This window comes from Achromobacter pestifer, assembly GCF_902859625.1.
Classification (GTDB): Bacteria; Pseudomonadota; Gammaproteobacteria; order Burkholderiales; family Burkholderiaceae_B; genus Achromobacter; species Achromobacter pestifer.
This window is the reverse complement of the sequence record NZ_CADIJX010000002.1, coordinates 682,544-797,886: the sequence shown is the minus strand read 5'-3', so window position 1 is coordinate 797,886 and position 115,343 is coordinate 682,544. Positions and strand designations below refer to the sequence as shown.

102 protein-coding genes (2 of these 102 running past the window's edge) are annotated in these 115,343 nt (G+C 64.0%); 56 read left to right on the top strand and 46 right to left on the bottom strand.

The window, feature by feature from the left end:
• Window positions 1-697 carry the 3' portion of an enoyl-CoA hydratase/isomerase family protein gene (locus HV753_RS10400; protein WP_175174363.1) on the top strand. The gene continues 104 nt to the left of window position 1, outside the view, so 697 of the gene's 801 nt are visible here — the last part of the coding sequence; the start codon falls outside the window, past its left edge; its stop codon occupies window positions 695-697.
• Between the two features lie 20 nt (window positions 698-717).
• Complete coding sequence (locus HV753_RS10395) at window positions 718-1,983, top strand: CaiB/BaiF CoA transferase family protein (RefSeq protein WP_175174362.1); 1,266 nt, start codon at window positions 718-720, stop codon at window positions 1,981-1,983.
• 328 nt (window positions 1,984-2,311) lie between these two features.
• On the opposite strand, the gene HV753_RS10390 is transcribed toward HV753_RS10395, so the two are convergent.
• The 13 genes from HV753_RS10390 to clpS form a co-directional block, all read right to left on the bottom strand.
• Complete coding sequence (locus tag HV753_RS10390) at window positions 2,312-3,043, bottom strand: ABC transporter ATP-binding protein (RefSeq protein WP_175174361.1); 732 nt, start codon at window positions 3,041-3,043, stop codon at window positions 2,312-2,314.
• A complete protein-coding gene (locus tag HV753_RS10385) occupies window positions 3,040-3,840 on the bottom strand; it encodes an ABC transporter ATP-binding protein (RefSeq protein WP_175174360.1) in 801 nt (266 codons plus the stop codon). The genes HV753_RS10390 and HV753_RS10385 overlap by 4 nt, the downstream gene beginning before the upstream one ends.
• On the bottom strand, window positions 3,837-4,925 hold the full coding sequence (locus tag HV753_RS10380; protein ID WP_175174359.1) for an ABC transporter permease subunit: 1,089 nt from the start codon (window positions 4,923-4,925) through the stop codon (window positions 3,837-3,839). The genes HV753_RS10385 and HV753_RS10380 overlap by 4 nt, the downstream gene beginning before the upstream one ends.
• Window positions 4,922-5,773, bottom strand: a complete 852-nt coding sequence (locus HV753_RS10375) for a branched-chain amino acid ABC transporter permease (protein WP_425485889.1) — start codon at window positions 5,771-5,773, stop codon at window positions 4,922-4,924. The genes HV753_RS10380 and HV753_RS10375 overlap by 4 nt, the downstream gene beginning before the upstream one ends.
• Window positions 5,774-6,009: 236 nt before the next feature.
• Window positions 6,010-7,155, bottom strand: coding sequence for a branched-chain amino acid ABC transporter substrate-binding protein (locus tag HV753_RS10370; protein WP_175174357.1), 1,146 nt, complete (start codon window positions 7,153-7,155; stop codon window positions 6,010-6,012).
• Window positions 7,156-7,397: 242 nt separating this feature from the next.
• Window positions 7,398-11,219 (bottom strand): trifunctional transcriptional regulator/proline dehydrogenase/L-glutamate gamma-semialdehyde dehydrogenase, encoded by a 3,822-nt coding sequence (gene putA, locus HV753_RS10365; RefSeq protein WP_175174356.1) that lies wholly within the window; start codon window positions 11,217-11,219, stop codon window positions 7,398-7,400.
• A 144-nt stretch (window positions 11,220-11,363) separates the two neighbouring features.
• On the bottom strand, window positions 11,364-12,011 hold the full coding sequence (locus HV753_RS10360; protein WP_425485884.1) for a PqiC family protein: 648 nt from the start codon (window positions 12,009-12,011) through the stop codon (window positions 11,364-11,366).
• 6 nt (window positions 12,012-12,017) lie between these two features.
• The gene (locus tag HV753_RS10355; RefSeq protein ID WP_175174355.1) at window positions 12,018-13,685 is read right to left on the bottom strand and encodes a PqiB family protein; all 1,668 of its coding nucleotides are present in this window, start codon (window positions 13,683-13,685) and stop codon (window positions 12,018-12,020) included.
• 42 nt (window positions 13,686-13,727) lie between these two features.
• Window positions 13,728-15,065, bottom strand: a complete 1,338-nt coding sequence (locus HV753_RS10350; RefSeq protein ID WP_175174354.1) for a paraquat-inducible protein A — start codon at window positions 15,063-15,065, stop codon at window positions 13,728-13,730.
• Window positions 15,065-17,377 carry an ATP-dependent Clp protease ATP-binding subunit ClpA gene (gene clpA, locus HV753_RS10345; protein ID WP_175174353.1) on the bottom strand — a complete coding sequence of 771 codons (2,313 nt, stop codon included), beginning with the start codon at window positions 17,375-17,377 and terminating at the stop codon, window positions 15,065-15,067. The genes HV753_RS10350 and clpA overlap by 1 nt, the downstream gene beginning before the upstream one ends.
• A 55-nt stretch (window positions 17,378-17,432) precedes the next feature.
• The gene (gene pbpC, locus HV753_RS10340) at window positions 17,433-19,652 is read right to left on the bottom strand and encodes a penicillin-binding protein 1C (protein WP_175174352.1); all 2,220 of its coding nucleotides are present in this window, start codon (window positions 19,650-19,652) and stop codon (window positions 17,433-17,435) included.
• Window positions 19,649-24,877, bottom strand: coding sequence for an alpha-2-macroglobulin family protein (locus HV753_RS10335; RefSeq protein ID WP_175174351.1), 5,229 nt, complete (start codon window positions 24,875-24,877; stop codon window positions 19,649-19,651). Before HV753_RS10335 ends, pbpC begins: the two co-directional genes overlap by 4 nt.
• A 153-nt stretch (window positions 24,878-25,030) precedes the next feature.
• Window positions 25,031-25,345: an ATP-dependent Clp protease adapter ClpS gene (gene clpS / locus HV753_RS10330; RefSeq protein WP_006220276.1), complete on the bottom strand. Its 315-nt coding sequence runs from the start codon at window positions 25,343-25,345 to the stop codon at window positions 25,031-25,033.
• Window positions 25,346-25,571: 226 nt separating this feature from the next.
• Here clpS and HV753_RS10325 point away from each other — a divergent pair, with 226 nt between their 5' ends.
• Window positions 25,572-25,817, top strand: coding sequence for a cold-shock protein (locus HV753_RS10325; RefSeq protein WP_006220277.1), 246 nt, complete (start codon window positions 25,572-25,574; stop codon window positions 25,815-25,817).
• 95 nt (window positions 25,818-25,912) lie between these two features.
• Entirely contained in the window at window positions 25,913-26,425 is a 513-nt protein-coding gene (locus HV753_RS10320; RefSeq protein ID WP_246288220.1) for a DUF192 domain-containing protein, read from the top strand.
• 113 nt (window positions 26,426-26,538) lie between these two features.
• Here the strand turns inward: HV753_RS10320 and pcaF are convergent, their stop codons facing one another.
• The 6 genes from pcaF to xseA all read right to left on the bottom strand — a co-directional run bounded on the left by pcaF (window position 26,539) and on the right by xseA (window position 36,812).
• Window positions 26,539-27,744: a 3-oxoadipyl-CoA thiolase gene (gene pcaF / locus HV753_RS10315; protein ID WP_175174350.1), complete on the bottom strand. Its 1,206-nt coding sequence runs from the start codon at window positions 27,742-27,744 to the stop codon at window positions 26,539-26,541.
• Between the two features lie 160 nt (window positions 27,745-27,904).
• Entirely contained in the window at window positions 27,905-29,326 is a 1,422-nt protein-coding gene (locus HV753_RS10310) for a chloride channel protein (protein ID WP_246288219.1), read from the bottom strand.
• A 74-nt stretch (window positions 29,327-29,400) separates the two neighbouring features.
• Window positions 29,401-31,092: a methyl-accepting chemotaxis protein gene (locus HV753_RS10305; RefSeq protein WP_175174349.1), complete on the bottom strand. Its 1,692-nt coding sequence runs from the start codon at window positions 31,090-31,092 to the stop codon at window positions 29,401-29,403.
• A 286-nt stretch (window positions 31,093-31,378) separates the two neighbouring features.
• Window positions 31,379-31,957 (bottom strand): superoxide dismutase [Fe], encoded by a 579-nt coding sequence (sodB, locus tag HV753_RS10300; RefSeq protein ID WP_175174348.1) that lies wholly within the window; start codon window positions 31,955-31,957, stop codon window positions 31,379-31,381.
• 140 nt (window positions 31,958-32,097) lie between these two features.
• Entirely contained in the window at window positions 32,098-35,349 is a 3,252-nt protein-coding gene (locus HV753_RS10295) for an ankyrin repeat domain-containing protein (protein ID WP_246288218.1), read from the bottom strand.
• A gap of 95 nt (window positions 35,350-35,444) precedes the next feature.
• Window positions 35,445-36,812 (bottom strand): exodeoxyribonuclease VII large subunit, encoded by a 1,368-nt coding sequence (gene xseA, locus HV753_RS10290; RefSeq protein WP_175174347.1) that lies wholly within the window; start codon window positions 36,810-36,812, stop codon window positions 35,445-35,447.
• Between the two features lie 352 nt (window positions 36,813-37,164).
• Here xseA and HV753_RS10285 point away from each other — a divergent pair, with 352 nt between their 5' ends.
• The 10 genes from HV753_RS10285 to rpsT all read left to right on the top strand — a co-directional run bounded on the left by HV753_RS10285 (window position 37,165) and on the right by rpsT (window position 45,346).
• On the top strand, window positions 37,165-37,788 hold the full coding sequence (locus HV753_RS10285) for a MotA/TolQ/ExbB proton channel family protein (RefSeq protein ID WP_175174346.1): 624 nt from the start codon (window positions 37,165-37,167) through the stop codon (window positions 37,786-37,788).
• Window positions 37,785-38,198: an ExbD/TolR family protein gene (locus tag HV753_RS10280; RefSeq protein ID WP_175174345.1), complete on the top strand. Its 414-nt coding sequence runs from the start codon at window positions 37,785-37,787 to the stop codon at window positions 38,196-38,198. Before HV753_RS10285 ends, HV753_RS10280 begins: the two co-directional genes overlap by 4 nt.
• Window positions 38,195-39,256 (top strand): tetraacyldisaccharide 4'-kinase, encoded by a 1,062-nt coding sequence (gene lpxK / locus HV753_RS10275; protein WP_175174344.1) that lies wholly within the window; start codon window positions 38,195-38,197, stop codon window positions 39,254-39,256. Before HV753_RS10280 ends, lpxK begins: the two co-directional genes overlap by 4 nt.
• Before the next feature lie 98 nt (window positions 39,257-39,354).
• The gene (locus tag HV753_RS10270) at window positions 39,355-39,534 is read left to right on the top strand and encodes a Trm112 family protein (RefSeq protein WP_175174343.1); all 180 of its coding nucleotides are present in this window, start codon (window positions 39,355-39,357) and stop codon (window positions 39,532-39,534) included.
• A gap of 11 nt (window positions 39,535-39,545) precedes the next feature.
• Window positions 39,546-40,310, top strand: coding sequence for a 3-deoxy-manno-octulosonate cytidylyltransferase (gene kdsB / locus HV753_RS10265; RefSeq protein ID WP_175174342.1), 765 nt, complete (start codon window positions 39,546-39,548; stop codon window positions 40,308-40,310).
• 91 nt (window positions 40,311-40,401) lie between these two features.
• Window positions 40,402-41,058: an adenylate kinase gene (adk, locus tag HV753_RS10260; RefSeq protein WP_175174341.1), complete on the top strand. Its 657-nt coding sequence runs from the start codon at window positions 40,402-40,404 to the stop codon at window positions 41,056-41,058.
• Between the two features lie 135 nt (window positions 41,059-41,193).
• Window positions 41,194-41,952 (top strand): 3-hydroxyacyl-CoA dehydrogenase, encoded by a 759-nt coding sequence (locus tag HV753_RS10255; protein ID WP_175174340.1) that lies wholly within the window; start codon window positions 41,194-41,196, stop codon window positions 41,950-41,952.
• Between the two features lie 108 nt (window positions 41,953-42,060).
• The gene (murJ, locus tag HV753_RS10250; protein ID WP_175174339.1) at window positions 42,061-43,620 is read left to right on the top strand and encodes a murein biosynthesis integral membrane protein MurJ; all 1,560 of its coding nucleotides are present in this window, start codon (window positions 42,061-42,063) and stop codon (window positions 43,618-43,620) included.
• Window positions 43,621-43,812: 192 nt separating this feature from the next.
• The gene (locus HV753_RS10245; RefSeq protein ID WP_175174656.1) at window positions 43,813-44,775 is read left to right on the top strand and encodes a FecR domain-containing protein; all 963 of its coding nucleotides are present in this window, start codon (window positions 43,813-43,815) and stop codon (window positions 44,773-44,775) included.
• Between the two features lie 307 nt (window positions 44,776-45,082).
• On the top strand, window positions 45,083-45,346 hold the full coding sequence (gene rpsT, locus HV753_RS10240; protein WP_025135824.1) for a 30S ribosomal protein S20: 264 nt from the start codon (window positions 45,083-45,085) through the stop codon (window positions 45,344-45,346).
• Between the two features lie 173 nt (window positions 45,347-45,519).
• Here rpsT and HV753_RS10235 read toward each other — a convergent pair whose 3' ends face one another.
• The gene (locus tag HV753_RS10235; protein WP_175174338.1) at window positions 45,520-46,437 is read right to left on the bottom strand and encodes a LysR family transcriptional regulator; all 918 of its coding nucleotides are present in this window, start codon (window positions 46,435-46,437) and stop codon (window positions 45,520-45,522) included.
• A gap of 113 nt (window positions 46,438-46,550) precedes the next feature.
• Between HV753_RS10235 and lysA the strand changes: the two genes are divergently transcribed.
• A complete protein-coding gene (lysA, locus tag HV753_RS10230; protein WP_175174337.1) occupies window positions 46,551-47,783 on the top strand; it encodes a diaminopimelate decarboxylase in 1,233 nt (410 codons plus the stop codon).
• A 55-nt stretch (window positions 47,784-47,838) separates the two neighbouring features.
• Here the strand turns inward: lysA and garL are convergent, their stop codons facing one another.
• The 5 genes from garL to HV753_RS10205 form a co-directional block, all read right to left on the bottom strand.
• A complete protein-coding gene (garL, locus tag HV753_RS10225; protein ID WP_175174336.1) occupies window positions 47,839-48,606 on the bottom strand; it encodes a 2-dehydro-3-deoxyglucarate aldolase in 768 nt (255 codons plus the stop codon).
• A gap of 28 nt (window positions 48,607-48,634) precedes the next feature.
• Window positions 48,635-49,636 carry a Bug family tripartite tricarboxylate transporter substrate binding protein gene (locus tag HV753_RS10220; protein ID WP_175174335.1) on the bottom strand — a complete coding sequence of 334 codons (1,002 nt, stop codon included), beginning with the start codon at window positions 49,634-49,636 and terminating at the stop codon, window positions 48,635-48,637.
• 88 nt (window positions 49,637-49,724) lie between these two features.
• A complete protein-coding gene (locus tag HV753_RS10215; RefSeq protein WP_175174334.1) occupies window positions 49,725-50,837 on the bottom strand; it encodes an Ldh family oxidoreductase in 1,113 nt (370 codons plus the stop codon).
• A gap of 77 nt (window positions 50,838-50,914) precedes the next feature.
• Window positions 50,915-51,688, bottom strand: a complete 774-nt coding sequence (locus HV753_RS10210; RefSeq protein ID WP_175174333.1) for a FadR/GntR family transcriptional regulator — start codon at window positions 51,686-51,688, stop codon at window positions 50,915-50,917.
• 103 nt (window positions 51,689-51,791) lie between these two features.
• Complete coding sequence (locus HV753_RS10205; RefSeq protein WP_175174332.1) at window positions 51,792-52,721, bottom strand: dihydrodipicolinate synthase family protein; 930 nt, start codon at window positions 52,719-52,721, stop codon at window positions 51,792-51,794.
• Window positions 52,722-52,941: 220 nt separating this feature from the next.
• On the opposite strand from HV753_RS10205, the gene HV753_RS10200 reads away from it, so the two are divergent.
• The 3 genes from HV753_RS10200 to HV753_RS10190 all read left to right on the top strand — a co-directional run bounded on the left by HV753_RS10200 (window position 52,942) and on the right by HV753_RS10190 (window position 56,046).
• Window positions 52,942-53,943, top strand: a complete 1,002-nt coding sequence (locus HV753_RS10200; protein WP_175174331.1) for a Bug family tripartite tricarboxylate transporter substrate binding protein — start codon at window positions 52,942-52,944, stop codon at window positions 53,941-53,943.
• 74 nt (window positions 53,944-54,017) lie between these two features.
• Window positions 54,018-54,986 carry a Bug family tripartite tricarboxylate transporter substrate binding protein gene (locus HV753_RS10195; RefSeq protein ID WP_175174330.1) on the top strand — a complete coding sequence of 323 codons (969 nt, stop codon included), beginning with the start codon at window positions 54,018-54,020 and terminating at the stop codon, window positions 54,984-54,986.
• A 103-nt stretch (window positions 54,987-55,089) separates the two neighbouring features.
• Window positions 55,090-56,046, top strand: a complete 957-nt coding sequence (locus HV753_RS10190; RefSeq protein ID WP_175174655.1) for a 2-hydroxyacid dehydrogenase — start codon at window positions 55,090-55,092, stop codon at window positions 56,044-56,046.
• A 129-nt stretch (window positions 56,047-56,175) separates the two neighbouring features.
• Here HV753_RS10190 and HV753_RS10185 read toward each other — a convergent pair whose 3' ends face one another.
• The 3 genes from HV753_RS10185 to radA form a co-directional block, all read right to left on the bottom strand.
• Window positions 56,176-56,415: a hypothetical protein gene (locus tag HV753_RS10185; protein WP_175174329.1), complete on the bottom strand. Its 240-nt coding sequence runs from the start codon at window positions 56,413-56,415 to the stop codon at window positions 56,176-56,178.
• Window positions 56,416-56,611: 196 nt separating this feature from the next.
• The gene (locus tag HV753_RS10180; protein WP_175174328.1) at window positions 56,612-57,391 is read right to left on the bottom strand and encodes a sulfite exporter TauE/SafE family protein; all 780 of its coding nucleotides are present in this window, start codon (window positions 57,389-57,391) and stop codon (window positions 56,612-56,614) included.
• Between the two features lie 97 nt (window positions 57,392-57,488).
• Window positions 57,489-58,850, bottom strand: coding sequence for a DNA repair protein RadA (gene radA / locus HV753_RS10175; protein WP_175174327.1), 1,362 nt, complete (start codon window positions 58,848-58,850; stop codon window positions 57,489-57,491).
• 427 nt (window positions 58,851-59,277) lie between these two features.
• Between radA and HV753_RS10170 the strand changes: the two genes are divergently transcribed.
• Window positions 59,278-59,919, top strand: coding sequence for a hypothetical protein (locus tag HV753_RS10170; RefSeq protein ID WP_175174326.1), 642 nt, complete (start codon window positions 59,278-59,280; stop codon window positions 59,917-59,919).
• A gap of 121 nt (window positions 59,920-60,040) precedes the next feature.
• Window positions 60,041-60,505 carry a homoprotocatechuate degradation operon regulator HpaR gene (gene hpaR, locus HV753_RS10165; RefSeq protein WP_175174325.1) on the top strand — a complete coding sequence of 155 codons (465 nt, stop codon included), beginning with the start codon at window positions 60,041-60,043 and terminating at the stop codon, window positions 60,503-60,505.
• A gap of 2 nt (window positions 60,506-60,507) precedes the next feature.
• Here the strand turns inward: hpaR and hpaD are convergent, their stop codons facing one another.
• Window positions 60,508-61,359, bottom strand: a complete 852-nt coding sequence (hpaD, locus tag HV753_RS10160; RefSeq protein ID WP_175174324.1) for a 3,4-dihydroxyphenylacetate 2,3-dioxygenase — start codon at window positions 61,357-61,359, stop codon at window positions 60,508-60,510.
• A gap of 26 nt (window positions 61,360-61,385) precedes the next feature.
• On the bottom strand, window positions 61,386-62,852 hold the full coding sequence (gene hpaE, locus HV753_RS10155; protein ID WP_175174654.1) for a 5-carboxymethyl-2-hydroxymuconate semialdehyde dehydrogenase: 1,467 nt from the start codon (window positions 62,850-62,852) through the stop codon (window positions 61,386-61,388).
• 202 nt (window positions 62,853-63,054) lie between these two features.
• On the opposite strand from hpaE, the gene HV753_RS10150 reads away from it, so the two are divergent.
• The 4 genes from HV753_RS10150 to hpaI are packed head-to-tail and all read left to right on the top strand — an operon-like array spanning window position 63,055 to window position 66,506.
• Complete coding sequence (locus tag HV753_RS10150) at window positions 63,055-64,104, top strand: fumarylacetoacetate hydrolase family protein (protein ID WP_175174323.1); 1,050 nt, start codon at window positions 63,055-63,057, stop codon at window positions 64,102-64,104.
• Window positions 64,105-64,114: 10 nt separating this feature from the next.
• Complete coding sequence (locus HV753_RS10145; protein ID WP_175174322.1) at window positions 64,115-64,864, top strand: fumarylacetoacetate hydrolase family protein; 750 nt, start codon at window positions 64,115-64,117, stop codon at window positions 64,862-64,864.
• Between the two features lie 22 nt (window positions 64,865-64,886).
• A complete protein-coding gene (hpaH, locus tag HV753_RS10140; RefSeq protein ID WP_175174321.1) occupies window positions 64,887-65,690 on the top strand; it encodes a 2-oxo-hept-4-ene-1,7-dioate hydratase in 804 nt (267 codons plus the stop codon).
• A 15-nt stretch (window positions 65,691-65,705) separates the two neighbouring features.
• Window positions 65,706-66,506, top strand: a complete 801-nt coding sequence (hpaI, locus tag HV753_RS10135) for a 4-hydroxy-2-oxoheptanedioate aldolase (protein WP_175174320.1) — start codon at window positions 65,706-65,708, stop codon at window positions 66,504-66,506.
• A 25-nt stretch (window positions 66,507-66,531) separates the two neighbouring features.
• Here hpaI and HV753_RS10130 read toward each other — a convergent pair whose 3' ends face one another.
• Window positions 66,532-67,173, bottom strand: a complete 642-nt coding sequence (locus tag HV753_RS10130) for a response regulator transcription factor (protein WP_175174319.1) — start codon at window positions 67,171-67,173, stop codon at window positions 66,532-66,534.
• Window positions 67,174-67,549: 376 nt separating this feature from the next.
• Here HV753_RS10130 and HV753_RS10125 point away from each other — a divergent pair, with 376 nt between their 5' ends.
• The 8 genes from HV753_RS10125 (at window position 67,550) to HV753_RS10090 (ending at window position 74,263) form a co-directional block, all read left to right on the top strand.
• On the top strand, window positions 67,550-68,092 hold the full coding sequence (locus tag HV753_RS10125) for a fimbrial protein (RefSeq protein ID WP_175174318.1): 543 nt from the start codon (window positions 67,550-67,552) through the stop codon (window positions 68,090-68,092).
• A 72-nt stretch (window positions 68,093-68,164) separates the two neighbouring features.
• The gene (locus HV753_RS10120) at window positions 68,165-68,716 is read left to right on the top strand and encodes a fimbrial protein (RefSeq protein WP_175174317.1); all 552 of its coding nucleotides are present in this window, start codon (window positions 68,165-68,167) and stop codon (window positions 68,714-68,716) included.
• A gap of 41 nt (window positions 68,717-68,757) precedes the next feature.
• Window positions 68,758-71,226: an outer membrane usher protein gene (locus HV753_RS10115; RefSeq protein WP_175174316.1), complete on the top strand. Its 2,469-nt coding sequence runs from the start codon at window positions 68,758-68,760 to the stop codon at window positions 71,224-71,226.
• A 58-nt stretch (window positions 71,227-71,284) separates the two neighbouring features.
• Window positions 71,285-72,034 carry a fimbria/pilus periplasmic chaperone gene (locus tag HV753_RS10110; protein ID WP_246288217.1) on the top strand — a complete coding sequence of 250 codons (750 nt, stop codon included), beginning with the start codon at window positions 71,285-71,287 and terminating at the stop codon, window positions 72,032-72,034.
• Window positions 72,035-72,080: 46 nt separating this feature from the next.
• Complete coding sequence (locus HV753_RS10105; protein WP_175174315.1) at window positions 72,081-72,692, top strand: fimbrial protein; 612 nt, start codon at window positions 72,081-72,083, stop codon at window positions 72,690-72,692.
• Window positions 72,685-73,194, top strand: a complete 510-nt coding sequence (locus HV753_RS10100) for a fimbrial protein (protein ID WP_175174314.1) — start codon at window positions 72,685-72,687, stop codon at window positions 73,192-73,194. Before HV753_RS10105 ends, HV753_RS10100 begins: the two co-directional genes overlap by 8 nt.
• Entirely contained in the window at window positions 73,191-73,700 is a 510-nt protein-coding gene (locus tag HV753_RS10095; RefSeq protein ID WP_175174313.1) for a fimbrial protein, read from the top strand. The genes HV753_RS10100 and HV753_RS10095 overlap by 4 nt, the downstream gene beginning before the upstream one ends.
• 8 nt (window positions 73,701-73,708) lie before the next feature.
• Entirely contained in the window at window positions 73,709-74,263 is a 555-nt protein-coding gene (locus HV753_RS10090; protein WP_175174312.1) for a fimbrial protein, read from the top strand.
• Between the two features lie 18 nt (window positions 74,264-74,281).
• Here the strand turns inward: HV753_RS10090 and HV753_RS10085 are convergent, their stop codons facing one another.
• The 3 genes from HV753_RS10085 to alr form a co-directional block, all read right to left on the bottom strand.
• Complete coding sequence (locus HV753_RS10085; RefSeq protein ID WP_217481455.1) at window positions 74,282-77,821, bottom strand: ATP-binding protein; 3,540 nt, start codon at window positions 77,819-77,821, stop codon at window positions 74,282-74,284.
• Window positions 77,822-78,087: 266 nt separating this feature from the next.
• Window positions 78,088-78,807, bottom strand: a complete 720-nt coding sequence (locus HV753_RS10080; RefSeq protein WP_175174310.1) for an SDR family oxidoreductase — start codon at window positions 78,805-78,807, stop codon at window positions 78,088-78,090.
• A 175-nt stretch (window positions 78,808-78,982) separates the two neighbouring features.
• Complete coding sequence (alr, locus tag HV753_RS10075) at window positions 78,983-80,110, bottom strand: alanine racemase (protein ID WP_175174309.1); 1,128 nt, start codon at window positions 80,108-80,110, stop codon at window positions 78,983-78,985.
• 129 nt (window positions 80,111-80,239) lie between these two features.
• On the opposite strand from alr, the gene hpnC reads away from it, so the two are divergent.
• From hpnC to hpnE, 3 genes are read left to right on the top strand one after another with little or no spacing between them, the layout of a single operon-like run.
• Complete coding sequence (gene hpnC, locus HV753_RS10070) at window positions 80,240-81,070, top strand: squalene synthase HpnC (RefSeq protein WP_175174308.1); 831 nt, start codon at window positions 80,240-80,242, stop codon at window positions 81,068-81,070.
• Between the two features lie 16 nt (window positions 81,071-81,086).
• A complete protein-coding gene (gene hpnD, locus HV753_RS10065) occupies window positions 81,087-81,950 on the top strand; it encodes a presqualene diphosphate synthase HpnD (RefSeq protein WP_175174307.1) in 864 nt (287 codons plus the stop codon).
• Complete coding sequence (gene hpnE / locus HV753_RS10060; protein ID WP_175174652.1) at window positions 81,947-83,269, top strand: hydroxysqualene dehydroxylase HpnE; 1,323 nt, start codon at window positions 81,947-81,949, stop codon at window positions 83,267-83,269. The genes hpnD and hpnE overlap by 4 nt, the downstream gene beginning before the upstream one ends.
• Window positions 83,270-83,324: 55 nt before the next feature.
• Here the strand turns inward: hpnE and HV753_RS10055 are convergent, their stop codons facing one another.
• Complete coding sequence (locus HV753_RS10055) at window positions 83,325-83,717, bottom strand: fluoride efflux transporter FluC (RefSeq protein ID WP_175174306.1); 393 nt, start codon at window positions 83,715-83,717, stop codon at window positions 83,325-83,327.
• Window positions 83,718-83,723: 6 nt separating this feature from the next.
• A complete protein-coding gene (locus HV753_RS10050) occupies window positions 83,724-84,278 on the bottom strand; it encodes an HdeD family acid-resistance protein (RefSeq protein ID WP_175174305.1) in 555 nt (184 codons plus the stop codon).
• 167 nt (window positions 84,279-84,445) lie between these two features.
• Here HV753_RS10050 and HV753_RS10045 point away from each other — a divergent pair, with 167 nt between their 5' ends.
• The 5 genes from HV753_RS10045 (at window position 84,446) to HV753_RS10025 (ending at window position 88,873) form a co-directional block, all read left to right on the top strand.
• Complete coding sequence (locus tag HV753_RS10045) at window positions 84,446-85,072, top strand: PepSY-associated TM helix domain-containing protein (RefSeq protein ID WP_175174304.1); 627 nt, start codon at window positions 84,446-84,448, stop codon at window positions 85,070-85,072.
• A gap of 28 nt (window positions 85,073-85,100) precedes the next feature.
• Complete coding sequence (locus HV753_RS10040) at window positions 85,101-85,616, top strand: DUF2271 domain-containing protein (protein ID WP_175174303.1); 516 nt, start codon at window positions 85,101-85,103, stop codon at window positions 85,614-85,616.
• Between the two features lie 32 nt (window positions 85,617-85,648).
• A complete protein-coding gene (locus HV753_RS10035) occupies window positions 85,649-86,449 on the top strand; it encodes a DUF4198 domain-containing protein (protein WP_175174302.1) in 801 nt (266 codons plus the stop codon).
• Window positions 86,450-86,532: 83 nt separating this feature from the next.
• Complete coding sequence (locus tag HV753_RS10030; protein WP_246288241.1) at window positions 86,533-87,489, top strand: FAD:protein FMN transferase; 957 nt, start codon at window positions 86,533-86,535, stop codon at window positions 87,487-87,489.
• Entirely contained in the window at window positions 87,479-88,873 is a 1,395-nt protein-coding gene (locus tag HV753_RS10025) for a sulfite reductase subunit alpha (RefSeq protein ID WP_425485888.1), read from the top strand. The genes HV753_RS10030 and HV753_RS10025 overlap by 11 nt, the downstream gene beginning before the upstream one ends.
• Window positions 88,874-88,879: 6 nt before the next feature.
• Here the strand turns inward: HV753_RS10025 and HV753_RS10020 are convergent, their stop codons facing one another.
• Window positions 88,880-89,839 carry a tripartite tricarboxylate transporter substrate binding protein BugE gene (locus tag HV753_RS10020; protein ID WP_175174651.1) on the bottom strand — a complete coding sequence of 320 codons (960 nt, stop codon included), beginning with the start codon at window positions 89,837-89,839 and terminating at the stop codon, window positions 88,880-88,882.
• Between the two features lie 37 nt (window positions 89,840-89,876).
• Window positions 89,877-91,340 (bottom strand): N-acyl-D-amino-acid deacylase family protein, encoded by a 1,464-nt coding sequence (locus HV753_RS10015; protein ID WP_217481454.1) that lies wholly within the window; start codon window positions 91,338-91,340, stop codon window positions 89,877-89,879.
• An 89-nt stretch (window positions 91,341-91,429) separates the two neighbouring features.
• On the opposite strand from HV753_RS10015, the gene HV753_RS10010 reads away from it, so the two are divergent.
• Window positions 91,430-92,401: a LysR family transcriptional regulator gene (locus HV753_RS10010; protein ID WP_175174299.1), complete on the top strand. Its 972-nt coding sequence runs from the start codon at window positions 91,430-91,432 to the stop codon at window positions 92,399-92,401.
• Here HV753_RS10010 and HV753_RS10005 read toward each other — a convergent pair.
• From HV753_RS10005 to HV753_RS09995, 3 genes are read right to left on the bottom strand one after another with little or no spacing between them, the layout of a single operon-like run.
• Window positions 92,398-92,844, bottom strand: a complete 447-nt coding sequence (locus HV753_RS10005) for an SRPBCC family protein (protein ID WP_175174298.1) — start codon at window positions 92,842-92,844, stop codon at window positions 92,398-92,400. The genes HV753_RS10010 and HV753_RS10005 overlap by 4 nt on opposite strands.
• Before the next feature lie 9 nt (window positions 92,845-92,853).
• Window positions 92,854-93,684, bottom strand: coding sequence for a phosphoenolpyruvate hydrolase family protein (locus tag HV753_RS10000; protein ID WP_175174297.1), 831 nt, complete (start codon window positions 93,682-93,684; stop codon window positions 92,854-92,856).
• An 11-nt stretch (window positions 93,685-93,695) separates the two neighbouring features.
• Window positions 93,696-94,907 (bottom strand): Tm-1-like ATP-binding domain-containing protein, encoded by a 1,212-nt coding sequence (locus tag HV753_RS09995; RefSeq protein WP_175174296.1) that lies wholly within the window; start codon window positions 94,905-94,907, stop codon window positions 93,696-93,698.
• Between the two features lie 162 nt (window positions 94,908-95,069).
• On the opposite strand from HV753_RS09995, the gene HV753_RS09990 reads away from it, so the two are divergent.
• Window positions 95,070-95,711 carry a TetR/AcrR family transcriptional regulator gene (locus tag HV753_RS09990; RefSeq protein ID WP_175174649.1) on the top strand — a complete coding sequence of 214 codons (642 nt, stop codon included), beginning with the start codon at window positions 95,070-95,072 and terminating at the stop codon, window positions 95,709-95,711.
• Window positions 95,712-95,721: 10 nt separating this feature from the next.
• Here HV753_RS09990 and HV753_RS09985 read toward each other — a convergent pair whose 3' ends face one another.
• Complete coding sequence (locus HV753_RS09985) at window positions 95,722-96,519, bottom strand: IclR family transcriptional regulator domain-containing protein (protein ID WP_175174295.1); 798 nt, start codon at window positions 96,517-96,519, stop codon at window positions 95,722-95,724.
• A gap of 161 nt (window positions 96,520-96,680) precedes the next feature.
• Here HV753_RS09985 and HV753_RS09980 point away from each other — a divergent pair, with 161 nt between their 5' ends.
• The 9 genes from HV753_RS09980 to HV753_RS09940 all read left to right on the top strand — a co-directional run bounded on the left by HV753_RS09980 (window position 96,681) and on the right by HV753_RS09940 (window position 106,454).
• A complete protein-coding gene (locus HV753_RS09980; protein ID WP_175174294.1) occupies window positions 96,681-98,258 on the top strand; it encodes a sulfatase-like hydrolase/transferase in 1,578 nt (525 codons plus the stop codon).
• A gap of 47 nt (window positions 98,259-98,305) precedes the next feature.
• Window positions 98,306-99,274 (top strand): Bug family tripartite tricarboxylate transporter substrate binding protein, encoded by a 969-nt coding sequence (locus HV753_RS09975; RefSeq protein ID WP_175174293.1) that lies wholly within the window; start codon window positions 98,306-98,308, stop codon window positions 99,272-99,274.
• 31 nt (window positions 99,275-99,305) lie between these two features.
• Window positions 99,306-99,800: a cupin domain-containing protein gene (locus tag HV753_RS09970; RefSeq protein WP_175174292.1), complete on the top strand. Its 495-nt coding sequence runs from the start codon at window positions 99,306-99,308 to the stop codon at window positions 99,798-99,800.
• A gap of 36 nt (window positions 99,801-99,836) precedes the next feature.
• A complete protein-coding gene (locus HV753_RS09965) occupies window positions 99,837-100,856 on the top strand; it encodes a hydroxyquinol 1,2-dioxygenase (protein ID WP_175174291.1) in 1,020 nt (339 codons plus the stop codon).
• A gap of 42 nt (window positions 100,857-100,898) precedes the next feature.
• Complete coding sequence (locus tag HV753_RS09960) at window positions 100,899-102,359, top strand: aldehyde dehydrogenase family protein (RefSeq protein WP_175174290.1); 1,461 nt, start codon at window positions 100,899-100,901, stop codon at window positions 102,357-102,359.
• Window positions 102,360-102,372: 13 nt separating this feature from the next.
• Window positions 102,373-103,440: a maleylacetate reductase gene (locus tag HV753_RS09955; protein ID WP_175174289.1), complete on the top strand. Its 1,068-nt coding sequence runs from the start codon at window positions 102,373-102,375 to the stop codon at window positions 103,438-103,440.
• Window positions 103,441-103,475: 35 nt separating this feature from the next.
• The gene (locus HV753_RS09950; RefSeq protein WP_175174288.1) at window positions 103,476-104,348 is read left to right on the top strand and encodes an intradiol ring-cleavage dioxygenase; all 873 of its coding nucleotides are present in this window, start codon (window positions 103,476-103,478) and stop codon (window positions 104,346-104,348) included.
• Window positions 104,323-104,676, top strand: a complete 354-nt coding sequence (locus HV753_RS09945; protein WP_175174287.1) for a Rieske (2Fe-2S) protein — start codon at window positions 104,323-104,325, stop codon at window positions 104,674-104,676. The genes HV753_RS09950 and HV753_RS09945 overlap by 26 nt, the downstream gene beginning before the upstream one ends.
• Before the next feature lie 122 nt (window positions 104,677-104,798).
• The gene (locus tag HV753_RS09940; RefSeq protein WP_175174286.1) at window positions 104,799-106,454 is read left to right on the top strand and encodes a CehA/McbA family metallohydrolase domain-containing protein; all 1,656 of its coding nucleotides are present in this window, start codon (window positions 104,799-104,801) and stop codon (window positions 106,452-106,454) included.
• 66 nt (window positions 106,455-106,520) lie between these two features.
• Here the strand turns inward: HV753_RS09940 and HV753_RS09935 are convergent, their stop codons facing one another.
• Genes HV753_RS09935 through HV753_RS09920 form a run of 4 tightly spaced genes read right to left on the bottom strand, consistent with a single transcriptional unit; the run spans window position 106,521 to window position 110,654 of the window.
• The gene (locus HV753_RS09935) at window positions 106,521-107,828 is read right to left on the bottom strand and encodes an aspartate aminotransferase family protein (protein ID WP_175174285.1); all 1,308 of its coding nucleotides are present in this window, start codon (window positions 107,826-107,828) and stop codon (window positions 106,521-106,523) included.
• A 15-nt stretch (window positions 107,829-107,843) separates the two neighbouring features.
• Window positions 107,844-108,893 (bottom strand): phosphotransferase, encoded by a 1,050-nt coding sequence (locus HV753_RS09930; protein ID WP_175174284.1) that lies wholly within the window; start codon window positions 108,891-108,893, stop codon window positions 107,844-107,846.
• 10 nt (window positions 108,894-108,903) lie between these two features.
• Complete coding sequence (locus HV753_RS09925) at window positions 108,904-109,932, bottom strand: histone deacetylase family protein (protein WP_175174283.1); 1,029 nt, start codon at window positions 109,930-109,932, stop codon at window positions 108,904-108,906.
• Window positions 109,929-110,654, bottom strand: a complete 726-nt coding sequence (locus tag HV753_RS09920) for a GntR family transcriptional regulator (protein WP_175174282.1) — start codon at window positions 110,652-110,654, stop codon at window positions 109,929-109,931. Before HV753_RS09920 ends, HV753_RS09925 begins: the two co-directional genes overlap by 4 nt.
• A 165-nt stretch (window positions 110,655-110,819) precedes the next feature.
• Here HV753_RS09920 and HV753_RS09915 point away from each other — a divergent pair, with 165 nt between their 5' ends.
• The 5 genes in view from HV753_RS09915 to HV753_RS09895 are tightly spaced (at most 31 nt apart) and all read left to right on the top strand, a layout consistent with a single transcriptional unit that may run on beyond the window.
• Window positions 110,820-111,611 (top strand): class II aldolase/adducin family protein, encoded by a 792-nt coding sequence (locus tag HV753_RS09915; RefSeq protein WP_175174281.1) that lies wholly within the window; start codon window positions 110,820-110,822, stop codon window positions 111,609-111,611.
• Window positions 111,608-113,173 (top strand): ABC transporter substrate-binding protein, encoded by a 1,566-nt coding sequence (locus HV753_RS09910; RefSeq protein ID WP_175174280.1) that lies wholly within the window; start codon window positions 111,608-111,610, stop codon window positions 113,171-113,173. Before HV753_RS09915 ends, HV753_RS09910 begins: the two co-directional genes overlap by 4 nt.
• Window positions 113,174-113,204: 31 nt before the next feature.
• Window positions 113,205-114,179: an ABC transporter permease gene (locus HV753_RS09905; protein ID WP_175174279.1), complete on the top strand. Its 975-nt coding sequence runs from the start codon at window positions 113,205-113,207 to the stop codon at window positions 114,177-114,179.
• Complete coding sequence (locus HV753_RS09900) at window positions 114,176-115,021, top strand: ABC transporter permease (RefSeq protein ID WP_175174278.1); 846 nt, start codon at window positions 114,176-114,178, stop codon at window positions 115,019-115,021. Before HV753_RS09905 ends, HV753_RS09900 begins: the two co-directional genes overlap by 4 nt.
• Window positions 115,018-115,343: the 5' end (the start) of an ABC transporter ATP-binding protein gene (locus tag HV753_RS09895; RefSeq protein ID WP_175174277.1), read on the top strand. The gene runs 1,318 nt beyond the window's last position; only the first 326 of its 1,644 coding nucleotides appear in the window; it begins with the start codon at window positions 115,018-115,020; the stop codon falls past the right edge of the window. The genes HV753_RS09900 and HV753_RS09895 overlap by 4 nt, the downstream gene beginning before the upstream one ends.

Here is a 115,343-nt window from a genome sequence, read left to right as displayed (position 1 = left end):
CATCGACGGCTGGCGCCTGCTTGGCGACACCTTCCTGGAACTGGATCGCGACGACAGCGTGCGCTGCGTGGTGCTGCGCGGGGCGGGCGAGAAAGCCTTTTCGCCCGGCAACGACATCAGCGAATTCGAAACCGCACGCAGCAACAAGCGGCAAGCCGTGGAGTACGGCGCCGTCATGCGCCGCACGATCGAGGCCATCGGCGGCTGCCGTCACCCAGTGGTCGCGCAGATACATGGCATCTGCGTGGGGGGCGGAATGGAAATCGCCAGTCTGGCCGACCTGCGCATCTGCGGCGAAAGCTCGCGGTTCGGCGTCCCGATCAAGAACCTGGGCCTGGTGATGTCCTACTCGGAGCTGGCACCGCTGGTACGCCTGGTCGGGCCGACGGTCGCGCTGCAAGTGCTGCTTGAAGGGACCATCTTCGACGCCACCGAAGCCTTGCGCCTGGGTGTGGTCACGCGCGTGGTGCCGGACGATCAGGTCCAAGCGCAAGCGCAGGCTGCCGCGCGCCGCATCGCCGACGGGGCGCCCCTGGTGGCCCGCTGGCACAAGAAGTTCGTCCGCAACCTCATCCAAGGCAAAGCACTGAGCGATGCCGATCGCGACGAAGCGTTCGACTGCTTCGACACCGAGGACTTCCGCGCGGGCTACCGCGCCTTCCTGGCCAAGGCCAAGCCGCAATTCAGCGGCCGCTGATCGCAGATCAAGGAACATGCATGCATAACGACACCCATGGCCCCTCGCCCACCTCGCCATCCGATGCGCCCGCCGGCGCGCTGGCCGGCATGCGCGTGATCGAACTGTCGCAGATCATGGCCGGCCCCACCTGCGGCATGATGCTGGCCGATCTGGGCGCCGACGTGATCAAGGTCGAAAAGATCGACGGCGGTGACGACTCCCGCCAGTATCGCGATCCGCAGATCAATGGCATCTCGGCGCCCTACCTGATGCTCAACCGCAACAAGCGCGCCATCGCGCTGGACTTGAAGCACCCCGAAGGCAAGAAGGTATTGCTTCGGATGATCCGGGACGCCGATGTCGTCACCGAGAACTTCCGCAAAGGCACGATGGAAAAGCTGGGCCTGGGCTATGACACGCTGCGCAAGGAAAACCCGGGTCTGATCTATTGCGCCGTGTCGGGATATGGCACCACCGGCCCCTATGCCGATAAAGGCGGGTTCGATCTGGTCGCGCAGGGCTTCTCCGGCCTGATGGCCATTACCGGCGAACCCGGTGGGCCGCCCCTGCGCACGGGGAATTCGGTAGCCGACATCAATGCGGGCCTGCTAGCGGCGTTTGGGGTGCTGGCGGCGTATCAGCACAAGCAGCGCACCGGCGAAGGCCAGATCGTGGAAACCTCGCTGCTGGAAGCCAGCCTACAACAGTTGTACTGGCACGCCGCGATCTACTTCGGCAGCGGCGTGTCGCCCGGCCCCACCGGATCAGCGCATGTGTTGAGCGCGCCCTACCAGGCATTCCCCACGGGCACCGACTGGATCATCATCGGCGGCGCAAACGAGAAGAACTGGCAACGCATCGCGCAAGCGCTGGGCAAGCCGGAGTGGCTGGACGATCCGCGCTACGCCCGCAACCGCGATCGCATGAATAACCGCGACGAACTGGTGGCAGAGATGTCGGCCATCCTGGAGACGCGCAGCGCGCAGGAATGGCTGGACGTTTTCGACGAGGCTGGCGTGCCCGCTGGCCCGGTGCATTCGATCGCGCAGGCGCTGTCGCATCCGCAGACGCTGGCGCGCGGCATGGTCGTGGAACAGGATCACCCGGTGGCCGGCAAGGTGCGCACCGTAGGCATGCCCGTGAAGCTGTCGGCCACGCCCGCGCAATACCACCGCGCGGCGCCCAGGCTGGGCGAAGACACCATCGCGATCCTGGGAGAGTTCGGCTACGGCCAGCAGGAAATCAACGTACTGATCGAGGACGGCGTGGTCATGGCCGTCGACCGTGAACGCGCGCCGGCTTAGCGCTTTGTTTTGGCAGCATTGCCGACGGTCGGTTTTGTGAGGCGGTGTTCTTAAGTCGCCGATGGCCGGACTGCGGGATTCCGATGCTCGCCCCGGTGGGGCTGCGCTTCGGATCCCTCCGCCCGGCCACCGGCTCACGGCATTTTCCCGTGAACGGGGTCTCAAACCAACGCATGAGGCGGCCGTCAGCCGAGGACCCCGGAGCCATCCGAAGCGCAGCCCCACCGGGGCGAGCATCGGAATGGCGCAGGGCAGCCTCGGCGGCTAAAGAACCTGGGCATCCACAAGCTCGAAGCCCTGCCGCCCCGCACCCAAGATCCGCCGCGCCCTACTCGGACTCGCCAAGATAGGCCGCGCGCACCTTGGGATCGTGCAGCATGTCGCCAGCGGGCCCGGACAGGATGATCTCACCCGACTCCATCACGTAGCCGCGATGGCTGTTTTCCAGCGCCAGTCTCGCGTTCTGCTCGATCAGCAGGATCGTGACGCCTTCGCTGGCGATGGTGCGAACCACCTCGAAGACCTTCTCGACCATCAGGGGCGCCAGCCCCATCGACGGTTCGTCCAGCAGCAGCAGTTTCGGACGCGCGATCATCGCGCGCCCCATCGCCACCATCTGCTGTTCGCCGCCGGACAACGTGCCCGCTGCTTGCTTGCGGCGTTCGGCCAACCGGGGGAACAAGGTGAAGACGCGATCGGTGTCCTGGCGGATCTGCGCTGCGTCGCGACGGATATACGCGCCCATCGCCAGATTTTCCTCGATGGTCAACTGGCCAAAAATGCCACGGCCTTCCGGCACCATGACCAGGCCCTTGCGGACGAGTTCATGCGACTTCTGGCCGCCGATCGAATGCCCGCCATAGACGACTTCACCGCCCGCCAGCGGCACCAGGCCGCAGATGGCCCGCAACGTCGTGCTCTTGCCAGCGCCGTTGGCGCCGATCAGGCACACGAGCTCGCCTTCGTCCACGCGCAGGTCAATCCCGCGCACGGCACGAATACCGCCGTAGGAAACTTGCAGGCCGCGCATTTCCAATAAAGGTTGGGATGCTGCGGTCATGCCGAGGCCTCCTTGTGAATCAGCGGGTCCTGGGCCGCGCCAGCGCCCAGGTACGCTTCGATGACCTTGGGATCGCGCTGCACCTGCGCAGGCTTGCCCATTGCCAGCACCTTGCCATATTCCAGCACCAGCACGCGGTCGCACAGCCCCATGACCAGCTTCATGTCGTGTTCGATCAGCAGCACCGTGACGCCATCATCACGGATCTTCTCGACCAGCTTGCGCAGCACCACCGTTTCCGACGCATTCATGCCGGCGGCAGGTTCATCCAGCGCCAATAGCTTGGGATCCGTCGCCAAGGCGCGCGCGATCTCCAGGCGACGCTGGTCGCCATAAGGCAACGAACGCGCGACGTCATTGGCGCGATGGCCGATGCCGACGTAGTCCAACAGTTCTTGCGCCCGCGCCTCGATGGCGGCCTCTTCGGCGCGCGTGCCGCGCGTGCGCAGCACCGCCCCCAACACGCCTGCCTTGGTGCGCACGTGGCGGCCAATCATCACGTTCTCGATGGCGCTCAGGTTGGCGAACAGCCGGATGTTCTGGAAGGTGCGCGCCAGGCCGGCAAAGGCGACTTCATGCGGCTTCTTGCCCGACATGGATTCACCGTTGAAGGTGCAGCTGCCCTCTTCCGGGATGTACAAACCCGTCAGCACGTTGAACAGCGTGGTCTTGCCGGCCCCGTTTGGGCCGATCAGGCCATAGATCTCGCCTTGCTCGATGTCGAAACTGACATCCGACAAGGCTTGCAGGCCGCCGAAGCGTTTGCCCAGTCCCTGGGCTTGCAGCAGTTTGCTCATGCCGCGCCTCCTTGCGCCTTGGTGGCCAGTTCGCGCTTGCGCACCGCCGACGGCCACAGGCCCGCCGGCCGGAACAACATGACGCAGACCATCGCCAGGCCGAACAGCAGCATGCGGATGCCCTCGGGGTCCAGCACCACGGCGCCGAACACCATATGCTGGACAGGTTCCACCACCGCACGCAGGAATTCCGGCAATGCCGCCAGAATCAGCGCGCCCAGGATCACGCCCGGAATGTGGCCCATGCCGCCCAGCACCACCATGCACAGGATCGAGATCGATTCCATCAGCGAGAAGCTCTCGGGGCTGACAAAGCCCTGCATCGACGCGAACAAGGCGCCAGCCACGCCGCCGAACGATGCCCCCATGGCGAATGCCAGCAGCTTGATGTTGCGGGTATTGATGCCCATTGCCTTGGCGGCAATCTCATCTTCGCGGATGGCTTCCCATGCACGGCCGATGCGTGAATTCTGCAAGCGCACGCACACTACGATAATGATCAGCGTGACAGCCAGCAGCAGGTAGTAGTACTTCTCTGGCCCGGTGAACCGCATGCCAAACAAGCTTTCCGTTCGCCCGAACGCAAACTCGCCCACCTTGAAGGTGTCGATGCGGTTGATGCCCTGCGGCCCGTTGGTGATGTTGATCGGCGCGTTCAGGTTGTTCAGGAAAATTCGGATGATTTCCCCGAATCCCAGCGTCACGATGGCCAGATAGTCCCCTCGCAGCTTCAGCGTCGGCGCCCCCAGCAGCACCCCGAACAGGCAAGCCACGGCCAGCGCGATCGGCAGGATCGCCCAGAACGGCAGATGCAGCCCGAAGTGCGGCGACGCAAGCAAGGCCCACGTATAGGCGCCCACCGCGTAAAACGCGATATAGCCCAAGTCCAGCAGGCCGGCAAAGCCCACCACGATGTTCAGGCCCAGCGACAACATCACGTACAGCAGCGCGAAGTTCAGGATGCGTACCCAGCTCTGGCCGGCCATGCCGATCACAAAGGGCAGCACCGCCAGCACAATGCCGATCAGCGCAATGCCGATCAGGTTGCGGGTCGACAGCCCGCGGGTCTTCAATGCGGTGCTCATGCGCGGTCTCCCACACGTTCGCCCAGCAGGCCGGACGGACGGAAGATCAGCACCAGCACCAGCACGAAGAACGCGAAGACGTCCTGGTAATGGCTGCCCAGGAACCCACCGGTCAGGTCGCCGATATAACCGGCACCCAGCGATTCGATGATGCCCAGCAGCAAGCCGCCGGCCATCGCGCCCACCATGTTGCCGATGCCGCCCAGCACGGCAGCCGTGAAGGCTTTCAGGCCCAGCATGAAGCCCATCGTGTATTGCGACACGCCGTAGTAGGTCGCGACCATCATGCCTGCCACGGCGGCCAGCGCCGATCCGATCAGGAACGCCGCCGAAATCACCGTGTTGATGTTGACGCCCATCAGGCCCGCCACTTCACGGTTCTGCGCGGTGGCGCGCATCGCCGTGCCCAGGCGGGTCTTGTGCACCACGGCCAGCAGGCCGCCCATGATCAAGGCCGCGATCACCACGATGGCGATCTGCAAGCTGCTCATGCGGGCACCGGCAAACTCGAAGACGTGCGGCGACAGCACCTGCGGGAAGTTCAGGTAATTGCGGCCCCAGCTCATCATGGCCACGTTCTGCAAGATGATGGACACGCCGATCGCCGTGATCAGCGCGGCCAGGCGCGGCGCCCGGCGCAGCGGCCGGTAGGCCACGCGCTCGGCCGTCCAGCCCACCGCCATGCACAACGGCACGGACACCAGCAGGCCCACGCCCAGCACCACGAAAGCGGACACGCCAGGGTCGCCGCCCACCAGCGAAATGGCGATCGTCGTGGCCGCCATCGCACCGATCATGACGACATCGCCATGCGCGAAATTGATCAGCCCGATGATGCCGTACACCATGGTGTAGCCAAGGGCGACCAGGGCGTACACGCTGCCTAGCGTGACGCCGTTAATCAGTTGTTGAATGAAGATATCCATAGGGGCCGCGAAAATAAGCCTGGAAAAGTCGCGCAGCGCACGCGGCCGGAGCCATCACGGGCCGGGTGCGGGGTGCGCGCCGCACACGCCGGGCGGCGCGTGCGGACAAAGTGGGCGGACACGCCGGCATGGCCGGGATCCGCCCTGGTCAACCCGCCTTAGTTGGCTTGGCTGACCATCGTTTCAACCATCTCCCACTTGCCATTCTTGACTTCGTAGATGGTGACCGAGATTTCCTTCAGATCGCCCTTGGCATCATAGGAAATGTGCTCGCTGGTGGCGCCCTTGCGGTCCAGCTTGGCCAGCACGGGCAGGTACTTCTCGGGCTTGGCCGAACCGGCCTGCTCGATGGCCGTGATCATGTTCCAGGCGCCGTCATAGGCGTACGGAGCATAGACGCCAGGGGCCTTCTTGAAACGCGCCTGATAGCGCTGCTCGAAGTCCTTGCCGGCGGCCATCTTGTCCAACGGCACACCCGCCAACGACGCGAACGTGCCATCCGCCGCATCGCCAGCCAGCTTGATGAAGGTGTCGCTACGGGTCATTTCGCCCGACACCAGCGGCGCCTTCAGGCCCAGCGTGGCCAACTGGCGCTTCATCGGGCCGGACTGCGCATCCAGGCCGCCGTAGAAAATCGCGTCAGGGGCGGAGCCCTTGATGTTGGTCAGGATGGCGGTGAAGTCATTCGCCTTGTCGGTCGTGTATTCACGGCGAACCACTTCGCCGCCCGCAGCCTTGACGGCCTTTTCAACTTCATCAGCCAGGCCTTGGCCGTAGGCGGTGCGGTCATCGATGATCGCAACCTTCTTGGCCTTCAGATTCTGCACCATGAATTTGCCCACCGCGGCGCCCTGCTGGGTGTCGCTGGTCATCATGCGGAACGTGGTTTCGTAGCCTTGCTTGGTGTATTCAGGCGACGTCGCCATGGCGATCTGGGGCAGACCGGCCTCATGGTAGACACGCGACGCGGGGATCGTCGTGCCGGAGTTGAAGTGGCCCAGGATACCCACGACGTCCTGGTCGACCAGTTGCTGCGCCACCTGCACGCCAACGCGCGGATCGGCCTGGTCATCACGTGAAACCAGCACGAACTTGGCGGGCTGGCCATCAACCTTGATGCCCTTCTTGTTGGCTTCTTCCAGGGCCAGGTTCAGGCCGTTCTGCATGTCTTCGCCATAGTGCGATTGCGGGCCGGTCAGCGGCGCGGCAAAGCCAAGCTTGATGTCGGCGGCGTGGGCGGCGGCCGTCATGCCGACGGCGGCGATGCTGGCGGCGAGAAGCTTCAAAGTGGTGCGGAACTTCATGGGGAATCCTCCGGGGTGTCGGACTTAAGCCTTGTTATACCTGAGCTTTTAGCCAGGCTTTTGGTTTCTTTTACTACCGCAGGCCCGGCGGTGACCAGGTCCTGCGCATGCATTTTCTGCAAAGTCCGGATGCCGGGTTGCGACATCCAGACTTGAGGTGCGACCGGATTTTGCTTCCAGTGCAACCCCACACGATATTGGAGATAACCCTCGGTCCCCAGAGGATTACCTCCTGGTGACGCTCAACCGATCGTCATGAGGCTGGCGTTGCCCCCTGCCGCGGCAGTATTGACGCTGATGGAGCGTTCCGTCAGCAAGCGTTCCGGCACATAAGCCGCGCCTGCGGCCAAGGCGTCGGAGGTCAGGCCATGCACCGAGAGGATCGCCCCCGGACGCTGCGCAATGCGCTGGTTCAGTGCCTGTAACGCATCGCCATCGCCTTCAAACAGCACGGCCTGGTAGTCCGCCTGATCGACCTCGTCGTCGACCAAAATGCCTGCCTGCCCCTGCTGCTCGGCATCCAGCGTCGCCAGCAGCGCCTGGGCGGCCGGCGTGTCGGCGAACCAGGCGTGGTTGCCCGTCAGGCGGGCCACCGACCACTGCGCGCGCGCACCGGCCTCGGTGGCCGCCACGCAATAGACGGCGCCACGCGGCTCGACCAGATAGGTGTTGGTCTCGCCGGTCGGGCCGGGCAAAGCCATGCGCTGCGGCAGCGGCGCGGCGGCATCCAGCGCCGGCGGCAGCCCTGCCGGGCGGGTGCCCAGCAGGCGGTACATGTACAACGGGCCGCCCGCCTTGGGGCCGGTGCCAGACAGGCATTCCCCGCCAAAGGGCTGCACGCCCACGACCGCGCCCACGATATTGCGATTGACGTAGACGTTGCCGGCGTGAACCTGCCCCGTCACATGCGCGATCGTTTCATCAATGCGCGTATGCACGCCGAAAGTCAGACCGTAGCCGGTGCCGTTGATCGCATCCAGCAAGGCATCCAGCTCGTCGCGCTGGTAGCGCACCACGTGCAGCACCGGGCCGAACACTTCGCGCGTCAGCTCGCTGATGTGATCGATCTCGATGATGGTGGGCGCCACAAAGGTGCCATGGCGGCATTCGCCGTTCAGCTCCACTTGGTCCACGCGATGCCCCGCCGTGCGCATCGTCTCGATGTGACGCTGGATGCCATTGCGCGCTTCAGTATCGATCACCGGTCCCACATCCACCGACAGGCGATCCGGATTGCCCACGCTGAGCTCGCGCATGGCGCCGCGCAGCATCGTCAGCACGTGATCGGCGTTGTCTTCCTGCACGCACAGCACACGCAGCGCCGAACAGCGCTGGCCGGCGGAATCGAAGGCCGAGCTCAATACATCGAACACCACCTGTTCGGACAGCGCGGACGAATCCACCACCATGGCGTTCTGACCACCCGTTTCGGCGATCAGCGGAATGGTGTGGCCGTCGTCATCCAGGCGGTCGGCCAGCGTGCGCGCGATGATGCGCGCCACATCGGTCGACCCCGTGAACATCACGCCGCGCACGCCCGGACTGGCCACCAGCTGGGCCCCCACGGTTTCGCCACGGCCCGGCAGCAATTGCACGGCGCCGACGGGCACGCCGGCCGCGCGCAGGATGGCCACGGCTTGCGCGGCGATCAGCGGGGTCTGTTCCGCGGGCTTGGCCACGACGGTATTGCCGGCGGCCAACGCGGCCGCGACTTGGCCCGTGAAGATGGCCAGCGGGAAGTTCCAGGGGCTGATGCACAGCACGGTGCCCAGCGGACGGTGCGTGTCATTGCTGAATTCCTGTTCGGCCTGGTCGGCGTAGTAGCGCAGGAAGTCCACGGCCTCGCGCACTTCGGCGATGGCGTTGGGCAATGATTTGCCGGCTTCGCGCACGATCAGGCCCAACAGGGTCTGCATTTGCTCTTCCAGCAATTGGGCCGCACGGCGCAGGCACTGCGCCCGCTCCGCGACCGGAGTCGACTGCCAGATGGGCGCCGTATTGGCGGCGGCGCGCAGGGCGGCATCGGCCTCGTCGGCTTGTGCTTCAACCACGTGGCCCACGACGTCACGCAGGTTGGCGGGATTGCGCACTTCGATGGCGCGGGCCGCGTCCCAGGCATGGTCGCCGTCGCCCAGCATCGGACCCGCGCGCCACGGTGTGCCGGCGCTGGCCAGCAACGCCGCGGACAGCGAGCCCAGCCGATGTTCGTTGGTGAGATCCAGGCCTGCCGAGTTGGCGCGGGCGCCTTGCTGCGGATTGCCATAGAGTTCGCGAGGCAGCGCGATTTTCTCGTGCGGCGCCCCCAACGGCACGATGCGCGCGGCGGCTTCGACCGGATCGGCCACCAACGTCTCCACCGGAATGCTGTCGTCGCCGATCAAGTTCACGAAAGAGGTGTTCGCGCCGTTTTCCAACAGGCGGCGTACCAGGTAGGCCAACAGCGTTTCATGCGTGCCGACCGGTGCGTAGATGCGGCAGGGACGGTTCAGCTTGCCCTGGGCCAGCGAGCCGACCACTTCGTCGTACAGCGGCTCGCCCATGCCGTGCAGGCACTGGAATTCGTACTGGCCGGGATAGTAGTTCTGACCAGCCAGTTGATAGATGGCCGCCACGGTGTAGGCGTTGTGCGTGGCGAACTGCGGGTACACCGCTTCCGGTGCGCCCAGCAGCTTGCGGGCACACGCCAGATAGGCCACGTCGGTGTACAGCTTGCGGGTATAGACGGGATAGCCTTCCAGGCCATCCACCTGGGCGCGCTTGATCTCGCTGTCCCAGTACGCCCCTTTCACCAGACGCACCATCACGCGGTGGCGGCTGCGGCGGGCCAGATCAATCACATAGTCGATCACGAACGGCGCGCGCTTCTGATAGGCCTGGATGACGAATCCGATACCGTTCCAGCCGTCGAGCTCAGGGGCGAAGCAGAGCGCCTCCAGCAAGTCGAGCGAGATTTCCAGACGATCGGCCTCTTCCGCATCGATGTTCAGGCCGATGTCGTAGCTGCGAGCCAAGGCCGTCAGCGCCTTCACACGCGGCAGCAGCTCGGCGATGACCCGTTCGCGCTGGCTGCGGGAATAGCGCGGATGCAACGCCGACAACTTGATCGAAATGCCCGGACCTTCGTAGATGCCCCGGCCGGCCGCGGCCTTGCCGATGGCATGAATGGCTTGTTCATACGAAGCGTAGTAGCGGTCGGCGTCTTCAGCCGTGGTCGCGGCTTCGCCCAGCATGTCATACGAATAACGGAACCCGCGCGCTTCCATCTTGCGGTTGTTGGCCAGCGCTTCAGAGATCGTCTGGCCCGACACGAACTGTTCGCCCATCATGCGCATGGCCATGTTCACGCCCTTGCGCACCAGCGGTTCGCCGCCTTTGCCGATCAGGCGGGTCAGCGCCTTGGACAACGACTGCTCGCTGCTCACGGCCACCAGCTTGCCGGTGATCATCAGCCCCCAGGTGGCGGCGTTGACGAACAGCGATTGCGAGCCGCCCATGTGGGACTTCCAGTCGCCACGGGCAACCTTGTCGCGGATCAGCGCGTCGCGCGTGGCCCGATCCGGAATCCGCAGCAGCGCTTCGGCCAGGCACATCAGCGCCACGCCTTCCTGACTGGACAAGGAAAATTCCTGGATCAGCCCTTCCACCCCGCCGCCGCTGCGCTTGCCGCGCAGCTTCTTGACGAGATCCGAGGCCATCGCATGCACCTTTTCCAGATTGGGCATGCGCGCCTGGCCCAGCAACAGCGGCACGCACTCCGGCTCGGGACGACGGTAGGCCGCGGTGATCGCAGCGCGCAGCACGGACTGCGGCTGCACGTCCTGGCCAAACTCATAGAACGGCGGGACGGGCGCCAATTGGCTGTCATTAGCCTCATCATCCACGCCCGCGTCGATACCCAGATGCGACATTTCGGCGGGCAGGTGGCCGCGCTCGATCTTGTCCAGGTAGGCAAGGATTGCCTGCTTGTGCAGCCAATGCGGCGTGCAATTGAGCTTGTGCGCGGCTGCCTTCAGGCGGTCGCGTAGTGCGTCATCGACTTTGACGCCAAGGGTCGTGCTGGCCATAAGAGATTGCTTCCTGTCGCATGGCAAAGGTAATACGGGTTCCGAACGGAATTCCGCATGGGTAGGACCGTATGCTAGACAGGTTGCAACCGCGTTTGTATTAAGGTTAACCCTTGGTTAACCGCTTGAGATCACGCGAGTTTCTCAGTCTTTCAGGGCCGAGCAACCCAACATCTGCACGGAGCCCGAGCCCGCCGGGGTCTGGCCACGGATCGCCGAGGCCATCACGCCAGCCAGGCTGACCACCGCACGCTGCTGCGCGGCGATCAACGCGGGGATACCCGTTTCCGCAACCGTCTCGGTGACCACGCTGCGGCACAACAGGCCAGCGCCCTTCATGTTGACCGGCCGCACCCGCCACGTAGCGTCCAGCTGGGCCATGCTGCCCGACACGAGCTCAAAACGCTGCACATCCGTCTGCACCCGCCAAACCGGCGCCGCGGGGCCAGGCTTGACCATTTGCACATCCAGCGCGCCCAGTTCACGCTTCAGCGCGTCCGACAGCGCCCCACGCAATTCGTCGCCCAGCGGCGAACTCCAGCGTTCGGAATACAGCGCGGACACACTGCCGTCGCCCGTGCGCACCATCAATTGCGGCTGATCCGCCTGGGTCGACAGGCTGACCGGTTGGACTTCGATCAGGAAGTTGGCAGGCGCCCCCGAGGCTGCCGATGCCGGCGCCGCCGGACCTTGCAACGTGTAGTAGTGCACGGGCGGCGACGAGCCGCAACCCGCCAGGGCCGCTCCCAGCACCAGCAGGGACAGGACAGAACGCATCGGAGAAATAGTCATGATTCTTCAGTTCCTGACAGGGCCTGCGCCGGGAATCGGGTCATTGCCACGGCCACGCAGCAAGGCTTCGGGGTTCGATTGCAGGAAGTCGGCCAGTGCGCGCAACGAACGCGCCGCGCGGCCCAATTCCTGCATCGCCTTTTCAGTATTGACCGGCAAGGAAGCGTCCGACGCCAGCATCGCATTGATGTTCGCCATGGATTCCTTGGCCTGCTTCAACATGTTCTGCGCTTCGGGAGCCACCTGCTTGTCCAGGCGGTTCATCAGCTTGGAGGTGCTGGACAGCGTGGTGCGCAAATCCTCCCCGATCTTGTCGAACGGAATCTTCTCGATCTTGGCGACGATGTTGCTGACCTGCTGCTGCAACTGATCCAGATTGCCCGGAATCGTCGGGATCAAGGCAGGGTCGGAAGGCTTGAACTCCACCGGCTTGGCATTCGGGAAATCGTCCAGCACCACGTACAGTTGGCCCGTCAGCAAGTTGGAGGTGCGCAGCTGTGCACGCAGTCCATGCTTGATCATCACGCCCAACAGGCGGTTGCCGGCCACATCACCGTCCTTGACGGCACGGTCGCGCACCTCTTCATACACCCGGCCCAGGCGTTCCGGGTACAGCGTGGCGTCCACCAGCGAATAGAAGCGCTTGGTGACCGGATCGAAGTCCAGGTTGATCTGCGTGACGTTGCCCAGGGTGATGCCGCTGAAGTCGATCGGCGCACCGACCGAGAGCCCGCGAATCGACTGGTCAAAGCGCATGCGGATCGGGAACGCCTCGCCATCCGGGTTGGCCTTGGCGGCGGCTTCCGTCTCGTACAGGTCGAAATTGGCATCGGCCGGCGCCTGTGTGTTGCCATCGCGCGCGCTCTGAACCGGCTCGAACGCCACGCCGCCCACCGCCATCGACACCAGCGATTGCGTGCGTACTTTCAGACCGTCCGCGTTCACACTGAAGTCCACGCCGCTGGCGTTCCAGAAGCGTGTGCCGTTGGTCACGAATTGATCATTGGGCGCGTCCACGAACACCTCGACATTGACGGCATTGCCGGTCTTGTCCAGTGCATAGCCGATCACGCGGCCCACATTGATGCGGCGGAAATACACCGGCGAACCAATGTCCAGCGAACCCAGGTCGGACGCTTTCAGCATGAAGCGCTTGCCCGCGCGGTCATGCGTGACCGCAGGGGGAATCTCCAGGCCCTCGAAGTTGAGCTTGGTGGCCTTGCTGCTTGAACCGTTCTTGCCTTCAACCGCATCCACGCCAATGTAGGCGCCGGACAACAGTGTACCCAGGCCCGACACCCCGCTCACGTCGAGCCGCGGCCGGACCACCCAGAAATTGGTGCCTTCGCGCGCCAGATCCGCCACTTCCTTGGCCAGCTCGGCCTGCACGACCACCTTGCTGCGATCCTCATTGAAACCGATGGACTTCACCGTGCCGATGTTCACGTCCTTGAAGCGCAGCCGGGTCTTGCCGACCTCCAGCCCGTCGGCGGTATTGAATGAAATGGTGATGTCCGGACCCGCCTGCATCCACGTGCGCACGACTAGCGATAAGCCCATCAGCGCCGCCACGATGGGCACCAGCCAGATCCATGAGATCCGGCTCTTCTGCTTGCGCGAAATGGTCGGCGTTTGATACTTCTCTTCGCCAGATCCAGGAGCTTGGTCGGACATCAACTTTCCTTTTTATTCTTAAGCAGGAGAACCACGGTACCGCTAACCCACTTCTTTGCTTGTTACGGGTGCCACCTGCTGCGGCACCTGGGCGGGACGCGCCCGCCCCTCGACTTCAGGTGCATCAATCTCGCTTACGCCTTCCAGATCCCAACTGCGGCGAAGGTCAAAACTCATGGCCGCCAACATGGTCAGAATCACGACCACGCCAAAGGCCGCAGCGCCCGCGCCAGCGCTGATCTCCATCAGCCCCTGAAAATCGGCCAGCGCCGCCAGCAATATAACGACAAAAACATCCAGCATGGACCATTGGCCAATGAACTCCACCATTTGATACAGGCGGGTGCGGGGACGCAAATTGGTCGTGCTGCGCCACTGCTCGGTCAACAGCAGCAGAATCAATGCCAACAGCTTGGTCAGCGGCACGGCCACGCTGGCGATGAAGACGATCAGCGCAATGTCCCACGAACCCATCTGCCAGAGCTCGACCACTCCGCCCAGAATGGTATGGGCGCTATCGCCCAGCACCGAACTGACTTGCATGACCGGCAGCACGTTGGCGGGAATATAAAACACCACCGCCGCCAGCAGCAGCGCCCAAGTGCGGGCCAGGTGATCCGGCTTGCGGTAATGCACCACGGCTTCGCAGCGCACGCAATGGTGTTCTTCTTCAGGATCCGCGTCACGCGGCAGGGCCTGCACCTGGCCGCACACATGGCAGCCGGCCAGAACGGTATCGGGCCCGCTTTCCGGCACGTGCACGGGCACCACGTTGACGGTTTCCGCATAGCGCCACAGCACGTGCGGCGACAAGCGCCCAAGTATCGTCAGGAAGATGGTCAGCACGCCAAAGGCGCCTAGCCCAATGCCGGGCAGCACCGCGGCCATGCCGGCCAGCTTCACCACCGCCACCAGCACGCCCAGCAGGAACACGGGCACCATGCACCACGGCCGCAACGCGCCCAGCAAACGCATGGCGCCGCGAAACGCCACCGGTTCCCGGCCTTGTGACAGCGGGCCCAGCACCCATAGCAGCACGAGCAGCTGCATCAGCGGCAGCGCAAAGCCGGCCAGCCCCGTCATGACGGCGACGACCCAATGGCCTTGGCGCCAGGTAATGGATATGGCGTCCAGCAAGGAGGCTTCTTGCACCATGCCCTGCACGGACATCGAAGCGACCGGATAGGCGTTGGCCACCCCGAAGACAATCAGGGCAGAGATGGCGAGGGCCAGCCAATTGGACAAAGTAAGCCCGCTGTAGCGCCAGAGTATGGCTCCGCAGCGGGCGCAATTGGCGGTCTCGCCAGGTTCAAGCTGATATCGGCGATAAACGCTTGCGCAATGTTCGCACTCAATCAGCGGCTGGCGTTCCGCGGTCATCAATCGATCAGTTCGACTTCCTGCTTATCCGGCGCATCCGACGAAGGCGGCTTGCCGCTGTCGTCGAAGTCCAGCGTCACCTTGCCCGCATCATCCAGGTCTACCGTGACCGATCCGCCATCAACCAACTTGCCGAACAGCAGCTCGTCGGCTAGCGCGCGGCGGATGGTGTCCTGGATAAGACGTTGCATGGGACGTGCGCCCATGAGCGGGTCGAACCCCTCCTTGGCTAGGTGTTCGCGCAGTCGCGTCGTGAATACGGCTTCCACGCGGCGCTCATGCAGCTGGTCTTCCAGTTGCATGAGGAACTTGTCCACCACGCGCAGGATGACCTCGCGGTCCAACGCGGCGAACGGAATGATCGCATCAAGACGGTTACGGAATTCAGGCGTGAACATACGGCGGATTTCCGCCATTTCGTCGCCCAGCATCCGCGAATTGGCAAAACCGATCGACGGACGGTTCAAGGTTTCGGCGCCCGCGTTCGTCGTCATGATGAGGATGACGTTACGGAAGTCCGCCTTGCGGCCGTTGTTGTCGGTCAGCGTGCCGTGGTCCATGACCTGGAGCAGGATGTTGAATACATCCGGGTGCGCCTTTTCGATTTCATCCAGCAGCAACACGCAATGCGGCTGCTTCGTGATGGCTTCGGTCAACAGACCGCCCTGGTCGAATCCGACATAGCCCGGAGGCGCACCGATCAGGCGCGACACCGCATGGCGTTCCATGTATTCCGACATATCGAAACGCAGCAGCTCGACGCCCAGCGTGAAGGCCAGTTGACGCGCCACTTCGGTCTTGCCCACACCGGTGGGGCCAGACAACAGGAAGGCGCCAATCGGCTTTTCCGGCTTACCCAGACCCGACCGCGCCATCTTGATGGCGGCGGCCAGCGCGTCAATCGCGCCGTCCTGGCCGAAGACGACCGTTTTAAGGTCGCGGTCCAGCGTGGCCAGCTTGCTGCGGTCGTCGTTGGACACCGATTGCGGCGGAATGCGCGCGATCTTGGACACGATGTTCTCGATGTCCACCTTGCCAATCACTTTCTTCTGGCGCGAACGCGGCAGCAGCCGCTGGGCGGCACCGGCCTCGTCGATCACGTCGATCGCCTTGTCAGGCAGATGACGGTCATTGATGAAGCGGGCCGACAGTTCCGCGGCAGCCGACAGGGCCGCAGCCGAATAACGGACGCTATGGTGTTCTTCAAAGCGGCTCTTCAGCCCACGCAGGATCTGCACGGTCTGCTCGACGCTGGGCTCCGGCACGTCAATCTTCTGGAACCGGCGCGACAGCGCGTGATCCTTTTCAAAGACGCCACGGTATTCCGTATACGTGGTGGCGCCAATACACTTGAGCTGCCCGGAAGACAGAGCCGGCTTCAGCAGATTGGACGCATCCAGCGTACCGCCGGAGGCCGAACCGGCCCCGATCAGCGTGTGGATTTCATCGATGAACAGGATGGCATCGGGATTACCGCGAATTTGCTTGAGCACGCCCTTCAGACGCTGTTCAAAATCGCCGCGATACTTGGTGCCGGCCAGCAGTGCGCCCATGTCCAGCGAAAAGACCTGGGCCGCTTGCAGGATTTCCGGCACTTCGCCGCGCGTGATGCGCCAGGCCAGGCCTTCGGCGATGGCGGTCTTGCCCACCCCGGCCTCGCCGACCAGCAACGGGTTGTTCTTGCGGCGGCGGCACAACACCTGGATGACGCGCTCGACTTCGTGCTCGCGTCCGATCAGGGGATCGATGCGGCCCGCCAGCGCGGCGGCGTTCAGGTCGGTCGCGTACTGATCCAGCGGAGACTGACGCGATTCGCCCTGCTCTTCACCATTGGTCTGCTGCTCTTTCTGCACGGCGGCGGACTCCACCTGGGGCTGTTTGGTAATGCCATGCGACAGGAAATTGACCACATCCAGCCGTGTCACGCCCTGCTGTTGCAGGTAGTACACAGCGTGAGAATCCTTTTCGCCGAAAATGGCCACCAGCACGTTTGCGCCTGTGACCGGTTTCTTACCGGTGCCACCTGCGGAAACATGCATGATCGCGCGTTGAATCACGCGCTGGAAGCCCAGCGTCGGCTGCGTGTCGACCTCGGCGCCGCTGGGGATCACGGGCGTGTTCTCCGAGACGAACTGGCGCAGGTTGCGGCGCAAATCGTCCAGGTTCGCCGCGCAAGCGCGCAGAACCTCGACTGCCGAAGCGTTATCGAGCAGTGCCAACAGCAGGTGCTCGACGGTAATAAATTCGTGCCGGGCCGAACGGGCCTCGACGAAAGCCATATGCAGGCTAACTTCAAGCTCTTGAGAAATCACGCTTCCTCCGTATTGCATCGAAGCGGTCAAATACACGATTCATATTCTATGCCGATCATGGCGTAACGCCAGAGATTTCAAAAACCACTCTGTCGTGACGGCCTTGTGTGTCCATGACGGTAAGCGTATACCGGCCGTCTTGCGCCAGCACTAATTTAAACGGATGACCTGACGCGCCGTGATTCACCACGCGCCCATCAAGCATCCACCATACTTCGCCTTCGGCGCCCTGCACTTCCACATCCACTGCCACCTGCCTGCTGCCAGGCACGGGCCGCAACACCGAACCGTTCGCCACGCCACCCAAGCGCAACGGCCCTTGCGTGGCGTCGGCATAGCCGGCAAAAGACGGCGGCGCCGTTTCGTTCAGCAGCCAGGCCGCGCGCTGTTCGGGGCATTCCCCCGTCGGCCCGCTGCCCAACCGGTAACCCAATGGCCAGCATGTCACGGCCGCCTGCACCGTTTCGGGCCGGCTACGGACCTGCTGCGCGCCTTCCGGCAACGCCGCCACAATATCCTGCAACAGGGGCGCTGCCACATTCGCCCCGAAAAATCCGGGGTTCGGTGTGCCATCGGGGCGGCCGACCCAGACGCCAAGCGTCCACCTGTCGGTCACTCCAATCGCCCAGGCATCCCGGAATCCGAAGCTGGTTCCGGTCTTCCAGGCCAGCCGCCGCGCCGGACTGCCCGACTGATAAAACGGCCGGTCGGGATGCCCGCCACCTTCCAGAATATCGCGGACAATCCAGGCGGCTCCCGCGCTCATCATACGGGACTCAATCTTGGGCTGCTCCGCACGTAAACGCGGCCGGCCGGAGATCCCGTCCCGGGCCAACGCCCGATAAGCGCCGACCAGTTCTTCCAATGTGGTGCCACCCCCGCCCAAAATCAAGCTCAAATTTGGTTCGGCACCCGCGGGCAAACGTAACCGGACGCCGCCAGCCAGCATAACCGAGGCAAAACTGACGGGCCCAACGCGGTCCAGCAGGTCCACCGCAGGCACATTCAGCGACCGTTGCAATGCCTGCGCCACACTGACCGGCCCCGAAAACGACGCCTGGAAATTGCCCGGCGCATACCCCCCGAACGACATGGGCGCGTCGATCAGCAGGCTTTCGGAATGGATCAGGCCTTCGTCCAGCGCCTGTGCATACAAAAACGGCTTCAGAGTAGAACCCGGCGAACGCACGCCGCGCACCATATCCACATGGGCGTAACGGGTATCGTCGGAAAAATCGGCGGATCCGGCGTAGGCCTTGACCTCCAGCGTATCGTTGTCCATGACCAACACCGCCATCGACACCTTGGGCGGCAAGCCGTCCACCCGATCCAGCAACATGCGCTCCACCGACGCCTGCATATCGGCGTCCAGGGTGGACGTAACCAGCGGCGGGCGCTGCCCCGGCCGGCGCGCGACGGATTTTCCGCCCGCTTCCTGCAACAAGCGTTGCGCTGCCAGCGGCGCCAGCCAGCGCGCCCGCAGCGGCGGTGCAATCACGTTTTCGATCTTGGCATCGGCGACGTCTTCCGGTGTCCAACGGCCCAACTCGGCCATGCGGTCCAGCACCTTGTCGCGGGCGGCTTGCGCCGCTTCGGGATGGCGGTCGGGACGCAAGCGCGAAGGTGCCTGGGGCAAGGCGGTCAGCATGGCGGCCTCAGCTGGCCCCAAGTCGCGGGCGGGCTTGCCCAGCCACAGGCGCGATCCCATTTCCACGCCCTCCACGATGCCGCCCATCGGCGCATGGGTCAGGTACAGGGACAGGATCTCATCCTTGCTGTAGTGCATTTCCAGCTGCACAGCACGCCAGGCTTGTCGCAATTTTGCGGACATCGACCGCGACGGCTTGCCGGCCAGTTGCGGGTCGATCAGCCGGGCCACCTGCATGGTCAACGTGGACCCGCCCGACACAATGCGGCGGTTGGTGGCCCATTGCCAACCCGCGCGCACGAGCGACACGGGATTCACTCCGGGGTGCCAATAGAACCAGCGGTCCTCGTAGGTCAGCAGCGTATCCAGATAATGCGGGGATACCTGGCTTGGCTTGACCGGATAGCGCCAGATGCCATCACGGCTGGGATAGTTGCGCAACGGCGTGCCGTCGGCGGCAACGACGACGGCCGCTCCGCCCGAGTCGATGGCGGGAAGCGGATACAGGCGGTCCAGCACGAATAACAACGCGGCCAGCGCAAACAACACGCTGGCCGCGATGATGCCGCGCCGCCGCCAGCGACGGGCGCGCTGTGCGCCCGTCACGGGGGTGGCGGCGGCGGTCAAGGACGCTTGGCGCCGCGATCGCGGATTTCGACCGTGCTCCATTGCTCACCCACGCCGCGGATTTCGGGACGATACATATCCTCGGCCACCGTCGACGGCACCGCGTAGCGGCCCGGCGTCACGACACGCACCAGATAGAACACGTCCACCTTGCCACGGCCCAGAGACACGGCGGCCACGTAACGGTCGTCGCGGAACTCGCGATGCTTGATGTTGGAGTCCGACATGGCTTCGGCCACGCGGCGTCCGCCAATCGTCCATTCCTGCATCTCGGGGCTTTGCGACAGGTTCAGGTTCTCGACTTCAAAGCCTGCCGGCACGCGGTCCTCGATCAAGGCATCAGGAATGTTCTGGTTGGCGCTGGCCTGCACCCACACCACCATCATGTCGCCCGTCTGCAAGGTGCCACCATCCCACGGACGGCCGTCCGGGCGGTACCAACCGCGCTTGAGCTGGATGACATCGTTGCGCGGCTTGGGCGCGACCATCGGGCTGCCTTGGATGTCATATTCGACAAACAACGACTGCGAACCCGTGTTGACCAGTTGCGTATTGGCCAGATCGGCCGCCGACAGCGACACCATCTGATCACTCGTGCCGCCGTCAAGCGGCTTGGCCTTGCCGCCGATGGTCAGCGCGGCTTCCCACGGCGTGCCCTTGTCGCCGCCAATCGTGCGGGCTGCCAGCAGCAGGGACATTTGTTCCTGTGTGGACAGATACGAGCGATTGCCCAGGCGCGAGGTCAGCTGCGTCAGCATGTTGTCCAGGCGTTCATGCTTCAGGCCGTACTGGTTCGCCACGGCATAGCCCAGCGCATAGTCACGCACGCTGCTGCCGTAGTCGCCCAGCCATTCGTCATAGACGGCGTTGTAGTTGCGGCGCGGGAAGCCATATTCGCGCGTCATGGCGGCGTCCAGCGCGGACTTCATGCGCCCTTCGTCGCCCATCAGCTTGAATGCAGCCGCCAGCTGGATCAGCGGCAACGGCGAGCGCGCGCGCTCCTGGTAGTTGTCGAACAGCTGACGCACGGTGGACAGCGGCGCCTTCTTGTCGCGCGCCAGTGCCAGCGCGGCGGTGGCCAGGCCGGCAAAGCGGCGATGGTCTTCACGCAGGACGTTGGCGTCGCTGCCGTCGATGCGGCCGGCTTCGACATTGCGGCGCAGATTGGCCGACCACACGCCAAAGCCGTTGGCGGTCTGCTGCACTTGCTCCAGCAGCCACTGGCGCGAACGGTCCAGCGCGGCCTCGGGCACTTCAAAGCCCTTGTCGCGCGCATCTTGCAGGAAGCCCACGGCATAGGCCGTCAGCCACACATCGCGCGAAGTCGAACCGCTCCACAAGTTATAGGAACCCACGGCGTTACGCATGCCCGACAAGCGTCCGACCGCGCCAGCCACCTTGGCCGCGCGTTCCGCTTGCGAGTGAGGCTTCAAGCCGAACTGCTTGGCGGTGGCGTCGTCAATCATGACCCACGGCAATGCCGAGCTGATGGTTTGCTCGGTGCAGCCATAGGGATACGTCAGCAGGCCCTGTACCAGGCGGTTGACGTTGATCGGCGGCCGATTCGACACGGTCATGCTGATGGTGGCCGAATCAGGATAGTAGCCAGACACCCACGACGCTTGCGGCACGTTCGTTTCGCCCGGATTCAGGCGCACGCGGCGCACTTGGCGTTCGCCCGCATACGCCGGCTGCACCTGCAACACCGACTCGCGCACGATGTGCACGGGCTTGGCACCGCCCTGCCCGTCAACCGTCAGGCGGATCAGGCCCAGGCCGTACGAGCCGGTGGTGGTGGCGTTAAAGCGCAGCGTCATGCGTTGCTTGTCCTTGAGCGTCACGGTACGCACGCCATCAGGAATCGCCAACGGATCCAGCGCCTCGAGTTTGATCGTCACCTTTTGCTCGGCGCCGCTCAGGTTGGTCACGTCCAGCGCAATCGCCGCCTGGTCGCCCGGGGTGACGAAGCGCGGCGTATTCAGCTCGGCCACGATCGGCGCCGCCACGACCATTTCGGCGTCGGTGCTGCCGTAGTTGTCCGGCGTGAAGGCCACGGCCATCAGGCGCAGCGTGCCGTTGAAGTCGGGCAGGTCCAGCGGAATGTCCGCTTCGCCCTGCGCGTTCAGCGTCACCGGACCCGAGAACAGGTCGACCAGCTTGACCTTCTTGGGCAGGCTCTTGCTGTCGCCGCGCATGGCGGCGTCGCCGCCCCACTTCAGCTTGCCCTTGGTGCCGTCCATCTTCTCAATCAGCTTGCCGTACATGTCCAGCAATTCGGGCGCGTAGCGGTGCTTGCCAAAGAAGAAGTCCAACGGGTCGGGCGTCTTGTACTGGTTGATGTTCAGGATGCCCACATCCACGGCCGACAACGTCACCGTGGCTTGCTTGCCCTGCGCGCCATCCACCTTGACGCGCACGGTCGTCTTGGTTTCGGGTTCGGTCTTGGCAGGCGCCGTCAGTTTGACGTCCAGCTTGCGATCACCGCTGGCGATCGGCAGGAACGTCAAGCCCAGTGCGCGCGCCGGCGTCACGCGGTCCCCTTCGCTGCCCGGGCGGAACACCGCCGCGGCCACGTACAGGTCGTGACGCTTCCAATCCTTGTTGATGGGGATCTCGACTTGCGTGCCCGTCGCCTTCACGGCCACCCACGTCGACCACAACATGCGATCACCTTCAACGGTGATCAGCGCCTGGCCGTCATGCGGCGGCGTCAGGGTCAGCTTGACGGTGTCGCCGGGCTTGACCGGTGCGCCTTCCAGCTTCATCTGCACGCGATCGGGGCGATTGCCCATCGCGTCCGCGTCCTGTGCGTTCCAGCCTGCATAGAAGCGATAGCGCAGGGTTTCACCCGTTTCCGGATCCGCGATTTCCAGGCGATAACGGCCCCACTTGAGCGGCACGGTCAGCTGAGTACGGTCCTTCAACGCGATTTCACGCGAGTCGACCAGTTCGTCTGTTTCGGTATAGCCGCTATTCCAGCCACGCTGGTCGTCAAAGCGCCAGTAGTACTGACGTTCCTCACGGTACAGGCGCACTTGTGCCTGAGCCAGCGGTTCGATCTTGCCTTGCGCGTTCGCGCGGATCACTTCAAACGTGGCCGGCTTGCCTTCACGCGCGACGTCGCTGTCAAAGTCGGGACGCACGCCAATCAGTTTGTCAGCAGGCCAGACGCTGCGCTCGATGGAACGCACCACCGGGCGGCCGCCCGATTCCAGCAGGCTGGCGGACACCCGAATTTTCATGGGTGAATGCGTGCCGGCCGTGCTTGAAGGCACTTCCAACTGTGCATAGCCCTTGTCATCCAGCGCCGCTTCAGGCAGTTCTCCGAACATGCGGCGCGAATCATCAGCCACGTCTCCGAAGATGAAGCCCGGCCATTGCTGAGCCAGGGCAAAGCGGTCGCGCTTGACCTGGAACGTGGACAGCAGCCGGTTGCCGGCAGCGGGTGCGCCATACAGATAGTCGCCCTGCACATCCACGGTCAGATCGTCGCCCACGGACAGCGTGTCCTGCTCGGACGTCAGCGTCATCTTCATGCGTTCGGGCAGGAATTCCTCAACCTGGAACTTCCACGAGGCATCCGGCGATTTCGAGGCGGGATCGACACGCAACTCCAACATCCACGAACCCGTCTGGGCGTCCGGCGGCAGATCAATGGCGCGCTCGACATAGCCCGGCAGATCCTTCTTGGGCTGCCACAACGTCGTCTGCACCACGCGGCCATCAGGACGCTTGATCGTGGCCGTAAGCGGCGACGGGGCCAGCACACGGCCGTCCAAGTCACGCGGCAGCACCGACACGTTGAAGGTTTCGCCCGGACGATAAAGATTGCGGCCGGCGTAAACGAACAGGTTGTTCGGGCGGGAAACATGGCCGCCCGTGTCGAACTCGGACAGATCCAACGCCGGCTCGGCCAGTGCCAAGACGGTCATTTCCTTGTCACGCGATGCGCGGATGACGCGGGCGTTCGTGAAGCTGCCTTCAAACAATACATGGCCTTGCGCGTCGGCTGCGGCCTTGGCCAGCGTCTTGCCTCCGCCGTCCACCAGTTCGAACATTGCGCCCGAAATCGCCTGGCCGCTCTTGAGCGACACCGAATAGGCTTCAATGCGGTCGCTGTAGCGGCGCGCGTGCAAACCGATATCGCTGACGTAGAAATACGTCACCTGGTACTCATAGCGGAAACGGCCGGGCTGGCTCATCACCGCAACGTAGATGCCGGGCTCTTGCAGTTCCTTCACGCCTTCAACGGGCAGGAACGTCACATGGCGGCGGTTGGGTTTGTCATCGGTGATGAAGCGGCCTTGATAGACGCTGGTGGTCAGCGAATTCAAGCGGTCCAGATCCCAGTTGCTGACCGAGCCCTTCAGGCTGCGGTTGTCGGAGTAGCGCCAGTCCGATTCGTCGTAGCGGCCGCCGTCGTCGTCCTCGTCGGACTCGGCAGCCGTGTTGCGGCCAATGCCCAGGACGGTTTCAAACAGTTCCGGGACACGATCCGGCGCCACGCGCAGGAACTGCACATCGACTTCGGGCACGTTGACCGTAGCCACGGGCAGCCCCCCGTTCTGACCTGCCGGCAGCACGACGCCACGGCTGGCGAAATAGAACGACGGCGGCATCGCCTGGGTGCTCACCTCGCAATTCGAGGTTTCAGCCAGCACCACCTTGTCGCCTACGCCGGGCAGACCCGAGCGCACCAGGATCGCGTACTTGCGTTGCGGTTGAACGTAGGGGAAATACACCATGCGCGGGTTATCGCCGACGACCCAGCTGCCCTTGACGATCTTGCCCTTGGGAGCGGAATCGCCTGCCTTCACCGAGGCGGGCTGGCTGCCCGGCGCGGCGCTGGATTCGGTATCTTCGTCTGCCTTGCCGGAGATCGCACCAACATCGGTCACCTGGAGGAAGCTCTCCAGGTTCGCCTTGGCGTCCACCGGTTGCGTGAAGGTGATGGATAGCGACAGCGCGTCGTTGTATTGACGCGGCTGGCAGGTCAGTGCCGCGAAAGGATCGGCGGCGCCGACCGTCGCGCTGGCGGGCAGCGCGGGCTTGGCATCCGGTGCGGCAGGTGCGGCCGTGCCGGTTGCTTGAGCCGTTACTGCGGGAGGCGGCGTCGGATTGACCGTTTGCCTGTCCTTGCCCATCCACCAGCCCACGCCGATGGCCCCAGCCAATACCGCAACGCCAGCAACCGCCAGCCAAGTCTTGCTGATCTTTCCGCTCACGGCAAACCCCTCCGCCTACTCAAATTCAATGCTCCTTTGCGGCGGAGCTGCCGACCAACCTACCCGCGCGCTTCCCGGTGCGCGGATACTACTGCCAAGCAAATGCCGGACAGCAGAACGCCGCCATCCCTGGCGGCGCCTTCATTCTTAGTATTAAACCGGTTCCATCACGCATTGCAGCGGATGCTGGCGTGCCCGGGCATACTGCCCCACTTGCGCGATGCGGGTCGCGGCGAGGTCGCGGGGATACACCCCGCATACTCCACGCCCTTCGTGATGCACTTGCAACATGATCCGCGTTGCCTCTTCGTGGTTCTTATTGAAGAATTTTTGCAGGACTTTCACGACGAACTCCATCGGCGTGTAGTCGTCATTGAGCAACAAGACCTGGTACATCGGAGGCGGCGCGGCGCGTGCCGGTGCCTTCTCGACGGCCAAATCATGCTGGGTATCCAAGGTAGAACTCATAGGGCGGCTATTCTATTTAAACTGGGGACGCCTAACGTGTAACTTACGCAAAATTACACGCAGAAATACGTAGTTTCCATACTTGACGACACGAAGAAAAGCAGAGCATTATCAGCGCATTCTGGGGTTTTCAACTCATCGAAAATCTGCCAGGAAGCCGGAGGGGGGACAGGGGTCTTGACCGCGATGCCCTTCTGTCAACATACGATTCAATGAGGCAGTCCGCATGTCTGATACGACCGCAACCGCCGTCCAAGGGGACAATCCCAAATCGACGGGCACCGTCAAATGGTTCAACGATGCAAAAGGGTTTGGCTTCATTACGCCCGACGACGGCGGTGAAGATCTGTTCGCCCATTTTTCGTCCATCCAGATGAATGGTTTTAAAACCCTGAAAGAAGGCCAGAAAGTAGCCTTTGAAATTATCCAGGGGCCCAAAGGAAAACAGGCGCTTAATATTACTGCTGCCTGAGTGTTACCCTTAAAGTGCAACGGTAAGGTTGCGCCATTAATTCAGGCGGGGCTTTCGAGCCCCGCCTTGTTATTTCTCTATTACCAAGTCAGGCCATGCTGAAGAATGCTGTGTTGTTCCCTGTCAGTCGCACGTTGTTCAAGACAGCGTTCTTTAAATCAGCGCCATTGAAAGCTCTATCCGCGGCATTGGCCGCCGCAGCGCTCACCTTGAGCGCCGGTGCTCAGGCGCAGACCGGCCCGCAGGCGCCGCTGCCCACCACTCAGCTTTCGGCAGGCATCCATATTATCCGCGCAGAAGTCGCCAACACGGAAGCCACACGGCGCGACGGCCTCATGTTCCGCAAAGAGCTTCCGGGCAACGACGGCATGCTGTTTGTGTTTGAACAGCCCGACGTGCAATGTTTCTGGATGCGCAACACGATTCTGCCGCTCTCGATCGCCTTTATCGCCGACGACGGCACGATCGTCAACATTGACGACATGGCGCCACAAACCGAAGATCCGCACTGCGCGAAGAAGCCCGTGCGCTATGCGCTGGAAATGGCCCAAGGCTGGTTTGACGAGCACGGCATCAAGGCCGGGCGAAAAATCGACGGCCTGCCCTGAGCGGCACGCTCAGGGGCGCCAGCGCCCCCTCCAGATACGACAAGGGAGCCCCGAAGGGCTCCCTTTTCATTCCCGCTCTGAATGGGCAGCGGGAAAAAAACAACACTCGGGCGTCAGACGCGCTCGATGATCATCGCAATGCCCTGCCCCACGCCGATGCACATCGTGCACAGCGCATAGCGGCCGCCGGTGCGGTGCAGTTGGTTGATCGCGGTGGTGGCCAGACGCGCGCCACTGGCGCCCAGCGGATGGCCCAGGGCGATCGCGCCGCCGTTGGGGTTCACGCGCGGGTCGTTGTCGGCAAGGCCCAACTGGCGCATCACGGCCAAGCCCTGGGCGGCGAACGCTTCGTTCAGTTCAATCACATCCATCTGGTCGAGGGTCAGGCCGGTTTGGGCCAACACCTTCAGCGTGGCGGGCGCCGGGCCGATGCCCATGATGCGCGGCGCAACGCCGGCAGTGGCCATGCCAACCACACGGGCGCGCGGGGTCAGGCCGTGACGGGCAGCAGCCTTTTCGTCGGCGAGCAGCAGCGCGGCAGCGCCGTCGTTCACGCCCGAGGCGTTGCCGGCCGTGACGGTACCGCCTTCACGGACCACGCCCTTCAGCTTGGCCAGTGATTCCAAGCTGGTTTCACGCGGGTGCTCGTCCTTGTCGACGATGATGGCATCGCCCTTTTTCTGGGCGATCGACACCGGCACGATCTCGGCGTCGAACACGCCTTCTTTTTGAGCACGGGCCGTCTTCTGCTGGCTGGCCAGCGCGAACAAGTCCTGGTCTTCACGGCTGATCTTGAAATCGTCGGCGACGTTCTCGGCCGTCTCGGGCATCGAGTCCACGCCGTACTTCGCCTTCATCAGCTTATTGATGAAGCGCCAGCCGATCGTCGTGTCATAGATGGCGGCGCTGCGCGAAAACGCGCTGTCGGCCTTGCCCATCACGAACGGGGCGCGGCTCATGCTTTCAACGCCGCCGGCCAGCATCAGCCCGGCTTCGCCGGCGCGGATGGCGCGGGCGGCGGTGCCGATGGCGTCCAGGCCCGAACCGCACAGACGGTTGACGGTGGCGCCGGGCACTTCAATCGGCAAACCTGCCAGCAGCGTCGCCATGCGCGCGACGTTGCGGTTGTCTTCCCCAGCCTGGTTTGCGCAACCCATGATTGCGTCGTCCAGTTCTTCCCAGCGTACGCCAGGATTGCGCGCTACCAGGGCCTTGATGGCGACGGCAGCCAGATCGTCAGGGCGCACGCTGGCCAGCGCGCCGCCGTAGCGGCCGAAGGGAGTGCGGATCGCATCACAAATAAAGGCATTCACGGTCATGAGAAGCTCGGAGTGAAGTGAGAAAAACGGGATCGGTCGATGTTAACGCAGCGCTTTTCGCGCCAAGTTGGTGCAAGGCGATCATGTCCGCCACACGGACAGTGTCCAGTAGGTGTTCACCCTGATAGGGCGCGGCACGCACCATTCTCGTGCATGGCAATCAGGCCACGGGCGGCTTGGCGCCAGCAGCCCCTGCTTCCGATTTTGCCGCGCGCCCGGCTTCCACAATTGCCTGGCGACGAAAGCGTCCGGCGGCCAGATGGTAGAACGGCTGCGGGCAGAATTGGCGCGACACGCCGGACGCCAGCAATGATCCCACCAGCAACCAGAACAGCATGGGCTGGCTGCCCGTCATTTCCATGACCACCACGCTGGCCGTCAGCGGCGCCTGCGTGGCCGCGGCCAGGAATGCCGCCATCGACACCAGCACCAGCACGCGCTGGTCGACGCCCTCGCCCGCCAACTGCCAGATGTGCTGGCCGATGCCGGCGCCCGTCGTCAGGGCCGGCGTGAAAATGCCGCCAGGAATGCCCGCCCAATAGGAAGCGACGGTAGCCGCCATCTTGGCCAGCCCGAAACCAGCAGGCGCGGTGTCATGGCCCGACAGCAGGTTCGCCGCCACGCCGTAGCCCGTGCCATAGACGCTGCCCGCCGTGCACAGGCCGATCACGGCCAGGACCAAACCCATGATGAAGGCAGTCCAGATAGGATGCGCGCGGATCCAGGCACGCCAGGCCGCCGGCGCGGAACCGGCCGCCCCCTTGCCCAGCAGCCGCGCGAAAATGCCGCCCAGCGCGCCATTGAGCGCGCCGCAGATGACAACCCACATCACCATGCCCTGTGTCAGCGGGGCGCCGCCGAAGACGCCGAAGTATGGGTTGTTGCCTTGCACGGCCACAACCAGGAAGCCTGCCGCCAGCACGCCGATCAGCACCAGCCGCTGCCATCGCAGCACGGTGCCACGGCCCAGTTCCTCGATGGCGAAGATGACGCCGGCCAGCGGCGCATTGAAGGCGGCGGCCAACCCGCCCGCCGCGCCTGCGGCGATCAGTTCGTTGGCATGAAAGCCGCGCAGCTGCACGCCACGCCGTTTCCAGAAGTCGCCCCAGGCCAGCATGAGTGCGGCCCCGACCTGCACCGACGGCCCTTCACGGCCAATCGATGCACCAGCCAGCATGCCCAGAAACGCAAGCGGCACTTTCCATAGCGCCTGGACCAGCGACACCAGGCTGCTCTGGCTGGGACCGGGAGGCAATGACAATGCGCCGATGACTTGGGGAATGCCGCTGCCCGACGCATTGGGCGCGAATCGCAGCGTCAGCCAACGCAAGGCCGCCAGGCTGAATGGCAACACCACCAAGGCCAGCCAGCCGTTGTGGCCGACCCATTCGCGATTCCAGTCCAGCGCCTTGTCGGCCAGATAGGCAAAGCCCAGCGACATCAGGGCCACCAGGCCGGCGCCGCCCAACAGCAAGGCCATTTGCAGGCTCTTGCGCGACAGGCGGTTGATCTGGCGCACCTTTCGGCGCATCAGCCGGCGCACGCCTGTGGCGGTTCGGCGGAAAGAATCACTCAGGCTCATGGGCTGCGAGATAGCGGCGGGAAGTGGCTAACCTTACCACTCCAAGCTGACCAGCAGCCCACAAGACTGCCCGCTTAAAACGTGGACCAGTCGTCATCCGACGCTTGGGCCAGCGCACGGCGCGCTGGAGGCGCCACGGTCTTGCGCGGCGCGACGGATACGGCCTGCACAAGCCTTGTCTGTGCATCGCGCGCCGAACCCGCTCCCGCCTCGACCTTGAAGCGGCGCACTTCCTGCGCCAAGCGAGAAGCCTGTTCCTGCATGCTGCCGGCAGCCGCGGCGGCCTCTTCGACCAGCGCGGCGTTCTGCTGCGTCACGGTGTCCATCTGCGCCACGGCCTGATTGACCTGGCCGATGCCCGAGGATTGCTCTTCGGACGCGCTGGCGATCTCGCGCACCAAGACGGCCACTTGGCGCACACTGTCGACCACGTCGCGCATGGTGCGGCCCGCTTCGTCGACCTGGCGCGTGCCCCCTTCGACTCGCGCGGCCGATTCATCGATCAAGGCCTTGATTTCCTTGGCAGCAACGGCCGAGCGTTGCGCCAGCGTCCGGACTTCACCCGCGACCACGGCAAAACCACGGCCCTGCTCCCCCGCGCGCGCCGCTTCCACGGCGGCATTGAGCGCCAGGATGTTGGTCTGGAATGCAATGCCGTCAATCACGCCCGTGATGTCGGCGATGCGGCGCGAACTATCGGCAATGGCGCTCATGGTCTGCACCACACCTTCAACCACTTCTCCGCCCCGCACCGCGACGCTGGACGCCTGGCTGACCAGGCGATCGGCCTCGCTGGCGTTGTTGGCGTTTTGCTGCACGGTGCTGGTCAGCTCTTCCATCGACGCCGCGGTCTCTTCCAGCGACGAGGCCTGTTCTTCCGTGCGCTGCGACAGGTCGGAGTTGCCTTGCGCGATCTGCGACGAGGCCGAGGCGATGCTCTCGCAGCCATCGCGCACGTCCGCGACGATGCGGGCCAGGCTTTCATTCATGGCCTTGAGCGCGCCCATCAGATCGCCCGTCTCATCACGGGTGGAAACCTGAATATTGGTCGTCAAATCACCAGCGGCGACCTGCCGAGCCGCCTTGACGGCCTGCTCCAGCGGACGCACGATGCCGCGCGTGACCAGCCACCCGAGCAGCATGCCAATGGCGACACCCGCCACGGCCAGCGCAATCATCACCGCGCGCATCGTGCCATACAGATCGGTGCCTTCCTGCACGGACTGCGCGGCGACCTTCTCCTTGCCCACCGCCAGATTGGTCATCAAATCATCCAGCTTTTGCGACGAGACAATCACCCGTTTTTCGATTTCAGCCACGCGCGGATCCGTCTGCGTCAGCGACTGCGACTGCGCTGCGGCAAAGAACGCAGCGGACTCGCGCTTCCAGACCTGCTCCGTTTCCGCGAATTGCGCCAGCAGGCGCTTGCCTTCTTCCTCATGGAAATTGGCGGCAGCCTTCTCGCGCAGGGCGTCCATGTTCTTGACGGCGTCGTCAAACTGCTTCTTGAGCGCCTGACGCTCCTGATCGCTGGTGGCAGCCAGATAGCCGCTGCGGGCACGGCCCGCGTAGATCAGATTGATATTGGCTTCTTTCAAATCCGAAATGCCGCGCAGCTCGGTGTCGTACAACCGGTCGTTCATTTCATTGATGCGTGACAACCCCCACACGCCAAAGGTCCCGATCGCACCGCCGATCACTGCAACCAGCAAAAACGCGCCCGACAGGCGCGCTCCAATCCGCAAGCCCGAAAATAACCGCAACATGCTTCCCTCTTCCCTATAGTTACCCCGGTTTATGGCGGGCAAGCCGCAGTCGTTGGCCCCGTGGGTCAGTCTCAGACCGATGGCAACAATAGCGGGAGGGAAATCTAGGGATAACCCTAAAGAAAAGGATGTTTTCTTGTTATTTCGCCGCAATGAATTCGACAATCGACAGGGCGACGAAAACTGAATTTTTCCTGAACAAAAAAAGAAAAACCCCTCGGACATGCGAGGGGTTTTTCATCAGGCGCCGCGGTGCGCGCACCGCGGATGCTGCCTGCCTTGCCGATCAGGCAAAGTTCTTGGCGGCGAACTCCCAGTTCACGAGCGCCCAGAAGTTCTCCAGATACTTGGGACGCGCGTTACGGTAGTCGATGTAGTAAGCGTGTTCCCAGACATCACAGGTGATCAGCGCCTTGTCGGCGGTGGTCAGCGGCGTCGCGGCATTGCTGGTGTTGACGATATCGACCGAACCGTCAGCCTTCTTGACCAGCCAGGTCCAGCCCGAACCGAAGTTGCCGGCTGCCGACTTGTTGAACGCTTCCTTGAAAGCGTCGAAGCTGCCCCACTTGGCATTGATGGCGTCAGCCAGCTTGCCCGAGGGTGCGCCACCGGCCTTGGGAGCCAGGCTGTTCCAGTAGAACGTGTGGTTCCAGATCTGAGCGGCGTTGTTGAAAATGCCACCCGAGGACTTCTTCACGATGTCTTCCAGCGACAGCGTTTCGAATTCCGTACCCGGGATCAGGTTGTTCAGGTTCGTGACGTACGTCTGGTGATGCTTACCGTAGTGGAACTCCAGCGTTTCCTTGGAGATATGCGGAGCCAGCGCGTCCAGTTCGTAAGGCAGGGGGGGAAGAGTATGTGCCATGTGTTGGTTCCTTCTGTTGAGTGCACGATCAAGCCGTTCAATTGTATCGGCAACTAATGAGGATACCTTGTTAAACCCGCGCCTGCGCGGGGTTAACGGACACATGTGCTTATGACTGGGATGCCTGATTTTTGTAAACGCTACTCTTTCTCGTATCGCAGTTCCCGGCCGCTGCTGGCTTCGACCAATGCGCCGTCTTTATGCAACGCCAGTGTCTTGTGCAATGGCGCGGTGGCAGCGGATTCAGGCAAGGTCAGATCGACGCGAACCGCGCGCGTCGCGGCATCGATCTTGCTGATGTCCACATCGTGCCAGCGCGCGCCGGCGGGCAGCGGCACATAGACGGCCATGGCTTTCAAGGCGCCCGGTGCGATCGGCGCGCTGACGCCGTCCGCGCCTTCGGATTGGCGTGGCGTGCCGGCGTAGTCGGCTTCGGCCGACGACATCGCCACGTCCACTTTCACGGGACGATCCTGGTAGTACACCCGCACCGTCAATTGGCCGGGTTGGGCCGGCCGCGTGTCCGCGCGCACGTCCGCAATGGCCGAGTACGGCTGGATGGGCGGCGAATCCAGATAGACGTGCCTGCCGTCGCTGCGCCAGGTGCCGCGTGCCACGATATCGACCGCGCCATAGCTCATCAGATAGTCGAAACTGCCGTCGCCAGACAGCAGCAACTCGCTGCCCACTTCGCGCATGCCGCGCAGGTAATAGTGGCCGGGCAGGCCGCCGGACGACGCCGATTTGCTGACCGCCTTGCCGCCCGCTCCACGCAACGCCACCGGCTGCGCGCAATCCGTGATGCCGGCCACGCCCGCCGCTTGCAAGGCGCGGCCGAATTCGGGCGCTGATTGGCACGACAGCGTGGCTTGGAAGGATTGCCCGGCGGGCGCGCTGGCGGTATCGAAGCGTGCATCATGACGCGCCAGCATCGCCAGCATCCCGGGCTGTCCGGTCTCCAGCGCGACCCATGCCGCGCTACGGCCCGCCGCATCGGCGGAATCCGGACTGGCGCCTGCTTCCAACAACGCCTCGGCCAAGTCCGCACGACCCAAGGTGATCGCCATGTTCAACGCGGTATCGCCCTTGCCCAACGGCGCGTCCAGGTCCATGCCGGCCGTCTTCAATTGACGCAACACCTGCACCACCGTGTCATGGCGCGCCACCGTCAATTGACGTCCATGCAGCAACAACGACACGATGCGCTGCGGCAAAGGCTCAGCATCGTGGACGCAGGCAACGGACTTGCCCGTGAATCCTGCCCGCGCCAATTCGGCAAAATAGCCGGGCTTGTCCAGCAGGATGAATTCACCATTCTGGGGCATGCACGCATCCGACACACGCTGGCCATTGGCCTGCGACACGCGCTGCACCAACGCCATGTCGCCTGACGCCACCGCGGCATTCAACAAGGCATACGGCGCGGGCGCTTGCGGCAGACGCGGGTCATCCAGGCGCGCGCCAGCGCGCAGCAAGCGTTCCAGCATGGCGTTGCCGTCCTGCCGGGCAATCAGCCAGTACAGCGCGCTCTCTCCTTCCGGCGTCAACGCCAAGGGATCTGCCCCCTTGGCCAGCAACTTCTCGATGATCGCGTTCTGACGCAGAGCAACCGCCAGCAAAAGCGGCGGCGTGCCCTGTCGGTCGTCGCGCGTTTCGCCTGACGGGGCCGCAGCAACCGTGCGCGGATTGACCGGCACGCCGGCATCGATCAACGTCATGGCCGTCGCTTCGTCGCGGTTCTCCAACGCTTGGCGGATGGCCTCCGCATCCAGCGTCTTCAAGTCAAATCCCGCATCGACCAATTGCCGCAACATCGCAGCGCCCTGCTTGCCGCGTTGGCGCAGCACCCAGGCCAGGGGCGAATGGTCGGGCCCGCGCGACAACGCCTGCAAGGCGTCTGGCGTCATCGCGGCCAGCAGCACGCGCAGCATCGAAGCATCATCTTCTTGAATCGCGATTTCCAACGCCGACTTCAGGTCATAGCCCTGATGTTTCAAGCCCGGGTCCGCGCCGGCAGCCAACAAGACCCGCACGGCATCCGGCTTGTGCGCCAACACCGCATCGGCCAAGGGCGTGTTGCCATACTGTTCGGCGGGATCGCCTTCCACCGGTGCCCCCAGCGACAGCAGGCGCTGCAACGTGACGACATCACCCTGTTTGGCAGCCAGATTCATGATGGGCCGACTGGCCGTTTCGATCTTGGTGAAAATCAATTCCGATGACTCGGTGATCGGCCCGCGTTGCGCGAACGGCATACCGGCACGCAGCAGCTGCGACGCGATCTCGGGGTGGCCGCCCTCGACCGCGGCTTGCGCGGCATCCAGCCACGCATCACGCTCGACGCTTGCGCCCTGGCCGGTCGCCGACACCTCGCGCGGCCCCAATTCCATCAACGTGGACACAGCGCCCGCATTGCCCACATACGCCGCAAGCGCCAGCGCGGTCAGCCCATCATCGTAGGCCGGCTTGCTGCCACGGGCGGCCAATGCCTGCAAGGGTGCCGCGCCCTCGGTCATTTCCACCATAGGCGCCCAGGCCAGAAAATCCGCCGCAGGGCGGACTCGGCCTTGCTCGTCAGTGAAAAGACGGCGCAGGGACTCGTCAGCGGGCTCGTCAACATACATAAAGGGCCGCGTCGCGCCGGCATTGAACAAGGCCAGGACCATGCGCGTCATATCCTGCCGGCCCACCAGACGAGGCAGATAGGTCATGCGTACCGCAAATTCAAAATCGCGGTTCAACAGGAATTCCAGCGGTTTGCGATTGTCGTCGCCGCGCTGATCCGGCTTGGCGCCAGCCGCCAACAAGCGGTCCATGATCTCGGGCGTGCCGTACAGCAAGGCCAGGTGCAAGGGCGGACGCCGAGATTGGTAAGTCACGTCATCCAACGCTGGCTTCGTGGCCAGCAACGCAGTCAGCATGCGCATGCGGATCGGCAGAATCGCTTGATAGCCTTCACGGATGCGCGCGACCTCCTCGGGCGTCATGCTCCAGTAGACGTCTTTGGATCGCAAGCTGCGCGGCGGCATCAGCAAGAAATGCAAGAGCGGCACGCCTTCAAGTGCGTAGTCACCTGGATGGTCCACCTGCGCCAACGCGGTGGAAAACGCACCTTCGTCGCTGCGCGTGACGGCGTCAAACAACGCTTGGGTCTGCGGTGTATCGGCCTGCTTGTACTCGCGATAGGGCGAATCGCAGTCGCAAGGCGGCGGTGATCCCTCGCGAGGGGCTTGCAAGGTTGGATCGGTCTTCACCCCTTCGGCCACGGGCACGGAAGCCTTGACCGTGGCGGGGGCCGCGGTTGCAAGGCGGGCCGTTGCCGCTTGCCCCAGCACCAACGCCGTTCCGGCCAAAACGCCGGCCATCCATCCCAAGCCTCTGTGCTGCGTCATCGCGTTGCCCTTGATTGCATGGAACTACTCCGCGCGCCGATTGCAGTATCGCTGGCCGCACGCCATGCCGCGCATGGCGGCCGGCCGCCAGAGCGTCAGGTCGCGTCGCGGGTCTTGCGTGTTTGCTGCACTTCGACCTGGGCACCACCTTGCGCAAAGCTCAGGTCCAGTGCCTGGCCCGTGGCCAACGCCGTGGCGTCACGCACGATCCGGCCCTCAGCATCGCGCGCAATCGCATAGCCACGCGCCAGCGTATTGCCCGGATCCAGCGCCCGCAGTTGGGCCGTGGCCGCAGCCAGCCGATTTCGGTTCTGGACCAGCAGGCGAGCATGCGCTTGCCCCAATTGGCGCACGGCGCCAGCCAGGCGATCGGCGGCGCGGCCCGTATCAGGCACGCGGTGCGTCAAGCGCTGGGCCAGCAGGTTGACTCGCGCGGTACGCCGCCCTTGCGGCCCGGACCAAGCCGAGGCCAGCCGGAACCGCAAGCTGTTCAGACGTTCCCGTTGATGCTCCAGTCGCTGCGCTGGAGACACCAGTTGCGCCGCGGCGCGGTCCAGGCGCTGCGCGGCGCGTTCCAGACGGCGTTGCTGCCCACGCGCCATGGCTTGGGCGGTTTGCATCACGCGGCCCAGCAATTCCGAGCGCGGCGCGCAGGCCAATTCAGCAGCGGCGGTGGGTGTCGGTGCGCGCACATCGGCCACGAAGTCCACGATGGTGAAGTCGGTCTCGTGCCCGACGCCGCTGATCACGGGAATCTCGCTGGCCGCCACCTGACGCGCCAGGTCTTCGTCGTTGAAGCTCCAAAGGTCTTCAATGCTGCCCCCACCGCGCACCAGCAACAAGGTGTCGACTTCGGCGCGTTGGTTGGCCATCCGCACCTGGGCCGACAGACGGCCGGCGGCATCCGCGCCCTGAACCGGGGCCGGATAGATGATGACAGGCACCTGGGGAGCCCGCCGGGCCAGCGCCGACAGCACGTCGCGCAACGCGGCGGCGTGCAACGAGGTCACCACGCCGATCGCACGTGGCAGGCGGACAGGGTCGCGCTTGCGAGCCGGATCGAACAGGCCTTCAGAGGCCAATTGCTCTTTCAGGCGTAGAAATGCTTCATATAGATTGCCCAGCCCTGCCCGACGCATGGCATCGGCCTGCAACTGGTAGTCGCCACGGGGTTCATACAGGGAAACCCTGGCCCGGATCTCAACCTGGTCACCCGCACGGGGCACGAAACCCACTGCGCTGGCGCGGCTGCGGAACATGACTGCCCGCACGGAGGCCCGGCTGTCCTTGAGCGTGAAGTACCAATGCCCGGATGCCGCCAGCGTGAAGTTGGAAATCTCTCCGCGCACCCATATTGCGGGGATGCTGCGCTCCAACAACTGCCCCACTGCTTGGTTTAGCTGGGCAACCGTCAGGATATCCCGCGTGAATGCGTTGTTTGTGACTGCAAATTCAATTGTCATGAGGCTTTCCGATGCGTACCTGTCCACAGGGCATACGTAGCGGGCCGCAATGATACCGCGTCCACAATTTTTTGCAGCAGCGGCCCCGATAGCCAGCATTTTCAATGCAACTCATTGATTTATATGCAATTTTTACAAAAACACGGTTGCGCTCTTTTGAAGCAAACAAGCGCAAGCCCTGGGCCCATAAGCGTTCTGGCGGAGTTTTGCACAGAATTATCCACAATTTCTGTGGATAATTCGGGGGTCGACCCGCCTTGCCACAACCCCGCCGCACCGTTACAGTTTCGGCTTGATCAGATGCCATTGCGCGCCATCCCGCCCGCCATGGTTTCCCCGGGAGTTGAACGCTTTGCTTTCCATTTTGCGCGAGGCCGGCTGGCCTATCTGGCCCCTGCTGGCAACATCCGTGCTGGGTCTGGCGCTGATCTTCGAGCGCTTCCTTTCCCTGCGCCGAAGCCTGATCCTGCCGCGCGGCCTGAACGAGCAGGTTGCGGACATGCTGCGCAACCATCAGGACACCCCCGAATCGATCAACCGGCTGGAACGCAATTCGCCGCTGGGCAGGGTGTTGGCCGAAGTGATGCGTCACCGTCATCTGCCCCGTGAGGAATTGCGCAATGTGGTCGAGGACACCGGCCGCGCCGTGGCCCATGACCTCAGCCGCTACATTCCTGCCATTGGCACCATCGCCGTCGTCGCCCCGCTGATGGGACTATTTGGCACCGTCGTCGGCATGATCGAGATTTTCGGCTCATACACGCCTGGCGGCGGCGACCCGGCCCAACTGGCGCGCGGCATCTCGATCGCGCTGTACAACACCGGTTTCGGCATCTTGATCGCGATTCCCGCCATGATTGCGCACCGCTATCTGCGCAGCCGCGTGGACGGCTACCTCAGCGCCATGGAGCAATCCGCGTCGCGGCTGGTTCGCGCCGTCACGTCGTCCCCCGCCTCGCGTGAGGGGCATTCATGAATTTCCGCGGCTCCCGGGGTGATCGCGATGAGCTGGACATCAACCTGATTCCGCTCATTGACGTTCTGCTGGTCATCCTGATCTTCCTGGCAGCGACCACCTCGTTCGCGCGATTCACGCAATTGAAGGTGACGCTGCCTCAGGCCTCATCCGAACAGGACACCCCGCCCGCGCTGGAAGTTGCCGTCAGCCAGGATGGGCGCTATGCCCTGAACGGCACGCTGATCGACGTTTCCACGCCCCCCGAAATTGCCGACGCCCTGCGTCAGGCCGCGGCCGGCAAGACCGAGCCGCTGGTCGTCATCAACGCCGACGCCCAGGCCACCCATCAATCCGTGATCAACGTCATGGAAGCCGCCCGGCTGGCCGGCATCGGCCGCGTCAACTTCGCCGCCCAGACCTCCCGGTGACCGCCAAGCGCCCTTCAACCTCGCTGCTGGCTCGCCAATGGCAGCACGGCGGCTGGCTTTCGACCCTGTTATTGCCCCTGTCCGCCCTGACCGCATGGGCGGTTGCCCGCAAGCGCAGGCAGTACCAGGACGGCTCACGGCCCGCCTACCGCGCCCCCGTGCCGGTGGTGGTGGTTGGCAACGTCTACGTGGGCGGCACCGGCAAAACCCCCATGGTGATCGCCACGGTCGAAGGGCTGCGCGCCCGGGGCTATACCCCGGGCGTGGTCAGCCGGGGCTACGGGGTCAAGATCGGCCCGCATGCCCGCGTTGGCATCGGTGCGCTGGAGGCGGCCCGCTTTGGTGACGAACCGGCACTGATCGCCCGTGCCACGGGCGCCCCGGTATCCGTGCATCCCAAGCGCGCCCTGGCGGCCCAGGCCTTGCTGGATGCACACCCCGCCGTGGATGTCATCGTGTCCGACGACGGCCTGCAACATCTGGCGCTGGCCCGCGATATCGAAATCGTGGTGCAGGATGAACGGGGGGTGGGCAATGGCCGCCTGCTGCCCGCCGGGCCATTGCGCGAGCCCGCCAGCCGTTTGCAGGAAGTTGACGCAATCATCACCAATATCGGTACGCCCGATGGCCGCCCTGCCCTGGCAACCGGCGCTCGCCCGCGACAGGTGCGGATGTGGCTGGAACCGGGCGAGGCGCGTCGCATTGAAGGCCGCGGCACGCGCCCGCTGTCCGCCTTTGCGGGGCAAGCGCGCATCGCGGCAGCGGCCGGCATCGGCAACCCCGAGCGCTTTTTCACGACGTTGCGCGCCGCTGGCCTGACGCTGGACGCGACACTGCCGCTGCCGGACCACCACGACTATGCCGACTCGCCCTTCCAGGCGCTGGCGGCGGACACCATCCTGGTGACGTCCAAGGACGCGATCAAGTGTGCCGACTTGCACGATGCCCGCTTGTGGGAGGTTCCGGTGCAGGCTGCGTTTTCAGACCCGCAATTGTTCGACTGGCTGGCGCAGGCCTTGCGCCAGCCCAAGAGTCGCTCAAAACATGACATTCATTGACAGACCAGGGGGCTCGCGGCGTTCCGGCCACGAGCCAATGCCGTTCTTCCCGGGAAGCCCGGGGCGTCCACGCCCAAAACTGTTTTAGAATCGCGGTCATGGAATCCCGACTTCTCGACATCCTTGTCTGCCCCTTGTGTAAGGGCCGCCTCGAACACGACCGGCAGCAAGCCGAACTGGTTTGCCGTGCCGACCGCCTGGCCTTCCCGCTGCGAGACGGCATTCCCGTCATGCTGGAGTCGGAAGCGCGCGCGCTGGACGACACCACCGCCACCTGACCCGCCCCATCGTGAGCTTCATCGCCCTGATTCCGGCTCGGACCGCTTCGACGCGCCTGCCCGACAAACCGCTTGCCGACATCGCCGGCAAGCCGATGGTCGTCCGTACGGCCGAACGCGCCGCGCTGTCAGGCGCGTCACGGCTGTACATCGCGACGGATGACATCCGCGTGCAGACGGCCGCCCAGGCGCATGGCCTGACGGCCCTGATGACGCGCGGCGATCATCCCACCGGCACCGACCGCCTGGCCGAAGCCGTGGACCAATTGGGCCTGCCCGATGACGCCATCGTGGTGAACGTCCAGGGCGATGAACCGCTGATCGAACCCGAACTCATCGACGCGGTCGCGACCAAGCTCCAAGCCAACCCCGATGCCGACATCGCCACCTGCGCATGCCCGCTGGCCGACGCCGAGGCGCTGTTCAACCCGAATGTCGTCAAGCTGGTTTGCGCCGCCAATGATCGCGCCCTGTATTTCTCGCGCGCGCCCATTCCCTGGGCCCGCGACGCGCTTGCCTCGGGTGCGCGGGTGCTGGCAGAAGGCTTGCCCGCCTGGCATCACATCGGGCTTTACGCCTATCGCGTGTCCTTCCTGCGCCGCTTCCCGACCCTGCCGCAAGGCGTACTGGAACGGTTCGAGTCGCTGGAACAGCTGCGCGCCATGGAACATGGCCATCACATCGTCGTACACCGGGCGTCCAGCCCCCCCGCGGCAGGGGTAGATACCCCGGCGGATCTGGAGCGCGTCAGGTTGATCTACAGCAAACAGATATAAGGGTTATTTCCCATGGCGCAGCTCCGCATTGGCTGCTGCATTGCGGCATAATCCCCCGGATCACAAAAAATAAACCCCATCAGGAGCACTCATGCGTCTCATCTTGCTCGGACCCCCCGGCGCCGGCAAAGGCACCCAGGCCGCGTTTCTCACCCAACACTTCGGCATTCCCCAAATCTCCACCGGCGACATGCTGCGAGCCGCGGTGAAGGCAGGCACGCCGCTGGGTATTGAAGCCAAGAAGGTCATGGATGCCGGCGGCCTGGTTTCCGACGAGATCATCATCGGCCTGGTGCAGGACCGCCTCAAGCAGCCCGACTGCGCCGGCGGTTACCTGTTCGACGGCTTCCCCCGCACCATCCCGCAAGCCGACGCGCTCAAGAGCGCCGGCGTCAAGCTGGACTACGTGGTGGAAATCGAAGTTCCTGAAGAAGACATCATCGAACGCATGAGCGGCCGCCGCGTGCACCAGCCCAGCGGCCGCAGCTACCACGTGCGCTTCAACCCGCCCAAGGTGGCAGGCCACGACGACGTCACCGGCGAAGAACTGATCCAGCGCGACGATGATCGCGAGGAAACAGTGCGTCACCGCCTGTCCGTGTACCGCGAACAAACGCGCCCCTTGGTCGACTACTACTCGACCTGGGCACAGCAGAACGCCGCCGAAGCCCCGAAATACCGCAAGATTTCGGGCGTGGGCGCCGTCGACGAAATCAAGTCGCGCCTGTTCGAGGCCGTCAACAGCTGATTGGCGCATTGATGGCCCAAAGGCCTTCGGCGCCGGCCGGGACGCGATGCGTTCCAGCCCCGGCCCGAAGGCTTTGTCACATTCGGCGCCCGCCGCGCCGCATTCATCCCCTTGAACTGATCTGGTGGTAGAAACATGGAAATCGCGAACAAGGTATTCATCGTTACGGGCGGCGCGTCCGGCCTGGGTGCAGGCACCGTGCGCATGTTGGTGGAAAACGGCGCCAAGGTCGTCATCGCCGATGTGCAAGACGAGCCGGGCCAAGCCCTGGCCAAGGAACTCGGCCAGGGCTACGTCCATTGCGACGTGACTCAAGAAGCCGACGGCAAGAGCGCTGTCGCCGCGGCCCTGGAACTGGGCAAGCTTTTCGGCCTGGTGAACTGCGCGGGCGTCGCCCCTGCCGCCAAGATCGTGGGCAAGAACGGCGCGCATCCGCTGGACCTGTTCCAGAAGGTCGTGTCGATCAACCTGATCGGTAGCTTCAACATGATGCGCCTGGCCGCCGAGGCCATGAGCGCCAACACGCCCGAACCCACTGGCGAGCGTGGCGTGATGATCAACACGGCATCGGTTGCCGCCTTTGACGGCCAGATCGGCCAAGCGGCTTACGCCGCATCGAAGGCAGGCGTGGCCGGCATGACGCTGCCGATCGCCCGCGATCTGTCCAAGACCGGCATCCGCTGCATGACCATCGCCCCGGGCATCTTCGGCACCCCGATGATCTTCGGCATGCCCCAGGAAGTGCAAGATTCGCTGGCCGCCAGCATCCCCTTCCCCGCCCGCCTGGGCCGCCCGGAAGACTACGCCAAGCTGGTCCACAGCATCATCACGAACGATATGCTGAATGGCGAAACCATCCGCTTGGACGGCGCCATCCGCATGCCGCCGAAGTGATGTAGTACAAAGGCAGGCCCACGTCGTGGGCCGCCTTTTTTGATTCATAGCACCCTAGTTCCACGCAGTCGCTTCGGGCCGGCCCGCACTTTTTTCAGTAGTCCATCCATGAGCCTGTTTCGTTCGGCAGCCACGGTCAGCAGCTTCACGTTGCTGTCCCGCATTTCCGGCCTGATCCGCGACATCCTGGTCGCCCGCGCGTTCGGCGCCGGCCCCCTCACCGACGCCTTCTGGGTCGCGTTCCGCATTCCCAACCTGTTGCGACGCCTGTTCGCCGAGGGCGCTTTTGCCCAGGCCTTCGTGCCCATCCTGGGGTCCGCGCGCAACAACCGCTCTGAAGAAGAAGTCCGCACGCTGCTTGACCGCGTGGCCCTGCTGCTGACGGCAGCCCTGATGCTGATCACGCTGATCGGGATCGTCGCCGCGCCCTGGGTCGTGTCCGCCATGGCCAGCGGCCTGCGCGGTGCCGCTCGCGATACCGAATTCGGCGCCGCCGTCTGGATGACGCGGATGATGTTCCCCTACATCTTCTGCATGTCCTTGATCGCCTTCGCCTCGGGCGTGCTCAACACCTGGCGCCGCTTTGCCGTCCCGGCGTTCACGCCGGTGCTGCTGAACCTGGCCATGATCGGCGCCTGCATCTGGCTCGCGCCCCGCATGGATGTCCCCATTTACGCGCTGGCCATCGGCGTCATGATCGGCGGCGTGGCGCAATTGGCCGTGCAATGGGTCGCCCTGTCGCGGCTGGGCCTGACTCCACGCTTTTCCCTGCGTTTCCGCCAGGCGTGGGCCGATCCCACCGTGCAGCGCATCCTGAAGCAGATGGCTCCGGCCACGCTGGGCGTCTCGGTGGCGCAGATATCCCTGCTGATCAATACCAACATCGCCACCTGGCTGACGCCGGGCAGCGTGACCTGGCTGTCATTCGCCGACCGCCTGATGGAATTCCCCACCGCGCTGCTGGGCGTCGCCCTGGGCACGGTGCTGCTGCCCAGCCTGTCGGCGGCGCACGCCCGCGATGACCACGGCGGCTATAGCGCGCTGCTGGACTGGGGCCTGCGCCTGGTACTGCTGCTGGGCCTGCCCGCCGCGGTCGGCTTGGCGCTGTTGTCGGACGGCCTGGTCGCCACGTTGTTTCACTATGGCGCGTTTGCTGCGCAAGACGTGATGCAGACCCGGCTGGCCGTCATGTCGTATTCCGCTGGCTTGATCGGCCTGCTGGCGGTGAAGATCCTGGCGCCGGGTTTCTATGCCAAGCAAGACATCCGCACGCCAGTCAAGATCGCGATTGGCGTGCTGGTCCTGACGCAGCTGATGAATCTGGTGCTGGTGCCGTTCATGGCTCACGCGGGCCTGGCCCTGGCCATCGGCCTGGGTGCCTGCCTGAACGCACTGGCGCTGTTGATCGGGCTGCGCCGCCGTGGCGTGTATCAGCCCGCCCCTGGATGGGCGGTATTCACGCTGCGCCTGATCCCGGCGCTGGCCGCGTTGGCCGCGCTGCTTTGGTATGCGGACGGCCGGATCGACTGGATCGGCTTGCAAGCCCACGCGGGCCAGCGGGCGGCCTGGCTGGGCGGCGTCGTGGCGGCTAGCGGACTGGTCTACTTCGGGATGTTGTTACTCTTTGGCTTCCGAATTAAGGACTTTGGACGACGTCCAGCCCGCTAAATCCGGCACTTCGACCAACATTCCTATCCAAAAGCCGGCTTTATGCCGGCTTTTTGCATTAGATTCGTCAAGAATTGACAAGCGGGCCGTAATCTTTGGTAAAAAACCTTTATTATTTACAAATTGCCAACGAAAGGATCCCCGTCAGCACGCATGCGGGAAAATGAAGTGAAGTACGCCCAAGGACAACCCATGGCGGACCAGGTGATCAATTGGTTGCTGCTGCTGCGCTCCGGTAAAGCAACAGCGCAGGACTACAACGACTTCCTGGCGTGGCGTGCGGCTGACCCTATCCATGAGAATGCCTGGCAACAATTGACAGGCACCCTCTCAGGATCGACGTTCGGCCGACTTGGCGACGCCTACCCCGCTGGGTACGCCGCCGGATCGCCCGCACAGCCCCTGATCCCTCCGCCCCCGGCCATCGTGCCGCCCCGCCGCCGCTTTTTGACCGGCGCGTTGGCGCTTGCCAGTACGGGCGCCTGCGCAGCGTACGTCGGCAACGCCTTCTATCCATTGAATAATGTTGCGGCAGATGCCGCCACCGCCACGGGCGAACGACGCCGTTACGTGCTGTCAGATGGCAGCCAATTGCTGCTGGACGCGCGTAGCCGCGTCAATCTGGACTTCACGCCCGCCTACCGGCAGGTCCGCCTGCTGGATGGCGCAGTGACGGTATCCGTTGCTCCTGATGCGCGCCGCCCTTTCCTGGTACAGACCGCCGAAGGCACTGTGCGCGCCCTGGGTACGCGGTACATGGTGCGCCAGCAGGCACAACGCACGGTCGTGGTGGTGCATGAACACGAAGTCGAGGTGGAAACCATGTCGGGCGCCCACGGCACCGTGCGCGCCGGCACCGGCGCCCGTTTCGATGCGTCCCGAATGGATACTCCCCGCGCCGAACTGATGGCTGAGGCCGCATGGGAATCTGGCTGGGTCGATGCCCGCGGCCGCCCGCTGGCCGAAGTCATCGCCGCGCTGCGCCCCTACCGCAGCGGCACGTTGCGCGTGTCCATGGCGGCCGGCGGCTTGCCCGTTTCGGGCCATTTCCCGCTGGACGACACCAATGCGGCGCTCGACACCCTTAAAGACATGATGCCCATCAGCGTCCGCCGCTATACGCCCTGGTTCGTGTCCATCAACGTCGCCACCTGACAACGCTTCACCCCGGGCCTGTGCCTACAGCCCGCTTCGTTGTATACTCAGTACCGTGTTTTTATCCAGTAGGCGCCGCGGGTTTTTCCTCAAGGCTTTTTGAGGACCATCCGCCAGGGTTGTCCAGCTACAAGGACTCGAAGTTTGGGAATTTCCCACCAAGAGTTCTCTAGCCCAGGAACTGCTCCCTTAGCGCCCCCCGCCCGGTTGACGGGCGCTCCATCGGTAGATCAAACATTAAAAGCTTGCAATCCCATAGGGACTTGCTACAATGTTCGACTTTGCCGAATTCAACTTACATAGCAACATGGCCAATACCGCCCAAGCCCGCAAGCGCGCTCGCCAATCCGTTGAGCGCAACAAGCACAATTCCAGCCTGCGCTCGATGCTGCGCACCGCCATCAAGCGCGTTCGCCAATCCATCGCCGCTGGCGACAAAGCTGCGGCTGGCGACGTGTTCCAGAAGGCCTCGAGCGTGATCGATCGCGTGGCTGACAAGAACATCATCCACAAGAACAAGGCTGCTCGCCACAAGAGCCGCCTGGCTGCCGCTATCAAGGCGCTGGCCTAAGATTCTGCCGCCCCATCTTTTTTGGGGCGTCATGAATACGGCAAATGAAGAAGGATGCCCCTGGGCATCCTTTTTTGTTGCCTGATCGGTATGCGGCCAGTGGCACGCCGCGCCGTCGCTTGCCCTCTGTTTCGCCCCCCCGTTCCCCCGCCCTCCGTAGCCTCGTGCCCGCCCTATTGCGCCATGCTGGACGCCAGCCTGTCCTTGATGGCCGTGGCCGCCTCGACCAGAGACGCCGTGAATGCGTCCACCAGCGGGTTCGCCGGACGATGTTCCGGAAAAACCAGGTTGACGCGGAAGGGAAACGACTGGCCCAGCGGACGGATATGCAGGCCACGGCCTGAAAAATCCAATGCCGTCAGCGGGTTCACGATGGCCAGACCCAGCCCCTGGCGTACAAACGTGCACACGGACACCGCTGTCGGCGTTTCAACGATCGCGCGCCGCAACACGCCCGCTTCAGCGAAAGCCTCGTCGATCTGGATCCGATAAGGATCACTGGATGACAGACTGACAAAGGCCTCCCCCTCGAAATCAGGCAGATCAATCGTCGGCTTCGCCAGCAACGGATGACCGTCAGGCAATACGCATACCTCATCCACTTGCAATAGCAACTGCACGCGCGTGCCGGCCGGCGCCGCGTCGTGTTCGGTCAAGCCCAAGTCATAGCGCTGCGCGGTCAGCCATTCCTCCAGGAACGGCGATTCCTGGGCTTCAACCGACAGACTGACCCCGGGATGCCGATCGTGGAAGCGCCGGAAAGCATCAGGCAGGATGGAATGCGAAAACGCCGGCAAGGCAATCACCGATAGCTGGCCACCCCGAAAGGCCCGCAATCGGGCGGCGGCGGACGCCACCCGCTCCAGGCCAACATAGGACTGCCTGATTTCATCGTAAAGCGCCAGGGCCGGCATGGTGGGCCGCAGCCGTCCATGCACACGTTCAAACAACGCAAACCCGATGCCCTGCTCCATCCGCGCCAGCTCACGGCTGACCGTTGGCTGCGACGAGCCCAGCAACTCGGCCGCCCGGGTCACGCTACCGGCAATCATCACCGCCCGGAACACTTCGATATGCCGATGCGTCAGCATGGATCACTCCATATCAAGAATGAATGGATCTTTGAACTTTAGGCATTTTACTGGATGCCTTGAAACAGGCATCATGCCGCCTGGTTTCCATTCCCCATCAAGGTCCGCCCGTCATGGCATTCGATCCCCGCCAACTCACCCAACTCGCCACCCAGCACGGCACGCCGCTGTGGGTATACGACGCCGCCGTCATCCGCGAACGCATCGCGCAACTGCGCCGCTTCGACACTATCCGCTATGCGCAGAAAGCCTGCTCCAACCTGCACATCCTGCGCCTGATGCGCGAGGAAGGCGCGGTGGTCGACGCCGTGTCGCTGGGTGAGATCGAACGCAGCCTGGCCGCTGGCTTCGAGCCGCAAGGCGAGCCCGAAGGCATGGTCTTCACCGCCGACCTGATCGACCACGCCACGCTGGCCACGGTGCTCAAGCACGGCATCACCGTCAACGCCGGCTCCCTGGACATGCTGGACCGCGTGGGCCAGGCCTCGCGCGGGCATCGCGTCTGGCTGCGCATCAACCCCGGCTTTGGCCACGGCCATAGCAACAAGACCAATACGGGCGGCCCGCAAAGCAAGCATGGCATCTGGATCGATGACGTGGCCGAAGCCGTGTCCATCGTGCGCCGCCACGGCCTGAAGCTGGTGGGCATCCACATGCACATCGGTTCGGGCGTCGATTACGGCCACCTGTCCAGCGTGTGCGACGCCATGGTCGACGTCGTGCGTTCGCTGGACCATGACATCGAAGCCATCTCGGCCGGCGGCGGCCTGTCCATCCCCTACCGCGACGGCGAACCGCGCATCGATTGCGACCATTACTTTGAACAATGGGACGCCGCCCGCAAGCGCGTTGAACAATTCCTGGGCCATGCCGTCCGGCTGGAGATCGAACCCGGCCGCTTCCTGATCGCCGAAGCCGGCGTACTGGTGTCGGAAGTGCATTCGATCAACCGTCGCCCCGAACGCGACTTCGCGCTGGTGGACGCAGGCTTCAATGACCTGATGCGGCCGGCCATGTATGGCAGCTATCACCGCATCTCGGTGCATGCGCCCGATGGCAGCCAACCCCAAGGCGTGCCGGAAACGCGCATCGCGGTCGCCGGCCCGCTATGTGAATCGGGCGACGTGTTCACGCAGGACGAAGGCGGCGTCATGTCGGACCAGTTGCTGCCGCAACCGCGCATCGGCGACTTCATGGTCTTTCACAATGCGGGCGCCTACGGGTCGTCGATGTCCTCGAACTACAACAGCCGGCCGCTGGCTCCCGAGGTGCTGCTGGACCAGGGCGAAGCCCGCTTGATCCGCCGCCGCCAGACCGTCAGCGAACTGCTGGCGCTGGAAGCGTAAGCCAACAAAAAGCCCCGCCGACCACCATCGCGGGGCTTTTTTTCACGCAGGCATTTCAGGTTGGGAAAGCATCGCGCAGCGCGAACGTCGCCTGCTTGAACACACCCAAGTCCGTCCCCACCGCGACGAAGTGCATGCCCATGTCCAGGTAACGGCGCGCGTCCGCGTGCACGGGCGCCAGGATGCCCACGGCCTTGCCCTGCGCCGTGACCCGCTGGTGCAGGTGGCGAATGGCCTCTTGCACTTCCGGGTGGCCCGGGTTGCCGATATGGCCCAATGCCGCGGCCAAATCGGAGGGGCCGATAAAGACGCCATCCACGCCTTCGACCGACGCGATCTCATCGACCGCATCGATGCCCGGCCGACTTTCGATCTGCAACAGCACGCAGATGTTGTCGTTGATGGTCTGTAGATAGTCGGGCACCGTGCCATAGCGGTTGCTGCGCTGCGCGCCCGCCACGCCACGGATGCCCTGCGGCGGATAGCGCGTGGCCGCGACGGCCAGGCGCGCGTCGGCCTCGGACTCGATGAACGGGATCAGCAAGTTATAGAACCCGATGTCCAGCAGACGCTTGATCTGCACCGGGTCATTCCATGACGGACGCCCGACGGCGGCGCTGCCGCTGCCCTGCAACGCTTGCAGCTGTTGCAGGAACATCGGCACTTCATTGGGCGAGTGTTCGCCATCCAGAAGCAGCCAGTCGAAGTCGGCCAGCCCGACAAGCTCGGCCGTGATGTGGCTGGACATGCACATCCAGAATCCGATCAGGCGTTCACGGGCCAGGATGCGTTGCCGGAAACGGTTAGGTAAGGGTGAGTTCATTGCCGCCTTCGTTTTGCAGAAAATAGAGTTAGTCCATGCGGGCGCCGGACGCCTTGGCGGCCTTGCCCCACTTCGTGATTTCGTTGTCGACAAATGCCGAGAATGATTTCGGATCATCCCCCACCACCACGAAGCCCACGCTCTCAAGCTTTTGCCGGATGTCGGGCGAAGCCAGCGCCTTCACCGTGGCTTGGTTCAGGCGCTGAATCACGGCGGGCGGCGTCTTCGCGGGTGCGGACAAACCGAACCACGACTCCGCCGAGAAACCGGGGTAGCCGGATTCCGCCACCGTTGGCGTATCAGGGTAAGCGGGGTTGCGCTTGGCGCTGGCCACGGCCAACGCACGCAGCTTGCCGGAGGTCACCTGCGGCAGCAGCGTGTCCTGATTCAGGAACATCACCGAGACACGCCCACCGATCATGTCGGTGATCGCGGCCGCGCCGCCCTTGTATGGCACATGCACCAGATCGATCTTGGCATCCTGCTTCAACATCTCCATGGCCAAATGGCCCGACGAGCCGCTGCCCGAGCTGGCATGCGTGTATTTGCCCGGATTCTCGCGCGCCAGCCGGATGAAGTCCGCAAACGTCTTGCCAGGAAACTCCATATTGGCAACCAGCACGTTCGGGCCCGTCGCCAGCAACGAGATATGCGCGAAGTCGCTGTTGCGATACGGCATGTTCTGGTAGACCGCATAGCTGATGGCGTTGGACCCAACGCCAGACAGCAGCAAGGTGTAGCCGTCCGGCTCGGCCTTGGCCACGACGTCCGAGCCGATGTTGCCGTTCGCCCCGCCCTTGTTTTCAACGATGACGCTTTGGCCCAGTTCCTTGGAAAGTTCGGCCGCCAACAGCCGGCCCACGGAATCCGTGCTGCCACCAGCCGGGAACGGCACCACCAGCTTCACGGGTTTCGCGGGCCAGGCTCCGGCCTGCGCCATCGCGCCGCCAGGCAGCAGGGTCAGCGCCCCGATCGCCGCGGCAGCCAGGATGGCAAGGCGTCTGTGCGCCCGGAGTTTGTTCTGTTGCATGGTTGTCTCCTCATGGTTTTTGTAGGTATGGCGCCCGGTGTCCGGGTCTGTGGTTATCGCTGTATTCGGTACGACGAAGCGGGACGATTCACATATCGTCCAGCAAATACGGCGTGCCAGCGCGCTCGCAGATGCCGCGCAGGCGTTCGGCCAGGGCGGCGGAAATCGGGATGCCCTGGCGCAAGCGTCGTGCGCGTTCCGCCGCTTCCGGTTCGCCAGCCACCAGCACGGGCTCTTCGGGATTGGCGGGCGGCGTGTCGTGCAGGGCATCGATCATGTCGTCCATATCGGATTCAAAAGAACCCGCAGCGCGGAATGCATCGGGATTCAGCGCCAGGAAGAAATGCCCCACATCATCGGGCTCGCCCGGACGGCGCGTCGGCGCGCGGCGCGCGGCGAAGGCACTGCCACTGAGCGTGCCGCCCAGGATCTGCGCCATCATCGCCAGGCCGTAGCCCTTGTGGCTGCTCATTGCGGAGGTGCCGCCCAACGGCGTCAGCCCGCCTTCCGGCCGCTTGAAGATGAACTGCATGGCGGCATCGGCGTCCGTGACCGCCGCTCCCTGCCCGTCCACCGCCCAGCCCGGAGGCAACGGCTTGTCGAGAAAATCGTAGACCTTGACCTTGTTGGCCGCGACCGTGGTCGTCGCCATGTCCAGCACAAAGGGTTCGTTGTGCGCCGCGGGCGCACCGAACGCGATGGGATTGGTGCCCAACATGGGCATGGCGCCGCGCGTGGGCACCATGATGACGCCGTTGGCGCTGCTGGTGACCAACCCGACCACGCCGCGCTGCACCGCGATGCGCGCATAGACGCCGGCCGCGCCAAAGTGATGGGAGTTGCAGACGGACACGGCGCCCACACCGTGTTCCAGGGCCTTGTCGACCGCCAGATGCATGGCTTGCGACGCCACCGGGTAGCCCAGACCGCCCATGCCGTCGATCAAGGCGCTGGCGCCACTGTCGCGCAAGACTCGCGCCCGCGCATCCAGTCGCAATGAGCCGGCACGCCACTTTTCCTCGTAAGACGGCAGCATCGAAATGCCATGGGAATCAATCCCCAGCATATCCGTCTGCGCCATCAGGCCCGCCGTGGTGTGCGCCAGGTCCTCATCCATGCCCCAGGCTTGCAGCACCTGCAAAATCTGCTCGCGAACCTGCTCTACCGGCACGCCCTTGGCTATTGCTCCATTCCCTTGCACTCGTAGTCTCCGTTGGTCGTTGATGTGTGGTGGCGGGCTCAGCGGCGGATCACGGACGCAGATGTCAGGCGCGGCCGTCAGTCCCGCTCGCGGTCCACCAGGCGATGCCGCGCCTGCCCCAGATGGAACTGCATGGCGACGCGGGCGCGCTCGCTATCTTGCTCGCGGATGGCGTCCAGGATGGTGGCGTGCTCGTCCACGACGCGCTGGGCGCGTTGCCGGGAACCCGTCCGCGTCAGGCTCAAGGTCAGCCGCATGAAGCCGTTGATGGATTCGTGGATGCTCTCCAGCACGCCCAGATAGAAATCGTTGCCGCTGGCTTCGGCAATGCTGGCATGAAAGGCCAGGTCGGCCTCGGGCGAGACCTGGCCGTGCGTCAGGCTATCGGCAAACGCCGCGTGCGCATCAGCGATCTTCTTCAGCTGTTCGTCCGTGCGCCGCAACGCGGCCAAGCGTGCCGCGTCGCCTTCCAGCGCCACACGCACTTCTTGCGCGCGCAGATAGGCACTGACGTTCTGCACATCGTTGAAGGTCTTCAACCTTGGCGCGGGCTGGTGGCTGACGAAGGTGCCCAAGCCCTGATGCGCGGTGATCAAGCCATCGGCGCGCAGACGCAGCAGCGCTTCGCGGACAACTGGCCGCGACACGCCAAAGCGTTCCGAGATCTCGTTTTCGGAAGGCAGCTTGTCGCCTACGTTCAATCCGCCGGACACGATCTGTTCAAAAATCTGTCCGTAGACTTGATCCGCCAGCCGCACCCGGTGCCCGCGTTCAAGCACGGGCGAACCGGCCGCATCGGACTCGACGGGCGCCTGTGGCTCGGATGACGTTGGTGCTTTGGATCTGGCCACGAAACCTCCTGAATGCTTAGGCCCGTTCACCGTTGCGGGAACAGCGCCCATCGTACTGCCAACAGGCGATTCAACGGGCAGCATGCGGCCATTGCGCAGACGGTCAGGCCGCCACGGCTTCCTTGTCCCAGGCCGCCAACGCGCGCGCCACGGGCGCCACGCGGTCACGTTCGGCGCTGGAAATACCGGTCAGAAGCGGCAGCATCGGCCCCATGTTCGCCACGCCCGACAGGGTCACGGCGTCATGCAGCACGCGAATGGGGCTGATGCCGTCGCGGCAGTCTTCCAGCCCCAGATAGTGCTGACGCACGGCTTCGGCCTCGTCGTAGCGGCCTTCGCGCAGCAGGTGCAGCAGGCGCATCGATCCGCGCGGCGCCACGCAGACCGAGCCGGACGTGAAGCTCTTCAGCCCAAAGTCGCGATAGTGGACGATGGCCGGGCGTTCGCCAATGCCGCTGACGACCCAGCGCGCGTCCACCGATTGCAAAAATGAAGACAGATAGGCGTCCTTCTCCGGACGCTCCCGCACCACGGCATATTTGAATGCCACGATGCGGCCTTCCTCGATCAGGCGTGCGGCCGTTTCCGGCGACAGATAGTCGGCTGACTTGATGTAGATCACGGCGGGTTTGCCCAAGGCATCGGTAAAGCGCCGCACGCCATCGGCCAGCCCGGCATCCGTGTACGGAAACGACATCGGAAGCAGCATCGCCGTGGGGAACGGGCGCGAACGCAGAATCGCCGCCTGATCCATCATCTTGCCGTAATCCGGCCCCACCGACGGCAGGATCCATGTGTCCGAACCCGCCAGGCCCGCCAGCATGTCCACGATGCGCGCGTACTCGCTGACGCCCACGTTGTAGAAGTTGGCGTTGCCGCCATACATGACGTTGCGCACGCCGCCGGCTTCCAGATGCCCCAGCAGTGCCTTGTTGGCCGCTTCGTTCAAGGACAGATCGTCGTGTCGCGCCAGCGGCGGCACGGCAATGACGGAACGTTGCAAGTCCTGGGCGGACACCGGGGAAGTTTTCATGGACGGGCTCCTGGCAGATCCAGTTGTCAGATGAGTAAGCTGAAAAAAGTATACTTGGTTGACAAGTATATTCTCAATACTTATATTTGTTTGACAAGTAGAACGGCAGCAAAACGCAGGGTGCGGCATGCGCCTGGCGCGCTTCAAACCTCGGGCGACGCCAGGGGTGAATTCCCCACAAACGATGCGCGGCCACGCGCACACCGAGGAGACACGTTCCATGCAAGCACCCCCCGTGCATCGCCGCTTGTTCACCGCCGCCTGTTTGGCGGCCACGGCCTTGATGCTGCCGGCCGCAGCGTCCGCCGCCGATTACCCCGATCGTGATGTGAAGATCATCGTGCCCTTCCCCGCAGGCGGCACGGCAGACATCGCCGCCCGCGTCGTGGCCGCCGAATTGGGCAAGAGCTGGAACAAGTCCGTGGTGGTGGACAACAAGGCAGGCGCAGGCGGAAACGTCGGCAGTGCCGAAGCCGCGCGCGCGCCCGCCGATGGCTACACCTTGCTGATGGGCACCGTGAGCACCCATGCCATCAACCAGTCCGTCTACGCCAAGCTGCCCTATGACCCGGTCAAGGACTTCGTGCCCGTGACGCTCGTCATCCCGGTGCCGAACGTGCTTGAATTGAATCCCAAGTTCGCCGACAAGCACGGCATCCGCACCGTGGCCGATCTGATCAAGTACCTGAAGGCCAACCCGGACAGCGTCAACATGGCGTCCACGGGCAACGGCACCTCCACGCATCTCTCGGGCGAGCTCTTCCAAAGCATGACGGGCACGCGCATGACACATGTGCCGTACAAGGGCAGCAGCCCCGCGCTGACCGACGTGATGGGCGGCTCCGCCGACCTCATCTTCGACAACCTGCCGTCTTCCATGGGCTACATCAAGGGCGGCAAGCTGCGGCCGCTGGCGGTCACCACCCCCTCGCGTTCGCCCGCCTTGCCCGATGTGCCAACGATGGCCGAGGCCGGCGTGAAGGGCTACGAGGCGTCCAGCTGGTTCGGCCTGCTGGCACCCGCTGGCACGCCATCCGCCATCGTCGACAAAATCCAGCGCGACGTGGCGACCGCCTTGCAACAAGAACCCGTGCGTGCGCAATTGCAGGCGCAGGGTGCCACGCCATCAGGCAACACTCCCGCCCAGTTCAAGCAATTCATGGCGCAAGAAACCGTGAAGTGGGCCGAAGTCGTGAAAACATCAGGCGCCAAGGTCGACTGACCCGGCGCAGATCCAGGCCCGTGCGAAAAGCGTGAGCGGCGGGCTTTTCATTATCACGCGCACCAGGAGACAACATGAATAAACTGATCTGCGCCATCGCGGCGGGTGCCGTCCTGCTTGGCGGGCCGGCGGTCCAGGCCGCCGGCTATCCCGACAAGCCGGTCACCATGATCGTGCCCTTCGTACCCGGCGGCTCATCCGATATCACCGCACGCTCCGTCACCCCGGCGCTATCCAAGCTGCTGGGCCAGACCTTCGTGGTCGAGAACAAGCCGGGCGCCAACAGTGCCATCGGCGCGCAAGCCCTGGCTCGCAGCACGCCCGATGGCTACACCATGATGGTGGGTTCGATCGGCACGTTCGCCATCAACGAAGCGCTGTACAAGAACCTGAACTACAACCCCAGCAAGGATTTCACGTACTTGACGCAGGCCGTGCGCAACCCCAACGTGCTGGTCGCCGCCACCTCCTTTCCCGTCACCACCGTCGCGGAACTGGTCGCCTATGCGAAGAAGAATCCAGGCAGCGTGTCGTACGCCTCGTCAGGCACCGGTTCGTCCGACCACCTGTCCGCCGTGCTGTTCCGCCAGCGCACCGACAGCACCGGCGTGGACGTGCCCTACAAAGGCGGCGGCGCCGCCATCGCGGACTTGATCGGCGGCCAGGTCAACGTGTCGTTCCAGAACCTGGGCGCGGTGCAGAACCATATCAAGGCGGGCAAGCTCAAGGCGCTGGCCATCACCGGCGATACGCGCGCGGCGGACCTGCCCAACGTGCCCACCTTGGCCGAAGCCGGCATCAAGGACATGGTGGTGTATTCCTGGCAGGGTTTCGCCGTGCCCAAGGGCACCCCGCCCGCAGTGGTGCAGCAATTGTCCAAAGCCCTGCAAACCGCTTTGCGCGATCCGAAGACTGAACAGACGCTGCAAGGCCTGGGCTTTGAAGTCGTGGCCAATACGCCGCAGCAGTTCACGGAATTCCAGCAAGGCGAAGTCAAGCGTTGGAAAGACGTCATCCAGAAGGCCAACATCCAGTTGGAATAAGCCCGCAGGAACTGCTGAGGGGATGCCTGCGGGCATCCCCTCAGCGGATTTCAAGGCTGGATCAAGTAGCATGACCGTTTTCGCCACCCACCCGTACGACAACATGACCACTAAGCAACGCATCATCCAGGTCGGCTCGCTGGCCGGCTCCCCCTCCGCCAACAAGAACCTTGCCGACCGCTATGACGTTGTCGAGCTGTGGAAATTCCCTGACCGCAAAGCCGCATTGGCTGAACACGGCAAGGGCATCACCGCGGTCGTCACGTCGGCCAACTTCGGCGCCAACGCCGAGCTCATCAACGCCCTGCCCGACCTGAAAGCCATTTGCAGCTGGGGCGTGGGTTACGAGACCATTGATGTGGAAGCCGCCCACAAACGCGGCGTGCAGGTCAGCAACACACCGGACGTGTTGACGGACTGCGTGGCGGATCTGGCCTGGGGCCTGTTGATCGCGGGCGCCCGCCGCATGGGCCAGGGTGAACGCTTCGTGCGCGCCGGCCAATGGGGCCAGGTGCACGGCAGCATTCCGCTGGGCCAACGGGTCAGCGGCAAGAAGCTGGGCATCGTGGGCCTGGGCCGCATCGGCGAAGCCATCGCCAAGCGCGGCGTGGGGTTCGACATGGATGTGCGCTATCACAATCGCCGCAAGCGCGACGACATCGCCTACGGCTATGAGGCTTCGCTGGTGGATCTGGCCAAGTGGGCCGACTTCCTGATCGTGGCGACCGTGGGCGGCCCCAGCACGCGCCACCTGGTGAACCAGCCGGTACTGGAAGCGCTGGGCCCCAAGGGCATCATCGTCAACATCGCGCGCGGCCCGGTCATTGATGAAACCGCGCTGGTCGCAGCATTGGACGCCGGCAAGCTGGGCTGCGCCGCGCTGGATGTGTTTGAACATGAACCCAAGGTGCCGGAAGCCCTGATCCAGAGCGACAACGCCGTTGTCCTGCCGCACATCGGCAGCGCCACGCTGGAGACGCGCCTGGACATGGAAAACCTGATGCTGCAAAACCTGCAAGCCTACTTCGACACGGGCCGGGTCATCACGCCAGTGGAATAAGCCCGATCGGCACGGCTCAGAAACGAAAAAGCCTCTCGGTGCCCATACCGAGAGGCTTTCGACTTTCCGGCCCCGCGGGATCGGCAGTCTTCCTGCAAAGGAACTACGTTGGGCTTTACAGCCCCTTGCTTACTTCGCCGGCGTCGTGCTGCCGGAGTGGTCCATCTTCGATGTTGCGCCTGACTTTGCGCCCCCCTGTTTGGCGGACGTTTTATCAGACTTGTGATGCTTGTGCTGCGCCTGGGTCTTGGTTTCGCCCGTCTTGGCCGAGGCATCGGCGCCCGCCGCGAACGCCGAAGGCGCAGCAGCAAGACCGAGGCACAAGGCCGAGGTGGACAAGAACGCAGCAATACGGGAGTGAGTCGTCATTTCATGAACTCCTGAATGTACAAGGCCGAAGCCTTTTCCGACACGGGGCGGCAACATCGCCGCTTACCCCGTACTCCGTTTGAAGGCGCCCCCCGCAGAAGGTTCACGCCGGAACCACAAACTTTCGGTCGCTAACGGTTGGAAATATGCACTGCCCGCCGGGAAGAAGCCCCACGCCACGCACACGATGCGTGGGCTATGCCTCAAATGCCAGCAACGCCACCGTCGCGAAGAGCATCAACGCGAAGCATGCTCTCAGCTTCCGTTCAGGCAGCTTGTACGCCAATCTGACGCCGATCGGCACGAACAGCAGGCTGCCGATGGCAAGCGGCAGACCCACCATCCAACTGGCCTGTCCCGCCCACGCATAAGTGATCAGTGCAATCGTTGAACCCGGAATCACCATGCTCAGCGCCAACGCTTGCGCCGTGGTTTGCGGTAGCCGGAAGATCGTGGTGATGATCGGCACCGCCAGCACGGCCCCACCCACACCGAAGAAGCCGCCCAACGTGCCGCACAGCATGCCCAGCACGCTGGCACGGCGAGGCGTGAAGACTGGCGCCACGCGCTTGTCTGCTTGCGGGCGACGCTCGGCCGGACGGCTTGCGCGCCAGGTTTGCCAAACATAGAACAAGGCGATGAAGAACAGGAAGACGGCAAAGCTCTGGCGCAGCACGCTGGAATCGATGCCCAATGCCAAGCGCGCACCGACCCACGTAAAGACCACGGCGCCGGCCGCGCCCGCGGCTGCGACACGCTTGTCGATCCGCGTCTGCTGATTGTATTTGCGCACGGCCATCGTGATGGCAGGCAGCACCATGATCAACGCGGTGCCCTGCGCCAATTGCTGCGACATCCCCATCAACAGGACCAATGCGGGAATGGCGATCAGCCCGCCTCCGATGCCCAGCACGCCGCCCATGAAACCAATCAGGCCACCCGCGGCCAGGCACGTGGCGATAACAAACAGACTCACGACTTGCTCCAGCAAACCCGGCCTTGTCCAGGATGGGCGATCAGAAAGGGAAATTCAAGAACGGCCGCCTGCCCGCCGCGACGGGCAGCCCGCGATATCAACGCAATTTATCCAGCGCGGCATCCAGCCGGTCCACCGCCCAGATCTCCAGCCCTTCGATAGGCTGGCGCGGCGCGTTGGCCTTGGGGATGAGCGCAATGGAAAAGCCCAGCTTGGCCGCCTCGCGCAAGCGTTCCTGGCCACGCGGCGCGGGCCGGATCTCGCCCGCCAGACCGACTTCGCCGAAGGCGATCAGGCCGCGCGGCAGCGGCTTGTCGCGCAAGGACGACATGATGGCCAGCAGCACCGGCAAGTCGGCGGCCGGTTCGGTGATGCGCACGCCACCCACCGCATTGACGAAAACGTCCTGGTCGAACGTGGTGACACCGGCGTGCCGGTGCAGCACGGCCAACAGCATGGCCAAGCGGTTGCCTTCCAACCCGACCGTCAGCCGGCGCGGATTGGGCGCGTGAGAACTGTCGACCAAGGCCTGGATTTCAACCAGCAATGGGCGCGTGCCCTCTTGCGTGGCCATCACGCAGGAACCCGCCACCTGCTGCTCGTGCTGCGACAGGAACAGCGCGGAAGGATTGGCCACGCCGCGCAAACCCCGGTCGGTCATGGCGAATACGCCCAGTTCGTTGACCGCGCCGAAACGGTTCTTGAACGCGCGCACCAGCCGGAACGACGAATGCGTGTCGCCTTCAAAGTACAGGACCGTATCCACGATGTGCTCCAGCACGCGCGGGCCCGCCAGCGCGCCGTCTTTCGTGACGTGGCCGATCATGACGATGGCAATGCCTGTTTGCTTGGCCAGTCGCGTCAATTGCGCCGCGCATTCACGCACCTGCGATACCGAACCCGGCGCGGCGCTGAGTTCACCGCTATATAGGGTTTGGATCGAATCGATCACGGCGACGGTCGGCTTCTGTTCGGACACGGCAGCCTGGATGGCCTCCAGCCGGATTTCCGCCAGCAGGTTGACGTTGCCCGTCTGCAAGTCCAGGCGACGGGCGCGCAACGCGACCTGCTCGGCCGACTCCTCGCCCGTCACATACAGGACGCTGGTGGTCTGGGACATCGACGCCAAGGCCTGCAACAGCAACGTGGACTTGCCGATACCGGGGTCGCCACCAATCAGCACGACCGCGCCGGCCACCAGGCCGCCACCCAGCACCCGGTCGAATTCGTCCAGCCCGGTGGGTTGGCGCGGCGTTTCACGCGCTTCAATTTCAGACAGGCTGCGCACCGGGCTGGCCGAGGCCAGCGGCGCGTAGCGATGGGACGACGCGGCGGGCGACGACGACTCCACCGTTTCTTCCAGGGTGTTCCAGGCGTTGCAATGCGGGCATTTGCCCTGCCACTTCGGGGTGGTGCCGCCACAGTCGGCGCACACGTATACGGTTCGGGATTTGGCCATGCGCGAAAGTGTACCGGCAACCCACCTTTCCAGCGCGCGCACCGCGCATCAAAGCGCGCGTCCGGACGTCTGATTGCCCCGCCCCGGTGCACGAATCTGTCATTTCCCTTTCACTAACGGGGACAGGCCAAAGTTACATCATGCAAATAGAAGAAATTCCCTGCTGGATTCCGACAAATCGCGCATAATCGACGGGTGCAGCGCATTGTCGAACCGCCCGTTCAGGGCGGCATACCCGGCGCCGAACGCCCTTGTCGGGCGCAGCAACGGGAATCGCGGCGCAATCGCCCTGCGGTCTTTGCCAAGGCCGCATAAACCGGAACAAGACCCCAGCCCAGACGAGACCGCCGGACCACCGGCGCGGTGCAAAGCAAAGGTCAAACGCGGATACGTCCTGCCACCGGGCGTATGCGCGAGGAGTACGCGCATGAGCATTACCTATCGCCCCCCTTTCGATGAAGACGATGAACGGGATCTGCGCGCCTTGTACCGTAAGCCCAGACCCGGGACCAGTCCCGAACTGGACGCAGCGGTACGCCGCAGCTGGCACCCTGGTCACAGCTGGCACCCCGGCTGGGCCGCGGCCGCTTGCGCCGCCATGGTGGCCGGACTGTTCGCCTGGACCGACATGCGCGAAAGCGCCGACATGCAAGACCTGAACGCGCAACTGGTCGCCCCCCACGAAGTTGGCACCAGCGCCGAGCGCTCGCCCGCGCCCACCGCGCTGACCGAGGCATTGACGGACAAGCCAGCCTCGCCGGCCGTCACCCAGCGTGTCGTGGCCCCCCAGAACGACGCAGCCTCCAGCCAGCCGCCAGCCGCCCCCGCCACCTCGGAAGCAGCCGCCCCGGCAACCGCCGAAACGGCTCAGCAAGGCGACGCGGCAACCACGGAAGTCGTGGCGTTCAGTGAGCAGGACATCGAGGCGCGCGTCGCCCACATCCGCTCGCTGGTCCAGGACGATCAGCAAGACGAGGCCGTGCAGGCGCTGCGCGAATTGCAGCAAGGCGCACCCGACTTGACCCTGCCCGACGATCTGCAAGAACTGGCCCAGCAAAACCCGGCCTGACCTGTCCCCCTCTACGGCCATCGGTCCCGCTCAAAAGAGGCGGCATCGATGGCCGTGTCGCAAGTGCGACGCATGCAAATATTGGTCAGAATCTGGACGGCTTCTTGCTAACATAGCCGCCATGAGTCCGAGCTTCCACCACCGCAATCTTCCCCACCTGCTGCTTTACGCGCGCGAAACCCTGATGGCGCATTTCCGCCCCGTGTTGCACGCGGCCGGCGTCACCGAACAACAATGGCGGGTGCTGCGCACCTTGAGCGAAGTGGGCTCGATGGAACCCAACCAGATCGCGCGCAGTTGCCAGATCCTCAGCCCCAGCCTGACCCGCATGCTGGCCGGCATGGAAGAGCAAGGCCTGATCAAGCGCGTGCGTTCCAGCGCCGACCAGCGGCGCCAGGAAATATCGCTGACTCCCAAAAGCAACAAGTTGATTGACCGCATGCGCCCGCAGGTGGATGCGAAGTATCAAGAGATCGAAGGCAAGATCGGCAAGGAATTGCTGGACCGCCTATATCGCGATGTCGACGCCATGGTCGATCTGATCAAGCGCGACGTGCCAGCGTCGCGCGAATCCAGCGACGCCTGATCTCAGGCTGGCACCGGGAAGATCGCATTGATCTGTCCCGTGCCGGAACTGGTGAAGTAATCGGTGACGATCTCCACCGGCTGGTCGTAGCCATCCCATCCCAGCAGTCCCAGCAGCATGGCGGTGTCGTGCATGCCACCCTCGCCCACGCAAAGCTCGGCGTATTCGGGCAGCATCGCGCAGAACGTCTTCCAGTCTCCCTGGCGCCATAGCTCAACCACGCGCAAATCCACCTGACGATAGAACTCGCGGCTGATCCGGTGCATGGCGGCTTCCGGGCTGCCGTTGTCGTTGAAGCGGTGCGACAGCGATCCGCTGGCCAGCACGGCGACACGGCTGTCGCTGGCCTCGATGGCCTGACGCAACGCCGCGCCAAAGCGCCGGCTCTCATCCAACCCGTGCCACGCGCACCACGCGGCCACCGACACCACGTTGAAGCGGCCGTCGCCGTTCATGTAGCGCATCGGCACCAGCGTGCCGTACTCCAGTTCCAGGCTGTCTATTTCGTGCGACCGCGTGCCGACGCCGGCCGCCGTGGCGCATTCGGCGATACGCCGCCCCAGTTCTGGATTGCCACGGTAGGCGTAGTCCATGTCCTTGATGAAATGCGGCAGCTCATTGCTGGTGTAGCAGCCCTTGAAGCGCGCATTGGCGTTCACGTGATAGCCCGCGTTGACCAGCCAATGCACATCCAGCACGACGATCGTGTCCACATCCAGATCACGGCAACGCTGGCCGATCACGCGGTGCCCTTGAATGGCTGCTTCGCGGCAGCCGTGGTGCTTGCCGGGAAGTTCCGACAGATACATGGACGGCACGTGTGTCACCTTGGCCGCCAGCGCGAGCTTACCCATGATGCTTGTCTCCTTGTTCCTAGGACTTATACGCCCCATTTCGGGATATGGTGACTGCCCAGGGACACGCACACGTTCTTGATCTCGGCGAATACTTCATAGCTGTATTCGCCGCCTTCGCGTCCCGTGCCCGATTCTTTCGTGCCGCCAAACGGCTGGCGCAGGTCGCGCACGTTCTGGCTGTTGATGAACACCATGCCCGCTTCGATGCCGCGCGCCAGGCGGTGGGCTCGCCCGATATCGCGGGTCCAGATGTAGGACGCCAACCCGTACTTCACGTCGTTGGCCAAGGCCAGGCCCTCGGCCTCGTCCTTGAACGGGATCAGGCAGGCCACCGGCCCGAAAATCTCTTCCTGGGCACAGCGCATGCGGTTGTCCACATCAGCCAACACGGTTGGACGCACGAAATTGCCACCCGCCAAATGCGCAGGCAAACCCGCAGGCCGGCCGGCGCCACCCGCCAGGATGCGGGCACCTTCCTGTTCGGCCAATTGAATGTAGCCCGTCACCTTTTCCCAATGCTGGCGCGTGATCATCGCACCCACATGGGTTTTCTCATCGCCCGGGTCGCCCACCGCCAAGCGCTCGGCGCGCGCGGCGAATTGACGCACGAAGTCGTCGTAGATGCTCTGTTGGACGAAGATGCGCGAGCCCGCCGTGCAACGTTCGCCGTTCAGCGAAAAGATGGTGAACAACGCCGCATCCAGCGCGCGCTCGACGTCCGCGTCATCAAAAATCAGGACGGGCGACTTGCCGCCCAATTCCATGGAGAACTTCTTGATGCCGCCGGCACTGGACAGAATCTTCTTGCCCGTCACGGTGCCCCCCGTGAACGAGATCGCGCGCACGCCGGGATGGCGCACCAGCGCATCGCCCGCGGTGGCGCCGTATCCCTGCACCACGTTCAGCACGCCAGCGGGAATGCCGGCTTCGCGCGCCAGCATGCCCAATTGATCGGCCGTCAACGGTGATAGTTCAGACATCTTCAGCACGGCGGTATTACCCAGCGCCAGGCAAGGCGCCGTTTTCCAGGTAGCCGTCATGAACGGCACGTTCCAGGGTGACACCAACGCGCACACGCCCACCGGCTGATACAGCGTGTAGTTCAGCATCTGGTCGTCCACCGGATACGTGTGGCCGTTCATGCGCGTGCACACCTCGGCGAAGAAATTGAAATTCTCCGAGGCGCGTGGGATCAATTGCTTGCGAGTCTGCGAAATCGGTAGACCCGTATCCTGGGTTTCCAGATCGGCCAGTTGCGGCACGTTCTGGTCGATCAATTCGCCCAAGCGCCGCATCAGGCGGGCGCGCTCCTTGGCAGGCGTATTGGCCCATTTGGGAAAGGCGTCCGCCGCGGCGGAAACGGCGGCATCGATCTCAGCCTGCCCGCCTGCGGCGACCTCGGCAATGGCTTCGCCAGTGGCCGGGTTATAGGTGACAAAGCGGTCGGGGCTGTCGACCTGCTTGCCGTTGATCCAATGCTTGATGCTCACGTGCGGCTCCTCGTCCATGGCCACGATGGTCATGATCGCCATCAATTTAATTAACACGTTAACATTATGCTTGCGGCGCGCTGCTGTCAATGTCGGGAAACCCCGATCCCGCCCTTATGGCCCAGGGCCTGCTCCGCATTGCTGCGGCAGGCCATTTTCACTATGATAATTAACATGCTAACAATGTGCCGAGACCGTCGACATGCCTCATATCTGGATTGAGTATTCCGGCAACCTGGACCTGGACACGCGCACGTTGATGCGCACCGTGCAGGACGCCGCCGTGGGTGACGGCAGCCTGTTTCCGCTGGCCGGCGCCCGTACGCGCGCACTGCGCGTGGACGACTGCCTGATTGTCGACGGGCATCCCGACAATGCCTTTGTCCATGTCGTGCTTCGCATCGGCCATGGACGCAGCGATGCCCAGAAATCGGCGCTGGGCGAGCGGGTGTTCCAGGCCCTGACCACGGCGCTTGCATCGCACATGGACGCAGGCCCGCTAGGCATTTCGCTACAGATCGAAGAAGCCGACCCGGTGCTGAACTACAAACTGAACAACTACCGCGACTACTTGGCCGCCCGCGCCGCCAAGAGCGCCACGGAGATGGCGCTGCCTCGCACCGTGGTGGGTGCCGCGCTGAACACGCGCCAATCGCTGGAGGCCTTGGGCGACGCCGTAAACGCCCCGCCCTACAAGGCCGCGCCGCACGCCCCTGTGCTCTACATCAAACCCGCCAACACCTACGCACAAGATGGCGACACCATCACGTTGCCGGCCGACGTGGACGAAATAGAGATCGGCGCCTGCCTGGCCGTGGAGTTCTCGCGCCGCGCCTCACGGGTCACGGAGGCCGAGGCGCTGGACCATGTGGCGGGCTATCGCGTGGTGGCCGACTTGTCGGTGCCGCATGCCAGCTACTTCCGCCCCGCGCTCAAGCAGAAATGCCGTGACGGCTTCTGTCCGATTGGCCGCGATCTGGTGCCGACCGCTTCCGTCCTCAACCCCGACGCGCTGGATATCGAAGTCCATGTGGACGGCGTCTTGGCGCAGCGCGCCAGCACGGCCGACCTGATCCGTCCCGTTGCGCGGCTGATCGCCGACGTGACGCAATTCATGAGTTTCGAGGCCGGCGACCTTCTGCTGGTTGGCGCTCCGCATGGCGCGCCACGCGCGCGCGCCGGACAGCGCTACGACATCCACATCTCGCAGGTTGGCACGCTGGGCAACCCGCTGGCCGCCGCCACCGTTTGAGGACGCCGCCATGAAACATGCACGCATCGCCTACCAGGGCGCCATTCATGCCGCCACCGAGGCGTCGCCAGGCCTGGTCCGCCTGGCCGACGGCCGCGTCCTGGCCGAAGAGGCCGTGACCTGGCTACCGCCCATCGAACCCCGCACCACCTTCACGCTGGCCATCAATTACGCGGACCACGCCAAGGAACTCGCCTTCAAGGCGCCTGAAGAGCCTCTGGGCTTCTTGAAGGCGGCCAATACATTCGTCGGACACCGTGCCCGCACCCTGCGCCCGGCGGACGTCGCCTTCATGCACTATGAATGCGAGCTTGCAGTCGTGATTGGCAAGACCGCCAGCCGCGTCAAGCGCGGTCAGGCGTACGACTACGTCGCGGGCTACACGGTCGCCAACGACTACGCGCTGCGCGACTACCTGGAAAACTGGTATCGCCCCAACCTGCGTGTGAAAAGCCGCGATACCTGCACACCGCTGGGCCCCTGGCTGGTAGACCGCGACGACGTGCCCGACCCGATGAACCTGAATCTGCGCACCACCGTCAACGGCATAGAGACTCAACGCGGCAACACGCGAGACATGGTGTTCGACGTGCCCGCCCTGATCGAATACTTCAGCAGCTTCATGACGCTGTCGCCCGGCGACCTGATCCTGACCGGCACGCCCGACGGCATCGTCAACGTGATGCCCGGCGACGAAGTCGTGACCGAAATCGAAGGCGTCGGACGGCTGATCAACACGCTCGCCCCCTTTCCCTCGTGATCCTCATTTTTGGATGTTTCCCATGCTAGATTCCCAAACCGTGCACGCCATTGCCGCACGCCTGCACGACGCCGAACGCACGCGCACGCAAATCCGCCAGATCTCGCTGGACCACCCCGACATCAACATTGCCGATGCCTACGCCATCCAGCGCGCGTGGATGGACATCAAACTGGCGGAAGGCCGCGTGAAGCGCGGTCACAAGATCGGGCTGACCTCCCGCGCCATGCAGCAAGCCTCGCAGATCGAAGAGCCCGATTTCGGCATGCTGCTGGATGACATGTTCTTCGAGGACGGCGGCAACATCCCCGCCAGCCGCTTCATCCTGCCGCGCCTGGAAGTCGAACTGGCCTTCGTGCTGGGCAAGCGCCTGCAAGGCCCGAACGTCACGCTGTTCCAGGTGTACGACGCCGTCGACTACGTGATCCCCGCGCTGGAAATCATCGACGCGCGATCCCACGGGCTCGACCCCGATACCAAGCGGCCGCGCAAGGTGTTCGACACCATCGCCGACAACGCCGCCAATGCCGGCGTGGTGATGGGCGGAAGACCCGTGAAGATGGGCGACATGGACCTGCGCTGGATCGGCGCCATCCTGTCGCGCAATGCCGTCATCGAGGAAACCGGCGTGGCCGCGGGCGTCTTGAATCACCCTGCCAATGGCGTAGTATGGCTGGCTAACAAGCTGGCCGCCCATGACGTGGCGCTGGAAGCCGGAGAAGTCATCCTGTCGGGCTCATTCACCCGTCCGGTGGCTGCCCGGCCCGGCGACACGTTCAATGTTGATTACGGCGCGCTGGGTTCCGTCAACTGTCATTTCATCTAACACGGCATGCAGTCCATGGACATCCTTACCAATACCTTCAAGCAAGCCTTGCGCAACCGTCAGCCCCAGATCGGCCTGTGGGCCGGATTGGCCAGCGCCTATACCTCGGAAATCGTCGCGGGGGCCGGATTCGACTGGCTGCTGATCGATGGCGAACACGCCCCCAATACCTTGCAGACCACGCTGTCGCAATTGCAATCGGTAGCCGCCTACCCCGTGGCGCCCGTCGTGCGCCCGGCCTGGAATGATCCGGTGCAAATCAAGCAGATCCTGGACACGGGTGCGCAAAGCCTGCTGGTGCCCATGATCCAGTCCGCCGAAGAAGCCGCCGCCGCCGTAGCCGCGGTGCGCTACCCTCCTGCCGGCATCCGGGGCGTGGGCAGCGCGTTGGCGCGCTCCTCGCGCTGGAACCGTATCCCCAACTATCTGGAGCGCGCCAACGACCAGATGTGTGTGCTGGTGCAGATTGAAACGCCACGCGGCATCGAAGCACTGGACGAGATCCTGGCGGTGGATGGCGTGGATGGCGCCTTCATCGGCCCCGCGGACTTGTCCGCCAGCATGGGCTATCTGGGCCAGCCCGAGCATCCGGAAGTCCTGAAGACCATCGATGACGCCATCGCCCGCATCGTGCGCTCAGGCAAGGCCGCCGGCATCCTGCACAGCGGCGTCGCGCAGGCCAAGCATTACCTGTCGCTGGGCGCGACCTTCGTCGCCGTGGGCGTCGATGCCGTGCTGCTGGCACGGGCGGCGGAAAAGCTGGCGGGCGAGTTCAAGGACGTGAAGCCGGTGGCTGCCGGCAAGGGCCCGTACTAAACCAGCGGGACCGGGCGCGACGGCCTCAGGCGTCGTCCGCGTCCGGCACGCCCAGCAGCAGATTGCGCTTGGCGAATTCAGCAAGCTCCACCACCGACGCCATTCCCAATTTTTGCAGCAACCGCGTCTTGTACGTGCTGACGGTCTTATTGCTGATCAACAGCGTTTCACCGATTTCCTTGTTCGACTGGCCCTGCGCCAGGTATTGCAGCACCATCATCTCGCGGTCGGACAAGCGCTTGATCATGTCAGGTTCCGGCAACCGCCCATGCTCGGACGCTACCGACATTGACGGAAACACGCTATAGCCGGCCATCACGGCCTTGATGGCGCTGACCAGCTTGTTCAGGTCTTCGTCCTTGCTGATAAAGCCCTTGGCCCCCGCCTGCATGCAGCGATGGCAGAACGCTTCAGACGACTGTGAGGTCAGCACCAACACGTTGGTCGCGGGATTGATGGCGAGCATCCGCGAAATCACGCTCAGACCGTCCAGTTTGGGAATGCCAATGTCCAGTATCACCACATCCGGGGAAAGGTCGCGGAAAGCCTGCACCGCTTCGATGCCATTGCCGACTTCGCCTACAACATTGAAGCCGTTGGTCTCAAGCAGCATGCGTACCGCCAGCCGCACGAGGGGATGATCGTCAACGATCAGGATTGTGTTCATGGCACGCAACCGCACTTCCTGTAATTAAGTAAGCATCCGTCGCTGCACACCGACTTCAGCCTGCCAGCGCCAAGCATGGGGACTTGCAATTTTAGACGCAGGCCGCTTCTCCGCGGAGACGAGAAGCGGCGAATCGCAGTATTCCATCGTTTTCTGCCTTACTAGGAGGCTTCAATACAACTTTGAGGTTGATTAGGAATTTTCCTACAAATCACTACTCCGTATCCTATTTTCGCGTTGCACCACGATTCCTACACTGCTTTCAGCTTCAAGACAGCGCTAATTAAACGACGAATATGCCAGCAATTCAGCGCATCAATTCGTCGCCAAATGATCGCTATGCCCGAAGCCTATAACCTCCAACTAGGACATCGTGATGAAACTGAACAAACTGGCCCTGCTCCTCGCAACGATCACGCTCGGCGCCGCCTCCTCGGCAAGCTTTGCCGCCGACAGGGATGGTGAGATCACCTTCAAGGGATCGATCGTCGACGCACCTTGCTCCATCACCTCGGAATCGGCGACGCAAACCGTCCAGCTGGACAAGATCTCGAACTCTGCGCTGAAGAATGGCGGAAAGTCCAACCCCAAGGCATTCCAAATCAAGCTGACCGGCTGCGACCTGACTGATACCAAGAAGAACGTCACCGCAACGTTCGTTGGCCAACCCTCCGTTGCACAGCCCGATCTGCTGAAGTTCACGGGCGGCGTTGCCGATGGCGCAAGCCTGGCCATCGCCGATGCCCGCGGCAATCTGATCAAGCTGAATACCGCATCGCCGGCCACCAAGTTGGTCAACATCGACAACGTGCTGGAATTCCAAGCCTATTTGAAGGGTGACATGGACGGTGACAAGGGCGCCAACATCACCCCGGGCGAATTCTCCACGTCCGCGACCTTCACGCTTGCCTATCAGTAAATCCCCCCGCGGATAGACATGTCCGGAGCGCGCGACCACTGCGCGCTCCGGGCGCCATCGGGGAGATATCTGATGCATCGGTTCAAGACCGCTTCGCGCTCTGGCCTGCTGCTTCTGCTGATAGCGCACGTGACTGGTGCCGTGGATCCGGCCAACGCACAGGCGCTGGAAGGAAAAGTAAACATGAGCGGCGCCATCGTAAACGGGGCGTGTTCGATCCAGGTGGAAACCAAGGATCAGACCATCAGCATGGTGCCCGCGCCAATCAGCGGGTTGGTGAGCGGCGAAGCCACCATCCAGCAGCCATTCACACTTCAACTCGTCAATTGCAGCCCAGGCAGCAACTCCACCTCTGTCACCACCGGCAGCAATGCATTCACGTTGATCTTCGAGGGTGCCGGCGACAGTCAGATGTTCCTGGCCAGAGGATCCGCCAAAGGCATTGCGATACGCATCAAGGACAGCCGCGGGAATCCGGTGATGCCGGGCGTTCCGATGCACGAACTTCTGCCGTCCTCCGGCGACCTGGCACTGAACTATGCGCTGCGTCTGACAGGCACAGGGGCGGCGCTTCAAGCGGGCGATTACCAAATCACCATTCGGCTCCGGATGAATTACTTCTGACCGGCCGAATCACTATTGGGAAACTAAAGGATGTTGTTCTCGTGAATCGCCGAAGCCTGTTGAACATTGCGGTTCTATTGCTGGTTGCTTGCACGGCAGATGCCGCCGAGGAACTTGAGTTCAATACGGACGTCTTGGACATCAAAGATCGCGAGAACATGGACCTGAGCGTATTTTCCCGGGCGAACTACATCATGCCCGGCACCTACGGCCTCATGCTCCACGTCAACCAGCATCAGTTGACCGATAACGACATCGCCTTCCTGCCTCCCGAAGATGATCCCAAAGGCAGCGTGCCCTGCCTGCCTGCCGACGTCGTGACCAAACTTGGACTGAAGACAAGCACCGCCAGACAAGTGACCTGGTGGAACGAAGGCCAATGCTTGAACACGGACAGCATTCCCGGCATGACGGTACGCACGGATCTCGGTTCTTCCGGCCTGTACGTGGTCATCCCCCAGGCGGAACTTGAATACACCGCATCCAACTGGGATCCACCGTCCCGATGGGACGAGGGAATTCCCGGCGTATTGCTGGACTACAACCTGAATGCCCTGTCAACCCGCCGTGCGCATGGCGAAGGCAACAGCACCAACCTGAGCGGCAACGGCACGCTGGGCATGAACCTGGGTGCCTGGCGCCTGCGCGCGGATTGGCAGGCACAAGCTCAACGCACCACGGGGCAGCAGCGTCAACAGCGTTTCGACTGGAGCCGCTTCTATGCCATGCGGGCGCTTCCCGCATGGCGTTCGACCCTGATCGTGGGCGAAGACTATCTGGACTCCAATATGTTCGGCAGTTTCCGCTACACCGGCGCCAGCCTGGCAAGCAACGACAGCATGTTGCCGCCGAACCTGCGCGGCTATGCTCCCGAAATATCGGGAGTGGCCCGCACCAATGCGCGCGTCGTCATCCGGCAACAGGGTCGCGTGCTGTACGACACGCAAGTGCCGCCGGGCCCTTTTCGCATCCAGGACCTGAACGACGCGGTCAGCGGCAAACTGGACGTGCGCGTGGAAGAACAAGACGGCAGCATTCAGCAGTTTCAGGTCGACACCGCCAACATTCCCTACCTGACCCGTCCGGGCTCGGTGCGGTTCCAGTTCGCGGCTGGCAAGCCTTCCGGGTGGAACCACCGCATGAACGGGCCGGCCTTCGGCTCCGGCGAGTTCTCCTGGGGGGTCAGCAACGGCTGGTCTCTCTACGGGGGAGCCCTTGGAGCCAAGGACTATGCGGCAATGGCTGTCGGGGTGGGCCGAGACTTGATGGCCTTCGGCGCCCTGTCCGTGGACGTGACGCAATCCCGCGCGGTGTTGGCCGGCCGTCAAATCCTGTCCGGCAAATCCTACCGCGCAAGCTACTCGAAGCGTTTCGAGGAATACGACAGCCAGGTCACCTTTGCGGGTTATCGGTTCTCGCAGCGTGACTTCATGAACATGAACGAGTTCCTCGACGTGCGTCAGAGCGGCAGGCCGGCGAACCAGAGCAAAGCCATGTATACGGCCACCGTCAGCAAACAGTTCCGCAACGCCAACACCAGCCTCTACGCCAACTACAACCACCAAACCTACTGGAACAGCGGGTCGAGCGACCGCTACAGCCTGTCGGCTTCGCGCTACTTCGACTTGGGCAGCCTGAAAAACCTGAGCCTGTCAGTCACCGGATATCAGACTCAGGCCAATGGCTCCACTGACCGCGGCGCTTATCTATCGTTGAGTATTCCGTTGGGCAACAGCGCATCCATCAGCTATAGCGCATCCTTGGACCGTAGCAACAACACGCATAACGTGAGCTACTACGACCGCCTGGATGACCGCAACAATTACATGATCAGCGCGGGCGCCGGCAATAGCGGCGGTTCCGCCAGTGGCTACCTTACACACGAAGGCTCGATGTCCCGCGTCGTGGCTAGCGTCAGCCATGAGTCCGGCTCTTACAGTTCTGGAAGCCTGTCCATGCAGGGCGGCATGACTCTCACCGCCCAAGGTGCCGCGCTACACCGGACGGCCAGCAATGGCGGCACGCGCTTGATGATCGACACCGATGGCGTAAGTGGCGTCCCCGTGCGCGGCAATGGCGGCATCACCAAATCAAACGCGCTTGGCACGGCGGTGATCACCGATATCAACAGCTACTACCGCAATCAAGCCAGCATCGACCTCGACAGCTTGGCGGACAACATCGAGGCCACCCAGTCGGTGGTGCAGGCAACGCTGACTGAAGGCGCCATTGGCTATCGCACGCTGGATTTGATCTCTGGCGACAAAGCCATGGTGACGATCCGCCTTGTCGATGGATCGTCGCCGCCATTCGGCGTCACGGTACGCAATCGCCGCAAGCAGGCCACCGGCATCGTCAGCGACGACGGATCCGTTTACCTGAGTGGCATGAAGTCCGGCGAAGTCATGACCCTGAAATGGGGATCCCACCCCCCGTGCACCTTCGTGATTCCTGAATTGGCCGAAGGCGCCGAGCCACGCACTGAATTCCTCTGTCGGCCGACCCCGTAGTGCTCGGCGTGCCACAGCCCCTTGTCCCTATATCCAATCCTCAAGATCCCTCAATACCATGATGCCCCTGATTTTTAGAAAACTCGCTTTAACGTCCGTATTCTGCTTGTTTGCATCGCAGACCGCTGTAGCCGCCATCTCACTGGACCGGACCCGAATCGTGTACCCCGGCCAGGACCGATCCGTCAGCCTGAACATCAGCAATCAGAACGATCAACTGCCCTACCTGGCGCAAGCCTGGATAGAGAACGACAAGGACGAGAAAATCACGTCCCCATTGATTGTCCTCCCGCCTCTTCAACGGCTTGAACCCAACGGCAATAGCCAGGTAAAGATCCAGGCGTTGCCCGACGCACAGCAATTGCCACAAGACCGAGAATCTCTCTTCTACTTCAACCTGCGCGAAGTTCCACCGCGCAGCGACAAAGCCAATACCTTGCAGATTGCGCTGCAAACCCGGGTCAAGCTCTTTTACCGCCCCGAAGCCCTGGCGATTGCGTCCGGTTCGTCGACGCCGCCTTGGCAGGAACAAATCCGCTTGAAGCGCCAGGGTGACCAATACACCGTGGACAACCCCACTGCCTACTACGTCACCCTCGTCGACGCGGCTAGCAGCGCCAATGGAGAATCCATCGCAAACTTCGAACCGTTGATGATCGCGCCGCACTCACAAGCGCCGCTGAATGTAGGAGCAAACAGCCTGGGTAACAAGCCCGTGCTGACTTACATCAACGACTACGGCGGCCGGCCCAAACTGGAATTTCACTGCACCGGATCGGACTGCACCGCCACCCCCATCGGCAAATAGTGCCCTGGGCGTTGCACGAATCCTTCACGTTGCGAGGCAATCCCCCATGACCATAGACCGAAATCGCCGACAGATCTTCCGCGCCCGCTTGTGCGCCATCCTGCTATGCGGCGCCAGCACACTGTACGGCGCGGCGCATGCTGCGGAATTCAGCAGCGCCGACGATTTCAATGCCATCTTTCATGTGACGGGATCGCTACTGGAAAGCGCATGCCATCTGGATATGAGCTCGGCATACCAAGAGGTCAGGCTGGGGGAAATCGCCACCGCCAACCTTGTGCGCCCGGGAGACCAAGGCACGCCCGTGGCGGTGCAGCTGACGTTGCGCGGCTGCATCCGCACCCGTGGCGGCCGACGTGAAGCGAACGGCGGCGAGATGGCTTGGAGCGATGTCGAACCCGTGGTGGGTATCACGTTCCGGGCAGACGCCGATCCGGACACCCCCGAACTCGTCGGTGTGCGCGGAGCACGCGGCTTCGGCCTGCGACTGACCGACTCCCAGCACCACCCCATCGCATTAGACGTGCATTCGCGCGCCTGGTTCGTGGCGCCCGGAGACGCAATCCTGACCTACTACGTCACGCCAGAACGGACATCCGCTCCGCTGCAACCCGGCATTTTCCACGCCTATATCAATTTATTCCTGACTTATGACTAAGCCTGCCCGCGGGAAGACACTCTCTTTGCAATTGGCCGGCCAGCTCATCGCTCTTGCGCCGGCCTTCGTGGCGCAGGCCAACACCCTGGTCGAGGTCACCGGATTCATCTATGCCGCCATCCCCTGCACCGTCAAGGGCAAACAGAGCAACATGATCGAGGTGGCTTTCGGCACCGTGCTTACCTCGCGGATTGACGGCGCCTACAAGATCCAGAATATTCAATACGACCTGGACTGTAGCCGTTCACATACGAATGCCTTGCGAATGCGGGTGACCGGCAGGATTGCAGAATTTGGCAATGGATTGCTGGGCATTCCGGCTCAGCCAAATATTGCCATTTCCCTGAAAAACGGCACAAGCAATCTTGCCGTGGACCAATGGTTCAACTTCACCTCCACCACGCCACCAGATCTGAAGGCGGTACTGGTCAAGGCCACTGAAGGCAGCATCAAAGCGGGAGAATTCAGCGTCGGCGCGACTCTTGTGGTGGATTACCGATGAACATGATCAACCCTCTGCGCCGTATTGGTCGTATCGCGCTTCTCATCGTTCTGGGCAACTTTTCCCAGCCGATCGGAGCTGCCGAGAACATGCGTTTCACCGGAATGCTTCAAGCCCCGGCATGTGTGGTGACCGACCAAGGCGGTCGCATCAACGTCACTTTCAACACCAACATCTCCATCGAAAAGATCGATGGCGAGCAGTACCGCCAGCCCATTTCCTACGATATCGAATGCCCCAACGAACCGCCTTGGCGCATCAAGTTGACGCTGGTGGCCACCGAGACGTCGTTCGACCCCGCTGCCGTGCAGACCTCCATCCCTGATCTGGGCATCCGGATTCTGCTGAATAACAAACCGTTCATTCTCAATGAGACGCAGCGGCTTCAAATGAACGACCGGACGCAGCGCCCACAGCTGGAAGCGGTACCTGTCAGGAAAAGTGGAGCGAGATTGCCTCAGGCCGAATTCGAGGCTTGGGCATTGTTGGTTGCCGAACTCTACTAGGAGCCTCAATGCATATCCTTGCAAGGACCACCCTCCACGTGGCCGCCCTCGCGGCAAGCACTTTTCTGTTTTCCGGATCCGCGGCAGCCCAAGCCACGGGAAACAACAACATGCACTTCAAAGGTCGCCTGGTGGCCGAACCCTGCTCGTTGGCGCCAGGCAGCGCACAACGCGAACTGCATTTCCTGAGTGTCCCCGTTAAGGATATGTACTCTACCGGCCGCAGCATCAGCCGGCCTATTACGGTGCATCTGCAAAACTGCAATATCGCGGAAGGCTGGACCAACATCAAAGTCACGTTCATGGGTACTGAAAGCCTGCCACTGCCAGGCTTCCTGCAACTGGATGGCGGAGGCGCGACTGGCGTGGCGATCGGGCTGGAGACTGCGGATCATCGTTCATTGCCGTTGCACAAGGCCACCCAGGTCGGCAAGCTCGTCGTCGGCAACAACGACCTTACGTTCATGGCCTTTCTGAAGGGCGAGCCCGATGCGTTGAAAGATCGAAAAATCGGCCTGGGTGACACAAATGCCACCGTGACATTCGCCTTCAGCTATGACTGAGCTGCGGGATCGCCGCCTTTACGGACGATCACGCAGTTGGACGAGTGCCCGCTCCAGTTGCTGCAAGGCCAATCGCAAACCTTCGACGGCAGATGCCAGAGAGGTTCCGCCGTTCGGCCCAACAGCGCAAGCCTGTTCCACTGCTGAGCAGGCCTGCACCACCGCTTCCGCCCTGACCATGTTTGCGGCACCCTTGATGCGATGCGCGATTTCCGCAATCTGTGATACATCGCCGTTCTTGGCGTAGTCCACCAAACGCTGGGCATCTTCACGGTTTACCCGTATCAATTCGTTCAGCAAGCGCCCTTGACGATCGACATCGCCACCCGTGACTTCCTGCAACGGCACTAAGTCGAACAAGGCCGTACTGGCATCTGCCGGCGGCGCGTCGTTCGCCTGCGGTGCGATATCAACCAAACGCGCGGCCAGCGCATCCAACCCCACCGGCTTGACCAGGCATTCGTCCATGCCGGCTTGCACGCAGCGTTCGATTTCCTCCGGCTGAGCGTCAGCCGTAATGCCAATGATAAGGCTCCGGGCGACGCCGCTCAGGTGTTCGGCTTGCCGGATGGCGCTGGCCAATTCGGCCCCGCTCATGCCTGGCATGCGGCAATCCGTAAAGATGACGTCGAAAGCGCCTGCCTCGAACAATCGCAGCGCAGACGCGCCATCCGGAGCCTCTTCTACATCGTGGCCCAGGAATCCCAACTGCTGCATCAGGATCAGGCGATTGACGGAATGATCGTCCACCACCAGAACCCGCAATTTCCGTTCGGCCTGAGTCCGAATGGCCACAGGCTTGGAACTCAACGCCACCGTCTCCAGCTTCTGTACCCGCAAGTCCGCCGTGACCGTGGTGCCACGCCCCAGCACACTTGATAACGTCAGGCGCCCACCCATCATTTCGCACAGAGAGCGGCTGATGACCAAGCCCAGCCCGGTCCCTCTTGCGGCCTGGCTGCCGCCTTGAACCTGGACGAACGGCCGGAAAAGGCGTTGCTGATCTTCATTGGAGATGCCGATGCCCGAATCTTCGACGGAGACACTCACCTGCAAGACCGATGGTTCCGCCTCCACGACTTGCACTCGGATCCTGACAAACCCCGTCTCGGTGTGATTGATGGCATTGCCGATCAGATTGGACAAGATCTGCTTGAAGCGCAGTGCGTCCATCAGCACGTCCGTTTGAGCCTCGGCATCAATCTCCAGCATGAGGTTCAAGCCTTTCTGCCGCGCCAGTCCGTCAAATATCCGGGCCGCGGATTCGACTTGCTCCCGAAGGTTCGCACGCACCGGGAACAAGCTAAGGCGTCCAGATTCAATGCGCACGATATCCAGGATGTCTCCGATCAGCAAAAGCAGGCTTTGTGCCGAGGCATAGGCGATCTGGACGCTCTGGCGGTCGATGGGTTGCGTGTCGGCCCGCTTCAGCGCAAGTTCCAATGTGCCGATGATGGCGCTCATCGGCGTGCGAATTTCGTGGCTCATGGTGGCCAGGAAGGTCGTCTTGGCGCGACTTGCCGCCAGCGCCTCGTCCTTCGCGGTTTCAAGTTCCTGGATCAGGTTGCGGTGAGCAGTGATATCGATCCATCCGCAAATGACCCCGCTATTGACACCCGCGTAGTCCTGAAATGGTTGTATCCAGTGCTCCATCCAGATCTCGTTGCCATGGAGCCGGACGTTGTGCACACCCGTGATGCTTTCGCCAGTCCGCATGGCTTGCAGATAGCTGGTATGAAAGTACTCGGCGGCTTCAAACGTGCCGCTGGGCAAATCTGTCGCCGTCCTGCCCATGACATCCTCGGCGCTCAACCCAACGCTGTCCAGATAGCTGCGATTACAGGCCAGCATGCGACCTTTCGTATCACGCACGTAGATAGGCGGCGGCATGCTGTCGATCAACGTCCTGACAAACTGGAGCTGGTCTTTCAGCAACTGCTTGGCTTGGACCTTGACGCGGACAGTCCGACGCAGTGACATGGCCCAGGCCAACGCGATCAGCAAGAGTACTGCCGCCGCCACCACGACTTTGACGATGATCGTTGCGTAGTCACGCCAGGTCTCGCCCGCCATGCCGGGTATTGCCTTCCAGCGGTTGGTGAACGCACTGAACTGATAGGGCGTCAGAACGGCAAGCGTCTTGTCCAGAATCGACTGCAACTCCGCGTCGCTACGGCGCACGGCAAAGCTGATGCCGATCGGCACGACGTCCAGCATGTCGCTGATGGCCAGGCCGTCGCCGAACAAGCGGTTGCTGTAGTAGCGCGCCGACGGCAAGGACATGATGCCCGCGTCGGCGTCACCGGCGTTGACCATGTTCAGCGCGTCCAGCGAGGAATCGACGTAGGTAATCTCGGAGTGGGGATAGTGGGCGCTAAGCAGCGCCGTGGCAACATGGCCATCGGCGATGGCAATGCGGCGCGGGTTCTCGGCGGCTTCTGCCCCACCCGCACCGCGCTTCATGACCAACACCAGGGGATCATTGGCAATGGGCTTGGTGAAGCGTAGTGTCTTTTCCCGTTGGTCGGTGGCAGTCATGATGCCGATATCGGCACCGCCCTCTTCGATCAGATCGATTTGATCGGGAAAACTGCCACGACGGCTGACGACGTCAAATTTCAAGCCAGTCTGGAAGGACACCATTTCCAGCAAATCCGACGCCAATCCCCCAAAGTGGCCGTTGTCGTTGAAGAATGCGACCGGCGCCAGATCGTCGTTGATCACCAGCCGCAAGCGGGGATGCGCCGCGATCCAGCGAAGCTCGTCCGGTGTAAAAGCGACATTCTTGCTGTCGGGGATGAAACCGCTGCCCACCCAGCTGCGGGCGATTTCGGGCAACGCGCCGCCGATGGCAGCGATAGCCTCATCGACAACACCCCGCAGCCGCTCGTTGCCAGGATTGAACACGTAGCGGTAATGGATCGACATGTCCGCGAAGCGATCGAACACGACATAGCCATAGAAGGAACCATTGATACGGTAGTAGGCCGTCAGCACCCCTTCCAGGTAGGCATCGCTATGGCCGAATCCCAACGCCGCCATGGCCTGGTCGGCGGTTTCGTACGTCACGATCTTGGCCTCGGGATACTGTTTGGCCGCGGCCGCAGCAATCGCTTTATCTGCAACGGCAACGGTCAGGCCATGCAAGTCCGGCGCGAACTCCCGGGTATCGCTGGTGCGTCGAAACAGCGCGATCTTGTCGGTGACATAGGGTGCGCTGGACAGCAGGTCAGCCTGAGCTTCAGAGGCACGTGCGCTGCCGATCACGTCGATCTTCTTGTCCGCCAACGCCCTGAGTGCGGCATCCTTATCCGGAAACGCCACCAACCGGATCTGCAAACCCAGAAATTGCGCCACCAGCGAGCTCACGTCCGCTGTGATTCCCTTGTAGCTGCCATCCCGGTATAGAAGGTCGAACGGCGCCTGATCTCGGTCGACGACACCCAGGATCAAATCGCGCTTTTCGCGCAGCCAAGCCCAGTCATCCTGGGAAATCGTCGAGGGCGCGCGCTGTAGGTGCACTTGGCTTTGCACGGTCAGCAAGAAAGGGGCTGGCAATTCGGCCGCCCCCACAGGCAACTGGGCGGCGGCCAACCACAGAAGGCAACAGACGAGGAGTCGCCGCAAAATCGAATTCCGGATGACAGAGGCCTGTAGCGGACGCATGAATGCGGTGAGCGCCCGAAAGTCTAGGCCGAGAGGGAACAGATTTTAAAGGATCAGCAGCATTGCACTACCCAATCCTGTCAAAAGCACGACCAATTCCCAGACAATCCCGGCCAGAGCGGCATCCCACGGCAGACAAGCGCGGCCGTTGGCCAGCGCTACGAACGACCGCCCAGGCTGCCGCCGCCATCCACGCCCAGCACTTGGCCGGTGATGAAACCGGCGTCGTCGGACAGCAGGAAAGCGATGGCCGCTGCCACTTCGGCCGGCGTGCCCAGGCGCTTCATTGGCACCGAGGCCAGCGCGCGTTTTTCACCCTCGCTGCCCGCAGGACGGGTGGCGCGGAACATTTCAGTTTCAATCGGGCCGGGTGCGACCGCGTTCGCGGTGACGCCGTATTCCGCCAGTTCCAGTGCCCAGGTGCGGGTACAACCCACCAGCGCATTCTTGGCTGCGGAGTAGGCGGTGCGGTCCAGCCCGCCGTGGATGGCGCGGCTGACCACGTTGACGATGCGGCCGGCACGGCGCACCTTCATGGATTCGACGAAGGCCTGCGTCACCTGCACGGCCACGCGCACGTTCAAGTCCAGCACGTTATAGAGCGTGGCCAGGTCGATTTCGCCCAGGGGTTGCGGAGACGCGATGCCCACGTTGTTGACCACGGCATCAACGGGGAATTTGTCGCGGATTTCGCGCAGGACTTCTTCGGTGCGACCGGCATCGGCCAAATCACAGGCATAAAGATAGCCAGGGAAATCGACGTCCGTGGTGTTGCGCGCGATACCGACCACATGACAACCCATGTCGGACAGCCGCTGCGTGAGCGCCCAGCCTATGCCTTTCGTGGCGCCCGTGATGAGCACGCATTTGTCCTTCATGGATCGAAACCTCGTCGTCTGATTGCTGGGTCAAAAACGGGCGCTTGAGCGCCCGGTTACTTAAGTAGACACCATCCGGCGTCGGCTGTCTTGTAAATTGCGTAGCAATTCTTGCACCCCGGACACCCCTGAACGAAAGGGGTATTGGGAGCCAGTCTGGAAAAATGCAGGCCGTTCAGCTGTCTCGGGTGACGGGGACGCGCGGCGCCAGGGCACATAGCAGCTCGTAGCCGATGGTACCGGCGGCCTGGGCGACCTCGTCGACGGACGGGCCGTCTTCGCCCCAGAGCGTCACGGGCGCCCCGACGCCCGCGGCCGGGATGGGATCCAGATCGACGATCAGCATGTCCATGGAGACGCGGCCGACCAATTGGGTACGGATGCCGGCCACGACGACCGGTGTCCCGGTGGTGGCGTGGCGCGGGTAGCCGTCGGCGTAGCCGCAGGCGACGATACCGACGCGCTTGGCCCGTTCGGCGCGGTAGATGGCGCCGTAACCGACCGAATCGCCCGCCTTCAGCTCTTGCACCGCGATGATCTCGGAGCTGAGCGACATGGCTGGCTTCAGCCCGAACGTGGAGGCTTCGGCGTCAGCGAACGGCGAGGCGCCGTACAGGCAGATGCCGGGGCGCACCCAATGCGTCTGCGTGGCGGAACCCACCGCAATGTCCGCGAAACGCAGCGTGGCGGCGGAATTGCAGACGCTGATCGCGCCCGGCAGCTTATGCGTCACCGAATTAAAAACGGCCAATTGCTCGGTCACGCCCTGGGGACCGTCCGCGCAGGCGAAGTGGGTCATTTTGCCGACCGAACCCACGGTGCCCTGCTGTTGCAGCAACTGAGCGCGTTCGTGTGCGGCCGCATAGGACGCCGGGCTGAAACCCAACCGGTTCATGCCGCTATTGAGCTTCAGCATGATGTCCACCCGGCGCGAGAACCGCGCACGGGCCAGCATGTCCAGTTGCTCCCGGTTATGCACCGTGATGCTCAGGTGATAGCGGTCGACCAGATCCAGGTCCGACGGGCTGAAAAACCCCTCTAGCAGCAGGATGGGGCCGCCCCAGCCTGCCTCGCGGCAGCGCACGGCTTCATCCAGGTCCAGCATCGCCAGGCCCTGTGCCTTGGAAAACCCCGTTACCGCTTGTTCGATGCCGTGCCCGTAGGCGTTGGCCTTGATGACCGCCCAGATGGACGGCGGCAGGCCGGATGCGGCGGCGGCAGTCTGTTCAAGGTGACGGCGCACGGCGGCAAGATTGTGCGCAAGGGCAGAAACGGAGACAGTGGCTGAAATTGGGCGCGGCATGATGTGAGATCCTGTGGCGCTTAAGTCTAACTGATCGCCGTCCATGCCGGGATGGCATCGCGCCTTGAAAAGCGACTACTCTAAAATGATACGGACACCGACCCCGGGAACCGTCCCGACCCGCTAATCATGTCCATCGATCACTACGAGAACTTTCCCGTCGCCTCGCTGCTGCTGCCGCGCAGGCTGCGCGGCGCCGTGACCGATATCTACCGGTTCGCCCGCGCTGCGGACGACATCGCCGATGAAGGCAGCGCCACCGACAACGAACGCCTGGCCCAACTGGCTGCGTTCCGCACCGAGCTGCACCGCATCGGCGCCGAACCCGGCACGACGCCCGCGCCCGGTCTGCCGCCATTGGCCGATATCTTCACGCCGCTGGCCAAGACCATTGCCCAACACCAACTGCCCATCACGCCGTTCTATGACCTGTTGTCCGCCTTCGAGCAGGACATTACCGTCAAACGCTACGAGGACTTTGCCACGCTGGCGGATTACTGCACGCGCTCGGCCAACCCGGTCGGCCGGCTGATGCTGCATCTGTTCGACGCCACCACCCCGCAGGATGTCGCTGAAAGCGACGCGATCTGCTCGGGCTTGCAGTTGGTGAACTTCTGGCAGGATGTGCGGGTGGATTGGCACAAGCAGCGCGTCTACCTGCCGCAGGAAGACTTGCGACGCCACGGCGTCACCGACGACGACCTGGCCGCCTGCCGCCTGACGCCCGCATGGCGCGAACTGATGGCCTTTCAAGTCGAACGCACGCGAGCGCTGCTACACTTCGGCGCTCCGCTGGCGCGTCGCCTGCCCGGCCGCATCGGCCTGGAGCTGCGCCTGGTGGTGCAAGGCGGGCTGCGCGTGCTGGAGCGTATCGAGGCGAGCGGCTACGATGTATTCATGAATCGCCCCGAATTGGGCGCCAAAGACTGGGCCATCATGCTGTGGCGCTCTATCAAGTAACAGGCCCTGCCTATCTATGACCCCTGACGAATATTGCCAGGAGAAAGCCGCCAAGAGCGGTTCCAGCTTCTACTACTCTTTCCTGTTTCTGCCGCCCGAACGCCGCCGCGCGATCACGGCGCTTTACGCCTACTGCCGCGAAGTGGACGACGTGGTTGACGAATGCACCGACCCGTCCCTGGCCCGCATCAAGCTGGCGTGGTGGCGCACGCAGGTCGACCAGATGTTCGATGGCAAGCCCGATCACCCCGTGACGCGCGCGCTGCAACCGCACCTGCAAAGCTGTTCGATCACCCGCGAGCGCCTGTTGGCGGTGGTGGACGGCATGGAAATGGACCTGGACCAGACCCGCTACCTGGATTGGCCTGGCCTGCGCAAATACTGCTGGCACGCCGCAGGCGTTGTCGGCGAACTGTCCGCCGGCGTCTTCGGCTACAGCGATCCCAAAACGCTGGTCTATGCCGAAAAGCTGGGCCTGGCGTTCCAGATGACGAACATCATCCGCGACGTCGGCGACGATGCGCGCCGCGGCCGCATCTACATCCCCGTCAACGACATGCAGCAGTTCGAGGTCAAGGCCTCGGACATCTTGAACGGCGAATACTCGGATCGTTTCAGTGCATTGATGAAGTTCCAGGCCGCGCGCGCCCGCGAGCTTTACCGCGAAGCGATGAGCAACCTGCCCGAAGCCGACCGCCGGTCGCAACGGCCGGGGCTGATGATGGCCGCCATTTATTACGCACTGCTGGACGAAATTGAGCGCGACAACTGGCAGGTGCTGCACCAGCGCATCTCGCTGACGCCGCTGCGCAAGCTGTGGCTGGCATGGAAAACCTGGGTAGGCGGCGGACGCGGACTGGTCCGCCGGTTGGCACGGTGAAGGCGGCGGTTATCGGCGCGGGCTGGGCAGGTTTGGCGGCCAGCGTCGCGCTGCGTGAAGCGGGCGCCAAGGTCACGGTCTTTGAAGCCGGCCACACGCCCGGCGGCCGCGCCCGCCGCGTGTTCCACGGCGACTTTGAAGCCCCCTTGGATAACGGCCAGCATTTGTTGTCGGGCGCTTATAAACACACCCTGGCGTTGATGCGCCGGGTCGGCCGCAATCCGGACGCCCTGCTGATGCGCCGACCCCTGCGCCTGTCCACGCTGGACGGCCGCTTCCATCTGTCGGCGCCGCGCTTGCCTGCCCCCCTGCACATGGCCATCGCCATCCTGCGCGCGCGCGGCTTGTCGTGGGCTGACCGGTTTGCGTCCTTGCGCCTGATGCGCGGCCTGAAGGCCATGTCCTGGATACCCCCGCGCGACTGGACGGTTCAGCACCTGCTGCACTACCACGCGCAGTCGGACACGCTGATCCGCCAGGTCTGGGAACCGCTCTGCCTGGCCGCGTTGAACACGCCTGCCGCCACGGCCAGCGCCGCGCTGTTTGCCCGCGTATTGCGCGACAGCCTGGCCGGCAGCCGCGAAGACAGCGACCTGTTGCTGCCCTGCACTGACTTGTCCGCGCTATGGCCGGACGCTGCCGCGCGTCAGGTCACGATGCGCTACGGCAGCACCGTCCGTCAGCTGGACCCGTCGGACGACGGCATTGTCGTCAACCAGGAACGTTTTGACGCCGCCGTGCTGGCGGTGCCGCCCACGTTCGCGGCCCGGTTGCTGGACGCGCCCTTGCGGCAAGCCGGCGCCACGGGCCTGCTGGATGCGCTGAAAGCTTTCGATTACCTGCCCATTGCCACCCTGAACCTGCGGCTGGCGGAACCCTGGAAGTTGCCTGAACCCATGATGATGCTGCGCGAGGAAGCGGCGCGCGGCCACGTCGGGCAATGGCTGTTCGACCGCGCGCAGTTGGCGGGCGACACCAAGACGGGTGAACTGGCCGTGGTGGCCAGCGCCGCCACCAGCATTGCGGAACGCAATCGCCATCAGGTGATCGAGGCCTTGATCGACCAGGTGGCTGAACAGGCAGCACGCCACCCTGCACGCCTGCCTGCGATGCCGGAAGTGACCGCGGCGGAACTGCTGATTGAAAAGCGCGCCACTTTCGCAGCAGTGCCGGGCCTGACGCGCCCGCTGAATTCCACGCCCTGGCCCACCCTGGCGCTGGCCGGAGACTGGACCGACACGGGATATCCCGGTGTATTGGAAGGCGCGGTGCAAAGCGGCTTGCAGGCCGCCCGCGTGTTGAATCCTCGAGCCGATTGACCCGGCGGCGCGGCGCAATGATTGCACCGCGCCGCCGGCGTGCTGGCCGTAGCGCCTAACGCAGCAGATGCGCCGTGGCGATGCCTGCCGCCGTCAACGCCAACGATCCTGCCAGGCTAAGGCCCGCGTAACCCAGCGCGCTGCCGTAGGCGCCACGCTCCAGCATGCCCACGGTTTCCGCCGAGAAGGTGGAGAAGGTGGTCAATCCGCCCATGAAACCGGTGATGGCGCCCAAGCGCACCCAGGCTGGCCATTCCGGGTGCCCGGCCACCAACGCCAGCAGCAACCCGACAAGATACCCCCCTGCCAGGTTCACGGTGAACGTGCCCCAAGGCCAGGATTCGACATTCAGCCAGAGGCTGACCAGCCAGCGGGTCCAGGCGCCCAGGATGGCGCCCAGGCCCACGGCCAGGAAGTTCAGGGGGATCAGGGTTTGATAGGCGGACATGGGCTTTTAGGGCGCTCGGTGCTGTTTGAGGCGCAAGGAAAAGACCAGCAGCAGTATGCCAAAAAACACCGCATAGATGCCGATCACCCAGACCAGCGCCAGCGCGCCTGCTCCGGGCTGCGCGATCAACATCGCGCCGAACAGGATCGACACGATGCCCGACAGGCCAAGCAGCCATTCGTTGCGGATGTCCTTGCGGAAACGGATGGCTGCGACCACCTGGAACACGCCCGCCACCAGCGCCCAGATCGCGATGATGTAGAGCAGCAGCAGCGCCGTCAGCCCCGGCCACAGAAAGGTCACGATGCCTGCGGCCACGCCCAGCAGGCCGACGATGATCAACGCCCACAGCGGTTTGCCGTTGTCGCGTATGCGCACGCCGGCGATCAGTGCCAGCACGCCATCGACCAGCGCGAACGCGCCCCAGACCAGTACCAGCGCAGACAAGGTAATGGCCGGCATGAAGAGCGCCATCAAGCCGAACAGGATGGCGACCACGCCGCGCAAGGCGACCCACCCCCAATGACGACCGATATGATCCACCAATTTCGGTTCCAGCATGACGCTCTCCGGTGTTGGTAACAGGTGGCCCATCTTATCCCCGCGACGGGACGCCGGCCACACCTGGCTCCGAAACGGATTGAAATCGCCATCTATCCGCAACAGGGGTATTTATAAGAGTAATTCTCATTAAATGTTAGAATCCGCGGCTTCAAACCGAATCCCGCATGGACAGTCAACCCACCCCAAGGCGCCGGGCCTATTGGCTCAAAACGCTGCACCAATGGCACTGGATCAGCTCGGCGCTATGCCTGCTGGGCATGCTGCTATTCGCCATCACCGGCTTGACGCTGAACAACGCCTCGCACATTGAATCCAAAGCGGTCGTGACCAGCCGGCAGGCGCAATTGCCCCCGCCCGTGCTCAAGCAACTGACCGCACCGTCCGGGCAGAAAAAAGCTCCCTTGCCCGCCCCGGTGGCGCAATGGCTGGACGACACGCTGGACGCAGCCACCGCGGGAAAAACCGCCGAATGGTCCGCCGACGAGATCTATCTATCGTTGCCGCGTGCCGGTGGGGATGCCTGGTTATCCATTGATCTAGCCAGCGGCGACGTGGAATACGAACGCACGGATCGTGGCTGGGTGTCGTACTTGAACGATTTGCACAAGGGCCGCAACACCGGCCTGGCCTGGAGCTGGTTCCTGGACATCTTCGCCGCCGCCTGTCTGGTCTTTTCGTTGACGGGACTGGTACTACTGAAGATGCACGCCGGCAACCGCAGCGCGACCTGGCCCATGGTGGGGCTGGGCGTCGTGATCCCGGTGGTCCTGGCCCTGCTCTTCATTCACTGATTCCATCGATCCGCCCCTGGAGATTTCCATGCGCAAACTGCTCTTGTCGGCCCTGCTGGCCGGCCTGATCGCCCGAACGGCCCAAGCGGCCGACATCGGCCTGTCCATCGAGGTGCCGCGTCTGGATGTGGCCGAATACCACCGCCCCTACGTGGCGATCTGGATCGAGAACCCTGATCAGAGCGTGGCCGCTGATCTGGCCGTCTGGTACGACGTGGCCAAGAAGAACAACGAAGGCACCGAGTGGCTGAAGGACATGCGCCAATGGTGGCGTCGCAGCGGCCGCAATCAACAGTTTCCGGTTGACGGCGTCAGCGGCGCGACCAAGCCGGTCGGCAAGCACGCCCTGAGTTTCGACGCGGCGGCCAAGCCCCTGTCGACCCTGAAGCCCGGCCAATACGCCGTGGTGGTCGAAGCCGCGCGTGAGGTGGGCGGCCGCGAACTGCTGCGCATCCCCTTCCAGTGGCCGCCGCAAAAAGCCGAGCAACTGACGGCGCGCGGCGAACATGAACTGGGCGCCATCGCGCTCGACCTCAAACCCTGATGTCCATCAATCCGCCTTCAAGGAGCGCAACCATGAAATCCGCCGCCAAACTGGCCGCCGCCCTGGCGCTGTGCCTGCCCTTCGCCTCGCAAGCGCATGACGTCTGGATCGTGCCGTCCTCTACCGTGCTGTCGGGCACCGACAGCTGGATCACGGTCGACGCGGCTGTGGGCAACGACAAGTTCTATTTCAATCACGCGCCGTTGCGCCTGGACGGCCTGACCGTCATCGCCCCGGACGGCACGACCGCCGACGCCGAGAACTTGAACCGCGGCAAGCTGCGCAGCACCTTCGACCTGCAACTGAAGCAAAGCGGCACCTACCGCGTGGCGGTCGTCAACGATGGCGTCTTCGCGCGCTGGAAGGAAGACGGCAAGAACAAGCGCTATTTCGGCAAGGTGGAAGGCATGGCGCAAGCCGTGCCCGCCAAGGCGGAAGAGCTTGAAGTCTCGCAAAGCCTGGGCCGCGTCGAAACCTTCGTGACCGCCGGCAAGCCGACGGCCGTCAAGCCCGTGGGCCGCGGCCTGGAGCTGGCGCCCGTCACCCATCCCAACGACCTGTTCACGGACGAGCCCGCCACCTTCCAAATGCTCCTGGATGGCAAGCCCGCCGCAGAGCTGGAAGTGAACGTGGTGCCCGGCGGCAGCCGCTATCGCGACAAGGTCGGTGAGATCAAGCTGAAGACGGACAAGGACGGCAAGTTCTCGGTGAAGTGGCCGCAGCCTGGGCTGTACTGGATCGAGGCGGGCATGGAAGACGCCAAGGTCACCGTGCCACAAGCCAAGAAGCGCCGCCTGTCGTACGCCGGCACCGTCGAAGTGCTGCAACCCTAAGCCACCCAAACCGCGTGCCGGCTTCTCCTTCCTACGCACCGCGCGGCGCGGCGGCGCCCGCCGTCCGCGTGGCCTATGGCGCCATGCCGACGGCGCTTGCCGTGCCGGCCGCCCTGGCGGGCGCAACCATGGGCACGACCTGGTCGGCGCGCATGGCCCTGCCCGCAGGGTGTAGCGACCACGCGGCGCGGCTGGCTATCCAGACCGCGCTGGACGAGGTGGTGGCCCAGATGAGCACGTGGGAAGCCGGTTCCGACATCTCTCTGTTCAACCAGGCCGGCCCCGGCTGGCGGGCCTTGCCCGACGCCTTCTTCCACGTGCTGCGTCATGCCATGACGCTGGCCGAGGAGAGCGCCGGGGCCTACGACCCCACGGTGGGGCCGCTGGTGAATGCCTGGGGTTTCGGCCCGCATCAACGCGCCTTTGAACCGCCCTCGCCCGCCGCCATCGACACGGCTCGCGCGCGTTGCGGTTGGCAGCGCGTGATGCTGGATGAGGCCCGGCAGGCTGCCTACCAGCCGGGCGGCGCCTATCTGGACTTGTCCTCCATCGCCAAGGGCTACGGTGTGGACCGCGCGGCGATGGCGTTGGATGCCTTGGGGATCACGCAATATCTGGTGGAAGTCGGCGGCGAACTGCGTGCACGCGGCAAGCGGCCCGACGGACAGCCCTGGCACGTGGCGGTCGAAGTCCCCGACGCCAGCGACGACCATGCTCTGGCCTTGCCGCTGGAAGATCGCAGCATCGCCACGTCGGGCGACTACCGGCGCCATGCAGGCAGCGGTGACGCGCGCTACGCGCACACGATCGACCCGCGCACCGGCCAGCCCGTGCGCAACAACGTGGCATCGGTGTCGGTGCTGCATCCAGTCTGCATGCAGGCCGACGCCTTGGCCACGGTGCTGACGGTGCTGGGTGAAACCGATGGCATGGCCTATGCGCGGCGCCACGATCTGGCAGCGCTATTCATCCTGCGAGACGCCGACGCTTACCGCGTGATTGCGACCCCGGCGTTCCAGGCGCTGGCGCATCCCCGCTGATCCCATGAGTCTGACCCGATTGATCGCTGCGGCGTGCGTGGTGGGCATCTGGCTGCTGCTCTGCCTGTGGGCGTGGCGCCGTGCCGGACGGCAGTCGGCGCAGCAAGCGCGCGCGCTGCAAGCCCTGAACGCCCCGCCTCCCGAAGACACGTTGCTGATCGCCCATGCCACGCAGACAGGCTACGCCGAAACGCTGGCCACGCAAACCGCGGAGTCATTGCGCGCGGGCGGCCTGAACGTGCGCGTGGCAGCGCTGGGCCAGTTGGACCTTGCCCGGCTGGCAGCCTATCGCCGTGTCTTGCTCGTTGTCAGCACCTATGGCGAAGGCGACCCGCCTGACGCTGCCGCGGCATTTGCCGGCCAGATGCAGGCCACCTCCGGCGCCACGCCGGCGCTGACGGCAACACAATATGCCGTGCTGGCGCTGGGCGACAGTGAATACACGCAGTTCTGCGGTTTTGGTCACCGGCTTAACGACTGGCTACACGCACAAGGCGCGACGCCCCTGTTCGACTTGGTGGAAGTGGACAACGGCGACCCTGCCGCACTACGCCATTGGCAGCACCATCTGGGCCTGCTGGCCGGCCGTAGCGACTTGCCCGACTGGCAAGCCCCCGTCTACGACACCTGGCGCCTGACCGACCGCAAGCTGCTGAACCCGGATAGTCAGGGCGGCCCCTGCTATCTGCTGACCTTGTCCCCCCCGCCGGGCGCGACGTCGCAATGGCTGGCGGGCGACATCGCCGAAATCGGGCCGCGCCAAACGCGCGGCGGCCCGCTGCTCGCTCACCGCGAATACTCGATTGCCTCGCTGCCCGAAGATGGCGCTATCCAGCTGCTGGTACGCCAGATGCGCAGCGCCGATGGCGGATTAGGGTTGGGCAGCGGCTGGCTGACTCATATTGCCCAGGCAGGCGACGACATCGACCTGCGCGTGCGCACCAATCGAAACTTCCATGCGCCGGATGACGGACGCCCGTTGATTCTGGTCGGCAATGGGACCGGCCTGGCCGGCCTGCGGGCCTTGATCAAGGCCCGCCGTGCCGCAGGCCACAAGCGTAACTGGCTGATCTTTGGTGAGCGCAACGCCGCGCATGACGGCTTCTGCCGCGAGGACATCGCCGCTTGGCAGCAAGACGGCACGCTGGAGCGCTTGGATGCCGTCTATTCCCGCGACCAGCCAGAACGCCGCTACGTGCAGCACCTGCTGCGCGAACAGGCCGACTCGGTGCGGGCCTGGGTGGATGCCGGCGCCGCGATCTATGTCTGCGGCAGCTTGCAAGGCATGGCGGGCGGCGTGGACGCTGCCCTGCAAGACATTCTGGGCGATGACCGCCTGCAAGCCATGCAGCACGGCGGCCGTTATCGCCGTGATGTGTACTGACCCGTCCTATTGCAGCTTGATCTGCGCGCGGTCAATCACCGTCTTCCAACGGTCCCGTTCGGTGCGGATCTGTTCCGCGAATTCAGCCGGCGTATTGCCTAGCGGGAAAGCGCCCGTCTCTTCCATCTTTGCCGCCGTGGCCGGATCGCGCACGGCTTGGGCGAAAGCCTGGGCCAGCTTGTCGCGCACGTCCGCGGGCATACCGGCCGGCCCAACCACGCCGTACCACGCCGTGACGTCATAGTCCTTGTAGCCCTGCTCGGCAAACGTGGGTACATCCGGCAGGCGCGGGTTGCGCTCGGTGCCCGTGATGGCCAGCGCGCGCAAATGCTTGCTCTTCAGATACGGCAACGACGAAGGAAAATTGTCGAAGATCACCGGCACCACGCCGCCCACGGTGTCGGTCAACGCAGGCGCGGAGCCACGGTACGAGATGCTGTTCATCTTGCCGCCGATGATTTGCAGGAACCAGATCATGCCCAGGTCATTCACCCCGCCCGCGCCAGCGTTGGCATAGCCGTCCTTGTTCGGATTGGCGCGCACGTGCGACACGAATTCACCCAGTGTCTGCACGGGAAATTTCGGATTCACGCTCAGGATGTTGGGGCTGGTGACCAGATTGCTGATGGGCGTGAAGTCCTTCACCGGGTCGTAGGCCAGATTGGGAAACAGATGCGGCGCGGTGCCATGCGTGCTGACGGTGGCCAGGCCCACGGTATAGCCGTCCGGCTTGGCGCGCGCCGTGGCGGCCATGCCGATGGTGCCCGATGCGCCCGTGCGGTTTTCCACCACGATCTGCTGGCCCAGGATCTCGCCCGCTTTGGCCGCCGCCACACGGCCGACGATATCAGTGGGGCCGCCAGCCGGGAATGGCACGATCAACGTGATGGGATGGTCCGGAAAGGCGGCGTGAGCAGCGGGCAACGCGGCCGCGAGCAGCACGGCGGCACAAGTTTTGCGCATCATCATGATGAGGTTGTCTCCTGAAGGATGGTTGCTGTTGTTATTGGATGTCTTGATCGGCCGCCGCGAGGCCTCGCCGCAGTATTTTCCCGGGCCGCGCCATGCCGTCAGCGGCCGGAAACACGATTTGGCCATTGACCAGCACGTGTTCGATGCCGGTGGACGCCAAGGTGGGCAACTCCCACGTGGCGCGGTCCATCACCGAGTCCGCGTCGAACACCGTGACGTCCGCCCACGCGCCCACGCTGAGCTGGCCGCGTCCGTGCAGGCCGAACACCCGCGCCGGCAGCGCCGTCATCTTGGCGACGGCGGCTTCCAGCGTCAGTAATTCGGCCTCGCGCACATAGCGGCCCAGCACGCGCGTGAAGCTGCCCCACAGGCGGGGGTGCGGATGCGTGTCATTGGGCAAGCCGTCCGACCCGACCATGCAGCATTCGTGCTGGAAAATACGCCGCACTTCGGCCTCATCCATCGCAAAATAAATGGCGCCTGCGGGACACAGCCTTTTGGCGGCTGTCGTCTTGTCGCACCCCCAGCGCGCGGCAATATCGCCAAGCGATTCGCCGCTGCATTCAGGATGGGGGGTGGACCAGGTGATGCGGATATCGTCGATGCTCTCGGCGCGTTCGGGAATCAGGATGGTGGAGCTTCCCGGATACGGATAGATATCCAGCGCCACGTCCACGCCTTCGGCGCGGGCACGATCCACATTGGCCAGCGTGGCGTGGCTCTTGCCCCAGTTGCGCGGCATCATGCACTTGTGGTGCGACAGCACGGTGGCGCAGCCAGTGTTGCGCCCCACGGCCAGCACCTCGTCCACGGCAGCTTCGACCTCATCGCCTTCGTTGCGGATATGGCTGGTGTGCAGCGCGCCGTGCGTCGCCGCCACACCGGCCAGGCCTTCCAGTTCGGCTTGCTCCGCCACACCGCCCGGCTGGTACGCCAGGCCTGTGCTGAACCCCACCGCGCCAGCCGCCAGCGCGTCGGCCAGCATCTGCTGCATGGCCGCTTGTTCTTCCTTGCTGGGCGCCGAGGTCGGATCGCGCATGACGGCCAGTCGCAAGTTTGCGTGGCCCACCAGCGCGGCCACGTTGATCATCGGCTGGCGCACGCGCAGCTCGTCAAAATAGGCTTGCATGTCCGCGAACAGCGGCGTTTCGCCCAGCAAGGCCAAGGCGGCGGCCGTATTGCCCGGCAAGGGCGCGGGCGCCCCGCTGACGCCGCAATTGCCCACCACGACGGACGTGATGCCTTGGCTGGTCTTCCATTCCAATCCAGGCTTTTCGACGAACATCAGGTCGTCATGGCCGTGCACGTCGATGAAGCCTGGCGCCACGATCTTGCCCCGTGCGTCGATCCGGCGCGCGGCAGCCACGCCAGCCAGATCGCCGATGGCCGCGATGCGCTCGCCCGCGATACCGACGTCGGCGCGTCGCCGAGGGGTGCCCAGGCCATCGATGACCCAGCCGCCTTCAATGATCAGATCCAATGTTTCTTGCTGCATGATTGTCCTGCCTGGTGGAAGGCCCTAGTATCGTCGCCGCGATCAATCTGGAAAAATTGTTTTTATTGATCCATCCATCGTGATTTGAAATGAATCGCCTGCCCAAGCACGTCACCTTGAAGCACCTGACCGCCTTTGTGGCGGTGGCGCAGGAATCCAGCTTCACCCATGCGGCCAAGCGCCTGTTTCAGACGCAATCGTCGGTGACCAGCCTGGTGCGGCAACTTGAAGACGCACTGGCCACCCAGCTGTTCGCACGCACCAGCCGGCGCGTGTTGCTGACCGCTGCTGGCGAGGAATTCCTGCCCCGCGTGATGCGGCTGCTGGCGGATTTCGATGGCGTGATCGAAGACGTGGTGCGCTATGGCGCGCTGGAACGCGGACGGGTGGGCGTGGCGGCGGCGCCATCGGCCATCACCGAGATCATCGCGCCGGCGGCCACCGGCTTCTCGGCGCAATACCCGGCCGTGCGTCTGTACCTGAGCGACGACAATTCCGGCCGCATCCAGCGCAAGGTCGCCGCGCGCGAAGTCGACTTCGGCTTGACCAGCCGTTGGGCTGACGCGCCCGGACTACGCTTTGACCCGGTGCTGGAAGACCGTTTCGGCGTGCTGTACCGCGCAGACGATGACAGCCTGAAGCCCGGTCGCGATGGCACGATGCGCTGGGCGGACCTGGCGCAGCGCAAGCTGGTGGGCGTGGTGGACGAAACCGGGATCATGGCGCTGCTGCGCGCGCGTGCGGACTTGCCGATCGAGGCCGGCGCCCCCTTCTACGAAGCATCAAGCACCACGTCACAGGCGGCCCTGGTGAAAGCCGGCCTGGGCGTGGCAGTGTTGCCCGCGCTGGCCGCCGAGCGCGTGCTGGAACCCGGGCTGGCCTATGCGCTGCTGGCCCGGCCCACGGTGATACGCACCGTCTGCATCATCCGGCACAAGGAATACCCGCTAAGCCCGGCCGCCCAGGCGCTGATCCGGGCCATTCATGACTACTTGCGCGATGCGGCGCTGCCGGCCGGATGCAAGCGCATTCCCGCCGCCAGGAAGACGTTGGCCGCCTAAGCCGCCCCGCGCAACGCCTCATCCAATGCCGCCAGGCCTGCGGCGAACACCCCTTGCCCCACGGCCTGTGCCACATCGCTCAAGGGTGCGCCTTCCACGCGGAAATCAGCCCACCACTCAACCAGGGTGTGGCCGCTTTCCGTGATTGGGCGCAGAGACACCCCCGCCACGTAGTCACGCATTGGCAGATCCGTCTCGATGATGGAGTAGCGCAGCGCGGTGCCAGGATCATCCAGCATCAGCAACTGCTCGCGCACGAACCCCGAAGGCTTCAGGGTCAGATGCCGCACACTGCCCACCGCATCGTGGCGGCCGCCGGCTTCCAGGCGGCTTTGCGCCACGCCCGGATGCCAGCCGCCCAATCCGTCAAAATCACGAAACAATGGCCAGACTTTTTCCAGCGGGGCATGGACGACGGCACTGATGTGTACGGTATGCGGCATGGGACGCTCTCAGAAGGTCAGGTTTTTGAACTCGCGCGTGGCTGCGGTCAGCGCTTGTTCGGTGGGCAGGCGCTCCATCGAGCTGGCGCCATAGAAACCGTGGCAATGCTTGCAGGCGCGCAGTACGTGCGCGGCGTCCTCGGGCGTGGCGATGGGGCCGCCGTGACACAGGACGATGATATCCGGACGCACCGCCAGCGCGGCTTGGGCGATGCGGTCGATGGCGGCAACGCAGCCATCCAGCGTCTGCGAGGTCTCGGCGCCAATGGAGCCGCCTGTCGTCAGGCCCATGTGCGCAACGATGATGTCGGCACCCGCCTTGGCCATCGCCACGGCATCGTCTTCATTGAACACATAGGGCGTGGTCAGCATGCCCTTCTTGTGCGCCAGGCGGATCATGTCGACTTCCAGCGCATAGCCCATGCCGGTCTCTTCCAGGTTGGCGCGAAAGGTGCCGTCGATGAGCCCCACGGTGGGAAAGTTCTGCACACCGGAAAAGCCCTGGCGCTTCAGATCGTCCAGGAACACATCAAAATCGCAGAACGGATCGGTGCCGTTCACGCCGGCCAGGACCGGCGTCTTCTTCACCACGGGCAACACTTCGCGGCCCATGTCCACGACGATCTCGTTCGCGTTGCCGTAGGCCAGCAGCCCGGCCAGCGAGCCCCGGCCTGCCATGCGGTAACGGCCGGAGTTATAGATCACGATCAGGTCGATGCCGCCCGCTTCCTCGCACTTGGCCGACAACCCCGTGCCCGCGCCACCGCCCACGATGGGCGTGCGTGCGCGCACCATGGCGCGAAACTTGTCCAATAGCTCGTTACGGTCGAAACGCGGCATGACGGCAATCCTCAATGGGTAGCAATTTCAAGAAAATGATCGACCGCTGTCTTCGCGAACAACGGGTCGTTGATATGGCAAGGCACGCGCACCAGTCGGCGCTGCGGCGTCTGCACAAGATTGGCCTCCAGCGCCGCGAACAGGGCAGCATCGGCCTCGGAGTCCCAGAACGCCTGGCCCGGCGCGTCCAGGGCGGACACGCCGCCCTCCGGAATCAGAAAGCGCACCGGTCCTTCGCACTGGTTCAGCTTCGCGGCGATCCACTCGCCTTGACGGGTGTTTTCGGCGACCGTCGTGCGCATCAGCGTGACCTGCGGATTGTGCGGATAGAAGGTGCGGCCTTGATAGCGATCAGGAACGGTATCCATCCCGCCAAAATTCACCATGTCGAGCGCACCGCAGGAACCCACGTAGGGCGCGCGGGTGCGGGCCACGGCGCCAAAACGGTCTTCCGTGCAGGCCAGTACGCCGCCGAACAGGAAATCGCAGACTTCCGTGGTGGTCAGGTCCAGCACGCCGCCCAGCAAATGGCTGTCCAGCAGCTTTTCCATCGACTGCCCGCCCGTGCCCGTGGCATGGAACACCAGGCAGTCGTAACGGGATTCCAGCAAAGGCGTCACCTGCTGCACGCAGGCGGTGGTGACGCCGAACATCGTGATGCCGACAGCGGGCCGGCCATCGTCCTCGATGGCGACGCCCGCCTGCCGGAACGCGCCGCCAATCGCGCCGGCGGCATTGGCCAGCACGCGGCGGGAAATGCGGTTCAGCCCGGCGACGTCGGTCACCGAATACATCATGGCGATATCCGACGGGCCAACATAAGGCGCGACATTGCCCGACGCCATGGTCGACACCATCAACTTGGGCGTGCCGATGGGCAGCGCCCGCATGGCCGGCGTGATCAACGCGGTGCCGCCGGAGCCACCCAGGCCCAGCAAGGCGCCAATGGCGTCATTGCCAGCGGCGTAGCGTTCAAAGGCCAGCGCCATGGCCGCGATGGCGGTGCCACGGTCGCCGGTGAATACGGCTTGCGGGCCGCCCGGATGACTGCGTGCCACTTCCTGCGCCTGCACCTGCGCGGCGCTGGCGGCGCCGGACGTGGATACGTCCACCGACACCACGTCCAGGCCCTCGCGCTTCAACAAATTCACCACGTATTCGGCTTCGTGGCCCTTGGTGTCGTAGGTGGCGGCGACAACGATGCGCCGGTTGGAATGCGTCATGGCTCCTCCGCGGGCGGCTACACTCGGTGCGCGCCTCGATATGTGAGGCCGCAAGGCCTGTAGAATCTAGAAATGAGACGAAAGAATCATACTGAGACACCTGTCTCACGTCAAACCTCCGTTCCTGCCCCATCCGCTGCCCAGCCGGGCGGCACGGCACGCCTGATCGCGCCCGCCAGCCGACAGGCCGCAGCCAGCGGAGAACCGCCGCATGGGCCACGCGCGCGCATGCGCAAGACGCTGCTGGATGCGGCGCAACAGCTGATGGCGCAAGGCATCACGCCGTCGGTTGCCGAGCTGGCCGAACACGCCCAGGTTTCACGCGCGACGGCCTACCGCTACTTCCCCAGCCAAAGCGCGCTGATCGCCGCCGTGGTGGACGAAAGCCTGGGCCCGATCCTGGCCTGGAATTCCGCCGCCCCCGACGCCGCCACGCGCGTCGACGAACTGCTGCGCTTTGCCTATCCGCGCCTGGAATCCCACGAAGCCCCGCTACGCGCCGCCATCATGGTGTCGTTGCAGCAGCACGCGGAAGCCAGCGCGGGCAGGACCACCGCCGAGCCCCGGCTGGTGCGCGGGCACCGGGTCGACATCCTGAAGCGCGCCATCGCTCCGCTGGCGGCCGACCTGACCCCGGCGCAGCAGGACCGCGTGGCGCAGGCCTTGTCGCTGGTGTATGGCACTGAAGTGTTCCTGGTGTTGAAAGACATCTGGAATCTCGACCTGCCCGAGATCACGGACGTTGTGCGGTGGACGGCGAACGCCATCGTCAAACAGGCGCTGGCCGAGGCGACCAAGCGTTAGCACGGCCCCGTCAGGCGTGCCGCTGCATGTTGACGGAAATCGTCCTGGCCGTGCGGCAGAGTGGCTCCAGGCACTGCTCCAGCATCTGGTCGGTCGTGCGCACTCCTTGAATCCACACCACGTTCACGCAACCGTAGATCCGCCCGGAGGCCGCCATGATGGGCACGGCCATGGCCTCCAGCCTGTCGTTCTGATCTTTGCGCGGCTTGTCGTAATCCCCCCCGAAGCGCTGGTCGCGCAGGCCGTAACCCTGATGCCGGGTACGGGCCAGCATGGCCTCGATGGCCGCGCCGTCATGCGCCAACGCATCGCCTTCCCGCGAGCTCTTGCGCAACGCCGCCAAAATCGATTCCCGTTCGCGGTCGGCACAGAAAGCCAGGTAGGCCCGCCCCACGGCAGACCGGAGCATGTTGATCCGAAAGCCGATGTTGTCCCGACGGATCGTGAAATAGGATTGGCTGCGATTGGTTTCGCGCACCGTCATCGCGCTGCCGCTGCGCACGGCAAGATCGGACGGCCACAAGACCTCGGCCTGTAGGCGGTCCAGTTCGGGCGCTGCGCACTGCCCCAGCATATCCAACACCCGCGCTTGGCGGCCGCGCGCATTGAGCGAACTGGCGGGGCAGAAAAAATCATCAGCGATGCGTCGCCAGATGAGGCCGCGCAATTGCAACGTGGCCAGGATACGCAGCAGCGTGGCCTTGGCGTAGCCCGTGCTGACATGCAGCGCCTGAAGGCTCGCGCCCTGCGTGGCGCGCACTTCGTCAAGCACGATCAAGCCGCGCTCAAGCGCATCGATCGTTTTCACTTTCGGCTCCCACCTGCTCATGTTCTCGGTTCCTTGGCAACATCCAGCTAGTTTCACCTGGTGAAACTCTAGCAAATCCTGCTTGAGATGCCCAGCACCGCGAAATATCGTTGCATCGAACGGTCGCCAATCGGGCGGTCAGAAAAGGACACGAGGCTGGGATGCGAGGAAAAGCCGTAAAAAACGTGCTGTGGATCATGTGCGACCAACTCCGCTGGGACTACCTGTCCTGCTATGGTCACCCCCGCTTGCACACGCCCAACATCGATCGCCTGGCCGCCGAGGGCATGCGCTTTGACAATGCCTTCGTGCAAGGTCCGGTCTGCGGGCCGTCCCGCATGTCCTACTACACGGGCCGCTATGTCGCGAGCCACGGCGCCGTGTGGAATTTCGTGCCCATGCCGGTCAGCGAAATGACACTGGGAGACTACCTGCGCCCGCTGGGCGTGCGTGTCGCGGTGGCCGGAAAGACGCATGTGGAAGCGGACCTGCCAGGCATGCGCCGCCTGGGCATCGACCTGGACAGCGCAAGCGGCAGCCTGGCCCGCCAAGGTGGCTTTGAACCCTTTGACCGCGACGACGGCATCTGGCCGCCGGGCTTTGCGGACGCCTCGCACCGCTACACGCAGTACCTGCGCGAACGCGGCTACGACGGCGCCAATCCCTGGCATGACCATGCCAACTCCGCGTTGGGCGAAAACGGAGACATCCTGTCCGGCTGGGACATGCGTCACGCGGGATTGCCGGCACGCATCCAGGAAGCAGATTCCGAAACGCCCTACATGACCCGGCGCGCGATCGAGTTCATGGAACAAAGCGGCGACCGGCCCTGGACGCTGCACCTGTCCTACATCAAACCGCACTGGCCCTATGTGGCACCGGCGCCATATCACGCGATGTACTCGCGTGACGATGTGCAGGCAGTCAAGCGCAGCCCGCGAGAACTGCTGCATGCCCATCCCGTGCTGGAGGGCTTTCGCCGGACGGAAGTCAGCCAGAACTTCTCACGCGATGAGGTGCGCGAAACCGTCATCCCCACCTACATGGGCTTGGTCAAGCAGGTGGACGATCAATTGGGCGTCCTGTTTGACTACCTGCGCCGCGCGGGCCGTTACGACGACACCATGATCATCTTCTGTAGCGACCATGGCGACTACCTGGGCGACCACTATCTGGGCGAGAAAGAGCTGTTCCACGATTGCGTGACCAAAGTGCCGCTGATCATCCGCATGCCGGGCGACGACGTAAGACGCGGCGCGGTGGAATCCCGCCTGGTCGAAGCCATCGACCTGGTTCCGACCATCCTGGACGCTTACGGCGCGGATATCCCGGACCACATCCTGGAAGGACGCTCGCTGCTGCCCTTGCTGCGCGGCGATGATCCGACCCACTGGCGCGATGCCGTGTTCTCGGAAAACAACTATGCCTTCCGTGACTGCGTGCGTGAACCGCTGGAGCGTCCGGCAGAGGGATGCCGCACGGTCATGGTGCGCGATCACCAATGGAAGTACGTGCACTACGAAGGGCTGCGGCCGCAGCTGTTCGACCTGGCCGCCGATCCGGACGAATTCGAGGATCTGGGCATCGACCCTGCCTACGCCCCCATTCGGGAGCGTTGCCAGATGATGCTGTTCGACTGGCTGCGCAATCGCAAGATCCACCCCACGGTCAGCCACGCGGCCATGACCAGTTGGACCCGCAAGGAGGAAGCGTCCGGCATCCATATCGGCAGGTGGTAGCACAGAGCGTCCGACGAAGGACGCCTTGAACAACATCAGGAGACAGCATGAAATCGCAGTTCCTTGCGCTTGCGGCCTGTGTGGCCGCCAGCCTGGCCGGCTACGCCCAGGCATCGGATGATTGGCCCAACCGCACCATCCGCATCGTGGTCGCCTTTCCGCCGGGTTCCCCCGGCGACACCGCCGCGCGCATCGTGGCTGATGCAGCCGGGCGGACGCTCAAACAGGCATTGATCGTGGAGAACCGTCCGGGCGCGGGCGGCAATATCGGCGCCGAGGCGGTCTCTCGCTCGCCTGCCGACGGCTATACCTTCCTGCAAGCGCCGGACACGGTTGTCACCGTCAATCCCGCGCTCTATCGCAAGCTCAACTTCAGGCCAGAAGACCTGATACCTGTCGTGGCACTGGCGAACTTCAACCAGATGCTGGTGTGCACACCGGCTTCGGGCTTGCGCACCCTGGCCGACCTGAATGCGCAGGCCCGCAAGGCGCCCGGAACGCTTAGCTATGCATCGGGCGGACAAGGCGTGCCCGGCCATCTGGCGATGGAACTCTACCTGGCCGACGCGGGCCTCAGCATTCTGCACGTCCCTTACAAAGGGCCGTCCCCCGCCACCCAGGACGTCTTGGCCGGGCAGGTGCCGTGCGGCTTTCTGGCCTCGCCCGTGGTTGCGCCCTACGTCGCGGCCGGCAAGTTGTTCGGGCTGGCGGTGTCGGGCAGCGCGCGATCGATCCAGGCTCCCGATGTGCCAACGATGGCGCAAGCCGGCGTCACTGGCTACGACGCCACCTTCAGGGAAATGCTGTTCGCCCCCAAGGGCACGCCTGCGGACATCGTCGAGCGCATGAACGCAGCCGTGGCGCAAGCGCTTGCGCAGCCGGAGGTCCGGCAGAAGCTACAGGGCAACGACCTGGACCCCACGCCTGAGTCACCCGCGCAGACAGCGTTGCACCTGAACGAAGACGCCGCCAAGTGGGCCGGCGTCATCCGCAAGAACAATCTGCGGATGGATTGATCCGTCCTGCCCAACCGCCCCAGGAGGCACCATGAATACTGCCCTATCCCCCACCGTCTTCGGCTCGCTTGCGCGCTACCGCAAGGGCACCATCGAGATCACCACGGGCTCGGCCCGTCACTACGTCTTTTCCAACGTTTTCGACGTCGCCGCCACGTCGGCGCCGTATGAACGAGTCGTGGTCGGCAAGAACCTGGAATACGTGATCGAAGCCGTGCGGGCCGAAGGCGTTTCCCCTTGGTACACGTGCAGCCATGATGAATTCGCGATCCTGATGGACGGCCAGGCTCAAGTCGAGTTCCTGGCCCTGGACGCCGCATCCGCGCCCGCCGACGGCGCCGTGCTGGCAGGGGCCGCGCCCGCCGGCAAACCCATGGGGCGGGTGATGTTGGGACGAGGGCATCAATGCCTGCTGCCCGCCGGCTGCGCCTATCGCTTCGCGGCGCCCTATGCAGGCGTGCTCCTGATCCAGACCCGGCTGGGCGAACTGTCCGTCGAAAAATGGGCCGACATCTGCGCGGCATGACGCGCGCCCGCCTCTCTCTTTACCCAAGGAACCAACATGGCCATGCTTGACACCCCCACTCACGCTCCCGCTTTCGCCGCCGGCAAGGTGGACGCCAGCGCCGCCGACCCCGCCACCGGGTACAAGCGCTTCCGTCTGGGCGCTTTCGAGTTCGTCCGCGATGAGTATTTTGCCAAAGTGCACTGGCCCGCCAAAGGCCAGGTCCGCACGCACGCCATCCCGGCCGACGCCTTCCTGCGTGCCCTGATGCGGGATGTCGCCTGGGGGTTCTTCTACGGATGGGTCAACTTCGACCAAGTGTTCGGCACGCGCAATCACTACGGCAAGGTCGATGTCTATGCAGGCTCTTTCAATGGCGTCATGAAGGCCGCGGGCGTGGACTACACCGAGACGTTCGAGACGCCACTCATCATGGCCACCTTCAAGGCCATGCTGCACGACTGGACGAACGCCGGCTTCGATCCCTTCGCCGCGCCCGAAGAAACGGGTTCCGCCTTTGGCCGCAAACACGGTGAGAACAGCGCAGCGATCGAACGGTCCCGGATCGCCACGCGGCGCATGCCGGGCCTGCCGGAAGATTCGCCGCTGCGCGACGATTTGCCGGTCAACCGCGCGTTTTCCGATGTCACTCAGGACGAACCCACGATCCAGGCGGAACCGGGCTTCGAGGGCACCTTGCATGCCTTCAACCTGTTCAAGTACCTATCGCGATCGGATGTCACCTGGAACCCCTCCGTCACCTCGGTATGCGGCGCAAGCCTGTTCTGCCCCACCACCGAAGAATTCATCCTGCCCGTGTTCCACGGCAACGATCGGGTGGAGTGGTTCTTGCAGCTGTCCGACGAGATCGTCTGGGATATCGGCGACAAGGACACCGGCGCTCCGCGTGCCCGCATCACCATGCGCGCGGGGGATATATGCGCCATGCCCGCCGACATTCGCCACCAGGGCTACTCGACCAAGCGGTCCATGCTGCTGGTCTGGGAGAACGCCACGCCCGGCCTGCCTGAGCGTTATGAAAGCGGTGAATTCAAACCCTATCCGGTCGAATTCTGAGCGGCGCCTGCCTTCCTATCCTCTTTCCAGCGAATCCCAGCCATGCAGAACAAACTCTTTATCGACGGCCGCTTTGTGGACGCGGCCGCCCACGGCACGATCGACGTGCTCAATCCCCACGACGGTTCCCGCATCACTGCCATTGCGGCCGCCGAGGCCGAAGACGTGGACCTGGCGGTGCGAGCCGCGCAACGCGCCTTCCCGGCCTGGTCGCGGATGGCCGCGGCCGAGCGAGGCCGTCTGCTGCTGAAGCTGGCCGACAGGATCGATGCCGAAACCGAAGCGCTGGCGCAGCTGGAAACGCTGGACACCGGGCATCCCATCCGGGACACACGCGGCCTGGACGTGCCGCGCACCGCAGGCTGCTTCCGCTATTTCGGCGGCATGGCCGATAAGCTGCAAGGCAGCGTCATTCCCGTGGAAGCGGGTTTCCTGAACTACGTGCAGCGCGCGCCCATCGGCGTCGTGGGCCAGATCGTTCCGTGGAATTTTCCGCTGATGTTCACCAGCTGGAAACTAGGCCCCGCCCTGGCAGCCGGCAATACCGTCGTGCTCAAGCCTTCCGAACTGACGCCGCTGTCGTCCCTGCGGATCGCCGAGCTGATCGCGGAAACGGGTTTTCCGGACGGCGTCGTGAATGTGGTTCCCGGCTACGGCCACACGGCGGGCCAGCGGCTTGCCGAACATCCGCACGTGGGCAAGATCGCGTTCACCGGATCGACCGCCACGGGCCGCCGCATTGTCCAGGCCTCGCAGGGCAACCTCAAGCGGGTGCAACTGGAATTGGGTGGCAAGGGCGCCAACATCGTCTTTGGGGATGCCGACCTGGACGCCGCGATCAACGGCGCCGCCTGGGCAATCTTTCACAATCAAGGGCAGGCGTGCATCGCGGGCTCTCGCCTGATGCTGCATGACAGCATCGCCGATGCATTTCTGGAACGCTTCACGGCGCTGGCTGACTCCATCCGCTTGGGCGATCCACGCTTGCCCGATACCGAGATGGGGCCGCTGACGTCGGCGCAGCATCGCGACAAGGTGGTGTCGTACCTGGGCATTGCGCGCGAACAGGGTGCGCGTGTGCTGGCGGGGGGTGGCAAGCTCGCCGATGGTCTGTCCCACGGCTACTACGTCGCACCGACCATCGTCGAAGCGAAGCCAACCGATCGAGTCGCCCAGGAAGAAGTGTTCGGCCCCTTCGTCACGGTGCTGCGATTCAGCAGCGACGAAGAGGCGCTGGCCATGGCAAACGCAACAGACTACGGACTGGGTAGCGGCTTGTGGACGCGCGACCTGGCGCGGGCGCACAAGATGGCCGGGGCGATTCACGCGGGCATGTGCTGGATCAACTGCTACAAGCGGGTCAACCCGGGCAGCCCCTTCGGTGGCGTGGGGCAATCTGGTTATGGGCGAGAAATGGGCTTCGAGGCCATGCACGACTATACCGAGGCCAGATCCGTCTGGGTTAACGTAGACGCCACGACGCCCGCGCACTTCAAGCGCTGAGGGACAAACTGCCATGCGTGATTTCATCTACCAAAGCCTGCCATCGCGGGTGATCTTCCGCAGCGGCGCGATCGACACGCTTGCGGACGAAGTCGAACGGTTGGGCGCCCGCCGCGCGCTGGTGCTGACCACGCCGGGACAACGCGGCTTGGGCGAGCAGGCCGCCCGGACGTTGGGCCGCCTGGCGGCCGGGGTACACGACGGCGCCGTCATGCATGTGCCGCGCGAAGCCGCCGACGCCGCCCGCGCGGAAGCGCTCCGCCTGGGCGCCGACTGCTGCGTCGCCATCGGCGGCGGTTCGACCATCGGGCTGGGCAAGGCCATCGCGCTGACGACTGGCCTGCCCATCGTGGCCGTGCCCACCACCTACGCCGGCTCGGAGATGACGCCCATCCATGGCATGACCGAAGACGGCCTGAAGCGAACCGGACGCGATCCGCGCGTGCTGCCCAAGACCGTGATCTACGACCCGGGACTGACCCTGGACCTGCCTTCCGGCATCTCCGCCGCGTCCGGCATGAACGCCATGGCGCACGCGGTCGAGGCGCTGTATGCCCAGGACGCCAACCCCATCGTCAGCCTGATGGCGGAAGAAGCCATCCGCAGCCTGGCGGGCGCCCTGCCGGTGGTGGTGGTCAACATGCATGACGGCCAAGTACGGGCCGAAGCCTTGTACGGCGCCTGGCTGGCGGGCGTTTGCCTGGGTGCGGTCGGCATGGCGCTGCATCACAAGCTCTGCCACACCTTGGGCGGCACGTTCGATCTGCCCCATGCCCAGACCCATGCCGTCCTGTTGCCCTATTCCGCTCACTACAACCATGGCGCGGCCTCCCAGGCGCTGCAACGAGTATCCCGCGCGCTGGGCGGCCAGACGCCGGAGCAAGCCGGGCCTTTGCTGGCCGCGCTCAACCGCAGCCTGGGACTGCCCGGTTCCCTGGCCGAGATCGGCATGCCCCAAGATGGGCTTGCGCGGGCCGCCAAGCTGGCCACGGACAACCCTTACTACAACCCTCGGCCGCTACGGTACGAGGACATCCTGGACCTGCTGCAACGCGCCTGGCGCGGCACGCCGCCGGCATGACTTGCCCTTCTCTCCCGACCCCCACAGGAGGCGCCATGAACACGAGCCATCAACAAGCGGAAGCCCTCTTGACCGATGAGGTCGTCGCCGCTTTCGCCGGTACGCCCGATCCCCGGTTGCGACAACTGATGCAAGCCCTGGTGCGGCACCTGCACGCCTTTGTTTCCGACACGCAGCCCACCGAGGCCGAGTGGATGGCCGCCATCCGCTTTCTGACCCAGACCGGGCAGATCTGTGACGACGTGGTGCGGCAGGAATTCATCTTGCTGTCCGACACCCTTGGCGTGTCGATGCTGGTGGACGCCATCAACCACCGCAAGCCCGGCGTCGCCACCGAGAGCACCGTGTTCGGTCCTTTCTACATCGCCGGCATGCCCGAACGCGCCCTGGGCGAAGACATGGCGCAGACGCCGGGCGAACCGGCACTGGTCCACGGCTACGTCCGGGACACCGAAGGCCGGCCCGTGCCGGGCGCCGTGCTGGACGTCTGGCAGACCGCCGCCAACGGCATGTATTCGGGACAGGACACGGCCCAGCCCCAGGGCAATCTACGTGGCCGCTACCATAGCGACGACACAGGCTATTACGCGATCCGCACCATCCTCCCGGTGTCGTATCCCATTCCTGGCGATGGTCCGGTCGGCCGCATGATGGCGGCCACCGGACGCCATATCTTCCGGCCCGCGCACCTGCATTTCATGATCGAAGCGCCGCGCCACCGAACCCTGGTCACCCATCTCTTCAACGCCGGCGATCCATACCTGTCGTCCGATGCCGTGTTCGGCGTCAAGCCATCCCTGGTGGTGGCCTACCAGCAACGCGGCGCGGATGATCCGCTGGCCGCACGATTCGGATTGCGGACGGACTTTCACGAGGGGGTGTATGACTTCGTACTGCCCGCTGAATGACGCACGCGACGACGCCCTGCCACTGTGCCGCGTCGACGACATCCCTGACGGCGGCTCCCTCGGTGTTCGCGCGGCCGCGCAGCCGCTGATCCTGTTGCGCCGCGGCGCGTGCGTGTGGGGCTACGCGAATCGTTGCCCTCATTTCTCCGTTCCGCTGGACAGCCCCTCTGGCGCCATCCTGACGTACGACGGCCAGGTGGTCATGTGCGCGCACCATTCGGCCCTTTTCCGTTTCGAGGACGGAGTATGCGTCGAAGGCCCCTGCGAGGGAGCCGCGCTGGATCGCCTGTCCGTTGACGTTGTCGACGGGCATGTCTACGTGGCCTGAGTCAGCCTGCGCCCGGCGCCAAGAATGGTTCACGCCACTGTCATTCCTGCGTCACTCGCCGCCTGCATAGTGCGCGCTCCGCGGCCATGCCTTCGCATGCCGCCCGACGTTGGAGTGTGTCCATGCAGTTCGAAGTATCCCGCTTGCGGCGGGCCATCATGCCCTTGTCGCTGGTTTGCGTCACCCTGTTGAGCGCCTGCGGCGGCAGCGATGATGAGGATGAGGAAACCAGCACGCCCACCCCGCCGGTGGTGACCGAACCCACGCCGGTCGATCCCAAGCCTGTCGAAACCGGCGCATGGACCACCGGCGATCTGCACGTACACACGTATCAGTCGGACGATGCGCAGGTCAGCCTGGAAAGCGCGCTTGACCAAGCCTTTGACCGCTACAAGCTGGACTGGGCAGCGATTTCCAACCATCTGCGCCTGTCCGGCCGCGACCACACCGGCATCGCCATTCCCGGCGGCTCCATCCCGTTCTCGACCGGCATGGCGCGTTACGAAGTGCCGTTCATCAAAACGGCGCAGGCCGCTGGCCGCTATGTCGGCAAGATCATCTTTTCCTCGTTTGAATGGGACATGCCCACGCATGACCACGTCAACATCGGCATTGGCGTGAACGATCCGCTATCGGCCAAGTCGCTGGAAGCGGTGGCGGAATTTGAATACCTGTTCACCAACCGCGACCCCGCGCTCTTCGACCCGCTGCTGGTATCGCGCCTGGCAGGCGAAACCCGCGCCTACACCACGCACGCCGATTCGCTGGCCGCGTTGAAGTGGCTGCGTGACAAGCATCCCGACAGCTACATGCTGCTGAACCACCCGTCGCGTTACGCGGGCAAGTACACCGTCGCGCAGTTGCGCGAGATGAACGATCTGGCACCAAGCGTCTTCTTCGCCATCGAAGGCATGGTGGGCAACCAGATGGAACCCGACCGCGGCGGCTACGCCACGGCCTACACCGACGCCTTCCTGCCCAACCGCACCTACGGCGGCGTGGACTACCTGGTGGCGCACCTGGGCGGCACGTGGGACGCACTCTTGGGTGAAGGCCGCCGCATCTGGACGGTGGCGGATTCCGACTTCCACTTCCGCACGGCGTCAGGCCTGTACAGCTCGGGCTACGCGCCCGGCGAGTACGCCAAGACGCACGTCTGGAAAGACGGCAAGGACATGGCGGCAGTGGTGGCTGGCTTGAAGAGCGGCCGCGTGTTCGGCGTGTTCGGCGACCTGATCGACGCGCTGGACTTCCAGGCCCAGGGCGCAAGCGGCGCGGTGCACATGGGCGGTGAACTGAAGGCGGCCAAGGGCGAGAAGGTCGAAGTCACCATCCGCTTCCGCAGCCCGGCCAGCAACAACTATGAATACCCGATCGAAAGCGGCAATCCCACCTACGTGAAACCCACCGTCAACCACGTGGATCTGATCGTGGGCGATGTCGGCGCCCGAGCCGCTGCGGGGACGCCGGGCTATGACGCCGATACCAACCCCACGACCCGCGTGCTGGCCCGCTTCACCAGCGCCGACTGGACGGTGGACGCCGAAGGCTACAACGTCATCAAGACGACGGTGACGGCTGACAAGAGCCAGTACCTGCGCCTGCGCGGCACCAACCTGGGGGTGAACGTGACCGGTGAAACCGCAGCCGGCGAACCGCTGCCCGACGCCAAGGTGGATCTGGCCGACAACGTTGCGCGCTTCAATGCCGTCAACGCGCGCAACTACAACGACCTGTGGTTCTACTCGAACCCGGTGTTCGTGACGGTTGCGCCGTAAGGCAGGGAAAGGTGAAATTTCGGGCGGTGCGGGCGCGATGTCCATCGCGTCCGCACCGCCCGATTGTCAAAGCACAGCCAGCGTTTCGTCCAGCGCGGCCAGCAGCCGGTCTGCGTCGGCTTTTGAGAACGGCAACGGCGGACGTATCTTCAGCGTATTGGCGTGTTCGCCCGCGCTGCCGGTCAGCACTTGGCGGTCACGCAGGCCGTTGACGATGCGGGCCGCTTCCTCGGTGGCCGGCTCACGCGACCGGCGGTCACGCACCAGCTCCACGCCAATGAACAGTCCCGCACCACGCACGTCGCCGATGATGTCGTGCCGCGCCGCCAGTCCCCGCAACCCGTCTTGCAGATAGGCGCCCACCTGTTCCGCGTTCTCCATCAGGCGTTCGCCCTGCACCGCGCGCAACACCGCCAAGCCTGCCGCAGCCGAGACCGGGTTGCCGCCGAACGTATTGAAATACCGCCCGTTGCGGCCGAACGCTTCCAACACATCGGCCCGTGCCGCCACGCCCGCCACGGGATGGCCGTTGCCCAGCGGCTTGCCCATGGTGACCAGGTCGGGCGCGACCCCATGCCGCATGAACCCCCACATCGCCTGCCCCGTGCGGCCCATGCCCGCTTGCACTTCATCGGCGATGAACAGGCCACCCGCCGCGCGCACCGCATCGACGGCTTCACCAAGAAAACCTGCCGGCGCCGCCTGGACGCCATCGCTGGAGAAGATCGTGTCCACCAGCAACGCGGCCGGCCGCAAGCCCTGCCGGGCCAGATCGGCAATGGCCTCGCGCACGGCTTGCGCCAACGCCGGTCCCACCGCCGCTGCCCCTTGCCGGTAGGTATCCGGTGCGGCCACCGTGCGCACCGCGGGTCCCAGCGTGGCATAGCGGCCGAGCGACGGCGATGCCTGAGCGATCGACAGCGTGACGCCGTGATAGGCAAACCGCGTGACGATGAGCCCAGTGGCGCCAGTGTGTCCCTGCGCGATGCGTAGCGCCAGATCGTTGGCTTCGCTGCCCGTGCAGGTGAACATCACCTGGCCGAGCCCCGCCGGAAAGGTGGCTAGCAGCGCCTCGGCGTAGTCCAGCACGGTTTCATGCACATACCGCGTGTGCGTATTCAGGATGGACGCCTGCCGCGTGATCGCCTCGACCACGCCCGGGTGACAGTGTCCCAGCGGCACGACGTTGTTGTAGGCATCCAGGTAGGGCTTGCCCTGCGCGTCATACAGCCAGACGCCCTCCCCGCGCACCAAGTGCACGGGTGATTCGTAGAACAAGCGGTAGGCGGGGCCCAGCAGACGCTGGCGCCGTGCGATCAGGTCGGCGGTGCGGACGGCGGCAGCGTCCTCGGCATTCGACATTGGCAAATTCATCAAGGCGTCCTTTTATCAGTATCCGCAAGCCGCGCGCAGCTGTTCCCGCGCGCGCTCGCGCGGCATGTCGTCGCATGCCTGCAAGCGTGACCAGGACACAGCGTTGTTGCGCAGGATGTAGTCGCGGTTCTCCGGGTAGCGTGCCGCCCGCCAACCGCCAATGGCAACCACCATGACCAGCCGCGCCATCATCAGGTCGAACAAGACATCGACCTCGGCCCGTTCCAGCGGGCTGACCTGGTGATACGCCGCCACGAACCCGAGCGCCGGCTGCAACACCTGGCCACCGGGCTCCAGCTGATAGGACGCGGCCACCGCCACGTCGTTGATGAGCGGCGCCCGCACCATGTCGCCAAAGTCAAGAATGCCGGCGATGCGGTCGGGATCTTGCGGATCAACCAGTACGTTGTACAGGTTCAGGTCGTTGTGGATAGCCTGTGCACGCAGGCTGGGCAAGGCAGGCTTTGCATGGTCAACGAAACGCGCCAGGGCGCGCTCCGCCAACGCGCGCCGCGCCGGATCGTCGATATGGGCCAGCAAGGGCGCAACACCATCGGTGCGCTGGATATCCCATGGCAGCGCCAACGCCCCCGCAGGATGGTCAAAGCCGCGCAGCGCCAGTCCCAGCCTGGCCAGCACTTGCGCCAGATTGCGCCGTTGGGCGTCGGAGCGTGGCGCATCGGGCAACGGTCGTCCCGGCAGATAGGTGAAAAGCCGCACCACGCGCGGTGGCGCGTCCGGTGCCTGATACCAGACGGACGGCTCGCCGTCCGCTGCGGGCATCACGCGCTGCACGGGCAGGTCCGGATCCGCGCGTTCGACGTGCAGCAATGCCCGCGCCTGGAAATCCGCCACGCGCGGGTCTTCCGCCGGATGCGAGAATTTCAGCACGTACTCGCGGCCCTCATCAGTACGCAGATGGAAATTGCGATCGCGCTCGCCCGTCAAGCGGCGCACTGCGGCGTCCACGCCAAAGTGCTGCCGCGCCAGTTGCGCGGCGCGCGCGTCATCGATGTCCGGCGAGGCCGTGGCCAGCACGTCCTCGGCGCAGTCCTGATCGGTCATGTCGGCCTCCTCAGGCGGCGGATGCGAAGCCGCGCAGCGCGCTGGCAAGATTGGGGCCCAGATCATCCGACAGATAGCCGCCTTCCTGCACCAGCACCGTGGGCAAGCCCAGCGCGGCCACTTCAGCCAGGATCGCGCCGAAGCCATCGGTGGTGACAGCCAGCCCCTTGTAGGGGTCGCGCTCGTGCGCGTCCAGGCCCAGCGCCACCACCAGCGCGCCGGGCGCAAAGGCCTTGATATCCAGGAACACGCGACGCAGCGCCGCCAGATAACCCGCATCGCCCGTGCCGACCGGCAAGGGGCGATTGATGTTGTAGCCCAGGCCATCGGCTTCGCCGGTTTCGTGCGCATGGCCCACGAAGAACGGCGTGGTGCTGTGCGCGTCCGCATGCATGGACACCGTCAGCACATCGGCGCGGCGATAGAAGATGCCCTGCGTGCCGTTGCCATGATGGACGTCCAGGTCCAGGATGGCCACCCGCCGATGCGCGGTGCGCAGATGCTGGGCGGCGATCGCGGCATTGTTCAAATAGCAAAAGCCGTTGGCGCGGTCCACGTAGGCATGGTGTCCGGGCGGGCGGCACAGCGCATAGGCGGCGCGTTCCCCATCCATGACCAATTGGGCCGCATGGGTGGCGCAATGCGCCGACCACATGGCCGCTTCCCAGGTGCCGGCGCCGATGGGACAAGCGGTGTCGCCCATGTGATAGCCGGCCAGGCCCACGATGTGCTCGGGGTAGGTGCAGGGTTGCCCCGGAAACGGATGCACGTTGGCAACCACTTCCTCTGAGGCGTCGGGCAATTCTCGCCAACGGGCGTAAGCAGTTTCCAGAAAGCGCAGATATTGCGGCGTATGCACAGCCGCGCGCGGGGCGGCGCCATGATCGTCCGGCGTAATGATCTCGTGCCCATCGCGCCGCACCGCCGCCAACAGGCGGGCGCCGCGCTCGGGTTGTTCATTGCTGCGTTTTACCTTGCCGCGCACGATGAAGAACTGCGGATCGTGGAGCTGATGCTTATCGCTGTAGACGACTTTCATGGCTTGCTGCTGCCCCTTGGTTTTTCGCCCGCCGCGCCATGCTGCGAGACGAACAGGTTGCGGACGTGCTCCCAGGCATCGTCCAGGTGAACCTTCATGCAGGCCTGCGCGGCCGGCACATCGCGTTTGGTCAAGGCGTCCAGGATGGGCTGGTGCGTGGCCGCGACCATTTCCGGATCCTGGTACACGTTGTCGATCAGCGAAATGATCATGCGCATTTCGGTCTGCGTGCTGGAGAACAGGCGCAACAGGTATGCGTTGCCGGACAGCTCGCAGATCAGGGTGTGAAAGCTCAGGTCGAGTTCGATCCGGCGGTGCTGCGGCGCATCCGCCGCTTCGGCGATCATCAGGTCAAGCAGCTGGGACAAACGCGCCATGCCGGCCGCGTCCGCGTGTTCGCAAGCCGCCGCCACGGCAGTCAATTCCAGGCTGAGCCGGACCTGGAACAGGTCGTCGATCTCACGCACGGACATCTCGCGCACGAAAAACCCGCGACGCGGCTTGGACACCAGGATGCCCTGGCGTTCCAGCCGGCGCGAGGCCTCGCGCACCGGCGCCCGGCTGATCGCCATCTGCCTGGCGATCTCGGCTTCGACCACCCGGCTGCCCGGCGGCAACCGCCCCTGCACGATCGCCTGGGTGAGCCGGTCCTCCACCACCCCGACCAGATCAGGGACATTGACGGATTCAAACGTGCTGGAAGCGGCCGGGGTTGCGGTCATGGAATTCTCGATCAGGGGTGGAAAAGCGGGTAGCGCGTGAGCTGTATAACACCCCGGTTTTTTCCAGCATATCAGTGTTACTGCTAACTGTCGACAGTTGACTATCGACGCATAATGCCTCGCATCCGGCCTGCTACCGCTGCCGGTCTCAACGAGGACGCATCGATGGTCAATTCCCAGGAAACCGCGCCGGAAACCATGAGCGCGGCGGAGCAGAAGGTCCGCCACGACTTGGCGGCGTGTTATCGGCTGATCGCGCATTTCGGCATGGACGACAGCATCTACACGCACATTTCGGCGCATGTTCCAGACGAGCCGGGGGTGTTCCTGATCAACCCCTACGGGCACTTGTTCCGCGAGATCACGCCGGAATCCCTGGTCAAGGTCGGCATGGACGGACGGCCCGTGGCCGCAACGCCCTATGACGTGAATCCGGCCGGCTTCACCATCCACAGCGCCGTGCATGGCGGGCGTCCGGACGTGGCCTGCGTACTGCACACCCATACCGTGGCGGGCGTGGCCGTGTCGTCCCTGGCTTGCGGCCTGCAACCCGTGAACCAATGGGCGTTGCAGTTCTATAACCGCGTGGCCTATCACGACTACGAAGGCATCGCCCTGGACCTGGACGAACGCGAACGGCTGGTGGCGGATCTGGGCTCGCACAAGGCCATGATCCTGCGTAACCACGGCCTGCTGACCACGGGTGCGACGGTGGCCGAAGCCTTCATCCTGATGCTGAATCTGGACCGCGCCTGCCGGGTGCAACTGGCCATTCAAGCTACCGGTCAGGCCACCTACCCGGTCAGCCCGCAAGTCAGCGAAAAGACGGCTCGCCAATACGCCAGCGGCGACACCAACCGCCTGCCCGGCGCCCCCGATCCCAGCGAACGCGAATGGCGTGCGCTGCTCAAGCTGGTCGAGCTTCCGTCCGGCACCGACACCAGGAGAACCGCATGAATCGTCGCGACTTTCTGATCGCCAGCGCCGCCACGGCCGGATGGTGGAGCGGCAGCGCCGCCGTGCCCGCGTGGGCAGCCGCCGCCCGCAATGGCGTGCTGAACATCGCCGTGCAGCCGGAACCGCCCGGACTGATGCTGGGCATCATCCAGAACGGCCCCACGCAGATGATCGGGGGCAACATCTACGAAAGCCTGTTGCGCTACGACGAAAAGCTGGAACCCATGCCCAGCCTGGCCACGTCCTGGACGGTCAACGACACGGCCACCGTCTACACCTTCAAGCTCAAGGAAGGCGTGCTCTGGCACGACGGCAAGCCGTTCACCGCGCACGACGTGGTATTCAGCGTGGATCAGTTCCTGCGCAAGACGCACGCGCGGCTGCGTGCGGGCCTGGCGTTCGTGGACAGCATCAAGGCACTGGACGACCACACGGTGGAATTCCGCCTGCCCCGGCCCTTCGGCCCCTTCCTGGGCCTGTTCGAGACGGGCACGATGCCCATGGTGCCGCGCCATATCTACGAAGGCACGGACTACCTGAGCAATCCCGCCAACAACACGCCCATCGGCACGGGCCCCTACAAATTCAAGGAATGGCGCCGCGGCTCGTTCATCCAGCTGGTCCGCAACGAGCAATACCACGAGCCCGGCCTGCCCAGCGTTGAAACCGTCTACTTCCACGTCATCCCCGACGCCGCCTCGCGCGCCGCCGCCTTCGAGTCCGGCAAGCTGGACATCCTGCCCGGCGGCACGGTCGAGTACTTCGACATCGAGCGTCTGAAGAGCCTGCCCAACGTTGATATCACCACCAAGGGCTGGGAGTTCTTCGGCCCGCACTCCTTCATGTGGCTGAACAACCGCCATCCCGTGCTGGCCGACGTGCGCGTGCGCCGCGCCATCATGTACGCCCTGGACCGCGAAGCCATGCGCAACGTGGCCTGGTACGGCTTTGGCAAAGTCGCCACCGGCCCCTTCAACAGCACCGTGCGCTACCACACCGATAACGTCACCCGTTATCCGCGCGACGTGGCTCGCGCCAAGCAATTGCTGAAAGAGGCCGGCTACAAGGGCCAGACGCTACGCCTGTTGCCGCTGCCGTATGGAGAAACCTGGCAGCGCTTTGCCGAAATTGCCCGGCAGAACCTGGCCGAAGCCGGCATCAAACTGGAAATGACCGCCACCGATGTCGCCGGCTGGAGCGAAAAGACGGCCAACTGGGACTACGACATCGCCTTTTGCTACCTGTACCAGTATGGCGACGCGGCGCTCGGCGTCAGCCGCAACTATCTCACTTCCACCATCGCCAAGGGATCGCCCTGGAACAACGTGGAGGGCTACAGCAACCCGAAAGTCGACGACCTGCTTGAACGCGGCTCACGCGAGTCCGACCCGGAGGTCCGGCGCCAGTTGTACGAGGAAGCGCAGCGCATCCTGGTCGATGACGTGCCCGTGGCCTGGCTGCTGGAACTGCAGTTCCCAACGCTATACCGCAACAACATCAACAACCTGATCAATTCGGGCATCGGCATCAACGATAGCCTGGCGCGCGCCAAGCTGGTTTAAGCCGCGACGATCCAGACAGGGGGAATGCTTCATGAAGAAACTTGCTTACCTGATGCGCCGCATCGTGCAGGGCCTGCTTGTGCTGGCCCTGATCGCGGTCATCAATTTCTTGCTGATACGCGCCGCGCCCGGCGACCCGGCCACCGTCATGGCCGGGGAAGCGGGCGCCACCGATGAAGTCTTCATGGCGCAGGTAAGGGAGCGCTTCGGACTGGACAAACCCCTGCCCCAACAACTGCTGAACTATCTGTCGCACGCGGCGCGGCTGGATCTTGGCGACTCCTACCGCCAGCAGCGTCCGGTGATGAGCCTGATCGCCGAGCGGCTGCCCGCCACGTTGCTGCTGACGATGACCGCCTTCGTTGTCTCGTTGTCGATGGGGGTGGCGCTGGGCGCCTGGACCAGTGCCCGCGCGGGAACCTGGGTGGACAGCCTGGTCAGCACGCTATCCATGCTGTTCTACGCCACTCCGCTTTTCTGGCTGGCGCTGATGGGCGTGCTGCTGTTCTCCGTCAAGCTTGAATGGCTGCCCGGCTTTGGCTTCGAGACGGTCGGGGCCGGGTATGCGGGGTTGACGCGCGCCGCCGACATCGCGAGCCATCTGGTGCTGCCCGCGGCCACGCTGGCGCTCTTCTACATGGCGGTCTATGCGCGGATGACGCGCACCGCCATGCTGGAAGTCGCGCAGATGGACTTCGTGAAAACCGCGCGCGCCAAAGGGCTGTCGCCACGACGCATCCAGCGGCGTCACATCCTGCGCAACGCGCTGCTGCCGGTCATCACGCTGGCCGGCATTCAGGCGGGATCCATGGTGGGCGGCACCGTGCTGATCGAGACCGTGTTCGCCTGGCCCGGCATCGGCCGCCTGATGTTCGACGCCCTGGTGCAACGCGACTACAACCTGCTGCTGGGCACGTTCCTGATCACTGCCGCGCTTGCCGTGGCGTTCAACATCGTCACCGACCTGCTCTACACGTTGGCCGACCCAAGGATCGAACTGCAATGAACAACGGATTCTGGCGGCGCTTTCGCCGCAACAAAGGGGCCGTGGCAGGCCTGGCCGTCATGGCCTTGGTGCTGTTGCTTGCCCTGACCGCGCCGCTTATCGCCGCGCACGACCCCTGGGCCATGGTGCAGCGCCCGTTCCTGCCCCCGCTGGATATCTCGGGCCTGCCCTTTGGCACCGACACCCTGGGCCGCGACATCGGTTCCGGGCTGGCCTATGGCGCGCGCATATCGCTACTGATCGGCCTGATCTCCACGTTGGCCGGCCTGTTGATCGGCGTATCCATCGGTGCGCTGGCCGGCTATTACGGCGGCTGGATCGACAACAGCCTGATGCGCTTCACTGAACTGTTCCAGGCGATTCCCAGCTTTGCGCTGGCCATCGTGCTGGTGGCGATCTTCCAGCCATCGGTAGGGTCCATCGTGACCGCCATCGCGCTGGTGTCCTGGCCCCCCGTGGCGCGACTGGTGCGCAGTGAATTCCTGACGCTGCGCCATCGCGATTTCGTCCACGCCGCGCACCTGGCGGGCGAATCGAACCTGCGCATCATCATCACGCAGATCCTGCCCAATGCCGCCGCCCCCATCGTCGTCATGGGCTCGTTGATGGTCGCCACCGCCATCCTGCTGGAATCCAGCCTGAGCTTCATGGGCCTGGGCGATCCGAATGTCATGAGCTGGGGCTACATGATCGGCGCGGCGCGCACCGCCCTGCGGCAAGCCTGGTGGATCAGCCTGTTTCCCGGCATCGCCATCCTGCTGACCGTGCTGGCATTGAACCTGATCGGAGAAGGCTTGAGCGACGGCCTGAATACCCGGCTGGACGCAAGGAGCCGCGCATGAACGCATCCGCATCCCTTCTGGACATCCAAGGCTTGAGCATCCGGCTGCCGGCAGGCGCCGACCGCGCGCTGGCCGTCAAGGAAGCCAGTCTGTCGATCACAAGCGGTGAAACACTGTGCATCGTGGGCGAAAGCGGCTCGGGAAAATCCATGATCGCCAACGCCGTCATGGGCCTGCTGCCCCAACCCCAGGTGCGCCCCGTTGCGGGCAGCATCGTCTTCCAGGGCCATGATCTGCTGGCCTTGCCCGAGCCGCAGTGGCGTGCCCTGCGCGGCAACCGTATCGGCATGATCTTCCAAGACCCCATGTCGGCGCTCAACCC

Coding starts and splice junctions, on each gene's coding strand:
- HV753_RS10320 (WP_246288220.1), top strand. CDS start 25,913: ATGCTGAAGAATGCTGTGTTGTTCCCTGTCAGTCGCACGTTGTTCAAG.
- HV753_RS09955 (WP_175174289.1), top strand. CDS start 102,373: ATGCGTGATTTCATCTACCAAAGCCTGCCATCGCGGGTGATCTTCCGC.
- hpaD (WP_175174324.1), bottom strand. CDS start 61,359: ATGGGTAAGCTCGCGCTGGCGGCCAAGGTGACACACGTGCCGTCCATG.
- HV753_RS10005 (WP_175174298.1), bottom strand. CDS start 92,844: ATGCCGCATACCGTACACATCAGTGCCGTCGTCCATGCCCCGCTGGAA.
- HV753_RS10130 (WP_175174319.1), bottom strand. CDS start 67,173: ATGAACACAATCCTGATCGTTGACGATCATCCCCTCGTGCGGCTGGCG.
- HV753_RS09935 (WP_175174285.1), bottom strand. CDS start 107,828: ATGAATTTGCCAATGTCGAATGCCGAGGACGCTGCCGCCGTCCGCACC.
- HV753_RS10045 (WP_175174304.1), top strand. CDS start 84,446: ATGGACAGTCAACCCACCCCAAGGCGCCGGGCCTATTGGCTCAAAACG.
- HV753_RS09960 (WP_175174290.1), top strand. CDS start 100,899: ATGCAGAACAAACTCTTTATCGACGGCCGCTTTGTGGACGCGGCCGCC.
- HV753_RS10040 (WP_175174303.1), top strand. CDS start 85,101: ATGCGCAAACTGCTCTTGTCGGCCCTGCTGGCCGGCCTGATCGCCCGA.
- putA (WP_175174356.1), bottom strand. CDS start 11,219: ATGGCCAGCACGACCCTTGGCGTCAAAGTCGATGACGCACTACGCGAC.
- HV753_RS10390 (WP_175174361.1), bottom strand. CDS start 3,043: ATGACCGCAGCATCCCAACCTTTATTGGAAATGCGCGGCCTGCAAGTT.
- HV753_RS10325 (WP_006220277.1), top strand. CDS start 25,572: ATGTCTGATACGACCGCAACCGCCGTCCAAGGGGACAATCCCAAATCG.
- HV753_RS10170 (WP_175174326.1), top strand. CDS start 59,278: ATGAGCATTACCTATCGCCCCCCTTTCGATGAAGACGATGAACGGGAT.
- HV753_RS10100 (WP_175174314.1), top strand. CDS start 72,685: ATGACTAAGCCTGCCCGCGGGAAGACACTCTCTTTGCAATTGGCCGGC.
- HV753_RS10385 (WP_175174360.1), bottom strand. CDS start 3,840: ATGAGCAAACTGCTGCAAGCCCAGGGACTGGGCAAACGCTTCGGCGGC.
- HV753_RS10205 (WP_175174332.1), bottom strand. CDS start 52,721: ATGAAAACTTCCCCGGTGTCCGCCCAGGACTTGCAACGTTCCGTCATT.
- radA (WP_175174327.1), bottom strand. CDS start 58,850: ATGGCCAAATCCCGAACCGTATACGTGTGCGCCGACTGTGGCGGCACC.
- HV753_RS10295 (WP_246288218.1), bottom strand. CDS start 35,349: ATGACGCAGCACAGAGGCTTGGGATGGATGGCCGGCGTTTTGGCCGGA.
- HV753_RS09925 (WP_175174283.1), bottom strand. CDS start 109,932: ATGAAAGTCGTCTACAGCGATAAGCATCAGCTCCACGATCCGCAGTTC.
- HV753_RS10235 (WP_175174338.1), bottom strand. CDS start 46,437: ATGCTGACGCATCGGCATATCGAAGTGTTCCGGGCGGTGATGATTGCC.
- hpnC (WP_175174308.1), top strand. CDS start 80,240: ATGTCCATCGATCACTACGAGAACTTTCCCGTCGCCTCGCTGCTGCTG.
- HV753_RS09910 (WP_175174280.1), top strand. CDS start 111,608: ATGAATCGTCGCGACTTTCTGATCGCCAGCGCCGCCACGGCCGGATGG.
- HV753_RS10020 (WP_175174651.1), bottom strand. CDS start 89,839: ATGATGCGCAAAACTTGTGCCGCCGTGCTGCTCGCGGCCGCGTTGCCC.
- HV753_RS10360 (WP_425485884.1), bottom strand. CDS start 12,011: ATGACTATTTCTCCGATGCGTTCTGTCCTGTCCCTGCTGGTGCTGGGA.
- HV753_RS09975 (WP_175174293.1), top strand. CDS start 98,306: ATGAAATCGCAGTTCCTTGCGCTTGCGGCCTGTGTGGCCGCCAGCCTG.
- xseA (WP_175174347.1), bottom strand. CDS start 36,812: ATGACAATTGAATTTGCAGTCACAAACAACGCATTCACGCGGGATATC.
- HV753_RS09945 (WP_175174287.1), top strand. CDS start 104,323: ATGACTTCGTACTGCCCGCTGAATGACGCACGCGACGACGCCCTGCCA.
- HV753_RS10395 (WP_175174362.1), top strand. CDS start 718: ATGCATAACGACACCCATGGCCCCTCGCCCACCTCGCCATCCGATGCG.
- murJ (WP_175174339.1), top strand. CDS start 42,061: ATGAGCCTGTTTCGTTCGGCAGCCACGGTCAGCAGCTTCACGTTGCTG.
- HV753_RS09905 (WP_175174279.1), top strand. CDS start 113,205: ATGAAGAAACTTGCTTACCTGATGCGCCGCATCGTGCAGGGCCTGCTT.
- HV753_RS10035 (WP_175174302.1), top strand. CDS start 85,649: ATGAAATCCGCCGCCAAACTGGCCGCCGCCCTGGCGCTGTGCCTGCCC.
- HV753_RS10030 (WP_246288241.1), top strand. CDS start 86,533: ATGCCGACGGCGCTTGCCGTGCCGGCCGCCCTGGCGGGCGCAACCATG.
- rpsT (WP_025135824.1), top strand. CDS start 45,083: ATGGCCAATACCGCCCAAGCCCGCAAGCGCGCTCGCCAATCCGTTGAG.
- garL (WP_175174336.1), bottom strand. CDS start 48,606: ATGAACTCACCCTTACCTAACCGTTTCCGGCAACGCATCCTGGCCCGT.
- HV753_RS10200 (WP_175174331.1), top strand. CDS start 52,942: ATGCAAGCACCCCCCGTGCATCGCCGCTTGTTCACCGCCGCCTGTTTG.
- hpaR (WP_175174325.1), top strand. CDS start 60,041: ATGAGTCCGAGCTTCCACCACCGCAATCTTCCCCACCTGCTGCTTTAC.
- HV753_RS10185 (WP_175174329.1), bottom strand. CDS start 56,415: ATGACGACTCACTCCCGTATTGCTGCGTTCTTGTCCACCTCGGCCTTG.
- HV753_RS10095 (WP_175174313.1), top strand. CDS start 73,191: ATGAACATGATCAACCCTCTGCGCCGTATTGGTCGTATCGCGCTTCTC.
- HV753_RS09920 (WP_175174282.1), bottom strand. CDS start 110,654: ATGACCGCAACCCCGGCCGCTTCCAGCACGTTTGAATCCGTCAATGTC.
- HV753_RS10010 (WP_175174299.1), top strand. CDS start 91,430: ATGAATCGCCTGCCCAAGCACGTCACCTTGAAGCACCTGACCGCCTTT.
- HV753_RS09930 (WP_175174284.1), bottom strand. CDS start 108,893: ATGACCGATCAGGACTGCGCCGAGGACGTGCTGGCCACGGCCTCGCCG.
- HV753_RS09950 (WP_175174288.1), top strand. CDS start 103,476: ATGAACACGAGCCATCAACAAGCGGAAGCCCTCTTGACCGATGAGGTC.
- HV753_RS10370 (WP_175174357.1), bottom strand. CDS start 7,155: ATGAAGTTCCGCACCACTTTGAAGCTTCTCGCCGCCAGCATCGCCGCC.
- HV753_RS10110 (WP_246288217.1), top strand. CDS start 71,285: ATGATGCCCCTGATTTTTAGAAAACTCGCTTTAACGTCCGTATTCTGC.
- HV753_RS09900 (WP_175174278.1), top strand. CDS start 114,176: ATGAACAACGGATTCTGGCGGCGCTTTCGCCGCAACAAAGGGGCCGTG.
- HV753_RS10120 (WP_175174317.1), top strand. CDS start 68,165: ATGCATCGGTTCAAGACCGCTTCGCGCTCTGGCCTGCTGCTTCTGCTG.
- HV753_RS10270 (WP_175174343.1), top strand. CDS start 39,355: ATGGAATCCCGACTTCTCGACATCCTTGTCTGCCCCTTGTGTAAGGGC.
- adk (WP_175174341.1), top strand. CDS start 40,402: ATGCGTCTCATCTTGCTCGGACCCCCCGGCGCCGGCAAAGGCACCCAG.
- HV753_RS09915 (WP_175174281.1), top strand. CDS start 110,820: ATGGTCAATTCCCAGGAAACCGCGCCGGAAACCATGAGCGCGGCGGAG.
- HV753_RS10380 (WP_175174359.1), bottom strand. CDS start 4,925: ATGAGCACCGCATTGAAGACCCGCGGGCTGTCGACCCGCAACCTGATC.
- lysA (WP_175174337.1), top strand. CDS start 46,551: ATGGCATTCGATCCCCGCCAACTCACCCAACTCGCCACCCAGCACGGC.
- clpS (WP_006220276.1), bottom strand. CDS start 25,345: ATGAGTTCTACCTTGGATACCCAGCATGATTTGGCCGTCGAGAAGGCA.
- HV753_RS10195 (WP_175174330.1), top strand. CDS start 54,018: ATGAATAAACTGATCTGCGCCATCGCGGCGGGTGCCGTCCTGCTTGGC.
- HV753_RS10150 (WP_175174323.1), top strand. CDS start 63,055: ATGCCTCATATCTGGATTGAGTATTCCGGCAACCTGGACCTGGACACG.
- HV753_RS09980 (WP_175174294.1), top strand. CDS start 96,681: ATGCGAGGAAAAGCCGTAAAAAACGTGCTGTGGATCATGTGCGACCAA.
- HV753_RS10015 (WP_217481454.1), bottom strand. CDS start 91,340: ATGCAGCAAGAAACATTGGATCTGATCATTGAAGGCGGCTGGGTCATC.
- HV753_RS09995 (WP_175174296.1), bottom strand. CDS start 94,907: ATGACGCATTCCAACCGGCGCATCGTTGTCGCCGCCACCTACGACACC.
- hpaI (WP_175174320.1), top strand. CDS start 65,706: ATGGACATCCTTACCAATACCTTCAAGCAAGCCTTGCGCAACCGTCAG.
- HV753_RS10355 (WP_175174355.1), bottom strand. CDS start 13,685: ATGTCCGACCAAGCTCCTGGATCTGGCGAAGAGAAGTATCAAACGCCG.
- HV753_RS10350 (WP_175174354.1), bottom strand. CDS start 15,065: ATGACCGCGGAACGCCAGCCGCTGATTGAGTGCGAACATTGCGCAAGC.
- HV753_RS10145 (WP_175174322.1), top strand. CDS start 64,115: ATGAAACATGCACGCATCGCCTACCAGGGCGCCATTCATGCCGCCACC.
- HV753_RS09940 (WP_175174286.1), top strand. CDS start 104,799: ATGCAGTTCGAAGTATCCCGCTTGCGGCGGGCCATCATGCCCTTGTCG.
- HV753_RS10050 (WP_175174305.1), bottom strand. CDS start 84,278: ATGCTGGAACCGAAATTGGTGGATCATATCGGTCGTCATTGGGGGTGG.
- HV753_RS10255 (WP_175174340.1), top strand. CDS start 41,194: ATGGAAATCGCGAACAAGGTATTCATCGTTACGGGCGGCGCGTCCGGC.
- HV753_RS10105 (WP_175174315.1), top strand. CDS start 72,081: ATGACCATAGACCGAAATCGCCGACAGATCTTCCGCGCCCGCTTGTGC.
- HV753_RS10310 (WP_246288219.1), bottom strand. CDS start 29,326: ATGAGCCTGAGTGATTCTTTCCGCCGAACCGCCACAGGCGTGCGCCGG.
- HV753_RS10125 (WP_175174318.1), top strand. CDS start 67,550: ATGAAACTGAACAAACTGGCCCTGCTCCTCGCAACGATCACGCTCGGC.
- HV753_RS10220 (WP_175174335.1), bottom strand. CDS start 49,636: ATGCAACAGAACAAACTCCGGGCGCACAGACGCCTTGCCATCCTGGCT.
- hpnD (WP_175174307.1), top strand. CDS start 81,087: ATGACCCCTGACGAATATTGCCAGGAGAAAGCCGCCAAGAGCGGTTCC.
- sodB (WP_175174348.1), bottom strand. CDS start 31,957: ATGGCACATACTCTTCCCCCCCTGCCTTACGAACTGGACGCGCTGGCT.
- HV753_RS09965 (WP_175174291.1), top strand. CDS start 99,837: ATGGCCATGCTTGACACCCCCACTCACGCTCCCGCTTTCGCCGCCGGC.
- HV753_RS10245 (WP_175174656.1), top strand. CDS start 43,813: ATGGCGGACCAGGTGATCAATTGGTTGCTGCTGCTGCGCTCCGGTAAA.
- HV753_RS10055 (WP_175174306.1), bottom strand. CDS start 83,717: ATGTCCGCCTATCAAACCCTGATCCCCCTGAACTTCCTGGCCGTGGGC.
- HV753_RS10000 (WP_175174297.1), bottom strand. CDS start 93,684: ATGCCGCGTTTCGACCGTAACGAGCTATTGGACAAGTTTCGCGCCATG.
- HV753_RS10090 (WP_175174312.1), top strand. CDS start 73,709: ATGCATATCCTTGCAAGGACCACCCTCCACGTGGCCGCCCTCGCGGCA.
- HV753_RS10080 (WP_175174310.1), bottom strand. CDS start 78,807: ATGAAGGACAAATGCGTGCTCATCACGGGCGCCACGAAAGGCATAGGC.
- HV753_RS10280 (WP_175174345.1), top strand. CDS start 37,785: ATGAATTTCCGCGGCTCCCGGGGTGATCGCGATGAGCTGGACATCAAC.
- HV753_RS09970 (WP_175174292.1), top strand. CDS start 99,306: ATGAATACTGCCCTATCCCCCACCGTCTTCGGCTCGCTTGCGCGCTAC.
- HV753_RS10190 (WP_175174655.1), top strand. CDS start 55,090: ATGACCACTAAGCAACGCATCATCCAGGTCGGCTCGCTGGCCGGCTCC.
- pcaF (WP_175174350.1), bottom strand. CDS start 27,744: ATGACCGTGAATGCCTTTATTTGTGATGCGATCCGCACTCCCTTCGGC.
- alr (WP_175174309.1), bottom strand. CDS start 80,110: ATGCCGCGCCCAATTTCAGCCACTGTCTCCGTTTCTGCCCTTGCGCAC.
- HV753_RS10305 (WP_175174349.1), bottom strand. CDS start 31,092: ATGTTGCGGTTATTTTCGGGCTTGCGGATTGGAGCGCGCCTGTCGGGC.
- HV753_RS10375 (WP_425485889.1), bottom strand. CDS start 5,773: ATGGTGTACGGCATCATCGGGCTGATCAATTTCGCGCATGGCGATGTC.
- hpaH (WP_175174321.1), top strand. CDS start 64,887: ATGCTAGATTCCCAAACCGTGCACGCCATTGCCGCACGCCTGCACGAC.